We start from the raw sequence: 91,257 nt of genomic DNA on the forward strand, positions 1-91,257 counted from the left end.
CAAGATGCTCTCGTCCGACGTCTCGAGTGCCTACGATGCGCTCTACGCCAGCGCCTACGACAAGAAGAACGTTGCCTACCTCGGCCGCGGCATGGTATTCAACAAGTTCACGGGTGCTCGCGGCAAGTCGGGCTCCAACGACGCCAACGCCGAATACCTCGGCGAGATTCGCCGCATGCTCGAGAAGCACGATGTCCACTTCCAGCTGGCTGAGCTCGGCCGCGTCGACCTCGGCGGCGGCGGCACGATTGCCTACATCATGAGCCTCTACGGCATGCAGGTCATCGACAGCGGTGTTGGTGTCCTCTCGATGCACGCCCCGTGGGAAGCGACGAGCAAGGTTGACATCTACGAGACGAAGAAGGGCTACATGGCCTTCCTTGCAGAGGCCTGAGCTTCTTTAGTACAAGATCACGAGCATATGGGCAATAAAAAACACGGACCAATCTGGTCCGTGTTTTTTATTGCCATTTTGTCGGTCGTCAGTCTTCGATGGCCGTCTCGAGTGCAATCTTGATCATATCGTTGAAGGACGTCTGGCGTTCCTCCGTCGTGCAGGCCTCTCCTGTCAGCAGGTGATCGCTGACCGTGAAGAGTGCGAGTGCCTGGACGTGTGCCTCGGCTGCGAGTGTGTAGAGCGCAGCCGCTTCCATCTCGACGGCGAGGATGCCGTACTTGCGAAGTTTGTCGTTGTCGATGTCGTCGTCATAGAAGCGGTCGACCGAGATGATGTTGCCGACCGTCGCCTTGAGGTTGAGCTTCTTCGTGTTGGCAACTGCCTTCGAGAGCAGGTCGTAGTCAGCAATCGGGCAGTAGTTGATGGAACCGCCGAAGATATTGCGGATGATGGAGGAGTCCGTGCTGGCCGCCTGGGCAATCAGCACATCGCGCAGGTGGACATCCGGGTGCATGGCACCACAGGTGCCGACGCGGAAGAGCTTCTTGCAGCCGAATTCATGGATGAGCTCATGCACGTAGATCGAGATGGACGGGATGCCCATGCCCGTGCCCTGGACCGATACGGGAACGCCCTTGTAGGTGCCCGTGAAGCCGAGGATATTGCGGACAGACGTGTACTGCTTCGGATTGTCGAGGAAGTTTTCGGCAATGAACTTGGCGCGCAGCGGGTCGCCCGGCAGCAGGATGCGCTCAGCAATCTCGCCCTTTTCGGCAGCAATATGTGGTGTGCTCATGGATAGTTCCTTCTTTCTGTCTGGAATGTGGATGGACGACGTAATGTCTTTTCTGAAGATTTGAAATCGTATACACTCATTATACTGAAAATGTGCTCGAAAGAAAAGGCCAAATGTCCCGCCATCGCGGCAAGAGACGTCGTTTTCCCAGCAGATTAGGAGCTGATTTGACAGATTCGTGCTAAAGTGCTATAATTCGCTTTGTTGATATAAGTTGTCAGGACAATCGCGGCAGCCCTCGAGGCTGATGAGGAAAGTCCGGGCTCCACAGGGCAGTGTGCTGGATAACGTCCAGCGAGGGTGACCTCAGGGAAAGTGCCATAGAGATTTAGACCGCCTGAGCAATCAGGTAAGGGTGGAAAGGTGCGGTAAGAGCGCACCAGCAGTCAGGTGACTGGCTGGCTTCGGTAAACCCCACATGGAGCAAGACCAAATAGGGAAGGGATGATGCGGCCCGCGGAACCTTCCGGGTTGAGTCGCTTGAGCCGGCAGGCAACTGCCGTGCCTAGATAAATGATTGTCACCGCGTGAGCGGAACAGAACTCGGCTTATTGACGACTTATAACACGATGCAAGCAATGAGGCTGCCCCTTCTGGCAGCCTGTTTTCATGTCTGGGACTAATCTGAAAAGAACCTGAAAGAAATGAGAGCGAACGAGCCGGGAAATGGTTCAAAACAGAAGGCGCACTTTTATCACGTATTTTATTTTCACGAAGTACGACGACTCCTGTCGTATGATTATAAATTAGAAATGGGTCTAAAAGAATAAGCTGAGTCCAGCCCAGGAGCGGGGGAACCAAGTTTTTTGGGGTGAACGTCTGGCTCACGGTGTCAGGCCAAGCGGCCTTCATGGTGAAATAGGCGAGGGTGGTCTTCTCTACCCTAACCCGGCAGCTAACCTCGTAAGCGAAGAGAGAGAGGAGTGGCTTTTTGAGTAAAGCAATGCGTATCATTTTCGCAGTATCCATGATCCTTATGTGCTGGTTTTCGGTGGCGGGGGCTTCCGCTTTTCGCGTCGGAGATCAGGGCAGCGATGTAGCAGAAATCCAGGGCCAGCTGGCCAATCTGGGCTACGACGTCACGGCAGACGGTGCCTACGGGCCCGCAACGGTCGAGGCTGTCAAGAGCTTCCAGATGACGCAGGGCATCAACGCAGATGGACTTGTCGGTCCGTCCACGTACGCCGCTCTGCTCGGCAAATCCATGCCGGCAGTCAGCTCCACGACGAACTCCATCGCACGCCGCGTCGTATCGGATTCCATGAACTACCTTGGTGTCCCGTACGTCTTCGGCGGTACGACGCCGAACGGCTTCGACTGCTCCGGTTACGTCCGCTATGTGTTCGCCAATGCCGGTGTCTATCTGCCGCGCACGGCTGATGCACAGTATGAGGTCGGCTACTCGGTTTCCACGAGCGAGCTCATGCCGGGCGACCTCGTCTTCTTCTCGACGTATGAGCCGGGTGCATCGCACGTCGGCATCTACCTTGGCGATGGTGATTTCATCAACGCATCGTCGAGCCAGGGTGTATCGGTTGCATCCCTGTACAGTTCCTATTGGGGTTCCTGCTATATCGGTGCCCGTCGCGTCATGTAATCTTTTCGGAGAGGGGCAAGCGTCTCTCTCCCTTTTTTTACTTTTTTACCGGAAGGGGTGGAATCATGGGGGATCTCTTCCTATTGTTCCTGATCATCCTGATGTTTGCCTTTGCCTATTGGGATGAATTGTTCACGGAGTGATAATGGGCCGTCTGCTTGTCAGATGGCCTTTCTTGTCAGGACTGCGTGTGTATTTTTCTGAAACTTTACGCTGAGAGGTTGCATATTATCTCGTTTTTGGGTAAGATGATATAACGTATAGACCAGGAAGAAGGCGATGCAATGGATGCAAGGCAGGATTTCTATCTGGCGGCGCTCGCGCAGTGCCCGGGACTTGGCAGCCGCAGGCTCGGCCTGCTCTTAGAGACGGGCCGCGATGCCGTATCGCTCTGGCAGATGCCAGCGCTCGAGATGAGCCGGCTGGTCCGGATGCCGCAGGGGCTCGTCGAGGCCCTGCAGTCGTTCCGCAGGACGCATCCCGACTTGCCGGAATCGCTGGCCGAGAGCTGCCAGCAGCGCGGCGTGCATCTCTGCACGATCCGCGATGCCTCCTATCCGTATTTATTGAAGGAAATCTTCTCTGCGCCGCCCGTGCTCTACTTCCGCGGGACGCTCGAGCCCGAGGCGCGCCGCGTCGCGATCGTCGGGTCGAGGCGCCTGAGCCCCTACGGGGAGGCACTGGCCCTGGAGTTCGGCGAGCAGCTGGCGGCTGCCGGCCTGACGGTCGTCAGCGGTGCGGCGCGCGGCATCGATACGAGGTCGCATCGCGGCGCCCTCAAGACGGGGCGCACGGTCGCGGTGCTCGGCTGCGGCATCGATGTGGCATATCCTGCGGAGAACCGCCGCCTGCTCATGGAGATCGCAGAGAGCGGCGGTGCCGTCATATCGGAGTACGGCCCGGGCGTTCAGCCTCTGCCCGCTTTCTTCCCTGCGCGCAACCGCATCATCAGTGGGCTGTCCGAGGGCACGCTCGTCGTCGAGGCGGCCGCGCGCAGCGGCTCGTTGATCACGGCGGAGCTCGCCCTTGGCGAGGGCCGTGAGGTCTATGCGTTGCCGGGCAGTGTCTTCTCCAAGATGAGCGAGGGCTGCCATCACCTGATCCAGCAGGGGGCAAGTCTCGTGACGAAGCCCTGCGACATCCTCGAGGACATGGGGCTCGTCCAGAAAGTTGCGGCGAAGAAGCAGAAGAGCATGACGCCGGACGAGCGCAGGATCTATCAGGTCCTGTCATTTGACCACCCGCTGAGCGCGGATGAGATCCTCATGAGTCTCCCGGATGGGGAGATGCCGAGTCTGTCCTTCACGCTCCTGCAGATGGAGCTCAAGGGACTGATCATAGAAAATGAACTGCACGCCTACAGGCGTGCCGAGAGGGAGTGACGGTTTGGCTGCAACAAAAGCAAGTACGGCAACAAAAGCAAAGACAAGAACCAAGACGAAGACAAAGAGAACGCTCGTCGTTGTCGAGTCTCCGGCCAAGGCCAAGACCATCGAGAAATATCTGGGAAGAAAGTACATGGTGCGCGCCTCCATGGGGCATCTGCGCGACTTGCCGAAGAGTCAGTTCGGCATCGACATCGAGAACGACTTCGCACCGAAATACATCAACATACGCGGCAAGGGCGAGCTCATCAAGGCGCTCAAGAAGGACGCGAAAAATGCCGACAAGATCTATCTCGCAAGCGATCCCGATCGCGAGGGAGAGGCCATTGCCTGGCATCTGGCATTCATCCTGGGGCTCGACCCGTCGTCGGACTGCCGCATCGTCTTCAACGAAATTACGAAGCCGGCCATCCAGGAGGCGGTCAAGCATCCGCGCGCGATCAACCTCGATCAGGTAGACGCGCAGCAGGCGCGCCGCATGCTCGACCGCATCGTCGGCTACAAGCTGTCGCCGCTCCTCTGGCGCAAGGTGCGCAAAGGACTGTCGGCTGGCCGCGTCCAGTCGGTGACGGTGCGCCTGATCTGCGACCGCGAGAAGGAGATCCAGGCCTTTCAGTCGGATGAGTACTGGACCGTCGGACTCAAGCTGCGCAAGGCGAAGTCGGCGATGTTCCAGGCCGACCTCGTGCAGATCGATGGCAAGCGCCTCGCCGTCACGGATGAGGACGGCAAGAAGATCGCGCTGCACAATGAGAGCGAGGCGATGGCCGTCACAGAGGAGATCGCAAAGCAGCAGCTCATCGTCGAGTCGGTGCGCAGCAGTGAGCGCAAGCGCCGCCCTGCGGCGCCTTTTACGACGAGCTCCCTGCAGCAGGATGCCGCGCGCAAGCTCGGCTTCACCTCGCGCAAGACGATGATGCTCGCCCAGCAGCTCTATGAGGGCATCGAGCTCGGACGTCACGGTTCGACCGGTCTCATCACCTACATGCGAACCGATTCCACGCGCATCTCGGAGCTCGCGCAGGACGAGGCGAAGTCCTTCCTGCTCGAAACATTCGGCGAGGCGTATGTGCCAGCAAAGCCCAATGTCTACGTGACGGGCAAGAAGGCACAGGACGCGCATGAGGCCATCCGCCCGACGAGCCTCGTCCACACGCCGGAGAGCCTCGAGAAGTACCTCAATAAGGACCAGCTCAAACTCTACACGCTGATCTGGCAGCGCTTCGCCGCGAGCCAGATGACGCCGGCCATCTACGACACGATGGCGATCGCCATCAAGGCTGGCAGCCGCTATGGCCTGCGCGCCAACGGCTCCCGCCTCAAGTTTGCCGGCTTCACGAAGGTCTACGCCGGTGCAGATACGACGAAGAAGGAGAAGGACGTCCTGCTGCCAGAGCTCGCAGAGGGCGATGAACTGAACATCGCCAAGACGCTGCCGCAGCAGCACTTCACGGAGCCGCCGCCGCGCTACAACGACGCTTCACTTGTCAAGACGCTCGAGGAGAAGGAAATCGGCCGTCCGAGCACGTACGCGCCGATCATCGAGACAATCCAGGCGCGCGGCTACGTCCAGCGCATCGACAAGCACTTCCAGCCGACGGAGCTCGGCTTTGTCGTCGTCGACATGCTCAAGGAGTACTTCAAGGACATCGTCGACGTCAAGTTCACGGCCAACCTCGAGAATGAGCTCGATGAGATCGCCGAGGGCAAGGTCCACAAGAACCAGCTGCTGCGGGAGTTCTACGGACCGTTCGAGCAGACGCTCGAGAAGGCAGACGAGGCCATCGGCCACGTTGAGCTGCCCGTCGAGGTCTCCGACGTCCGCTGCGAGCACTGCGGCCGCCTCATGGTCATCAAACAGGGCCGCTACGGCAAGTTCCTGGCCTGCCCGGGCTTCCCAGAGTGCCGCAACACAAAGCCGCTGCTGAAGGACACGGGCGTCAAGTGCCCGAAGTGCGGCGGCAAGATCGTCGAGCGCCGCACGCGCCGCGGCCGCACCTTTTACGGCTGCGAGAACTACCCAAATTGCGACTACACGACCTGGGATACGCCGCAGCAGGAGAAGTGCGAGAAGTGCGGCTCCTTCCTGCTCAAGCACCACTTCAAGAACGGCCGTGGCATGCTCTACTGCAGCAATGATGCCTGCGAGACGCGCATCAACCACCCAATCAACAAGGAACTCGAGAAGATGCGCGAGCGCGCCGAAGCCAAGAAGAAGCGCGAGGCGGAGAAGGCAGCCGAAGAGGCAGCTGAGTCTGCCGCAAAAGAGAATCAGGAAAGTCAGGAGAATCCATGAAGAAAGTCATCATAGTCGGCGCTGGCCTGGCTGGCAGTGAAGCCGCCTGGCAGGCTGCCAAGCAGGGCGCAGAGGTCACGCTCTACGAGATGCGCCCCGCAAAATCGACGCCAGCCCACAAGACGGCTGGCTTTGCTGAGCTCGTCTGCAGCAACTCGCTGCGCGGTGCCGGCCTCGAGAACGCCGTCGGCGTGCTCAAGGAAGAGATGCGCCGCCTCGGCTCCATCATCATGGAGGCGGCGGACGCGACGCGCGTCCCTGCCGGCGGCGCGCTGGCCGTCGACCGCCATGGCTTCAGTGACTACGTGACTGCGAAGGTCACGGAGCATCCGAACATCACGGTCGTCCATGAAGAAGTCCCGAAGATCCCGATGGAGGAGGATGCCGTCACGATCGTGGCGAGCGGCCCGCTGACGGCCGGCAGCCTCGCTGAGGATATTGCCGCGCGCACGGGCAATGACTCGCTCTACTTCTACGATGCGGCGGCGCCGATCGTCAGTCTCGAGTCAGTCGACATGACGAAGGCGTACCGTGCTTCGCGCTACGGCAAGGGCGAGGCCGCCTACATCAACTGCCCGATGACGAAGGAGGAGTACGAGGCGTTCTGGAACGCGCTCGTGACGGCTGAGAAAGCGCCGACGAAGGACTTCGAGAAAGAGAAGTTCTTCGAGGGCTGCATGCCGGTCGAGGTCATGGCGAGCCGCGGCATCGACACACTGCTCTACGGTCCGCTGAAGCCAGTCGGTCTCGAGCATCCCGTGACGGGCGTGCGCCCCTACGCCGTCGTGCAGCTGCGCCAGGACAATGCGAGCGCGACGCTTTACAATATCGTCGGCTTCCAGACGCATCTCAAGTGGCCGGAGCAGCGCCGCGTCTTCGGCATGATACCGGGCCTCGAGCATGCGGAGTTCCTGCGCTATGGCGTCATGCACCGCAACACCTTCCTGAACTCGCCGCGCCACATGCGTCCGACGTTGCAGCTGCGCGGCGAGGACCGGCTGCTCTTCGCCGGACAGATGACGGGAGTCGAGGGCTACATTGAGTCAGCCTCGTCGGGCCTCGTCGCCGGCGTCAACGCGGCGCGCATCGCGCGCGGCGAAGCGCCGCTCGTCTTCCCTGAGGAGAGCTGCCACGGTGCGCTCTGCCACTACATCACGACGAGCGAAGCCAAGCATTTCCAGCCGATGAACGTCAACTTCGGCATTCTGCCGCCCGTCGAGACGCGCGACGCCAATGGGCGCCGCATCCGCGACAAGAAACAGAAGAAACAGCTGCTGGCCGAGAAGGCACTGGCAGCGATAGAGGCCTTCAAACCGCAGATTTTCGGCTGCTGAAGGCTGGAAGCGAGGGAAAACTATGAGTACAGAATTACAGTTCCATGCGACGACCATCTGCGCCGTGCGCAAGAACGGCAAGACGGCCATCGCCGGTGACGGCCAGGTGACGTTTGGCCAGAACACGATCATGAAGTCGACGGCGCGCAAGGTGCGCCGCATCTACCATGGCAGAGTGCTGGCTGGCTTTGCCGGCTCCGTCGCCGATGCGTTCACGCTGTTCGAGAAGTTCGAGGCCAAGCTCGAGACCTACAACGGCAACCTGCAGCGCGCGGCTGTCGAGCTCGCCAAGGAGTGGCGTACGGACAAGATGATGGGCAAGCTCGAGGCACTGCTGCTCGTCGCCGACAAGGACACGCTCTTGATGCTCTCCGGCAACGGCGAGGTCATCGAGCCGGACGGCGATGTCGCCGCCATCGGCTCGGGCGGCTTCTTCGCCCTCTCGGCGGCACGCGCCCTCGTCAAGCACACGGACATGGAAGCGAAGGAAATCGCCAAAGAGGCCCTGTCAATCGCTGCCGATATCTGCGTCTACACGAATCACAATATCAGAGTGGAGGAACTTGACTGATGGAGAACCGTATCGAAAGTATCGGCGTCAACGAACAGACGCCGCGCGAGATCGTAGAAGAACTCGACCGCTACATCGTCGGCCAGGATGAAGCGAAGCGCTCGGTGGCCATCGCCCTGCGCAACCGCTGGCGCAGCCGCCAGCTCACCGGGGCCATGAAGGAAGAAGTCATCCCGAAGAACATCATGATGATTGGCTCGACGGGCGTCGGCAAGACGGAGATCGCACGCCGTCTCGCGAAGCTCGTGCGCGCGCCGTTCATCAAAGTCGAGGCGACGAAGTTCACGGAAGTCGGCTATGTTGGCCGCGATGTCGAGTCCATCATCCGCGACCTGACGGAAGCCGCCGTGCGCATGATCCGTCAGGAGCGCCTCGAAGAGGTGCAGGACAAGGCGAAGGAGCAGGCCGAGGAGCGCATCCTCGATGTCTTTGTGCCGGAGCCGAAGAAATCGCAGAACCCGCTCGGACGCCTCTTCGGCGGTGACGACGAGGAGAAGGACAAGCCGGCTGAGGAGCCGAAGAAATACCAGGCTGGCCGCGAATGGGTCCGCAAGCGCCTCGAGAAGGGCGAGCTCGAGGACGAGCTCATCGAGATCGACGTCGAGGAGACGCGCCGCCCGATGGTCGGCATGTTCTCGGGCTCGAGCCTCGAGGGCATGGGCGACAACCTGCAGGACATGATCGGCAACATCATGCCGAAGCGCCACAAGAAGCGCAAGGTCACGGTCGCACAGGCCCGCAAGATCTTCACGCAGGAAGAAGCCGGCAAGCTTATCGACATGGAAGCCGTCGCCGAAGAGGCCGTCAAGGTCACGGAGTACAGCGGCATCGTCTTCCTCGATGAGATCGACAAGGTCGCCGTCAAGGGGAACAGTTCGGGCGCCGACGTCTCGCGTGAAGGCGTACAGCGCGACATCCTGCCGATCGTCGAGGGCTCGCAGGTCTCGACGAAGTACGGCCCGGTCCGCACGGACCACATCCTCTTCATCGCAGCCGGCGCCTTCCACATGGCGAAGCCGTCCGACCTCATCCCGGAGCTCCAGGGCCGCTTCCCGATCCGCGTCGAGCTCAAGTCGCTGCGCAAGGAGGATTTCGAGCGCATCCTGACCGAGCCGCAGAATGCCCTGATCAAGCAGTACGAAGCCCTGCTCGCGACGGAAGGCATCACGCTTTCCTTCAAGCCCGATGCCATCAGCCGCATCGCAGAGCTCGCCTGTGAGGTCAATGAGCAGGCCGAGGACATCGGTGCTCGCCGCCTGCACACCCTGCTCGAGAAGGTCCTCGAAGACATCAGCTTCCGCGCACCGGAGCTCACGGATAAGGACGTCGTCATCGATGCGGCCTACGTCAATGAGCGCCTGGCCGACATTGTGGTCAACCGCGACCTCTCGCAGTTCATCCTCTGATGCATCTAAGACATAAGCAGAGTACGGGCCGTGCCTGTATTCTGCTTCTCTTTTGCGCAGTATTTGAGTGAATTCGCGAAAAAAATAAAAAAATCGACAAATCGTCTTTGACTATTTAGAAAAGTGTGATAAACTAAAAGTGGTTCAAAGATGAAACTTTCGGAATTCATTCGTTACGAGAGCAAAGGAGCGTATTATATCATGGCATCTTTATTGGAAAAAACACGCAAGATCAATCGTCTGCTTCAGCGTTCTGAAAATGTAGAATACGATGGCATTTCTCGTGTGCTCAGCAATGTCCTGAATGCAAACGTCTATATCACAAACAAGAAGGGCAAGATTTACGGCTATGCCTTTGTCGACGACTTTGAATGCGATCTCATGATCGACAAGGTCATCGACCAGGGCGAGTTCCCGAAGCACTACGTCAGCTGGCTCATGCGCATGGATGAGACGTGCGCCAACCTGCGCTCGAAGACGGGCATGTGCGCCTATGAAGAGAATACGAAGTGCCTCTTCAACGGCAAGAACACGACGATTGTGCCGATTTACGGCGTGGGTGAGCGCATCGGCACGCTGATCGTCGCGAAGTACGACGAGGAGTTTGATGACGATGACCTGCTGCTCTGCGAGTACGGCGCGACGGTCGTCGGCATGGAGATGCTGCGCGATCACGCTGAGAAGATCGAGATCGAGGCGCGCAAGAAGGCGACGGTCCAGATTGCCATCAACACGCTGTCCTTCTCGGAGCGCAAGGCGGCATTTGCCATCCTCTCGGCACTCGATAGCACGGAGGGGCTGCTCGTCGCCTCGAAGATTGCCGATCAGGTCAAGATCACGCGCTCGGTCATCGTCAACGCACTGCGCAAATTCGAGTCGGCCGGTGTCATCTCGTCGAAATCGCTCGGCATGAAGGGCACCTACATCAAGGTCCTCAACGAGTACCTGCTCGACAAGGTGCAGAAGCTCCGCAACGAGTGATCGATACGGACACAAAAAAACGAGGGATCCAGTCTGGATTCCTCGTTTTATTTTTAGCTTATCGACTCAGGCATTCGAGAGCTGCTTGAACTCCTCGAGCTTCTTGAGGGCGGCGCCCGAGGCGATCATCTCGCGGGCAATCTCGATGCCCTCGGCGATGTCCTTGGCCTTGCCGCCCACGTAGATGGCAGCGCCGGCATTTAAAAGGACGATGTCGGTCTTCGGTCCCTGTTCGCCCTTGAGGATGGCGAGCGTGACAGCGGCATTCTCTGCCGGGTCGCCGCCGCGGATATCATCCTTCGTGCAGCGCGTGAAGCCGAAGTCCTCTGGCTTCACTGTGTAGCGGCGGAACCAGCCGTCCTTGAACTCGCAGACGCTCGTCGGGGCGCTCATCGAGAGCTCGTCGAGGCAGTCCTGGCCGTAGATGACCATGCCGTTCTTGACGCCGAGTGTCAAGAGGACGTTAGCAAGCGGCTCGAGCAGGTATTCGTCGTAGACGCCGAGGATCATGCGCGTCGGATGGGCCGGATTTGTCAGCGGTCCGAGGATGTTGAAGACCGTGCGGATGCCGAGCTCCTTGCGGATGGCGCCGACGTACTTCATCGAAGCGTGGTACTTCTGGGCGAACATGAAGCAGATGCCGATCTTCTCGAGCTCTTCGACGACCTTGGCGGGTGGCTGGTCGAGGTTGACGCCGAGTGCCTCGAGGCAGTCGGCTGCGCCGCACTTCGAGGAGGCGGCGCGGTTACCGTGCTTGGCGACTTTGACGCCGGCCGCGGCGATGATCATGGCCGCCGTCGTTGAGATGTTGATGCTGTGCGCGTGGTCGCCGCCCGTGCCGACGATGTCGAGCACGTCCATCGCATGCTCGACCTTGAGTGCATGATCGCGCATGGCCATGGCCGAGCCCGAGATCTCATCGATGGTCTCGGCCTTCGTGCTCTTCGTCGAGAGCGCGGCGAGGTAGGCGGCATTCTGCACCTGCGTCGTCTCGCCGTTCATGATCTCGTTCATGACAGTGTAGGCCTCATCGTAGGTGAGGTCCTGTTTGCTGACGATTTTCTCAATAGCTTCTTTGATCATAGAGAACCCTCCTGTAGACAATATCTCGTATGATTGCAGTAAAATAGATTTTCAACATGATTAACGTTATCATCCAGATGTAAACTTGTCAACTTATCTTTCCCTGTGGCAGGGAATCGTGGCGGGACATGAGCAAAATTTTCCTGGATGCATTGACAAGGCGTAGAGAAGTCATTATAATAGTAAAGTACGTAATAACGGGATGTAGCGCAGTTTGGTAGCGCGCCTGCTTTGGGAGCAGGATGTCGCAGGTTCGAATCCTGTCATCCCGACCATCCATATGCGTCTGTAGCTCAGTTGGATAGAGCAACGGCCTTCTAAGCCGTGGGTCGCGGGTTCGAATCTTGCCAGACGCACCATTTGCGAGTTGAGCTCCGGTCAAACCGGAGCTTTTTTATTGTTTTATTCCACCTCAGCGCGAATTCTGTCTTGCTATCGGGATGATAGCTGTGTTATACTGAGCATATGTGAATTGCATAGGGGAATTTTAGGCGGAGTCTGTTCAAATACGGGCTCCGTTTATTTTTTTGCAGGCACATGAGGAACACAGGAACAGAAGAAAAGGGAAGAATGTCATTTATCGAAGGAGGAATACGTTTTTATGGAAATGCTAGCTGCCATTATCTTTGTGCTCATGTACGTGCTGATTGTCTCAGAGAAGGTACACCGCACGATCGTCGCCATGATGGGCGCCATCCTCATGATCATCGTGGGCATCATGCCGGTGGACACGGCCCTGCACCACATCGACTTCAACACGCTCGGCCTGCTCATCGGCATGATGATCCTCGTGAGCATCACGGCCAAGACGGGACTCTTCGACTACGTCGCCATCAAGACGGCGAAAGTAGCGAAGGCGCAGCCGCGCCGCCTGCTCATCTACCTCGGCTTCATCACGGCCCTGTTCTCGGCCTTCCTCGACAACGTGACGACGGTCCTCCTGATGGTCCCCGTCACGTTCGCCATCACCAATAAGCTGCACATCCCGGTCGTGCCGTTCCTGCTCACGCAGATCCTCGCCTCGAATGTCGGCGGCACGGCGACGCTAATCGGCGACCCGCCGAACATCATGATCGGCAGCGCGGTCAAGGAACTGACCTTCGTCGCCTTCATCGAGAACCTCACGCCGGTCGTCATCCTCTGCATGGCGGCAGTGCTCTTCGTCATGGACGTCCTCTATCGCAAGCAGATGGTCACGAAGCCGGAGCTGCAGGCGGAGATCATGCAGATGGACGAGAAGAAGTCCTTGAAGGACCGTAAGCTGCTCGCGCGCTCGCTCTTCGTGCTCGGACTGACGATCCTCGGCTTCTTCACGCATTCGTTCACGCATATCGAGTCGTCCGTCGTCGCTCTGTTCGGTGCTTTCCTGCTGCTGCTGCTCGCGGGCGGCAGCCAGCACGATGTGGACTTCTCGATGCGCAAGGTCGAGTGGGCGACCATCTTCTTCTTCATCGGCCTCTTCGTCGCTGTTGGCGGCCTCAGTGAGACGGGCGTTATCCGCGACCTCGCGACGGGGGCCGTGGCGCTCACGGAGGGCGATGTGACGAAGACGTCGCTGCTCGTGCTCTGGCTCTCGGCGCTCGTCTCCTCGGTCCTCGACAACATCCCGTTCGTCGCGACGATGATTCCGCTGATCCAGAACATGGGTGCGATGGGCGTCGACAACCTCGAGCCGGTCTGGTGGAGCCTCTCGCTCGGGGCCTGCCTCGGCGGCAACGGCACGCTCGTCGGCGCATCGGCGAACCTCATCGTCGCCGGCATGGCGGCAGACCGCGGCGTCAAGATCTCGTTCATGAACTACTTCAAGATCAGCTTCCCAATCATGATCATGACGATCGCCATCTCGACCGTCTACGTCTACCTGCGCTATCTGCTCTGATACAGCGCATTGCTCTCTGTACTAGACCGGCCCTTCGTGGGCCGGTTTTTTATGTGGCAGCGCTGCCTCCTGGCAGGATTTCGCGCATGGGGAAAGAATAGATAAGGTAGTAGACATTTTTATGATTTGGAGGGGTTCTCTTGTCTAAGTTTGGTGGACGTGGATATGGCATGTGTATCCTGTTCGTGATCATCGGTGCGATACTCGGCGGCATACTCGGTGAGGTATTGAAGAATGTGCCGTCGCTGGCGGGCGTCATGCCATTCCTCGTGACGTCATCCCCGGTCTTCGATATGGCACCCGTGACGATCAACCTCTACGTGATCAAGTTGACGGTCGGCCTTGCCTTCATGCCCAATCTCATGAGCATGCTCGGTATCATCCTGGCCATCGTCCTCTATCGCCGCTACTGAGGGATTGTGCAAGAAGATGAGAAAGGAAGGATATCATGTTTATTCTGGCATCTGCGTCGCCGCGTCGCAGGGAACTCCTGCAGCAGATCGACGCCAGCTTTGAGGTGAAGGTCGCTTCGGTGGAGGAAGTGACTGGCGGCAATCTGGCACCTGCTGAGATCGTAGTGGAAAACGCCGTCCGCAAGGCAAAGGCTGTGGCGAAGGAAAATCCCGGGCATCCCGTGCTCGGTGCCGACACCATCGTCTTCCTCGACGGCAGGGTGTATGGCAAGCCGCATGATGCGAAAGAGGCAAAGGCGATGCTCAAGGCATTGGCGGGCAGGGAGCATGAGGTCGCGACGGGCATTGCCTGGGTCCGTGGAGACGAGGTCTTCACGGATGTCGAGACGACGCGCGTCTTCTTTGCTCCGATGACAGACGAAGCGATTGCCGCCTACGTCGAGACGGGAGAGCCGCTCGACAAGGCGGGGGCGTATGCCATCCAGGGACGGGCGGCGAGGTTCATCGAGTCGATTGCAGGCTCGTTCTCCAACGTCGTCGGCCTGCCTCTCTACGCGGTCTGCCGGCTTGCCGGAAAGGCAGGCGTGAATCTTTATGACAATCATGGTTCGAGATCTACCAAGGGATGAGCGGCCGCGTGAGAAGCTCATCGCGTATGGGGCGGATGCCCTGAGCAATGCAGAACTCCTCGCCGTGCTGCTGCATACGGGGACGCGCGAGCAATCGGTCCTGCACCTCGCAGAATCCGTGCTCGGCAAGTTCAAGGAGCGTGGCATCGCTTCCATCGTGCACACGTCGGTGGCGGACCTCGCGGGCATCCACGGCATCGGCCCGTCGAAGGCGGCGAGCATCCTCGCGGCCGTCGAGCTCGGCCGCCGCCTCGCAAAGAAAGCAGCCGAGAAGGTCCAGATCGTCCACGGTCCGGAGGATGCGGCGCACTACGTCATGCCGCATCTGCGCTACGAGCAGAAGGAGCACTTCGCCGTGCTGCTGCTCAACACGAAGAACCACATCCTCGGGCTGCGGGATGTCTCCATCGGCAGCCTGTCGGCCTCCGTCGTGCATCCGCGCGAGGTCTTCGCGATGGCCATCCGCTATGCGGCGGCCTCGATGATCCTCGTGCACAATCACCCGAGCGGGGACCCGAATCCGAGCCGCGAGGACCTCGCCATCACAGATCGGCTCGTCAAGGCGGGGCGCATCCTCGACATCCCCGTCCTTGACCACATCATCCTCGGAGACAATCGCTTCCTGAGTTTGAAGGAAAAAGGCATGATTTCTTGAATAATTCTTGACGTTCCCCTATTTTACCATTACAATCCATTATGAGATGTGTTACAATGGTATGTATTGTTTCGATAAGGAAATTCTGAAGGGAGTTTATCAGTAAAATGTGGAGTCTTTTTGGTGGTTTATCTCACGATATGGGTATTGACCTTGGCACGGCCAATACGCTCGTCCATGTGAAAGGCAGGGGGATTGTCCTGCGTGAGCCTTCTGTTGTCGCCATAAAGAGTGATACGGGAGACGTCCTGGCCGTCGGCGATGAGGCAAAGCAGATGATCGGCCGCACGCCGGGCAACATCGTCGCCATCCGCCCGATGAAGGACGGTGTCATTGCTGATTTTGATGTGACGCAGGCCATGCTCAAGTATTTCATCCGCAAGGCGATGAACACGAAGTCGTTCGTGCGCCCGCGTGTTGTCGTGGGCGTTCCTTCTGGTGTAACGGAAGTCGAGAAGCGCGCCGTCATCGATGCCGCCCAGCAGGCAGGTGCGCGTGAGGCATACCTCATCGAGGAGCCGATGGCTGCTGCCATCGGTGCCGGCCTGCCAGTCGAAGAGGCGACGGGCAACATGGTCGTCGATATCGGCGGCGGCACGACGGAGATCGCTGTCATCTCGCTCGGCGGCATCGTCACGAGCCGCTCCATCCGCATCGGCGGCGACGAGATGGACTCGGCCATCGTCCAGTACATCAAGCGCATGTACAACCTCATGATCGGCGAACGCACGGCTGAGGAGATCAAGATCAACATCGGCACGGCCATCGTGACGCCGGAGACGGATACCTCGATGGACATCCGCGGCCGTGATCTCGTCAGCGGCCTGCCGAAGACCATCACGATCCAGGCGAAGGAGATCCGCGAGGCACTCGGCGAGCCGATCTACAAGATCGTCGATGCCGTCAAGGCAACGCTCGAGAAGACGCCGCCAGAGCTCGCAGCCGATGTCATGGACCATGGCATCATGATGACGGGCGGCGGCGCACTGCTCAAGAACCTCGACCAGCTGCTCGCACACGAGACGGGCATGCCGGTGCTCGTAGCCGAAGATCCTCTGTCCTGTGTCGGTGAAGGCACGGGCAAATCGCTTGAGAACATCGAACTCCTCAAGCGTGTTGTCATGACCTCGAAGAAGCTGAGACAGTGATGAGTGGAAAATACAGAAGGAATAATAAGAAGGGAACGGGCAAGAAGATCCTGATCCTGATCTTTGTGCTCATCAGCCTCTTCTGCATCATCTTTTTCTCGGCGCGGGGCCGTTTCCAGGCTCCTGTGGCGGAGCAGGCCGTCTCCATCGTGCTCACGCCGTTCCAGCGCGCGATCTCGTGGGTCGGCAGCCAGCTCAATTACGTGACGAGCAACGTCTGGGAGATCGCCACGATGCACGAGCAGAACAAGATGCTGCGCAATGAAGTCGAGCAGCTCCGCATCCAGAACCTCCACGCGAGCGAGTACGATGCGGAGAACCAGCGCCTGCGCGCGCTGCTCGGCTACAAGCAGACGGCGACGCAGTTCGACCTTGTCGCCGCAAGGGTCATCGGCCGCGAGTCGGCCACCTGGTCGAGCGTCATCAAGATCAACCGCGGCACGCGCGACGGCGTTGACGTCGACATGGCCGTCGTGACGGACAAGGGACTCGTCGGGCACGTCATCGAGGCCGGCCCGACTTCCGCAAAGGTCCAGCTTCTGCTCGACCCGCGCTCGTCGGTCGGCACGCTCGTCCAGCGCGCGGATTCCCGCGTCGCTGGCATCGTCGAGGGCGATATGGACAACCCGACCATGCCGCGCATGGTCAATATCCCGAAGACGGCAGATGTTGAGGAGGGCGATGTCGTCGTGACCTCTGGCTTCGGCGGGGTGTACCCGAAGGGGCTCAATGTCGGTACCGTTGCAGAGATGCGCAACGATGAGGGCGGCCTGCTGAAGATTGCCGTGCTCGAGCCGGCTGTCGACTTCCAGAAGCTCGAGGACGTCATGGTCATCACGGCTTCCCGCGAGGCGCCGCCAGAGCCACTTAAGACGCCGCCGCAGACGCCGGGCACGGAGACAGACCCGGCGGCCCAGGCTGCTGAGCAGGCTGCCGCTGCAAATGGCGATGAAGATTCGTCCGATTCTTCCAGCTCGGACGGCTCGAGCAGTTCGGATAGCAGCGCGGACAGCGGAGAGGGGAGCGCACAATGAAGAATGCAGGCGTGACGGCACTCGCCGTCATCATCCTCTACGCGCTCCAGACCTCCCTGCTGCCGCTCATCGCCTATCATGGCGTGACGGCAGACCTCTTGCTGCTCTTCGTCACCTCGACGGCTTTCCTCAAGGGAGCGCGCGTCGGTGCGCTCTCCGGCTTTGCCGTCGGACTCCTGCAGGACCTCGCGAGCGGGACCTTCCTGGGCATGAACGCGTTCACGCGCCTCGTGCTCGGCTTCTGCGTCGGCAAGTTCTCCGACCAGGTATTCAAGGAGCAGTTTTTCCTGCCGGTCGTTGCCTCTTTGGTCGTGACGACGGCGAACTATTTTATTTTGGCGTTACTTATGCTATTATTAGGGTATCGCTTTAATCTGATGGGCCACATGCAGTACACGCTCCTGCCGATGCTCATCTATCAGCTGGTATTCGCTTATCCGGTACACCGTCTGGCCTACGAGCTTGACAAGCGGTACGGGAAGAAAGCATGACAGCAGCCTCTCTGGGGCAGCAGACGTTTTGGCAATGATTAAGGCACCTTGCGGGGTGCCTTTCGTTATGGGAGAGATTCGATTTTGGATAATGATGAAATCAACAGCAGATTACGGACTTTGATGATCATATCGGTCCTGGTCATTGCCGTTCTCATCGGGCGGGCTGCCTACCTGCAGATCTATCAGGGGGAGTACTACGCCGGCCTCGCGGACGGCAACCGCATCCGCATCGTGCCGTCGATGGCACCGCGCGGCACGTTCTACGACCGCAACGGCGAGCTGCTCGTCACGAATCGCCCGGGCTTCTCGGTCTCGCTCCTGCCGCTGACCGCGCCAATCTCGGATGATGTCATCGACCGCCTGTCGGATCTTTTGAAGGTGCCGACAGATGAGATCAAGACGAAGATTGCCGGCCACAGCGGCTTCAACCCCATCCGCATCAAGACGGATGTCACGCCGGACATCGTCTCCATCATCGAGGAGCAAAAGAGCCAGTACCCCGGTGTCGTCATCGAAGTGACGCCAATCCGTGATTACATCCTCAAGCAGGAGGGCGCGCATACCTTCGGCTACGTCAGTGAGATCAACGACACTGAGCTCGAGAAGATGAAGGACGAGGGCTACAAGTCCGGCGACATCATCGGCAAGTTCGGCCTCGAGAAGGTCTACGACAAGGAGCTGCGCGGCGAGAACGGCGGCCAGCAGGTCGAGGTCGACGTGTCGGGCAAGCCTGTGCAGATCCTCGGCCGCAAGGAGCCGATTCCGGGCGATGATCTCGAACTCACGATCGATATCAACCTGCAGCAGGCGGCCGAGAAGGCCGTCGACGAGCAGCTCACGCAGATCGGTGCACACGCAGCGGCGGCCGTCGTCATGAATCCGCAGACCGGCGAGATCCTCGCGATGGTCAGCCGTCCAGCCTTCGACCCGAACCTTTTCGCGCATGGCATCTCGTCGAAGGACTGGAACCAGCTCAACAATAACCCGTACCACCCGATGGACAACAAGACCATCACGGGTGAGTACCCGCCGGGCTCTACCTTCAAGATCGTCACGGGTACGGCTGCCCTGACAGAGGGCGTCGTCACGCCGGACGAGCAGATCTTCGACTCCGGCCATCACTGGATCATCCCGAAGGGCAATGCCGACGGCGAGGCCCTCGGCTGGCTGAACTTCCGCACGGCGCTCGCGCACTCGGATAACGTCTACTTCTACGAGATGGGCAACCGCCTCGGCATCGACCGCCTCGAGAAGTACGCGCGCATGTTCGGCCTTGGCGCAAAGACAGGCATCGACCTGCCGTACGAGGCAACGGGCCTCGTCGCCAACCGCCGCTACAAGGAGAAGAACTTCGATGACGGCGAGTGGTACCTGTCGGAGACCTTCGATGCCGCCATCGGCCAGGGCTTCAACCTCGTGACGCCGCTTCAGGCCGCGATGGTCATGGGCGAGATTGCCGCCGACGGCAAGCGCTACAAGCCGCATGTCGTCAACCGTATCATCGCGCCGGACGGCAGCGTCGTCAAGGACTTCCAGCCGGAGCTCCTGTCGCAGCTCGACGTGCCGGAAGAGGACATCAAGCTCGTCCAGGACGGCCTGCACGACGTCACGAAGTACGGCACGGCAGCTTCGAGCTTCCGCGGCTTCACGGTGGACATCGCCGGCAAGACGGGTACGGCGGAGAACTCGCAGGGCCGCGATCACGGCTGGTTCGTCGCCTATGGCCCGTTCGACAATCCGAATATCGTCGTGGCCGTCATCGTCGAGAACGGCGGCTACGGTTCCCAGTCGGCCGTGCCGATTGGCCGCAAGATCCTCGAGGCAGCCTTTGGCCTCAACCAGGACAGCGGCGATAAGAAGTGATGAGTGGCCGCAGGGCTGCAAGGTCATAAAGGGTCGTAAGGTCATAAGATAGAGAGGAGAATCGGCAGTCATTATGCATGATGAGATTGTGAAGATCAAGGGCGGGAGAAAAGGACTGCAGCTGAGTTTTGCAGAGGGCGCCTCTTTTGATGACATCTGGAAGCACATCGAGCAGAAGCTCGAGTCCGGCTCCGGCTTTTTCCTGCGCGGGACGCTCGTGCTCGTGCCGCGCGAGCGCTTCTTGAAGGAGGAGCTTGCCAGACTCCAGAAGCTCTTCCACGAGCACGGCCTGATCTGCAGGACGATGGGGGCAGAAGATGCAGCGGCAGCTGAGGGAAAGCCTGCCGCTCCGGCCGCTAAGAAGCAGAAGACTGCTTCGCCTGCGGCCCGCAAGAAGGACCCGCAGGTGCAGGAGATGGTCGTGGTCAACCGCACGCTGCGCGGCGGCCAGGAGATCCGCACGGCGAGCTCAGTGCTCGTCTGCGGCAACGTCAATCCCGGCGCGCAGATCATCGCGGGCGGCAGCATCGACATCCGAGGCACCTGCCGCGGCCTCGTCCACGCCGGTGCCTCGGGTGATACGGACTCCTTCATCATCGCCGATCACCTGATGCCGACGCAGATCCGCATCGCGAACCTCATCGCGCGCTCGCCGGACCACATGGAGATGACGGAGCGCGCCGAGCGCGCTTCGATAAAAGATGGGCAGATTGTCATCGAACCGATAGAAAGGTAGGAATAAGGGGTATGAGCAAAGTTTATGTAATCACTTCGGGCAAGGGCGGTGTCGGCAAGACGACGACGACGGCAAATCTCGGCGTCGGCCTCGCCATGCGCGGCAAGAAGGTCGTTCTCGTCGACACGGATACGGGCCTTCGCAATCTCGATCTGCTCCTCGGCCTCGAGAACCGTATCATGTACGACCTCATCGACGTCGCAGAGGGCCGCGTTCCCTACAAGAAGGCCCTCGTGCGCCACAAGAAGTACGAGACCCTCTTCCTACTGCCGACCTCGCAGGTCAAGGACAAGACGAGCGTCAACCCAGAGCAGCTCGTCAAGCTCTGCGAGGACCTGCGCAAGGAGTTCGACTACATCCTCATCGACTGCCCCGCTGGCATCGAGCAGGGCTTCAAGACGGCCATCGCCGCCGCTGACACGGCCATCGTCGTGACAATGCCAGAGATCTCGGCCGTCCGCGATGCCGACAAGATCATCGGCGAGCTCTCGCGCGCCGAGAAAGAGGACATCAAGCTCATCGTCAACCGCATCCGCCCGCAGATGGTCGAGAGCGGCGACATGCTCGACATGAACGACATCAACGACATCCTCTCGATCGACTGCATCGGCCAGGTGCCGGACGACGAGATGGTCGTCACGAGCACCAACAAGGGCGAGCCGTGCATCACGATGGAGCACTCGCTGGCCGGTCAGGCTTACCGCAACATCGTCGGACGCATCTGCGGCGAGGATATTCCGTTCATGGAATTCCCGAAAGAGGGCTTCTTCCAGAGGCTCAAGCGCCGCGTGTTTGGAGCATAAGGGGGGACAGGCATGCTGGATTTGGTCAAGAAGATTTTTGGCAAGAAAGAGAGATCGGGGCAGATCGCGCATGACCGCCTCAAGGTCGTGCTGATCCATGACCGCGCCAATGTCTCGCCGGAAGTCATGGACAATCTCAAGAATGACATCATCAAGGTCATCTCGAATTACATGGACATCAATCAGAAGGATATGGATATCTCGCTCGAGAACGACGACAACTCCGTCGCGCTCGTCGCGAATATCCCGGTCAACTGCATGAAGCACGACGCGGGAAAGAAGTGAGAAGACGTACGGAATGATGAACAAACGTTATCTGCGTCGAACGGACTACATCCTCATTGCTGCGACGGCGGCCATCATCATCATGAGCCTCGTCATCATCGGCAGTGCGACGCACATCAATACACCGAGTGAGGAGCGCTACTGGTTCGTCCAGCGTCAGGGCATCTTTGCGCTCGTAAACGTCGCCCTGGCGGCCTTCCTCATGAATTTTGACTACAAGGTCCTGCAGGGATACGGCAACAAGCTCTACGTGTTCAACCTCATCCTGCTCGTGGCCGTCATGCTCGTCGGCCAGTCGGCACTCGGCGCCCAGCGCTGGATCACGATCGGTCCAATCAGCATCCAGCCGTCGGAGTTCTCGAAGCTCATCATGATCATCTCGATCGCGACGATGCTCGACGATAAGATCGGTCACCTCAATACGATACGCGACCTCGTGCCCGTCGCGGCCTATGTCGGCGTGCCGTTCCTCTTGGTCTTGAAGCAGCCGGACCTTGGCACTTCGCTCGTCTTCATGGCCATCTTCTTCGGCATGGTCTACATCGCCGGCATCAACAAGAAGCTGCTCCTCGGCATCTTCGCCGCAGGCATCGCGGCGTTCCCGCTGTTCTGGCACTTCCTCAAGGATTACCAGAAGATGCGCCTGACGGTCTTCATGAACCCGAACGTCGACCCACTGGGCTCGGGCTATCACATCATCCAGTCCAAGATTGCCATCGGTTCGGGCATGCTCTTCGGCAAAGGACTCTTTGGCGGCACGCAGAGCCAGCTGAACTTCCTGCCGGAGAACCACACCGACTTCATCTTCGCCGTCGTCGGCGAGGAACTCGGCTTCGTCGGCGTGACGTTCCTGCTGCTCCTCTACCTCATCGTGCTCTGGCGCGGTGTCGTGACGGCGCGCGACGCGGGCGACACGTTCGGCCGCCTGCTGGCCACGGGCATCACTTCGATGCTGGCCTTCCATGTGCTCGTCAACGTCGGCATGACGATGGGCATCATGCCGGTCACCGGCATCCCGCTCCCGCTCATGAGCTATGGTGTCAGCTCGCTGACGACGAACATCATGTCGATCGCCATCCTGCTCAACATCGAGCGGCGCAAACAAAAACTAGTCTTTTAGATGGGCCAGAGGGCCCAGCCTTCCCTGTTTCGGTCCCGAGAGAGGGGAGGCTTTTTTTGAGATACGGAGGAAATCAACCAATGGTACGACTCGAACACGAAGTGCTGCAGTCCGTCCTGAAGCCAGCGCGCTACACGGGCGGCGAGTGGAATGCCGTTATCAAGGACCATGCAGCGGTCGACTGCACCTGGGCGCTGGCCCTGCCGGATGTCTACGAGGTCGGCATGAGCAACCTCGGCCTCGCCATCCTGTACGAAGTGCTCAACCGCCGGCAGGATATCGCGGCGGAGCGCGTCTACGCGCCCTGGACAGACATGGAGGAGGAGATGCGCAAGCGCAAGATGCCGCTCTTCTCGCTCGAGACGAAGACGGAGATCGCCTCCTTTGACTTCGTCGGCTTCTCGTTGCAGTACGAGATGATCTACACGAACGTGCTCAACATGCTCGACCTCGCCGGCATCCCGCTCTATGCGAAGGACCGCGGTGAAGACATGCCATTCATCGTCGGCGGCGGTCCATGCGTCTACAACGTCGAGCCAGTGGCCGACTTCTTCGACTTCTTCATCGTCGGCGAGGGCGAAGAGGCCATCGTCGAGGTGTCGGACGCCTTCATGGCTTGGGATAAGGCAGGCCGACCGGGCGGCCGCAAGGGCTTCCTGCGGCGCCTGCTCTCGGCCGATGGCATCTATGTGCCGTCGTTCTACGAGCCAGAGTACGACGAAGAAGGCAACTACAAGGACCTGCGCCCGCTCGCGGAAGCGGCCAAGCCCGTCATCTACAAGCGCGTCATCCGCGACATGGATGACGCCATCTCGGTCGAGCATCCCATCGTGCCCTACATGGACATCGTGCACAACCGCATCATGCTCGAGCTCTTCCGCGGCTGCTCGCGCGGCTGCCGCTTCTGCCAGGCTGGCATCTGCTACCGCCCGGCCCGCGAGCGCACGGAGGAGAACTTGCGCAAGATGGCCCGCGGCCTCGTCGATGCGACGGGCTACGACGAGATGAGCCTGACCTCGCTGTCGTCGGCCGACTACTCCTGCCTCGGCCGACTCGTCGACGACCTCATGGCGGACTTCCGCGACGAGAAGGTCAGCTTCTCGCTGCCGTCCCTGCGCATTGACAGCTTCTCCATCGACCTCGCCCACAAGATGCAGCAGGTGAGGAAGTCCGGCCTGACGTTCGCGCCGGAGGCGGGCACGCAGCGCCTGCGCGACGTCATCAACAAGGGCGTGACGGAGGAGAACCTCATGAAGGCCTGCGGCGCCGCGTTCCGACAGGGCTGGAAGCAGGTCAAGCTCTACTTCATGATGGGCCTGCCGACGGAGACGGACGAAGACGTCATCGGCATCGCCGAGCTCGCCAAGAAGGTCGTCGACCTCTACACCAAGATCAAGGGTAAGCGCGGCTGCAAGGTCACGATCTCCGTCGCCTGCTTCGTGCCGAAGCCCTACACGCCGTTCCAGTGGTTCGGCCAGCTGCCCATCGAGGAGTTCCAGCGCCGCCAGCAGTTGCTCAAGGAGCACATCACGGACCGCGCCATCACCTTCAACTACCACGATGCGCGCCTCTCCGTCATCGAGGGCGTCTTCGCGCGCGGCGACCGCCGCCTCGCGAAGGTGCTCCATCAGGCATGGCAGGACGGCGCGAAGTTCGACGGCTGGTCGGACCTCTACCGCGATGACGTCTGGCACGAAGCGTTCCGCAAGTGCGGCGTCGACATGGGCTACTACAACCTGCGCACGCGCAACTTCAATGAGCCGCTGCCGTGGATCATCACCTCGCCGGGCGTCAACCAGGAGTTCCTGCTGCGCGAGTGGCACCACGCGATGAACGCGAGCCTGACCGAGGACTGCCGCCGCGGCCGCTGCACGGCCTGCGGCATCTGCCCGAACCTCGGCGTACACGTCATCGACTACAAGAAGCAGGAAGACGCGCGCCTTGAGTCAGAGCAGGAAAAGGCAGTTGTCGAGAAACAGCAAACAGCGGAGACGACGCCTGCACCGGCAAACGACCCGAAAGGCCCCGGCCGCCCGCGCACGCTCTACGCTTGGCGCGCCGAGATCACGAAGGGCGAGGAGCTTCGCTACGTCTCGCATCTCGACTACGCGAACCTCTTCCTGCGCGCCTTCGACCGCGCCAAGCTGCCGATGGCCTATTCGGAGGGCTTCAACCCGCACATGAAGGTGGCCTTTGCCTCGGCCCTCTCGCTCGGCGTCACGAGCGCCTCGGAGTACATGGACTTCGAGCTCACGAAGCCGCTGTGCCAGCCGGAGATCTTCGACCGCCTGCAGAAGGAACTGCCGCCGGGCGCGAAGCTCCTGAAGCTCCGCGAGATCAAGGGCAAGCACAAGGCCCTGATGTCGGAGGCCGACGAGGCCATCTACAAGCTGCGCGTGCCATTTGCGGGCACGGAGGCCGAAGCGCAGAGGAGCATCGACGCCTACAACAAGGCGGGCGAGGCCGTCTGGCACCGCGTGACGCCCAAGAAGACGCGCGACATCGAGACGAAGCAGTACATGAAGAAGCCCGTCGCCTTTGCCGTAGCGGACGGCGAGCTCCGACTGACGATGGACATCGTCATCACGCAGTCGGGCAGCGTCAAGCCGCTCGAAGTCCTCGCGCTGATTGCCAAGGACTTCGGTCTCGCCGTGAATCCGGCCGAGGCCCTCATTGAGCGTCAAGGCATTTTCGGCAATGGCAAGAAGCTTATCGACCTTGTCTGAGCAAAGAGCGGATATCGTATAGATTGGAGTGAGGTGACGTCATGAAATCGATCATCGTGAACATGGTGCCGGAGGAGACCTGCATGGCCCTGCTCGAAGACGGCGAGCTGCAGGCGGTGGAGATGGAGCGTTCCTCGCATTCGCATCTCGTCGGCAACATCTACAAGGGGCGCGTGCAGAATGTCCTGCCGGGCATGCAGGCCGCCTTTGTCGACATCGGCACCGGCAAGAATGCCTTCCTGTACATCGGCGACGGCCTGCCGCATGAGACCATCGAGTCCATGCCGCAGAACGCGCGCATCCACATCGGGCAGAGCCTGCCCATCCAGATTGTCAAGGACGCCATCGGCACGAAGGGGCCGCGTGCGACGATGCACATCTCCCTGCCAGGGCGCAATGTTGTCCTGATGCCGACGGCCGCCTACATCGGCATGTCGCGCCGCATCGAGGATGAGGGGGAGCGCGCGCGGCTGCACGCGATTGCCGAGCGCATCTGTCCGAAGGGCATGGGTCTTATCATCCGCACGGTCGCCGCTGGCCAGAGCGAGCAGAGCCTCGCCGCCGACGTGCGCTACCTCGTGCGGCTCTGGGAGTCCATTCTCGCGCGCTACAAGATGAGGACGAAGGGCTCCGCGCTGCTCTACCGCGATGCCGACCTTATCATCCGCCTCGTGCGCGACCGCTTCACAGCGGACATCGACGAGCTCGTTATCGACAACGAGGAGGCGTATCAGCGCGTGCGCAGCCTCGTCGAGGCCAACTCGCCGGAGCTCGTCGACCGCATCCGCTTCTATGAGGCAAAGACGCCGATCTTCAAGGCGTACCACATCGAAGAGGAGATCGAGAAGCTCGGCGCACGCGAGGTCGAACTCAAGTCCGGCGGCTTCCTCGTCATAGACAAGACCGAGGCGCTGACCGTCATCGATGTCAACACGGGCAAGTACGTCGGCAAGACGAACCTCGGCGACACCGTCTACCAGACGAACCTTGAGGCCGCCGCCGAGATTCTCAAGCAGATCCGGCTGCGCGACATCGGCGGCATCATCATCGTCGACTTCATCGACATGGAGAAAGAGTCGCAGAAGGAAGAGCTGCTCACCTACATGCGCGAGCAGGTCAAGCATGACCGCACGAAGACGAACATCGTTGACATCACGAGCCTCGGCCTCGTCGAGATTACGCGCAAGAAGACGCGCCAGAACATCGACAGCATCGTCTACAGCGAGTGCCCCATCTGCCACGGCCGCGGCCGCATCGAGTCGCCGGAGACCGTTGCCATCCGCATCAGCCGCGACATCCGCCGCATGGAGCGCAAGTCCCACGCGCGCGAGGGCTACGAGATCGAAGTCCACGAGACCGTCGCCGAAGAGCTGCGTGCCAACCAGCTCATGATGAACCTCGCCGCCGAGTTCGGCACCGACATCAAAGTCACCGTCAAGCCAGGCATGCATCCCGAGAACTACACCATCCTGCAGCAGAGCTGAGTGCAATAAAGTCCCTGCAAGCACCATTTTCACCGAAATGGCGCCTGCAGGGACTTTTTGTTATGCTTATTTTCCGAAATCATGGACAAGTGGCATAAATTGTCTTGCCGGGGGGGGACATTTGTAGTATGATATTCTTTAGCAGGACTTAATTAAAATGTAAGTGCAGTTTAAGTCGTTGCCGCTTAAAGTGTAGAGTTCTATTACTATTATGGGGAAACCTAAAGAAAGGGCGATTCGCATGAATCAAAGAACAAAGGCCATGATGGCTGTCGCTGTGGGATTGGGGATGTCGGTATCCGCTGCCTTCTCGGCATCGGCCAGCGCAGCTCCTGTCATGGATGTCTCCTCGGTCTCGATTGAGGGCAATCAGCACTGGAGCGAGGGCATGATCCGCCGCATGGTGCCGTCTCTGAACAAGTCGCAGATTGATGTTTCGGAATTATCCAGAGAACTGCAACTCGTCAATGACACGAATGCAGCAAAGCTCGATGCGGATTTCCAGCGCCAGACGGATGGCACGTACCATCTGCTCCTGTCCGTCAAGGAGCAGAAGGCCGAGCACGTGTCGGTCAACGTCAACAACTCCGGCGATGACTACACGGGCGACTGGCGCATGAGCACGTCGTACACGAATGCGAACCTGACGGGCCGTGCCGATGCACTCGGCGTCGCCTACGTTACGTCGCCGGGCCATTGGGATGACGTCAAGCAGGCCGCTGTCGTCTACCGCGCCCTGCTGCCGCAGCACGGTGACAGCGCCTACTTCACTTACAGCTATTCGGATGTCGACCTCGGCCAGATCGCGAACTTCGGCGGCCTCGGCATCAGCGCGACGGGCCGCGGCCACACGGTCGGTGCGCACTACCAGCACAACTTCAAGTACACGCAGGCGCGCAAGAACTTCATGGATGTCGGCCTCGACTATAAGCACTACAACAACGCACAGGACTACCGCTATGCGGGCCAGAACCTGCTGCACGACGGTGTGGACTTCGAGGTCACGACGGCTTCGGCATCGTATGTCGACATCCTGCGCCGCAATCATGACTTCCTCGCCTGGAGCCTCGGCTACACGGGCAACATCAACGGCAATCAGGACAAGTTCAACGAATACCGCTATGGCAGCGACAAGCAGTTCAACCTGATCAAGGCCAGCTTCAACTACCAGTACCGCGTGCCGTCCGACTGGATTTTCGGCCTGCGCATGAACGGCCAGTACACGAAGGACAACGTCGTGACGACGGAGCAGATCGGTGCGGGCGGCATGACGAGCATCCGCGGCTTCAAGGAGCGCGTTGCGAGCGCCGACAAGGGCTACGTCGGCAGCTTCGAGATCTACACGCCAGAATTCGCGAAGCACCAGCGCTTCGTGCTGTTCAACGACTTCGGCCGCCTCGTCAACAACAACAGCTACAACGGCGAGCTGACGAGCGAGAACCTCGCCAGCTATGGCCTCGGCTACAACTACTACGACAAGGACAACGGCTGGTTCGGCACGCTGAGCTATGCCAAAATCTACGACGACCTCGACAGCTACCAGAGCCATGCCCATCGCCCATGGCAGGTCAGCTTGACGAAACAGTTCTAAGGGGGAGTGAACAACATGAAGTGGAGTTTCAATCATAAATCGAGAAAAGCTTTCCTGACCGCAGCCATCTGCCTGGCCCTTTCGCAGAGCGTCTTCGCCATGCCGACGGGCGGCAAGGTCGTGGACGGCACAGTCACGGGCATTCTCGATAATGGCACGGTTGCCAATGGCACCATCAACGTCAACAGCAATGCCCTGATTGACTGGACGGCATTCAACATCGCCAAGGGTGAGACCCTGAATTTCAAATTCAATCAGGATTACCTCAATGTCATCAACCACGTCACCGGCTCTGAGATGTCAAAGCTGCTCGGCACGCTGAACGCAAAGAATGGTAACGTCTACCTGATCAACCCGAACGGCATCCTCGTCGGTAGCAGTGCGCGCATCGATGCAGGCTCCCTCATCCTGTCGACGCTGAATGCTACCGATGACCAGCTGAAAAGTGCCCTAAACGGTGGCCTTACGAACCTTGATTTGACAAGCAAAGCTGGCAGCAAGGACATCACCATCGAGAACGGCGCGAACATCCAGGTAGGCCCCTTCCTCGGCCTGCTCGGCAACAAGGTCCAGATTGCAGATAATGTCACGATCAGTGATGCACCATACGATAGCAATATAAACAAGACGAACGTAGTCATTGCAGCAGCGAATGAAGCAAGACTGGGGCAGTCAGACCATAATGTAGCAGATATTGCTTCTGTAACGACAGCGCAAGGAAACACGGTTGATATCGGCGCTGCTAAATTCAATATCAATAATGAGTACACGGATACCTACATCTTGGGCAATGATATCAACATGAAGGGGACGGCCTTGAATATCAAGTCAGGGAATCTGGAAAAATCAAGCACTTCGTTGGATATCATAGCTGCGAATAGCTATAAATTGAGTGATGAAAACCCCGAAAACGTTGAGCTCGGAATCGATCAAGGCAATCATCTTGATCTCAACGGTGTGACGGCTACAGCAGATTATATGCATGTAATCGGCGGCCAGACCGCCATCAATCAGTCTGACTTGACGCTGACGAAGACGACGGATGAAGTCACGGAAGGCAATATCATGCCTTACATGAAAGTCGCTGCCTTGAATGGTAAGGATATTATTCTCAACGATCATGAGGACGTTCCACAGAACATAGCGAATACCGATGGGGCAAAACTGAGCATCAAGGATTCCAACCTGACCTCGAACGAGAACATCGCGCTCTGGGGCGGTTCGGTCGAACTGACGAATGCGGCCCTCAAGACGCTCAAAGAGACGAATGAGAAGGACAACAATATCGATATTGATGCATTCAAGAGCTTTGATGATAAGGGAGCAACGACGGATTCGTTCAATACGGTCAAGGTCACGGGCGGCAGCCTGGAGTCCGGCGGTGATATCAGTGTACAGGGATCCAGCATAGCAGTACAGGGAGCAAAACTTGCGCTTGATGGCGTCAAAGACGTGAACTCTAAAGAAAAAGAAGATAAGGGAATCTTCCTTATGGCAGGCAAGCAGTTTACCTTTACGGATGACGATGAATACCTGGAGAATAACACGGATGCCAACGCTATCTCCGTCAAGAATACGACGATGAGCACGAATGATGCCATCGCCCTCATCGGCGGCAAAGTCGATGTGACGGATGGCTCGAACTTGACGGCCGGTGATCTGGAAGTCGTCGCAGGCAGCAGCTACAAGAATGAAGGCAATACCATCGCGGGTACGGATACGACGAATCTTACCGTCAGCGATTCGACAATTCATCCGAATGAGGACTTAACGCTTGTCGGCTCCAACATCAACCTCGCCAATACGAAACTCGAAGTAGGCACGCCGACGGATAAAACGTATGGCTCGAATGGCGTCGTCCGCATCGCAGCAGCCAAGAATGTGACGCTGTACGACGAAAATGGCAAGGGGGTTGGCATTGAGTCTGCCAACAATACGGGAAATCTCTCCCTGAATAATGTGACGATGAACGCCCTCGGCGAAGTTGATGCCTATGGCAAGACAATTGACATTCAGGATTCCAAGCTTACTGGCAATAACCTGATAGCATTCCAGGCGGGCAATAGCATTGGAGATGATGTTAATAGCACGGCAGATAATACCATCAACCTTTCGAATACGACAGTGGATACGAATGATGCCGGTCTTGCGCTTATCGGTGGCAAGGTCAATGTGACAGATGGCTCGAATCTGTCGGCGGGAGACCTTGAGATCACTGCAGGCAGTGCTTATACAGATGATGGCGATACCATCAAAGGCACAGATGCGACGAACATTTCCGTGAACGATTCAACCATTCATGCCAATCGGGATGTCAAACTCACGGGCTCCAATATTGACCTCACGAAGACGAAAATCGATGCGGGCACAGCCGACGCCGCTAACAATGTTGGAAATGGTGTCGTTCGTATGGTAGCTGGCAAAAATGTAACTCTGGTCACGAAGGATGAAAATGGTCATTCTGAAGGCGAAAAAGACTTTAATGAAAAGAATAGTGTCGTTTTCCTCAAAGAGGTAAGCAATACCGGTAATCTCAAGATGGATGGCGTCACCGTTACAGCTCAGGGCAACGTCACGGCTTACGGCAAAAATATTACGGTCAAAGCGTCTGATTTGAAGACGCAGAATGCCAGCGACAAAGAAAATGATTTGTCGTTGAATGCCCTGAATCATCATGAGAGCAAAGACGGCTCAGATGATACTTGGGAAGCTGCCAAGGATAATACCTTGACGGTTACCGACTCGAAGCTGACAAATAACGATATGGTGGAGCTAGTTGGTGGCAATGTGTCACTGGACAAGGCAGAGATTACGGCGAGAGATGCTTCTGTGGCTGCTCGTTCCGGTTATAAATCTGTCAAGGTAGATGAAAATAATGATACGGTAGCGATTCGCCATGATGCCGTAGATGGTATGAATGTCTCCATCAAGGATTCTAAGATTACGAGTCAATCTGGTTTGGGTATTACAGGCCATGATGTGACGATTGATGGTAAGACGAACCTTTCGGCAAAGGATTTCTTAGCTGTTGGTACGGGCTTAGCTGTTACGACAGACTTTAAGAACAAGACGGTTACAGCTGATGGTAAGGCTGTCAAAGTCAGCAAAGATACGACATTTGAGTCGGCGAATAAAGTCGTAAAGCCGGGAACAGAAGTGATTGATAATACGAAGCCGACTAAGCCGACGGACCCGACGAAGCCGACAGACCCGACTAAGCCAACCGACCCGACGAAGCCAACCGACCCGACTAAGCCAACCGACCCGACGAAGCCGACGGACCCGACGAAGCCGACAGACCCGACGAAGCCGACAGACCCGACGAAGCCGACTGACCCGACGAAGCCGACCAATCCGGACAAGCCGATTGTGACGCCGGACCCGAAGCCTGCCGTTGATGTCAAGAAGAACATCGAGCAGGGCAAGCAGGACATGACGAAGGCCATTGCCGACAACAAGGACAATGCCTCGGCAGCTGTCAAGCAGCAGGCTGAGAAGCTCAGCGACAGCAAGATGACGGATGCGGAGAAGGCTGCACAGGTCAAGGGCTATGCAGAGGCCATCGAGGACAGCCAGGCAAGTGCTGAGGAGAAACAGGCACTCGTCAAGGATACGGTCAAGAGCTTTGAGCCGACTCAGCAGTCGAGCATCGAGGCCCAGAACAAGCAGGATGAATCTGCGCAGAACAGCAATGCCCAGACGGTCATCCCCGACGTGACGGTCAAGACTGTCGCCCCGGCAGCGCATGAAGGTGCTGCTGCTACGGTTACGGTCGACGGCACGGTCGTCAACGAGTAATCCCGACTGAAAAAATACAGAAAAAGAGCTATGGCATAGCCATGGCTCTTTTTGATTGCGCTTTGCCTGGAATTGCGTAAAATGCTTATTTTATCTCATAAAAGATATATTCTTTATTGACGTGGATATGACAAGTCAGTATAATGGAACAAGATGGATTCGACGAATAGCATAGGAGGCTGATGGATTTGTATCCAATGAAATTACAGGCACCGCTCAAGGATTACATCTGGGGCGGCACGAAGCTCAAGACGGATTACGGCAAGAAGACGGACCTCGAGAAGGTCTCGGAGTCGTGGGAGCTCGCCTGCCACAAGGATGGCATGAGCATCATCGAGAATGGCCCGGAGGCGGGCCGCACGCTCAAGTCGTACCTCGATGAGGCGGGCCCTGCCGTCCTCGGCGAGCACGCGAAGAAGTTCCCGTACTTCCCGCTGCTAATCAAGCTCATCGATGCCAAGGACAACCTCTCGGTGCAGGTCCATCCGGACAACGACTACGCGATGCGTGTCGAGGGCGAATACGGCAAGACGGAGATGTGGTACATCGTCGACTGTGAGCCGGGCGCCACGCTGATCTACGGCTTCAAGCACGCCATCTCGAAAGAAGAATTCGAACAGCGCATTGCCGATAACACCTTGCTCGAGGTCTGCAATCAGGTGCCGGTCCACAAGGGCGACGTCTTTTTCATTGCCTCGGGTACGCTGCACGCCATCGGCAAGGGCATCATCATCTGTGAGATCCAGCAGAACTCCAATACGACGTACCGCGTCTACGATTACGGCCGCGTCGGCAAGGATGGCAAGCCGCGCGAGCTCCACGTCAAGAAGGCCATCGACGTCACAAAGCTCGAGCCGGTCAAGGAGCGCCCGCATCTCGATGCGACAATCGACATCTTCGAGGGCACGGCCGCGCGCCTGCTCGCATCCTGCGAGTACTTCACGGTCTACGAGCTCGACGTCGACGGCACGAGCCATCTGACGGCTGGTGAGGATTCGTTCCAGAGCTTCACGGTGCTCGACGGCAGCGTGAAGCTGCAGGCCGGCGATGCGGAGCTGACCTTCAAGAAGGGGGAGACTTCTTTCCTGCCTGCTGGCCTCGGTGCCTACACGCTGATGGGCAAGGCACGCCTGGTCCTCAGCAAGATATAAAATAGGATTCGCTTTTGGGACACTTTTTCCGCAGTGAAAAGGTGTCTTTTATATAATTTGTTATAAATACAAAAGATATATTTTATAGTTGACACTAGTTAGATACTTTATTATAATAATAAATACGATAAAACAGAAAAAATGTTTATTGAGAGGATGTTGAGTATGGCAATTCTAGCTTTTGACGTCGGTGGCAGCAGCGTGAAGTACGCTGTCATGCAGGAAGATGGAACGGTTGAGGATAAAGGCTCGTTCAAGACGCCATCTGACCTCGAGGGATTCTACGAGGGGCTCAGGCAGACGAAGGCGAAGCTCGAAAAGGGGCATGCTTTCAGCGGCGCAGCCTTCTCCATGCCCGGTGCAGTGGACGATGCCCGTGGCGTCATCGGTGGTTCGAGCGCTATCCCGTACATCCATGACTTTGACATCAAGTCAGCGTTGGCAGATGTGCTCGGATTGCCCGTCGCGATGGAGAACGATGCGAACTGCGCGGCGCTCGGCGAGACTTGGATCGGCATCGCCAAGGACTGCAAGGATGTCGCGTTTTTCGTCATCGGCAGTGGCGTCGGCGGCGCCATCGTCAAGGATGGCCGCGTTCACCACGGCGCGCATCTCCACGGCGGTGAATTCGGCTACATGGTCGGCGACGATGGTGCCACAATCCTCAGCACCGCTGGCTCGACAGAGAATATCGCGCGTCTCTGCGAGCGACTGAAAGGTCTTCCAGACCACAGCCTCGATGGGCGCAAGGTCTTTGCACTGGCCGGAGAGGGTGATGCGGAGGCGGCAAAGGCCGTCAAGCAGATGATAGAGTCTCTGGCACGCGCCATCTACAACATCCAGTACTCGTACGACCCGGAATGCTTCGTCATCGGCGGCGGCATCAGTGCCCGCGAGGACTTCGTTCCTGCCATCCAGGAAGCAATCGATGCGATCTTGGAGCGCGTTAAGGTCGCCAGAATCCGCCCCGACGTCCGCACGGCTGAGTTCGGCAACGATGCGAACCTCATCGGTGCGGTGCGCCACTTCCTGCAGACGAAATGACCTTAGGGGGGTGGATGTCCCATAGCGGCTCCTCATTTTGAGGGGCCGCTGTTTTATATCTTTTTCTTGATAAAATAATAAATATGTTATATAATAAAAAGAAAAAGATATGATTTACTGTAGAGGAATATGTGTTATGGTAAAATACCAGGAAATAGCAAATGAGTTGCGCAATCAGATTCAGGAGGGTGTCTATAAGGCAGGGGAACAGCTTGCGTTGGAGCGCGAGATGTGTGAGCAGTACGGCGTCAGCCGCATCACGATCAAGAAGGCTGTCGACCAGCTCGTCAAGGAAGGCCTCGTCGTCAAGCGGCGCGGCTCGGGTACCTTCGTCAAGAGCCTCGCGAACGAGGACGTCCACGACATCAGCATGGCCAATCAGTTTTCGGGCTTCTCGAAGGTGTTCGAGGGGCATAAGGTCTCGACGAAGGTCGTGCGCTTCGACATCATCCACCCGACGGCGGAGGTCGCGGAGAAGCTCAACATCACGACGGATGATTTCGTCTATGACATCGTGCGCCTGCGCCAGGTGGACGGCAGCCCGGTCGTCATCGAGTACACGAACATGCCGATTGAGCTGATCCCGGGCATCAAGCGCGAGGTGCTTGAGAAGTCGATCTACCGCTACATCGAAGAGCAGCTCCACTTCAAGATCCAGTCGGCGCATCGCTTCATCCGCGCCCTGCTGCCGACGCCCGAGGAGGAGGAACTGCTGCAGATCGAGCACGGCACGATGCCAATCCTCGAGGTCGAGCAGGTTGCTTTCCTCGACGATGGGCGTGCTTTCGAATATGCCAAGGCGCATCATCGCGGCGACAAGCAGGTATTTCGTGTCGTGAGCATCCGCTGATGCAAGAAAACCTCAGATCTATGGATCTGAGGTCTTCTTGTTTATCGTCATTGTGATGCTGATGTGTCAGCCTGTCCGGTGCCGTCGTCATCCGTATCCTCTTCGGGGATAGCGAGGTAGTCGCGGATGGCCGCAATCTCATCGGCGATGAAGAGGGCGGGCGGCGATTCGCGGATCATGACGGCCTGCAGCATGTGGCTCTGTTCTTCCTGGTCATCGGTGCTGAGGTTGGCCGGGTCGGCTGCCGCGCGCGTCAGAGCAATCGCGCGGTGCTGCGCGTCAGCGTAGGCATGTGCCTTGCGCACGAGCTCGATGGACTGGTCGTAGCAGAAGTCGTTGAGCGCAAGTGGCGGCGTGCGCCCCGCGATGCGCGTGTCGAGTGCCTGGCTGTCCTTCTCGAGCTGCGCGAGGCGCAGGTAGGCCGTCTGGATGCTGATGATGTCGGCTTTGAAGTCCGCGAGTATCTTATGGTAGCGCTGCCAGTTGCGGTCGAGGTCCTCGAGGTCTTTCTGGTAGTCTGTATACCAGACGGCGAAGACCTGCTGCTGCTGCTGGCGTTCTTCGCGGACTTCCTGGCTGACGACCGCATCGCTATTGCGGTGCGGTGCGGGCCAGAGGAAGAAGACGATGGCGCTGGCCGCGCAGAGCACGAGGAAGAAGGCGAAGAAGACCTTGCGGCTTGGGATGTAGCGGTAGAGCAGGGCGAGCAGCACGACTGCGACGGCCGCCCCTATGTAGATGAGCATGTTCCCACCTCCGGAAATTCATGTTTTGATCTTATACTATCTCATATATAATGCTATTCTAGCAAATGCGTGCTGGAAAGACAATGGCGCAGTCTTGCAGGGGACGGGGGAACGCGCTATACTGAGGTCATTGAGGTCATTCATTAAGGATGTGATAGTTTGAAACAAAAGTTTTGGAAAAATTTCTGGCATCTGTTCCGCGGATACTGGAATTCAGAAGAGAAGTGGAAGGCGAGGGGGCTCTTGGCCTTCGTCATCGGTCTGAACTTCGCGTCGGTCTACCTGCTCGTCCGCCTCAACAGCTGGTACAACGTCTTCTACAATGCCCTGCAACAGTATCAGGCGGAGTCGTTCTGGCCACTCATCGGTGAGTTCACGGGGCTGGCCTTCCTCTACATCATCCTCGCGGTCTACGCGATCTACCTGCGCCAGATGCTCCAGATCAAATGGCGGACCTGGATGACGAACCGCTATCTCGACGGCTGGATGAAGGACCAGGTCTACTACCGCCTGCAGGTCTTGCGCAGCGATACGGATAACCCGGACCAGCGAATCAGCGAGGACATTAACCAGTTCATCTCGCTGACGCTGCAGCTGCTCATCGGCATCCTCAAGCAGATCACGACGCTCGGCGCTTTCGGCGTCGTACTCTGGAATCTCTCGGGTGCTTTCACCGTGCCAATCGGCGGCCATGAGTTCGTCATTTACGGCTACATGTTCTGGTTCTCGCTGCTCTACTCAGTGCTCGGCACGATTGGCGTCCACTTCGTCGGCCGCAAACTCATCGGACTCAACTTCGATCAGCAGCGCTACGAAGCCGATTTCCGTTTCAACATGATGCGTGTGCGCGAGAACAGCGAGAGCATCGCCTTCTATCGCGGTGAGCAGCCGGAGTCCGTTGGCTTTGCCGAGCGCTTCGCGAAGGTCATCAAGAATTACTGGCAGCTCATGCGCCGGACGAAGATCCTGAACTTCTACGTCAATGGCTACGGCCAGTTGGCCATCATCGTGCCGCTCGTCATGGCGGCGCCGCAGTACTTCGCCGGCACCATGACGCTCGGCGGCCTCATGCAGACGTCGTCGGCCTTCGGCCGCGTGCAGGATGCGCTGTCGTACTTCGTCTCGGTCTACGACACGATCGCACAGCTCGCTGCAGTTATCCGCCGTCTCTCGGGCTTCACGGCCCATATGGAGGGTGCGTCCGACATCAAGAGCGAGGTCGTGCGCGAAAAGGCCGCTGACGATGCCCTCGTCGTGCGCGACTTCGATGTCAAGCTGCCCGACGGCCGCGTGCTGCTCTCGGACTGCAACCTGACCATCAAAGAAGGCGAGCGCCTCTTGATCACGGGCGCTTCCGGCTGCGGCAAGAGCACGCTCTTGCGCACCTTAGCGGGCATCTGGCCGTACGGCAGCGGCGAGATCGAGATCCCGGAGAAGAGCCGCATCCTCTTCCTGCCGCAGCGCCCGTACCTGCCACTCGGCAGCCTGCGCCGCGCGCTCTACTACCCGCTGAGCGCTTCGGGCCCTGAGGAGAACCTCAAGGATGTCCTGCGCAAGGTCGGCCTTGCGGACTTCATTCCGCGTCTCGACGACATCGACGACTGGAGCCGCATCCTCTCGCTCGGCGAGCAGCAGCGCCTGGCCTTTGCCCGCGTCCTGCTCGTCAAGCCGGACTGGGTCTTCCTCGACGAGGCGACCTCGGCTCTCGACGAGCCGCGCGAGCAGGAGATGTACGAGCTCATGCGCAGGGAACTGCCGCATACCGGCATCATCAGTGTCGGCCACCGCTCGACGCTCTTTAGCCAGCACGAAGAAGAACTCCACCTCACAGGCGACGGCAGCTGGCAGTGCCGTCCGGTCACGGTATGATGCTTTTGACCTGTTGAATCATATCGTTTCTTTATCGGTCAAGTCATTTCGACTTGACCGATTTTTTGTTTTTAGTTGCTTTATTATAAATAATGATAATAATTTACACAGCAAAAGATAAATAAAACATCAATTTAATTACAAAACACAAATAAATACAGAATAAAACATAAAAAAGAAGATTTTTATGTTGACTTTTGTGCGGTGAAGCGCTATGATAATACTGCAAGAACAAAGAATATCAAATAAAAACAAAGAATTTACTACAGATATCACGCATGTGATGGATTCGGAAGGGATGGGAAAATGGCAGAAATAACGTACTATCTAGCCGTCGATATCGGCGCGTCGAGCGGCCGCCACATTCTCGGCTGGATGGATAAGGGGAAGATCCGCATGGAGGAGATCTACCGCTTCGAGAATAAGCTGGAGAAGCGCAATGGCCATCTGTGCTGGAATCTCGATCATCTTTTCCATGAGGTCGTGGAGGGCCTGCGCAAGTGCAAGGAGCTCGACCGCATCCCCGAGAGTGTCGGCATCGACACCTGGGGCGTTGACTTCGTCCTGCTCGATGCCAACGGCAATGTGCTCGGCAATACCGTCGCCTATCGCGACGGCCGCACGAAGGGCATGGATGAAGAGGTCTACAAGGTGATTTCGGAATCGGAGCTCTACGGGCGCAACGGCATCCAGAAGCAGCTATTCAATTCCATCTATCAGCTGATGGCCATCAAGAAGGAGGCGCCGCAGCTTTTGGCGCGTGCCGACCGCTTCCTGATGATTCCGGAATACCTCAACTACCGCCTGACGGGCGTGGCGATGAACGAGTACACGAATGCGACGACGACGCAGCTCGTCAACGCCAAGACGCAGGACTGGGATTTCGAGCTCATGGAGATGTTGGACCTGCCGACGAAGATCTTCGGTGAGCTCAATATGCCGAAGACAGTCGTTGGACCGCTTTCAAGTGAGATGGCTGCACGCGTCGGCTTCCAGACGACGGTGGTCCTGCCCGCGACGCACGATACGGGCTCGGCCGTCATGGCGGTGCCGACGAATTCGGATGACAGCATTTACCTGAGCTCCGGGACGTGGTCGCTCATGGGCATCGAGCGGCTGATCCCGGACTGCACGGAACTGAGCCGCAAGCACAACTTCACGAATGAAGGCGGCTACCATCACCGCTACCGCTACCTCAAAAACATCATGGGCATGTGGATGATGCAGAATATCCGCCGCGAGTTCAAGCACAAGTACACGTTCGAAGAGCTCTATGAACTGGCCTATATCGGCCGTTACTTCACCTCGACGGTCGATGTCAATGATGATATGTTCCTCGCACCGGAGAGCATGATCAAGGCCCTGCAGGCTTACTGCGAGCAGACCGGGCAGGAGAAGCCGGAAACGGAATGCGAACTGCTCTACTGCGTCTACCGCAGCCTGGCGAAGTGCTACGCGAAGACGGTCGCTGAGATCGAGACGGTCACAGGCCGCAAGTATGACACCATCCATGTGGTCGGCGGCGGTTGTCAGGATAAGTTCCTCGACCGCCTGCTTGTCGAGGTGACAGGCAAGGATGTCTATGCCGGCCCGATCGAGGCGACAGCAATCGGTAACATCATGGCGCAGATGCTGCGTGATCACGTCTTTGAAGACCTCAAAGAAGCGCGCCAGGTCGTCGCGAAATCGTTCGATGTCAAGCGCATTGCCAGCGAGCGTGAATGATATATATCTACGATATTCAGAATAAAGATAATGGAACGAATGAACAGGAGGTTTTTCTCATGTCGAGATTTGAAGAAGCAAAAGAAGCGTATGCAGGTGTTGGCGTGGATGTGGAAGCTGCTTTGAAGCAGTTGCAGCAGGTGCGCATCTCGATGCACTGCTGGCAGGGCGACGATGTCCTGGGCTTTGACTCGGATACGCTGACGGGCGGCATTGCCACGACGGGCAACTACCCGGGCCGTGCCCGCAATCCGGAAGAGCTCATGGCCGACATACACAAAGCCTACACCCTGATCCCTGGCAAGCACAAGCTCAATCTGCACGCTTCGTACCGCATCACGGATGAGAAGGTAGACCGCGACAAGATCGAGCCGAAACACTTCAAGGCCTGGGTTGATTTCGCGAAGGAAGAGGGCATCGGTCTCGACTTCAACCCGACGTTCTTCAGCCACAAGAACGTCAAGGACAACATGACGCTTTCGAGCCCGGATAAGGCCATCCGCGATTTCTGGATTGAGCACGGCAAGGCTTGCCGCAAGATTGCCAACTACTTCGGTGAAGAGCTCGGCATCACGGCACTCGACAACATCTGGATCCCGGATGGCACGAAGGATGTGCCGGCTGACCGCATCGGACCGCGTGCCCGTCTCAAGGATGCACTCGATGAGATCCTCTCCGTCAAGTACGACCGCAAGAACATTGCGGATGCTGTCGAGGGCAAGGTCTTCGGCATTGGCGTTGAGTCCTACACGGTCGGCTCGCACGAGTTCTACATGAACTACGCGGCGAAGAATGGCCTCATGTGCCTGCTCGATACGGGCCATTACCACCCGACCGAGGTCGTCTCCGACAAGATCTCCTCGATGCTGCTCTTCAATGACAGCCTCGCGCTGCATGTCAGCCGCCCGGTCCGTTGGGACAGCGATCACGTCATCAAGCTCGACGATGAGCTCAAGGAACTCGCGACGGAACTCGTGCGCTGCAATGCCCTTGACAAGGTCTTCATTGGTCTCGACTTCTTCGATGCCAGCATCAACCGTCTCGCTGCCTGGGTCATCGGCATGCGCAACATGCAGAAAGCTCTGCTCTACGGCCTGCTGACGCCGAACAAGGAACTCAAGGCCGCACAGGATGCAGCCGACTTCACGAAGGTCCTGCAGGGGCTCGAAGAGATCAAGACGCTGCCGTTCGGCGATGTCTGGGCCGAGTTCTGCCAGCGCAATGAGGTGCCGGTCGACGGCAAGTGGTACCCAATCGTCAAGGAATATGAGAAAGACGTCCAGTTCAAGAGATAAGAGATAAGTGAGGTAATCATCATGGATATCCAGGATTCTAAGTTCATGGAAGGCTTCAAGCGCCTGACAGCTGATGCGTTCAAGAAGGGCTGGCATGAGCGCAATGGCGGCAACTTGACGTACCGCGTCAAGCCAGAAGAGGTCGAAGCCGTCAAGGAGTCGCTGCATGAGGTCAAGGAGTGGCAGCCAATCGGCAATACGGTGCCGGGCCTTGCGGGCGAGTACTTCCTCGTCACGGGCAGCGGCAAGTACATGCGTAATGTCTCGCTGGCACCAGAGGAGAATGTCGCGCTCATCAAGATCGATGAGAAGGGCGAGCAGTACGGCATTGTCTGGGGCCTCGTCAATGGCGGCCGCCCGACGAGCGAACTGCCGACGCATCTCGCGGCGCATGAGCTCAAGAAAAAGATGACGGACGGCAGGAACCGCATCATCTACCATGCGCATCCGACGAACCTCATCGCGCTGACCTTTGTGCTGCCGCTCAAGGACAAGGAGTTCACGCGCGAGCTCTGGGAGATGGCGACGGAAGACCCCGTTATCTTCCCGGAGGGCATTGGCGTTGTCCCGTGGATGGTGCCGGGCGGCAAGGAGATTGCCGACGCCTCGGTCAAGCTCATGGAGAAGTATCGCGTCGTCGTCTGGGCGCATCACGGCCTGTTTGTCTGTGGCGACGACTTCGACGAGGCCTTCGGCCTCATGGATACGGTCGAGAAGGCGTCGGAAATCTGCGTCAAGGTGCTCTCGATGGGCGGCAAGAAGCAGACCATCCCACGTGAGGGCTTCATTCAGCTGGCCAAGGATTTCCATATCGACCTCAATACCGATCTTTTGGATTGATGTGAGGCTGGTAGATATTGTTTTGAAAGGACTGAAAAAGCATGACAATGCAGGAACCATCTCCTTGGAAAAAGACCATTCTTGCGGCCATGACGAGTTATATTGACGCGGGTTCCATCGTCGCTGGCGCCGCAGGTCTTTCTCTGTGGCAGGCGTACCTCGGCATGAGCGGGTTCCAGATGGGCCTTCTGGCTGCACTTTCCTCCAACGCCGCTTCGGCGGCAGTCGGTGCCCTGATTGGCGGCCGGATCTGCGATAAGTATGGCCGTAAATTCGTTTACACGTACGATCTCCTGATCTACATCGTCGGCATGTTGCTCATCGTCTTCGGTGTGAACTACCCGATGCTCTTAGGCGGCTACATCATCGTCGGCCTCGGCGTCGGTGCCGATGTCGTTGCCTCCTGGACGCTGATTGCCGAAGAGGCACCCGCGAAGGACAGGGCCAAGCACTGCGGTTCGGCCCAATTCGCCTGGGCGCTCGGACCGGCGGTGGTCCTCCTGATGTCGGCCTGGCTCAATACCTATGGCCTTTTAGGCAACCGCATCGTATTCGCCCATCTGATCATCATCGCCGCCTGGGTCTGGTATCAGCGTCTTAAGATGCCGGAGTCGAAGGATTGGCGCGCAGCGAAGGAAGAGGAAGAGCGCCTGATCCGCGAAGGTAAGGTCGAGAAAGTCTCCTATGCGACGCTGCTGTCCGGCATCAACCTCAAGACGGTCCTGTTCCTCTGCGGTGTCTACACTATCTGGAATCTCTGCGCGAGCACATGGGGGTTCTTCATGCCGTACATCTTTGAGAATGTCGGCAAGCTCTCGAACAGCGTCTCGCAGCTCATGAGTGTAGGCTCATTCGTCATCTCGTTCCTCTCGACGTTCTTCATTTTCATGCAACTCGGCGACCGTGTGAGTCGCCGTCTGCTCTACGGCATCATCGGCGGTATCTACGTCATCGCTTGGTTTGTCTGGACATTGCCAGCCGATATGCTCAGCATGTGGATGCTCATCATGTTTGTCGTCTTTGCCGGTGTCAACAACGGCTCTGGCCAGCAGGCGTTCTACCAGCTCTGGTGCTCTGAACTGTTCCCGACGAAGTACCGCGCGACAGCGCAGGGCCTCACGTTCTTCATTACGCGCATCCTCGCTGCTATCTGGGGCTTCAGCGTCCCGATGATCATGGAGTCGTTCGGGTTCCGTTACGCAGCGATGCTGATCGTGGCATTCGCCGCCATCAGCTGGCTGGTCGGTACGATTGGCGCACCGAAGACGGAGGGCAAGACGCTCAAGCAGATCGAGATCGAGCGCTATGGTCATGAAGTGAAATGAGAGGGTGAGGGAAGAGATGGAACGTTTTGCATGGAAAGCGACGGTCAAAGAAGGTAAGTTGGAGGAATACAAGTACCGTCATGCCAATATCTGGCCGGAGATGAAGCAGGTGCTCAAGGAAGCGGGCATCTCGAATTACACGATCTGGAATGTCGGCAATGAGCTGTTTGGCTACTTCGAATGTGAGAAGGGCGTTGCCTATGCTGAGAAGTACCAGGCGGAGAGTCCCGTCGTCGACAAGTGGAACGAATACATGAAGGATGTCATGGTCATGGAGATGGACCCCAAGACCGGTGCACAGCCGAAGATGCAGCAGGTATTCTTCCTGCCCTGAGTTTCCTCTTGAATCAAGAAGAAGCCCCGATTCTTCCTCGTGGAGAATCGGGGCTTCTTTTGTCTTTTATCAGAAGATCAGATTGATGTGGCAGTCGTTGAGGTAGGACTGCCATTCCTCGGAGGGGGCTTCGTCTGTCACGAGGGTGTCGAGATGCGTGAAGTCGTCGCATTTGACGAAAGCGGTCTTGTCGAACTTGGAGTGGTCGATGAGCAGCACGGCCTTGCGGGCCTGACGGATCATGATGCTCTTGATGCGTCCCTCGCTCTCGTTGGACTCCATGATGCCTTTCTCGCGGTCGATACCCTTGCAGCTGATGAAGGCGAAGTCGACAAAGTACTTCTCGAGCGTCTGGCTGGCAATCGAGCCGGTCAGGGCGCAGGAGCTCTCGCGCATCGTGCCGCCCGTGCAGATCATCTTGAAGCCGCTGCCCATGAAGTCGTTCATGAGGCGGATGGAATTCGTGATGATGGTGATGTCTTTCTGGCCCTTGAGACGCTGCAACAGAGCTTGGCACGTCGTGCTGGAATCCATCATGATGGTGTCGCCATCCTGAATCAGGCGGGCGGCTTTCTCGGCGATGGCAAGCTTGATCTCACTGTTAATCGTGCTGCGGCGCTTGTAGGAGAGGTCCTCGCTCGTGCTCTCCGCGAGAATGGCCCCGCCATAGCTGCGCCGCAGGAGGTCCTGAGCTTCGAGCTTCTCGAGATCGCGGCGGATCGTCTCCTCGGTGACCTTGAAGGCCCGCGCAAGATCCGAGACGTAGACCTTGCGGTCTAAGCGTATCTTTTCCATGATTTTTTGTCTTCGTTCCAGCCCCAGCATAAGAAGTCCCCCTTATTGAATGTGGCGAATATGTCCTATACACTGTAATTTTATTTGTTTTCTTTTATTATAGTATATTTTTGTTGACAATACAATAAAATCAAACCGAAACACATATGGATTTTCGTGTGATTTGCTTTCTACTTCCTGCTGATTTTCAGATGTTTCCAGTAAAATGATAAAATTACAGGGGGCATGCAGTAAAATGAAGCGCAGGGATTTTCTTCGGAATATGATGGTCATGGGGATCGGTCTGGCACTGGCGCCAGAACTGGCCGTGAAGCAGGTCGCAGAAGCGGCCTGGCAGGACGGCGGCGATGTCCTGCCAGGCGTCACCATCCGTCCGACACATCTCTCCTTCCGATCCCTGACGAACCGGCGCAGGACCGATGCAATCATCGTGCACCATGTCGGCAACACGAACGCCGACGTGTCGGCCGAGACCATCCATCAGTGGCATCTGGCCAACGGCTGGGCCGGTATCGGCTACCATTTTGTCATCCGCAAGGACGGTTCCATCGAGCAGGGGCGTCCGATGGACACGGTCGGGGCACACTGCTACGGGGAGAACGACCACACGGTCGGCGTCAACCTCGTCGGCAATTTCGAGGACTATGTGCCGGAGGACGCACAGGTGGCCTCGGCGAAGCGCCTGCTCGCGGCGCTCTGCCGCAATTACGGCTTCGCGCCCTCGGGCTCGACAATCTTCGGCCACCGCGATTTCAACGCGACGGCCTGCCCCGGGCAGAACCTCTACGACATGCTGCCCGACATCATCCGTGGCGCATCCTCGCTCTACTGACATGCTTGCATCCGTTCCATCTGTTCAAAGAATCCATGACCTGCCGACCTACGAGGCCTGGCAGGTCTTTTTATGTTTTTTTCTAAAAAAGTGCGAAAAATTACGGATTCCGTGAAGGATTTTTTTCATTTCTATAGAACCTACATAATATACAAAGATAGTTTTCTTGATTTTCGGTCCAATGAAGGGTGACAGAAACATTCAGGTAGTGTGGATTTGAATTGACGGAAAACTTGCGGTTTTCGCATGGTTTTTCAGAGAAGGTAAGGTGAAGTCGATTAGTCTTATAAATGTTACATATTTCATCAATAAATAAAATAATATTGCAATCATTGATAAAAGATGTATACTGACAGAGTACCATGTTTTGACGTTGCATGATCGGCAAGACGGCAATTGATGTAAGGGGAGACCGTCCTTGCTGAGGATATCCAAGGGGGATTTTGTATGAGAAAGACAGAATGCTTAGCAATGATACTGGCTGGCGGACAGGGAAGCCGCCTCGGTGCTTTGACGAAGAAGATCGCAAAGCCGGCCGTCCCGTTCGGTGGGAAATACCGCATCATTGACTTTCCACTCAGTAACTGCGCCAACTCCGGCATCGACAAGGTCGGCGTGCTGACGCAGTACCGCCCGCTCGAACTCCACAACTACCTGGCTTCGGGCAGCGCCTGGGATCTCGACAAGAAAGAAGGCGGCGTATTCATCCTGCCGCCGTATGCACGTGAAAAGGGTGCAGACTGGTATCGCGGCACCGCAGATGCCATCTACCAGAACCTGAACTTCATCGACCTCGCGGATCCGGAATATGTCCTGATCCTCTCGGGCGACCACATCTACACGATGGATTACTCCTGGATGCTCGATGCGCACAAGGCCAATAAGGCAGAGGCTACGATCGGCGTCATCGAAGTACCATGGGAAGAGGCTCCGCGCTTCGGCATCATGAACACGGACAAGACGGGCCGCATCGAGGCATTCGAGGAGAAGCCGGCTAAGCCGAAGAGCAACCTCGCTTCGATGGGTATCTACATCTTCAATAAGGACTTCCTCAAGAAGTATCTCGAGGAGGATGCCAAGGACGAGACGTCGAGCCATGACTTCGGCAAGAACATCATCCCGAAGATGCTCGCCGACAAGGCGCGCCTCTATTCGTACGCTTTCGATGGCTACTGGAAGGATGTCGGAACGATCGAGAGCCTCTGGCAGGCCAACATGGACCTGCTGCAGGATCAGCCGCCGTTTGAGCTCAATGGCGACTGGAAGATCTACTCCTCGAATCCTTCGATGCCGCCGCACTATGTAGGCCCTGACGCCACGGTCCGCAACTCGATGATCAGCGAAGGCTCGATGGTCCTCGGCGATGTCGAGAACTCGGTCATCTTCCCGGGCGTCCGCATCGGCAAGGGCGCGAAGGTCCGCAATTCGGTCATCATGCCGTCGACGGTCGTGCGCGAGAATGCCGTCATCGACTACGCGATTGTCGCACAGAACTGCGAGATCAGCGAAGGAGCAAAAGTAGCAGGTGAGAAGGGTGCCATCACGGTCATCGCAGATGGCGAGACAGTCGTAGCAGCAGCGGCGGGCAGCAAGCAGGCCGGCTAAGATTATCAGCTCTCAACTAGTAGATACAACAGAACACAGACCAGAAGATCGGAGTGAATCAAATTGAAAACAGTAATGGGGATCATCAATCTTCAGGAAGACAACAGTCTCATCCGAGAGCTGACAGACCGTCGTGTCGTCGAATCGCTGCCGTTTGCCGGCCGCTACCGCCTCATCGACTTTGCTCTGTCGAGCATGGTGAACTCGGGCATCCAGAATGTCGGCATCATGCTGCCGGACAAACCGCGTTCGGTCCTGGATCATCTCCGTTCCGGTAAGGATTGGGATCTGGCCCGTCGTCATGACGGCCTCTTCTACCTGCCGGCTCCGCACGATGAGGAATCCAGACGCCGTGGCGATCTCAAGAACTTCTACTACAACCTCGACTTCTTCGAGCACAGCTCGCAGAAATACGTCCTGCTGGCAGGCGGCAGCTTCGTCTACAACATCAACTTCAACGAGCTGCTGCGCTTCCACCAGAACACGAATGCCGATATCACGATGGTCTACTACACGGCTGCGCAGGAAGCTGCGGGCCGCAGCACTGTCATCGAGACGGCTGAGAACGGCCTCGTCGAGGATATCGCCGAGAAGCCGGCCATCTACGATGGCTCGAAGGTCTCGATGAACGTCTTCCTCATGGAGAAGCGCATCTTCGTCGAGATGATCCGCTACAGCTATGAGCATGGCGGACAGGATCTGCTGCTTGACGGCATTATCCGCCGCGCAGACGAGTACAACATCTATGCCTATGAGCACGATGGCTACGTCGCGCATGTCGATTCGACGGCTTCGTACTACAAGGCCAACATGGACATCCTCGAACCGTCGGTATGGGAAGAGCTCTTCATGGGCGAGAATTCCATCTACACGAAGGTCAAGGACGAGGTCCCGGTCCAGTACAAGGACACGGCCGTCGTCAAGAATTCGCTGATTGCCAATGGCTGCATCATCCGTGGTGAGGTCGAGAACAGCATCCTGTTCCGCGGCGTGACCATCGAGGAGGGCGTCAAGGTCAAGAATTCCATCATCATGCAGAAATGCGATGTGCAGGAGAATTCCCTGCTCGAGAATGTCATCTGTGATAAGAACGTAGTGATCACGAAGGAGAAATGGCTCAAGGGAGCGCAGAACTATCCGCTGATCGTTGCGAAAAATGTGGTGATCTAAGATTGGGACAAGCCGTTGTAAATAGAAATGCGTCAGCAGGTATGGGCTGGCACCTCATTTACGACGGCTTTTCTTTTATAGAACAAGTGAGTCTATAGAAAACAAGTAAGTCAAAGCCAAGGGGAGTGTTTTTTTTGGCACGAGAAACAAAGGAACAGAAACAGAAGAGCCGCGAGTTCGATAAGCTCAAGGAAAATCTGAAAATCCGTTTTGTCAATACGGCGCATCTGATGTATGGCCGCGAGATCAAGGACCTCACGAAGAATGAGGTTTACCAGACGGTAGCCGCAACGGCGAAGCAGTTCATCTCCGACAACTGGATCAAGACGAATAAGACGTATGCTGAGCGTCAGGAAAAGCAGATCTATTATTTCTCAATCGAATTTCTGCTCGGCCGCCTGCTCAAGTCGAACCTCATCAATCTCGGCATCGAGGAGGCCGTCAAGGAAGTCCTCGAGGACTTCGATCTCAGCCTCGTCAAGACGTTCGAGGAAGAGCCGGATGCTGGTCTTGGCAACGGCGGCCTCGGCCGACTCGCTGCCTGCTTCATCGACTCGATGGCGGCACACCGCCTGCCGGGCCACGGCTGCAGCATCCGCTACCAGTATGGCCTGTTCGAGCAGAAAATCATCGAGGGCAACCAGGTCGAGATTCCGGACAACTGGCTCAAGAACGGCTTTGCCTGGGAGTACCGCAAGCCGGATAAGGCCATCGACGTCAAGTTCAACGGCAATGCCTACATGAAGAAAATGCCGGACGGCAGCCTCAAGCTCGTCTACGAAAATCCGATGACGGTCATGGCAGTGCCGTACGACGTGCCGATTGTCGGCTACCACAACAACACGGTCAACACGCTGCGCCTCTGGAACGCAGAGGTCAACCGCGATTTTTCGGATTACGGCCGCCTGACGCAGGAACAGATGCGCCAGAAGAACGACTATCGCAACTTCGTCGAGAGCATCACGCGCTACCTCTATCCGGATGACAGCACGTACGATGGCCGCCGTCTGCGCCTTATCCAGGAGTACTTCTTCGTCTCCGCCGGCGTCCAGAGCATCGTGCGCCACTACAAGAAAGTCGGCATGGACATCCACGACTTCGCCCAGAAGATCGCCATCCACATCAACGATACGCATCCGGCACTCTGCGTCGCCGAGCTCATGCGCATCCTCGTCGATGAGGAAGGCCTCGAGTGGAACGAAGCATGGGCCATCACGAAGAACACGATTGCCTATACGAACCACACGATCATGCCGGAGGCACTCGAGAAGTGGCCAATCGACATGTTCAAGCCGTTGCTGCCGCGCATCTACATGATCATCGACGAGATCAACCGCCGCTGGCTCATCGACGTGCGCGACCGCTATCCGAACAACGAGCAGAAGGTCCACGAGCTCTCGATCATCCAGGACGGCATGGTCCACATGGCTCGCCTGTCGATCGTCGGTTCGCACAGCGTCAACGGTGTCGCGAAGATCCATACGGACATCCTGAAGTCCACGACGCTGCACGAATTCTACGAGTACAATCCGCGCATGTTCAACAACAAGACGAACGGCATCACGCACCGCCGCTGGCTCATGGGCGCGAACCCGGAGCTCTCAGACCTCATCGATGCGACCATCGGCAGCCGCCGCTGGCACCGTCATCCGGAGCAGCTCGACCTGCTCAACGATTATGTTGAGGACAAGCCGTTCCTCGAGAAACTCGGTGCCATCAAGCACCTGCGCAAGGAAGCTCTGGCGAAGTACGTCAAGGAGCACAATGGCATCGATGTCGATCCAGACAGCATCTTCGATATCCAGGTCAAGCGCATCCACTCGTACAAGCGCCAACTCATGAACATCCTGCACATCATGTACCAGTACCATAAGCTCAAGACCGACCCGAATTTCGACATGCTGCCGACGACGTACTTCTTCGGCGGCAAGGCCGCCCCGGGCTACTACATCGCCAAGGAGACCATCCGCCTCATCAATGCAGTCGCGGATAAGATCAACAACGATGCGAGCATCAAGGGCAAGATCAAGGTCGTCTTCATCGAGAACTTCGGCGTCTCGATCGGCGAGATCGTCTATCCGGCAGCCGATGTCAGCGAGCAGATCTCCACGGCATCGAAGGAAGCTTCGGGCACGGGCAACATGAAGTTCATGATGAACGGCGCAATCACGCTCGGTACGCTCGACGGCGCGAATGTCGAGATCCGCGATGCGGTCGGCGGCGACGAGAACTGCGTCATCTTCGGCCTCAAAGCGGAGGAAGTCCTCAACTACTATGCGACGGGCACCTACTCGGCCTGGGATGAGTACAACACGAATGAGAACGTGCGCCTCGTCGTCGACCAGCTGACGGACGGCACGTACGGCAACTTCCAGTCGCTGTTGGATTACCTGATCCGCGCGAACGACGAGTTCTTCATCCTCAAGGATTTCAATGCCTATGCGGATGCGCACGTCGAGATCATGAAGCGCTATCAGAAGCGCTTCCAGTGGCTGAAAGCCTCGGCTGTCAACATTGCGAACTCGGGCGTCTTCTCGTCCGACCGCACGATTGATGAATACGCAAATGAGATCTGGCAGGTCAAGCCAGTCATGATTCCGTAAGCTGTGAACCGCAGGGGCACTGCCCCTGCCTGGTTCCAAGGGGATACACAGAGGGGGATTATTGTGAAAACATCAGAATTAAGCGAGTTCGACCTCTACCTCTTCCATCAGGGGACGAACTATCATGCATACGAGATGCTCGGCGCTCATTTTGTCGAGCGCGATGGTAAGAAGGGCGTGCGCTTTGCCGTCTGGGCACCACATGCGAAATCCATCAGCGTCGTCGGCGACTTCAATGAGTGGGATACGCGCGTGAATCCGATGACGCGCGGCCGCGATGGCGAGATCTGGGAGGTCTTCATTCCGGACATCGAAGAGGGGGCTGTCTACAAGTATGCGATCGAGCCGCAGTGGGGCGGCCCGCGCATCATGAAGGCCGACCCGTACGGGTTCTACGCCGAGAAGAAGCCGAACACGGCTTCGCGCGTCTACGACCTCTCGAAGTACGAGTGGAAGGATGGCGACTGGTTTGAGCAGAAGAAGAAGGAGTCGTCCTACGAGCGCCCGATGCTGACGTATGAAGTCCATGCGGGCTCCTGGCGCCGCACGAAGGATGGCGAGTACCTTTCTTACCGCGACCTCGCAGACCAGCTCATCGACTACGTCAAGAAGATGAACTACACGCACATCGAGTTCATGCCGCTCTGCGAGCATCCATTCGATGGTTCGTGGGGCTACCAGATCACGGGCTATTACGCCGTGACGAGCCGCTTCGGCACGCCGGATGACTTCCGCTATCTCGTCGACAAAGCCCATGAGAATGGCATCGCCATCATCATGGACTGGGTCCCGGGCCACTTCTGCAAGGATGAGCAGGGCCTGCGCCACTTCGATGGCCAGACGCTCTACGAGTCCGACAACGAGCAGCTCGCCGAGAACTGGGAGTGGGGCACGACGAACTTCGACTACGGCCGCACGGAGGTCCAGAGCTTCCTGATCTCAAACGCGATGTTCTGGTTCGAGGAGTTCCACATCGACGGCCTGCGCATCGACGCCGTCGCGAACATGCTATACCTCAACTACGGCCGCAAGGATGGCGAGTGGACGCCGAACAAGTACGGCGACACGGGCAACCTCGAGGCCATGGACTTCCTCAAGAAGCTCAACGAGAGCATCTTCAAGTATCATCCGCAGGCCTTGATGATCGCTGAGGAATCGACGGCTTGGCCGCTGATCTCGAAGCCGGTCTACATGGGCGGCATGGGCTTCAACTACAAGTGGAACATGGGCTGGATGAACGATATGCTCAAGTACATGTCGCTCGACCCGATCTACCGCAAGTGGAACCACGACAAGGTCACGTTCTCCTTCATGTACGCCTTCAGCGAGAACTTTGTGCTGCCGCTCTCGCACGACGAGGTCGTGCACGGCAAGTGCTCGCTGATCAGCAAGATGCCGGGCGACTACTGGCAGAAGTTCGCCGGCCTGCGCACGTTCTTCGCGTACTGGATCGCACATCCGGGCAAGAAGCTGCTGTTCATGGGCGGCGAGTTAGGCCAGTTCATCGAGTGGAATTACGATGACAGCCTCGACTGGCATCTGCCGCAGCAGTACCCGATGCACAAGAAGATGCTCGAGTACAGCCGCGCACTCAATAAATTCTACTGCGACCACAAGGCACTCTGGCAGGTCGACTTCGACTGGAATGGCTTCCAGTGGATCGACTGCAACGACAACGAGAACAGCATCGTCTCCTTCATCCGCAAGGCGGAGGACCCGTCCGACTACCTCGTCGCCGTCTGCAACTTCACGCCGGAGGTCCGCCATGGCTACCGCATCGGCGTGCCGGAGAAGGGCAGCTACATCGAGGTATTCAACTCGGACGACGAGGCCTTCGGCGGCAGCGGCGTCAAGAACGAGGGCGAGATCAAGACGGAGGATGTCAAGTGGCATGACCGCGATCAGTCCATCGTGCTGACGATTCCGCCGATGGCAACTATCTATCTGCGCCACAAGGGACAGCTGGCCGCTGGCCGGAATTCTTTTGACGAGGCTCCGGCGGAGCTCGAAGTCAGAGGCCATGAAGAAAAAAGTTCTGCCGACAAGGCAGAAGCCGCCGAAGCAAAGCCAAAGAAGACGGTGCGCAAGCGCACGGCTGCCAAAAAGGCAGAGACGTCTGCAGAAGCTCCGAAAGAGAAGCCGAAGCGCCGCGGCCGTCCCCGCATGACGGAGGAAGAGAAGGCTGCGGCCAAGGCCAAGAGAGAGGCTGAGAAGGCCGCCAAGGCTGAGAAAGCGCCGAAGAAGACGACGCGCCGCCGCTCTGCGGCCAAGACGACAGCCAAGAAGACGACGCGCAAGACGACGAAGAAGACAGCCAGCAAGACGGCAAAAGCTGCAGCTGCTGAATCCTGATTCTATTCTTGATGTTATTCTTGTTACTGATACTGCAATATCCACTATGAGGGGGATTCATGAATGAAAGTTCTATATGTTGCTTCTGAGGCTGTTCCTTTTGCCAAGACGGGCGGTCTTGCCGATGTGGCGGGCTCGCTGCCGAAGGCACTCAAGGCAGAGGGCGTCGATGTCCGCGTCATCATGCCGAAATTCGGCAAGATCCCGGAGAAGTTCCGCAATGCGATGGAGCACGTCTACGACGGCGAGATCCCGGTTTCCTGGCGTTCTAAATACGTCGGCCTCGACAAGATCGAGCACGACGGCGTCATCTACTACTTCGTCGACAACGAGGAGTACTTCCGTCGCGAAGGCTTCTACGGCTACGGCGATGATGCAGAGCGCTTCTCGTTCTTCTGCCGCGCCGTGCTCAACCTGCTGCCGGCCATGGACTTCTGGCCAGATGTCATTCACACGAATGATTGGCATTCGGGCCTCGTCAATGTGCTGCTGAAGATCGAGCATCAGGGCGATGAGCGCTACGAGAAGATCCGCACGCTCTACACCATCCACAACCTCAAGTACCAGGGCGTCTTCCCGAAGGATGTCATGAGCGATGTGCTTGGCCTCGACTGGAAGTACTTCAACAACGGCGACCTCGAGTTCTACGATGCCGTCAACTTCATGAAGGGCGGTCTGATTTACGCTGACTACATCTCGACGGTCAGCAAGACGTATGCCAAGGAGATTCAATACGAGTACTTCGGCGAGCATCTCGACGGCCTGCTGCGCAGCCGTCAGGACACGCTGTTCGGCATCGTCAACGGCATCGACTACGACGTCTACAATCCGAGCACGGACAAGAACCTCTACGAGGGCTACGATGTCACGACGCTCGACCGCAAGGCGGATAACAAGGTCCTCTTGCAGAAGGACCTCGGTCTGCCAATCAGCCGTCGCACGCCGATGGTCGCCATGGTCACGCGCCTCGTCGCGGCGAAAGGTCTTGACCTCGTCGTGCGCATGATGGACGAGATCCTGCAGCATGAGGATATCCAGTTCGTCCTGCTCGGCACGGGCGACAAGGAGTATGAGGACTGGTTCAAGGGTCTGGCTTGGCGCTTCCCGAAGAAGGTGTCGGCCAACATCTACTTCTCGAACCAGCTCGCACAGCGCATCTACGCGGCTTCGGATATCTTCCTGATGCCGTCGAACTACGAGCCGTGCGGCATCGGCCAGCTCATCGCGCTGCGCTACGGCTCCGTGCCGGTCGTGCGCGAGACGGGCGGCCTCAAGGACACGATCATCCCGTACGACAAGTACACGAAGCAAGGCAATGGCTTCCGCTTTGCCGACTACAATGCGCATGAGATGATGTACGCGCTCAAGCGCGCACTGAGCGCCTATGAGAACTACGAGGAATGGAAGCAGATCGTGGAGAATGCCATGAACTCGGATTACAGCTGGAAGGAATCGGCTCGCGAGTACAAGGCACTCTACGAGAAGCTGACGGGCTCGGGTGCATCGGAAGTATAAAAAAATACAGAATGAGCAAGTGAGAAGGAGGGCGGCAGATGATGCCGCCTTTCTTTTGGAAGGAGGAGTATTCATGCTGACACAGGATCAAGTCTGGCATGACTCTCAGGATATCAACTACCGATCGCCCGTCGGGGCGGCAGAAGCGGGATCGAAAGTCAGGATGAGTCTGCGCCTGCGCACGAAAGAGGGAATCCGTCAGGTCATCCTGCGCTGCTGGCAGGACCAGACGGGTGAGTATCTCATCCCTCTGGAGACGAAGGATGACCCATTCCAGGAGGAACATCTCTACAGCGGCTGGCTGCCGCTGCCAGAAAAGGGAGGCCTCGTCTGGTATTACTTCATCATCTCGATGGAGGATGGTACCTGGTACTACGGCAACAATCCGGAACAGCTCGGCGGCATGGGCACGCTCTACGACCATGTGCCGCCTTCGTTCCAGATCACGGTGTTCAACAAGGGTGCCAAGACGCCGGACTGGTTCAAGCACGCCGTCATGTACCAGATTTTCCCGGATCGCTTCTCGCGCGAGGGCAACACCATCATCGAGAAGAAGGGCGCGGTCTTTCATGCCTGCTGGCAGGATGATCCGTGCTACTACAAGGACCCCGACACGAAGGAAATCGTCGCCTACGATTTCTTCGGCGGCAACCTTAAGGGCATCGAGAAGAAGCTCGACTACCTCAAGGACCTCGGCATCTCAGTCATCTACCTGAACCCGGTCTTTGAGTCGGAGAGCAACCACCACTACGACACGGGCGACTACCACAAGATCGACCCGATTCTCGGCTCGAATGAGGACTTCCGCCATCTCGTCGACACGGCGAAGGCAAAGGGCATCCGCATCATCCTCGACGGTGTCTTCAGCCACACAGGCAGCAACAGCCGCTACTTCAACCGCGAGGGCCAGTACAATACGATTGGCGCGTTCCAGTCGCCGGATTCTCCGTACTACGAGTGGTACAACTTCCGCAACTTCCCGTACGAGTACGAGAGCTGGTGGAATTTCTCCACGCTGCCGGACGTCAAGGAGACGACGCCATCCTACATGGACTTCATCATCTACGACAAGGACAGCGTCATGCACCACTGGATGAAGGAGGGCATCGCGGGCTGGCGCCTCGACGTCATCGACGAGCTGCCGGCAGCCTTCTCGCAGGCTTTCTTCGCGGAGCTCAAGAAGACGGATCCCGATGCTGTCATGATTGGCGAGGTCTGGGAGGATGCTTCGCACAAGGTCGCCTACGGCGTGCCGCGCGAGTACCTCTGCGGCCAGGAGATGGACTCGGCCATGAACTACCCGTTCCGTCAGATTCTCTTTGACTTCCTGCTCGGCCGCACGGATGCCAGGATGAGCCTGCGCCGCTTCGAGAGCCTGCGCGAGAATTACCCGCGTGAGAATTTCTACGCGATGATGAACCTCATCGGCAGTCACGATGTGGAGCGTGCCATCACGGTACTCGGCGAGGAGCCGTTCTACGACGGCATGCCGGCCATCGAGCAGTCGCGCGCACGCCTGTCGGACGATCAGTACAATCTCGGCATGGCGCGCCTCTTCATGGCGGCGCTCTGGCAGATGACGTACCCGGGCGTGCCGTGCGTCTACTACGGTGATGAGATCGCGATGCAGGGCTTCAAGGACCCGTACAACCGCCGCCCCTACGACTGGGAGCACGGCGACACGTACGTCAGGAGCCGCTACGAGCGCATGATCCGCGTGCGCAATGAGCACACGGCCCTGCAGACAGGCGAGCTCCTGCCGCTCTACGCCGAGGGCGACGTCATGGCCTTCGCGCGCCTCGTGCGCGGCGGCCGCGATGTCTTCGGCGAGCCCGCGAAGGACGAGTGCTTCATCTCGCTCTTCAACCGGAGCCTCAAGGAGAAGAAGACCGTCACGCTGCAGGTTGGCGACTTCGCGGATGGCGTCTTTGCCGATGCCTTCCATCCCGAGACGCGCTTCACGGTCGAGAACGGCCAGCTGACGGTCACATTGCTGCCGCTCAAGGGCTTCCTCCTGCAGAACATCCCGCCGGAGCACCGTTACAAGCATGAGGCTGGCGTCCTGCTGCACCCGACGTCGCTGCCGTCGAAATACGGTGTCGGCGACTTCGGCAAGGAGGCATACCGCTTCGTCGACTTCCTCGAAAAAGCAGGCCAGCACGTCTGGCAGATTCTGCCGCTCGGCCCGGTCGGCTTCAGCTATTCGCCGTACCAGTCCCCGTCGGCCTTTGCGGGCAACCCGCTGCTCATCGACATCGACGAGCTCGTCGAGAAGGGCTGGCTCAGCAAGCAGGAGGCCAAGGTCACTTACGCGGACTTCGACTCGTCGGCCGACTTCGAGCCGGCGCGCACGTTCAAGAACAAGTGTCTGCGCAAGGCACATGCGGCATTCCAGCGCGATGCGGAAGCCCAGGCGGACTACGAGGCGTTCTGCCGCAAGGAGGCCTACTGGCTCGACGACTACGCGCTGTTTGAGGCGGCGAAGCGGGATTACGACAACAAGGGCTGGATGGACTGGCCGGAGAACATCAAGAAGCGCGAGCCCGCTGCGCTCGCATCGCTTGCAAAGCGCCTGGCCGAGGACATCGCGCTGCAGAAGTTCATGCAGTATCTCTTCCACCGCCAGTGGCAGCGTCTGCACGACTATGCGAAGGAGAAGGGCATCCGCATCATGGGCGACATGCCGATCTTCCTCGCGCAGGACAGCGCCGATGTCTGGGCGAACCAGCAGCTCTTCGACCTCAACCCCGATGGAACGGCCCATACGGTCGCGGGTGTACCGCCCGACTACTTCAGCGCGACGGGACAGCTCTGGGGCAATCCGCAGTACAACTGGCAGGCCATGAAGGCCGAGAACTACGCCTGGTGGAAGAAGCGCTTCCAGAAGCTCTACGAGATGGTGGACATCGTGCGCATCGACCACTTCCGCGGTTTCGAGTCGTACTGGGAGGTCGATGGCAAGGCGAAGAACGCCATCAAGGGCCGCTGGCTGCCGGGACCGGGCAAGCCGTTCTTCGATGAGGTGCGCCGCACGCTCGGCGACCTGCCCATCGTGGCGGAAGACCTTGGCATCATCACGCCGGAGGTCGAGAAGCTTCGCGACGACTGTGGCTTCCCGGGCATGAAGGTGCTCGAGTTCACGCTCTATCTCAATCACCAGCACCGCCTGAGCACCGTCGTGCCGGAGAACAGCATCGTCTACACGGGCACGCACGACAACAACACGCTCGTCGGCTGGCTCAAGGATGAGGTCACGCCGTCCCTGCGCAAGGCCATCGCGGACCTCGTGCGCGCGGATGTGCGCAAGCCCGAGGAGATCGCCAGCCACCTCGTCGGCTTTGCCTATGCCTCGAATGCACGCCTCGCCGTCGTCCCGATGCAGGATCTCTTGCAGCTCGACGGCAGTGCGCGCATGAACACGCCGGGCACGTCGGAGGGAAACTGGAGATGGTGCATGCGCCCCGGCGACCTCGAGAAGGTCGACGCAGCGAAGCTCCATGAGCTCGCCGTCCGCACGGGCCGCGCTTGATGGCGGCTGGACGACTGGACAGTCAGCATCGATAGGATAAAGCCAAATTGACGGGTCTATCTTGGAAAAGATGGGCCCGTCATTTTATTTTTTCATCTTTTTGTGGTATTCTAGAATCGTATGTTTTCAGCAGTCTGAATACCTGCAGGATAGAAGGTGTTTTTCATGATTGATATCCCAGCCAACTGGATGGAGAAGGTCCAGAATATCGACTGGTCGAAGGTCAAGGAGTCCGTCAAAGACTACGGCCCGGCCATAAAGGTGCTGCAGCAGACCTGGTCAAAGGAATCGCTGCTCGAGATCAGCCAGGGCAAGCTGTTCGTGCCGGACTCGGTCATCAACGAGGCCATCGCCAAGAAAATACCGGAAGGGGGCTCCGTCACGGGCGTTACCGTGACATCGCATGCCAACGGGCGCCTCGACATCCGCGCTGAGACGAAGAAGGTCGGCCCAGTCGAACTGTCGGGCGAGATCCAGGAGTTCGTCCACGATGGCGACACCTCGTACATGAAGTACCGCGTGCGCAGCCGCAATATCCCCGAGCACGGGCTGATGTCGTGGGTCTTCTCGCGCGTCTCGCTCGCCATGGCGGAGCGCATGGTCGGCCATGTGGAGCTCTCGGAGGATCTGCCGATCTCCATCCGCCACAACACGGTCACGGTCGATTACAGCAAGGTGCTCGCGGAGTCGGATTTTGGCAAGACGGAGTATCAGGGGCACCGGCTCATGGACATGCTGGAGATTGAGGGCGCCAAGCCCAAGGACGGCGGCATCGAGTTCGACACGAAGCTCAATGTCCCGGATGATGTCAAGAAAGCGCTGATGGCCGTACTGGTCGATCAGATGGATTGATGATGGACAAGAGGGGAGAGATTTTTTGAGAAAGCAGATCGTGGCACTCGCAGCAGTGCTCTGCACATTGGCCGTGACGCTGACTGGCATGCCAGAGGCGTCGGCCCACCACAAGAATGAACAGAAAGTAGAGAAAATCCTCTACATCCCGCACGACAACCGCCCCATCTCAGACAAGCAGACGGCGGAAGTCATCAGCAAGCTCGGCTATGAGGTCGTCGTGCCGCCGGACAACATGCTCGGCAGCCGCACGGACCTCGGCCACCCGGATGAGCTCTGGGACTGGCTCAAGCAGAATGCCCAGGATGCGGATGCAGCTGTCATCTCGTCGGACTCGATGCTCTACGGCAGCCTCGTCGGCTCGCGCAAGCACGAGTACTCGAAGAAAGAGGTGCTCGAGCGCGCCGACCGCTTCCAGTCGTTCCGCAAGGAGCACCCGAAGATGGAGCTCTACGTCTTTGGTTCCATCATGCGCACGCCGCGCTCGGGTGAGGCATCTGGCCATGAGGAGCCGGGCTACTACCGCAACTACGGCGCGGATATCTTCCGCTACACGGTCCTCAAGGACAAGGAGGAGATGGAGGGGCTGACGCGCCGCGAGAAGAAGGAGTACGACTTCCTGCAGCGCCTGATTCCGAAGGCATCGCTCTCGGACTGGATGGGCCGCCGCGAGAAGAACTTCGCGGCCAACGAGAAGATGATCCAGCTGACGCGCGGCAATACGTTCAACTACTTCGTGCTGGGCCGCGACGACAACGCGCCGTACTCGCAGACGCACCTGGAGAGCCGCCATCTCGCGGCAGAGGGCAAGGACCTCGGCAAGACGCGCTTCCAGGCCATGGCCGGCATCGATGAGATCGGCATGCTGATGCTCACGCGCGCTGTCAACGACATGCGCCGCGATGTGCCTTTTGTCTACGTCCGCTACAATTGGGGCAAGGGCGAATTCACGATCCCGTCGTATTCCGACGAGAAGATTGGCGATTCGATCGCCTCGGCCATCACGGCGGCGGGCGGCATGCAGGTCAAGTCGCCTGAGAAAGCCGACCTCGTGCTGACAGTCAACACGAATCCGAACGGCAAGACGTACGAGGCCAACGACCGCGCTAACGACGGTACGCCGCGCGAGGGCACGAAGTACTTTGCCGACATCGTCAGCGACTACGTCAGCAAGGGCTACCCGGTCGGCATCGCCGACATCGCTTACGCCAACGGCTCGGACAACGCCTTGATGGACGAGCTGCGCGACCGCGGCCTGCTCTTCAAGCTGCGCGCCTATGCCGGCTGGAACACGCCGACGAACAGCACGGGCTTCGTCATCGGCGAGGGCATGCTGGCCAAGCACATGAAGGATGAGGCCGTCGACGACCTGCTGCTCACGCGCTACCTCGACGACTGGGCTTATCAGGCCAATGTGCGCAACACGATCGCGCGCCAGCTGACCTGGCTGCGCGGCGATGGCGTCTACGGCAGCCTCGATTCCAAGACGGACGCCGTGGCCACGCGCTCCGAGCGCATGCTCACGCGCTTCGTGGAGGACAACCTGCCGCCAATCGACTCGCTGGCACATATCGAAGTGCGCTTCCCGTGGAACCGCATGTTCGAGTCCGACATCATCCATACAGCAGATGAGCCGGTTGACATCACGTACTTCGCGAAAAACCGGAACTGAACTAGGGGATGCTGAGCCCCGTAGAGACAAACGCCCCGCAGGGCAGCAAAAGATGCTGCCCTGCGGGGCGTTCTTGTATGCTTGTGAGAAATCAGGAGCGGGGCTTGGCGGCTGTGATGACCGCGAGGCCGCGCGCTTCGAGTTCAGCGACATCGTCAGGCGAGACGTCGGCATCTGTGTAAATGGACCGGATGTTCTCGTAGGGGAAGAGCAGCTCGGATGCATCGCGGTGGAATTTGATGGACTCCGTCAGCACGATGATGCCGCGGGCCTGCGCGGCCATGGCCTGCGCGGCCTCGATGCGCAGGTGGTCGCTGCTCTTGACGCCGCTCTCGTCCATGCCGTCGATGCCGATGAAGAACTTGTCCACCTTGAAGTTGCGGGCACAGAGTCCGACGAGCGGACCGACCATGACCTGCGACTCATTCTGGTAGCTGCCGCCAAGCAGGATGATGCGGGTGCCGCTGATCTTGCGCACAAAATTCGCGATGAAGGCGGAATTCGTGATGATGGTCGTGTGACGGCCGCGCGCGCAGAGCTCTTCGGCGAGCAGCGTGCAGCAGCTGCCGGACTCGATCATGACGGTCTCACCGGGCTGGACGCAGCGGGCGGCGCGTTCGGCGATGCGGCGCTTGTTCTCGTAGTGGAAGGAGAGATGATGGCCGATGTCATCGCTGGACACCATGCAGGCATAGCCGTGCTCGCGCTTTAGGAGGCCCTGGTGGGCGAGCATGTTGAGGTCCTTGCGGATCGTGACCTCGGAGACGCCGAGCGCGGCGGAGAGTTCCGTGACGGCCATGCGTCCATTCTGGCAGATTAGATCGAGGAGTTTCGTATGACGGGGATGCATCGGATTCGTTCCTTTCGACAAAGAAAACTCCCCCTGCGGCAGGCAAAGGGAGTTTTTTCGGGCAGTGATCAAGCGTTTTCCTTGCGGAATTTCTCCATGAACTCGGCGAGAGCGACAGCGCCCTCATACGGCATCGCGTTGTAGATCGAAGCGCGCATGCCGCCGACGCTGCGGTGGCCCTTGACGCCGCTGAGCTGATGCGTGAGTGCCTCGGCGACGAACTTCTTCTCGAGTTCCTCGCTCGGCAGGCGGAAGGTGACGTTCATGAACGAACGGCTCTCCTTGTCTGCATGGCCGCGGTAGAATCCGTTGGAATTGTCGATGGCATCGTAGACGACCTTTGCCTTGCGCTCGTTGCGGCGTGCCATCTCCTCGAGTCCGCCCTGTGCCTTGATCCAGGCTGCGACCTTGCCGACCATGTAGATGCAGAAAGCCGGCGGCGTGTTGTAGAGCGAATCCTTCTTGTAGAACGTGCTGTAGCGGAACATCGTCGGAAGTTTCTCCGGGCTCTTCTCGAGCAGGCTCTTCTTGGCGACGACGAGCACGACGCCAGCCGGTCCGAGGTTCTTCTGGACGCCAGCGTAGATGAAGTCGAACTTGTGGAAGTCCACAGGGCGCGAGAGCATGTCAGAGGACATGTCGGCAAAGAGCGGCACGCCGTTCGTCTCCGGGATGTAGTGATACTCCGTGCCGTAGATCGTGTTGTTGTAGCAGACATGGACGTAAGCGGCATTCGGGTCAATCTTGAGCTCGTCCTGCTGCGGTACGTGATGGTAACCAGTCTCCTTGCTCGAAGCGATGATCTCACCGACGCCGAGATGCTCGGCTTCTTTGTAGGCCTTCTCGGCGAAGCTGCCGGAGAGCACATAGCTGCCCGGATGTTCTTTCGTCGCGTAGTTCAGCGGGATCATCGCGAACTGCTGGCTCGCACCGCCCTGGCAGAAGAGCACTTCGTAGTCATCGCCGAGGCCCATGAGGTCCTTGATATCCTGCTTCGCCTTCTCGTGGACCGCTGCATACTGTGGTGCGCGATGGCTGATCTCCAGGATGGACATCCCGCTGTTGTTGAAATTCAGGAACTCTGCCTGTGCTTCCTTGAGTACCTCGAGTGGCAGCGTTGCCGGACCCGGGTTGAAATTGTAGACGCGACCTGCTTCCATGAAAAAACCTCCCAAAACGTATAGAATCCTCTAGATCTTGCTGTCTTTCAGCTTTTGAGACGCCTGCTCCTTCAGGTTTTCCTCAGTTTGTCCATTCGTTGTGGACAAGCGGCGTTTTTTATATTCTAGCGCGAAAAAAACAGAAAAGCAAGCAGAAAAATAAAAGCTGTTTTTTCTGAGCAGACACTTGACGGCTGAAAATGGATGGCCTATAATACATTTATGCACCGAAAGTGCAGGATACGAAAATACGCAAAGGCAAAGATGGGGAAGCCGAAGAAGAGGCCTTCAAAGAGAGCTGGCGGCTGGTGTGAGTCAGCAAGGCCATTCGAGGTTCCGCCCCGGAGCAGCTGATGAAAGTCAGACGGGTATGCCCGTTACAGCATCGAGAGAGAGGCTTTGCCTCACTTGGGTGGCACCACGGAATCGAGCGTTTCGTCCCAAATCGGGACGGGCGCTTTTTTTGTTATCTGGTTGATGGACAAGGAGAGAAGAACCATGAAGGTATTAGCAGCAGATGGTATTTCGCCGAAAGGCATTGAACTCTTGCAGAAGGAATTCGAGGTCGTCGTCAAGGACAAGCTCCCGGCTGAGGAGCTCCTCGAGATCATCCCGGACTTCGACGCATTGATCGTGCGCTCGGCCTCGAAGGTCACGGCGGAAGTCATCGCGCGCGCCAAGAAGCTCAAGATCATCGGCCGCGCCGGCGTCGGCGTCGACAACATCGACATCCCGGCTGCGACGGCCAAGGGCATCATCGTCATCAACTCCCCGGGCGGCAACACGATTGCGGCGACGGAGCACACGATGGCCATGATGCTCGCGATGTCCCGCAATATCCCGATCGCCAATGAGACGATGCATAAGGGCGAGTGGAACCGCAAGAAGTACGTCGGCGTCGAGCTGCGCGGCAAGACACTCGGTGTCGTCGGCATGGGCCGCATCGGCTCGGGCGTGGCGAAGCGCGCGATGGCCTTCGACATGAACGTGCTCGCCTATGATCCCTATATTAATGAAGAGCGCGCCAAAGCGCTCGGCGTCAAGGTCGCGACGTTCGACGAGGTCATCGAGAACTCCGACTTCATCACGGTGCACATGCCGCTGACGAAGGAGACGAAGGGCATGATCGCGATGGAGCAGATGAAGAAGATGAAGCCGGGCGTCCGTCTCGTCAACTGCGCGCGCGGCGGCATCATCGATGAGGCAGACCTTGCCGAGGCACTCAAGCAGGGCATCGTCGCAGCCGCTGCCATCGATGTCTACACGAGCGAACCGCCGGCAGAGAAGGGCAACCCGCTGCTTGAGGCGCCGAACATTGTGCTGACGCCGCATCTCGGCGCATCGACGGTCGAAGCGCAGATCGGCGTTTCGGTCGATGTCGCGAAGGGCATCATCGCAGCATTGCACGGCGAGCCTGTTGCGACGGCCGTCAACATGGCGCCGGTATCCCCGCAGGTCATGCGCGTCATCGCGCCGTACCTCACGCTCGCCGAGCGCCTCGGCGGCACGGTCGTCGGCCTTGCCGACGGTCCGATCGAGTCGGTTGAGGTCACCTACAACGGTGAGATCACGGAGGTCAACACGGGCCTCTTGACGACGGCTGTCATCAAGGGCATCCTCAACCCGGTCATGGAGAACGAGGTCAACTACGTCAATGCGCCGGGCCTCGCCAAGGAGCGCGGCATCAAGGTGTCGGAGCGCAAGGAGCGCGCTTCCGAGGACTTCGCCAACCTCATCACGGTCGATGTCGTGGCCGGCGGCAAGAAGCTCTCCGTACAGGGTACGCTGTTTGGCACGCAGGGCCGCATCGTCCGCATCAATGACTTCCGCGTCGACGTCGATCCGCATGCGCGCATCCTGATCTGCCCGCACATCAACCGCCCGGGCGTCATCGGTACGGTCGGCACGCTGCTCGGCGGCAATGGCGTCAACATCTCGGCCATGCAGGTCGGCACGACGGAGGAAGAGGGCAAGAACCTCATGGTCTTGACGGTCGATAACGACATCCCGGCCGCACTCCTCGAGACGGTCAAGGCGCTCGATGGCATCTTTGATGCCAAGCTCGTCAACTTTTACGAGATCTGAGACATACATCCTATATATAGGAAGATAAATAAAAGCCTGTTGTAACTGCAACAGGCTTTTTTGTGTCCGTGTCTCGTTATTTCGTTGTCTCAGTGGAGTTCGAGCTCCGTCTCACCGTGTATCTTCTTGCCGGGCAGGAAGAGGGAGAGAACGAGCGCGGCGAGGACAGGCAGGAGCCAGGCGAGACTGCTCTCATGGAGCGGCAGGCTCTTTATGACGGCGCCGGCCCAGCCGAACCCTGCGAACTGGTGCAGGATGTCGATGGCCGAGATCAGGGCGGCCACGGCGACCGTCAGGCGCATGCCCGTACGGGAGAGCGCCGCGAATTTGTTGAGGATCGTCATGATGACGATCGTGATGGCAATCGGGTAGATGAAGAGCAGGATGGGAAGCGAGACCTTGATGATCTCGTTGAGGCCGAGGTTGGCGAGCAGCAGGCTGACGAGACTGACGAGCGTCGCGTACTTCTGGTACGACATGATGGGGAATTCCTCGTAGAAGAAGGTCGAGACGGCGGCAATGAGGCCGACGGTCGTCGTGAAGCAGGTCAGCGTGACCATGACGGCGAGGAAGTACATGCCGGCAGGGCCGAAGAGCGCGAGCGACGACTGGGACAGCACGTAGGCGCCGAGGTTGATGTGCGCATCGCCGTAGACTTCCGGCGGGATCGGGAAGTGGTTGCCGAGCAGCGCGAGCCCGAGGTAGAGCGCGCCCATGAGGACGGCGACGGCGAGGCCCGCCATCCAGACGCTCGTGTAGTGCTCGCGCGCTGAGTGGAAGTGGATGCGGCGCATCTCGTTGAGTGCGAGGATGCAGAAGGCGAACGAGGCGAGCGTGTCCATCGTGTTGTAGCCCTCGATGAAGCCCGTGCCGAAGGCCGAGGTGCTGTACTTGCCGAGCGGCTCAGCGAGGCTCGTCGTGGTATAGGAAAAGAGCCCTGTGAGCATCAGGATGACGATGAGCAGTGCGAACATCGGCGTCAACACCTTGCCGAGGCGCGCGAGGAGCTTTGTCGGCGTAATGGCCAGCCACCAGGCAAAGGCAAAGTAGACGATCGTGAAGAGTGCGAGCGGCAGCGTGCCGTCGCCCGTGATCGGCAGGACGCCAATCGAGAACGATGTGGCTGCCGTGCGCGGGATGGCCATGAGCGGGCCAATCGAGAGGTAGATGAGCGCGAGCAGCAGCAGCGAGAACGCCGGCGAGATCTTCTGGTTCATCTCGGCGCGGAAGCCGCCGGGATTGAACGTGCCGATGATCAGCGCGATGACCGGCATGCCGATGCCAGAGAGCAGGAAGCCGAGGATGGCGGGCGTGAACATGCTGCCTGATTCAAAGCCGAGAGACGGCGGGAATATCAGATTGCCTGCGCCGAAAAACATGCCGAAGAGCATGAGGCCAATCTGGAGGCCATTCTTGAACATAGGAAAACCCCTTTCTTTTTACGGGATATACGTGAAGCCATAAAGCGGCGACTCGTCTATTCTACGGAGTTTTCTCAGATATGTCAATTCTGTATGGACAAATCGAGTATTTTGTGGTAAATACAGCTCAATTTACAATAATATGTACATCGTGATATTCTGCATCATGTATACACATATAAAATAATCATATAATTCAAGAAACATAATTTGAAGTATACATGCATACAATTTGCAATACATGTAAACCTGCGCTATAATAAATCCACGGATGGAGGAATGACGTATGTATACAAAAGATATGCTTGTAATGAGAATAAAGTTGATCGCTCTTAGCCAGATTCGCAATATCGAAGATTCTGTTAAAAAGAATCCGATGGCTTACCGCAAAGACACAATCGAATACTGCGAAGCGATGCATGAAATCATTGAAGCCATGTCTATGGCACGCCTGACGCGCATCGTCGTTCCAATCTACGAGAACTATGAGGAGATGGGCATGGCCGACGACGGCTATGTGGCAGATTCGCTCATGATGATCGTCCTCGCGCTTTACCAGACGGAGATCGGCGAGGAGACCATCTACGATATCGGCTGGACGAGCTACCTGGAAGATTACTTCCGCGTGCGCGCCGCTATCGCCTGATTGTTGCTAGCTGCTATCATTTTTCTCATCGATTATGAATAGAAGACTCCTGCTAAGGCAGGAGTTTTTTTAATTGGGGGCGAATGTTTTTAACAGGGATACACTTGTCTGTAATCTATCTGTCGAAGGAGGCGATTGTTTTGCCGATGTACCGCAAATCCCTGCTGATCCTGCTGCTGATTCTCATCGCAGTGGCCGGCGGCACGTATTATGGATGCTACACGCAGGAGAAGGAATCCGTCCAGCTCGATGTGGCGGCCAATCCCGCCGTGCAGCAGGGCGGCACGGAAAAGGGCGCTGAGATTACGGTCTATGTGACGGGCGCCATCAACAAGCCGGGCGTCGTGACCGTGAAGGAAGGTGCGCGCACGGCTGATGCCGTCAATGCCTGTGGCGGCCTGCTGCCGACGGCCGACGCGGAGAAGGTCAACATGGCGCAGGTGCTCAAGGACGGTCAGCAGGTTCGCGTGCCGGAAAAGGCGGTGCCCGAGACGACCGCTGCCGCGAAGTCGGGCAGCGTGAATCCGGCGGCCAAGTCCGGTACGTCATCGAAAGCAGCGCCGTCAGGACCAGTCAACATCAACACGGCCAGCGCCGAAGAGCTCGACACGCTGCCCGGCATCGGTCCGGCCATGGCCCAGCGCATCATTGAGTTCCGCGAGACGGAGGGTGCCTTTACGGCCATCGAGGACATCAAGAAGGTCAAGGGCATCGGCGAGGCGAAGTTCGAGAAGATGAAGGACAAGATCTGCATCTGAGCCGTCCGAGAGTGGAATCGTGAGAGGGAACTGCTATGAAGACAGGACAACATCCCGTGCTCTTCCTCTTTGCCGCGCTGCTGATGCTGGCTGCGGGCATCTGTCTTGCCATGCTGTGGGGCGAGACGATTCCCCTTGCCTGGGGCGGTCTTGCCATCCTGCTCGTCTTAGCGCTCGTGCTGCTCTGGCGCAGGAGCCCGCTCTGTGCTCTGCCCGTCCTGCTGCTCTTACTCGTGCTCGGCATCATCCGCCTGCAGGCTATGCTCGCGCTGCCGCCGACGGACATCGCTGCCTTTGCGGGCACGGAGGTCAAGCTCAGCGGCACGGTAGTGGATGAGCCGCGCTGGACACCATCCGTCCTGCCGGATGGCAGCTGCATCTACAAAGTGCGCTATCTTGTGGCAGTGGAGCAGCTGAAGCAGCCTCGCGCGGATTGGCAGAAGGCCTCGGGGAAGTGCTATCTCTATGCGAGAGCGAAGGCCTTGCCGGAGCAACCCGCGCGCATCGGCGATGGCGTGCAGGCTTCGGGCAAGGTCCGCCTGCCGCGCGGCTATCAGAATCCCGGTCAGCTCGACACGAATCTCTTGCTTCGCGCCGATGGTATCACGGCGGGCGTCGTGGCGGGCAAGAGCGGCGTGAAGGTAGAATTGCGGGATGGACATGAATTCCGGCGCTTCATCGCCGCGGTGCGCGCGCACTACCGTGAGGGCATGGAGCGCGCCATGCCAAAAGAAGATGCTGCTGCTGTCTTTGCCATGCTGTTCGGTGGCTATGAGGGCTTGGAGGACGAGCTCGTCGCGGACTTCCAGGCGACGGGCATCGTGCACATCCTGTCCGTCTCGGGCTCACACATCAGCCTGGTCGCGGCCGTCATGGCCTGGCTCACCGCACTCCTGCGCCTGCCGCGTGCAATCACAGCTGCACTCGTGCTCAGCTGCATCGCGTTCTACAGCATCCTCGCGGGCTGCGTGCCGCCGGTCATCCGCTCGGCTATCATGGGCGGCCTGACCTTCCTCGCGCTGGCGCTCGGCCGCGAGCGCGAGTCGCGCTACATCCTGCTCTTGACGGGCCTCTTGATGCTGCTCTGGAATCCGCTGCTGCTCTTCCACATCAGCTTTGAGCTCTCGTATCTGGCGACGGCGGGCCTCATCTTCTTAGCACCCGTCTTCCGTGCCTGGCTGCGCGCCCGCGGCCTGCCGGATGCCATCGCGATGAGTCTGGCCATCACGCTTTCGGCGCAGCTCGCGACGCTTCCCGTGCTCGCCTGGTACTTCGGGCAGGTATCGCTCTCGGCGCTGCTCGCGAACTTTCTCGTCGTGCCCATCCTCGAGCTCATCATCATCTTTGGGCTCTTCGCGGGGCTCTTGGCCTTCCTGCTGCCATTTTTCGGCCATGTCATCTTCGTCATGACGAGCCTGATGTTGGGGCTCGCGGCGGAACTCGTGCACATGCTCGCAAGGCTGCCGGGCGGCATCGTCTATCTCGCAGCGATGGCGTGGCCGACGGCCGTGCTCTACTACCTCGCATTGGGCACGCTACTGCTCGGAGAAGAGCAGCGCGAATGGCTGCGGGCCCGCCTCACGCCCTGGCGTCGGCCGGCGTTCGCATTGTTCCTCGTGTTGGCGGCTTCCATCCCGCTTTACCGTGCAGTCACGCCGGACCGTCTCGCCGTCCACTTCATCGATGTGGGGCAAGGCGATGCCGCGCTCGTCGTGACGCCAGCGGGCAGGGCGCTGCTCTTTGACACGGGTGGCACGCGCGAGGGCGGTTTCGATGTCGGCGCGAGGGTTGCCGTGCCATATCTGCTGCATCATGGGATCCGCGAGGTCGCGGCCGTCTTTCTGACGCATGCGCATGAGGACCACGCGCAGGGCTGCGGCAGCATCCTGCAGAAGCTGCCCGTCGGCGCGGTCTACACGGCGGGCGAGGGCACGGCCGCCTATGCGCGCAGCATGGGCCTGAGCGATGCCAGCCCGCTCTTGCAGAAATTCCATGCGGCGAGAGAGGGGGAGACCATGACGGTCGACGGCGTCAAGGTGGAGGTGCTGTTCGCCCCGCCCGCGCCGGAAGACGGCGGCACGGGCAACGAGGTGTCGAACGTCTATCGCGTCTCGTACGGCAGGGCGCAGTTCCTCTTCACGGGCGATCTCGTCAAAGAGCAGGAAGCGAAGCTCGTCGCGTCTGGCCGTGACATCCGCGCGAGCGTCCTCAAGGCCGGCCATCACGGCTCGGCGACGTCGAGCTCGCCGGCCTTCCTCGAGGCGGTCGGACCGCGCTACGGCGTCTTCTGCGTCGGCTTCGGGAATGCGTTCGGTCATCCGAAGCCGGAGGTCCTGCGCCGCTATGAGGAGCAGGGCATCGGCATCCTGCGCACGGACCGCAATGGCGCCATCGTCTTCGAGACGGATGGCGAGAAACTCTGGCTGCACACGTATGCAGGATCATGACAAGAGATACGAGGTGAAGGGAATGGAATTTGCAGAACTGAATCCGGCCCAGCGCGAGGCGGTGGAGGATTTGACGGACAACATCCTGCTGCTCGCGCCGGCCGGCACGGGCAAGACGAATACGCTGGCCTACCGCATCGCCAACATCCTGGCAGAGGGTAGGGCCGAGCCAGAGGAGATCCTCTGCCTGACCTTCACCAACAAGGCCTGCCGCGAGATGAAGGAGCGCATCGTCCTGCGCGCGGGCGAGGGCGGGCGGCGCGTGCTTGTCCGGACGTTCCACGGCTTCTGCTACGATGTCATCAAGACGGAGGCCAAGCGCCACTCTGATCTCTTCGCGGACTTCACGATCTTCGACGAGGCGGACTGCCTTTCGATCATCCGGGATCTCCTGTCGGAGGACTGGCCCGTCCGCTCGGTCCAGTCGCTGATTGCGCTCTTGAAGGAGGTGCGGACGGCCTACGGCTTCCAGACGGATGACGCAGAGGCCGACTACAAGGCGGCCCTGCAGAAGCTCATGGACGAAGACCCTGCTGCGGTCCGGAAACTCGCCGTCACGGAGCACTACCAGTTCTACCGCCAGCTCTTTGAGTCCTGGCAGGTCTGGGGTCCGACGATTGCCGCGCGCTACGACGCGCGCCTGCACGACGTGCATGGCCTCGACTTCACGGACCTCATCGTGCAGGCGGAGGCGCTCTTTGCGCAGGAGGACATTGCGGTCAAGTGGGCGCGCCGCTTCCTCTACATCAACATCGATGAGGTGCAGGACACGAGCGAGCTCGAATACCGCATCCTCTCGCGCATCTTCGGCAGCAGCCGCCTATTGCTCTGCGGCGATTACTTCCAGACCATCTACGAGTGGCGCGGCTCGCATCCTGAGGTCGTACTGCGCGCCTATCAGCGGGACTGGCAGCCGCGGCGCATCGTGCTGACGGAGAATTACCGCTCGACGCAGATCCTCTTGAGCGCCTCGTACCGGTGGCTGCGCCGCAATTTCCCGGAGCGCGTCTCGGCGCTCTACCCCGACGGCATCCACGCGGTCAGCGCCGAGCACGGTCTGCCCATCATCCTCAAGGGCGCCGTGAGCTTCCCCGAAGAAGCGCAGTGGATCTACTACAAGATCCAGCAGCTGCCCATCACGGACTACGGCCGCGTCTGCATCCTGACGCGCAGCAACCGTTACAATAAGGACCTCTCCCTGTACTTCCGCAACCTCGGCTGCCATCTGCCCGAGGCGGAAAGGCTGCCTTTCATGCTGCTCGATGAGATCAAGTTCTTCCGGCGGCAGGAGGTCAAGGATGTGCTGGCTTTCCTCAAGCTTGTCGTCAATCCGCACGATGCAGCGAGCTTCGTGCGCGTGCTCAACCGCTTCGGCAAGGGCATCGGACCTGGCACGATACGCAAGATCTCGCAGGAAGCCTACCGCCGGGCGGGCATCCGCATCACGGACTACCTCGACGAAGATGCGCGGCGCACGGGCGACCCGTTCGCCGTGCTCTTAGAGGCATTCGAGGCAGAAAACATCGTCGTCTTCGATGTCGAGGCGACGGGCGTCGACCCGACGCGCGACGAGATCATCCAGATTGCAGGCCTTAGGCTCGGCAGGGACGGGAAGGCCAAGGCGGAGTTCAAGCGCCTCTTGCGGGCCCGTCGCTCGGTCGGGGACAGCTATCGTGTCCACAAGATCAGCGACGCGATCCTGCAGCAAGAGGGCGAGGAGCCGGAGGCTGTCCTGCGCGAATTCTGCGCCTTTGCCGAGGGGGCCGTCATCGTCGGCCACAATGTTACGTACGACCTCAGCATCCTCGGCAGCGAGCTCGCGCGCCTCGGCCTGCCGCCGCTCTCATACCAGCGCTATTACGATACGCTCGACATCTTCCGCCGCTTCTATCCGAACCTGCCCAACCACAAGCTCGAATACCTCGGAGAGTTCTGCAAGGTCTCGCACCGCTCCACGCACGATGCCATGGACGACGTCTGTGCGACGGCCGAAATCCTCACATATGCCATCGAGAAGAACATTCGTCCGCATGTGGGTGAGCGGCGGGAGTTCATGGCGAAGTGGCAGGATGTCTTTGCGGAGCTCGCGGACTGCGTCAGCGGCTTCCGGCATGAGGCGGAGAGGATGCGCCCGTGGCAACTGCTCGCCAAGATCGTCGTGGACATCAGCATCGACGCGTATTACCGCAGGCGCGGCGAAGAACAGCGCATCGAGAACCTGCGCGACCTCTTCCGCCAGGCGCGCGCAATGGACGAGAAGGAGGTGCGCCCACTCGATGCCCTGACGCGCTTCCTCAATTACGTGACGCTCTCCAACACGAATCTCGATGCTGTGACGAAGAAACAGCAGATCCCCATCGTCACGATCCATCAGGCCAAGGGCGCGGAGTTCGACTACGTCTTCGTCGCAGGCCTGCAGGAGGGGACGTTCCCAGGGCCGCAGGCGGAGAAGAACGAGAGCATGGCAGAAGAAGCGCGCCTCTTCTACGTGGCCATCACGCGCCCCAAGGTGCAGCTTTTCCTCTCCTGGTGTCAGACGCAGCACGGCCATTACACGCACATGAGCCGTTTCCTGCGCGACCTGCCGCGCGAGTACGTGCAGAATGAGTGATTTGCTGGAATTATACTTCTTTTTCAACTACTATGTACATTACAGTGTGCTTATAGTATAATTTTCTCAGAGGGCTTTATGTGTAACATTGTAAGCCTATATGGGGATTCTCAAATGGAAAGGAAGGGTTTGTTTTGGCTGATATGAAACAGTATGTCGCAGATGTGCTCGCGAGCATCGAGCAGAAGGATCCGGAGCAGAAGATGTTCCACGATACGGTATCGGAGGTGTTCTCTAGCATCGTCCCGGTCCTTGAGGTGCATCCGGAGTACAAGGCAGCGAAGATCTTGGAGCGCATGATTGAGCCGGAACGGACGGTCTCATTCCGCGTCGTCTGGCAGGATGACAAGGGCGAGATCCAGATCAATCGCGGCTACCGTGTCCAGATGTCGAGCGCGATGGGCCCTTACAAGGGCGGCCTGCGCTTCCATCCGAGCGTCACGCTCGACGTCTTGAAGTTCCTGGCTTTCGAACAAGTCTACAAGAATGCCCTGACGGGACTGCCGATTGGCGGCGCCAAGGGCGGCTCGGATTTCGACCCGCACGGCCGCAGCGACAATGAGATCATGCACTTCTGCCAGAGCTTCATGACGGAACTCTATCGCCATATCGGTCCGAATGTCGACGCTCCAGCCGGCGATATCGGCGTCGGCGGCCGCGAGATTGGCTATCTCTTCGGTCAGTACAAGCGCATCCGTGACCGCTACGATGCCGGCGTGCTGACGGGCAAGCGCGTTGATTACTGGGGCTCGCTGGCGCGCACGGAAGCGACGGGCTACGGCCTCCTGTACTTCGTCAAGAACATGCTCGATACCAAGGGCATCGACCTCAAGGACAAAGTCGTTGTTGTTTCGGGCTCGGGCAATGTCGCGACATATGCGATTGAGAAGGCGCAGGAGTTCGGCGCAAAGGTCGTCACGTGCTCCGATTCGAACGGTTATGTCTACGATCCGGCGGGCATTGACCTCGCAGCCGTCAAGGAGATCAAGCAGGTGCGCCGCGGCCGCATCAAGGAGTACGTCGAGCGACATCCGCAGGCCGAGTACCATGAGGGCTGCCGCGGCGTCTGGACGGTCAAGTGCGACATCGCGCTGCCGTGTGCAACGCAGGGCGAGATTGACCTCGAGAGCGCCAAAGAGCTCGTCGCCAATGGCGTCATGGCCGTCGGCGAGGGCGCGAACATGCCGTCGTCTCTCGATGCCATCGCGTATTTCCAGCAGAACAAGGTCCTCTTTGCGCCGGCCAAGGCTGCGAATGCCGGCGGCGTCGCCGTCTCGGCTCTTGAGATGTCACAGAACTCGGAGCGCCTGCAGTGGACGTTCGAGGAAGTCGATGGCCGCCTCAAGGACATCATGAAGAACATCTACGAAGGTGCTCGCAAGAACGCCGAGAAGTACGCAACTCCAGACGACCTCGTCGCCGGTGCGAACATCACGGCCTTCGTGCGCGTCGCCGATGTCATGCTGGCCCAGGGACTTGTCTGACCGACGTTCCCGCCCGGCAGCGACCGATACATGACAGATAGACGAGACCTCCGCTCCATCTTTTGGTGGAGCGGAGGTCTTTTATGCTATAATTAAAGGGAAAATCTGGAAAGGGGCGTTGCTGGTGAAATTCAGTGAGTTCATGGCGGCCATCCGCAAGGGGGAATTGCCGCATGTATTCCTGCTGGGCGGAGAAGAGCCGTACTATATCGATAAGGCGAAGGAGGCGCTGCTCGGGAAGCTGTTCCCAGGTGGCACTGGCATGGCCGATGCCCTGCAGAAAGTTAGCGGCGATATGGCCATCGATGACCTGCTCGCGAGCATCGAAGCGGCGCCGTTCTTTGCCGACAAGAATGTCATCCTGATCGCGGGCACGAATCTCTTCCGCGAGAGCAAGTCATCCGCTGATACGAAAGAAGTCGAGGCGCTCGTGCGCCAGTTCGGCGACATGCCGCCCTACAGCTACCTGATCTTCGTCGCACCCTACAAGGCGGACAAGCGGCGCAAGCTCTACAAGGCGCTGGCAAAAGAGGGACTCGTGCTCGAGTCTGAGCCTCTGCGCGCCTGGAACATCCAGGATTGGCTGCAGGGCAAGCTGCAAGCCATCCACAAGCAGATGGACCGCGATGCTTACGCTTACTTTGCGGGGGCGGTCAGCATGATGCAGCAGATCTCGCTCTCCTACCTCGACAAGGAGTTCGATAAGCTCGCGCTGTTCAGCAAGGCACCGCGCATCACGAAGGCAGAGCTCATCGCGGTCTTCTCGGGCCTGCCCGAGGTTTCGGTCTTTGCCCTGCTCGACGCCATCAGCGCGCGCGACGGCAAGAAGGCCTTGATGCTCTTGCACCGCCAACTGGCAGATGGCACGTACTTCACCGTGCTGCTGGCACTCCTGACGCGCCATGTGCGCCAGCTCTGGCAGGCCAAGGTGCTCATGGCGAAGGGCGTGCGCGGCCGGGCCCTTGCCAAGCCGCTGGAGCTCAACCCGTTCATCGCCGAGAAGCTTGGACGGGCGGCCGCTGGCTTCCAGGAGCTCGTGCTGAAGCGCGCGATGCTGCTGCTCATCGATGCCGATTACCTCTTGAAGACGGGGCAGGCGGGCAATGAACTCTTGGAAGAAGCTGTCATAACGCTCTGCAAGAACTGAAAAAACGCCATGAACTGCTGTGGTCAGTCATGGCGTTTTATTGTGCACGATTATTCTTTTTTCTGCGGGAACGGCGCGAAGATGGTGCAGATGGCGGCGAGCGGCAGCGTCAGCGAGGAGATTAGCAGGGCCGGCGTCAGGCCAATCTGGTCGCCGAGTGCGGCGGTGATGGCCGTGCCGAGGCTGCCGAGGCCGAAGGAGAAGCCGAGCATCATGCCGGAGGCCATGCCCTCGCTGCCCGGCATCGCGCGCTGGGCCCAGACGAGGGAACTCGGCTGGGGAGCGAGCAGCAGGGCTCCTGTGAGGAAGAGCGCGACGAGCGACAGCGGCTCCGTGCCCGGGTGCAGGTAGAAGTAGACCGTCGGGAAGATCGCGAGGGCCAGCGAGACGATGATGATGCGCTTGTGAGCGATGCGGTCGCCGAGATAGCCGCCAATCAGGCCGCCGACCGTGCAGCCGACGAGGAAGAGCGTCAAGAGCGTGCCCGACAGGATGCCCGAATAGCCGTGGCTGACGAGCAGCAGCGGCAGCAGCGTCGACATCGAGACGTGCGTGCAGCAGCGCAGGCCCATCGCGATGTTGAGGCGCAGGATGGCGGCGTTGTGGAATACCTCGCGCAGGTGGAAGACCTTGCCCTTGGCCTGCTCTGCAACTGTCGAGAAGTCCGTCAGGCCGCTCCTGAGACAGATGAAGGCGAAGAGGAAGCCGGGCACCATGAGCCATGGCAGCTCCGTCATGGAGAAGCGGTCGAGGAAGGCGATGACGATAATCGGCGCGAGCGCATAGCCGAGGTTGCCGCCTGCTATATAGTAGGACATCGAGCGGCCTTGGCGTTCCGATGGCGCTGTCTTGGCGACGAGTGTCGAGCCGAGCGGATGGAAGGCCGAGACCGAGAGGCCTGTGAAGGCGATGATGACGAAGAGCATGAACTTCGTCGAGATCAGGCCAATCGAGCAGATGCAGATGGCGCCGAACGGGATGACTGGTATCAGGATGCGGCTGAGGTTGTGGCGGTCCATGACGTAGCCGAAGACGGGCTGCATCATGTTGCTCGTGATGGACAGGACCATGACGAGCAGACCGCTGACCGTCAGGGAGATGCCGAGCTTCGGCATGATGATCGGCAGCAGGATCGGCAGGAAGTTACAGTAGAAATCGTTGAGGAAGTGGCCTGTGCTCAAGAGCCAGGTGCCGTCTTTTTTCATGAAGGATTCCTCCTTAGCGGGATTGACCCATCGCTGCCAGCAGGCGCTTGACGGGCAGCAGGCGCAGGATGAGGCAGCAGATCAGGAATTCTGGGATGAGATACGTCGCATTGAAGGCGAGCGAGTAAGCGAGCGGATTCATGCCTTCCGGTGCGTACGAGGCGAAGAAGACGACGCCGGAGATGACGTGGCAGAGGAAGCGCGCGAGGAACGCGAGCGCTGTGCCGCGGTAGAGATGGCCGCGCCAGAGGCCCGCGAGGCCCATGGCCATGTACGGCAGCGGGTAGTCGAAGAGGACCTGCACAGGATGCACGATGAACGGGTCCTGGATGATGTTGATGAGCCCGTAGAGGAAGCCAGCGAGCGCGCCGATGCCCGGCCCGTAGCGGTACGAGAGCAGGAGCAGCGGGACCATGGCGCCGAGTGTGACGCTGCCGCCCTGCGGCATGTGGAAGATGCGGATCTGATGGAGCACGATGGTCAGCGCGAGCATCAGGGCGATATCGATGAGCGTGCGCGTCGTCAGCTTGATGTGACGCGTGTAGAGTCCGCCAAGGATCACGGCGAGCGTGCCGAACATGGCAAAGCCCGCTGTCGGCGAGGCGAGGAGTTCAGACATGGTAACACTTCTTTCTATCTATATTATAAGATTGTTTACAACGACTCTCATTGTAACAAAGGTTACTGTGAATTACAAGGCGTTGTGCTACGATACAGAGAGTGAAAGAGGAGGATGCGAAATGGGAAAATGGGCCGTTATCTATTCATCGGTTACGGGCAATACGAGAACGATTGCCGAGGCAATCGCAGAGCAGGCGGGAGACGCCGACGTCTTCCGCGTACAGGATGCGCCGGAGGACCTCTCGGGCTATGAGGTGGTGGCGCTGGGCTACTGGCTCCGCCTCGGACAGCCGGACCCCCTGATGCTCAAATACCTGCCGAAAGTCCACGATGCGCAGGTCGTCTTCTTCCAGACGCATGGCACGGCGCCGACGAGCGAGCATGCCATCACGAGCTTCGCGCGTGCTGGCTACAACCTCGGACCGGGCTGCACGATTCTCGGCACCTTCGGCTGCCGCGGCAAGATCAACCCCGCGATGCTCGCCAAGCGCAAGAACGCAGGCCCCGACGACCCGCACGGCGGCCCCAAGAGCATGGAGCGCTGGAAGCTCGCTTCCACGCACCCCGACGCGCAGGATATTGCCGATGCCAAGGACCTCGTCGACCGCATGAAGCACAAGATGGTCATGCGCGACCGCTTCCTAGCTAAAAAAGCTGCCAAGATGGCAGCCCTGCAGCAAAAAAAGACAGATAAAGATTGACATTGTGATTGGGCTCCGCTAGAGGGGCCTAATTTTTTTGGAATGAATTGAATAGAGAAAACTAATCATTTAGTAGGAGATGTAGATATTTATAAAGAAATGTAGTATAATAGATTAAAACATAATATGTTAAAAATAGCAGCATAATCTGAAGGATGGTTATTGCAGTTGAAGGCGTATCGTAGAGAGGATTGAGGAATGTGTATCGGTTGAAATGGTGCCTACCCATCGTATCAGCATCCATATGCTTATTTCCTGTGAATGGAGTAGAGGCAGCTCCAGCAGAAGACTGGGTCTATAAAGATCTGGGACATCTTGCGCAGGATGGATATCTGAAGCTCCCCCAAAAAGATGTTCGTCAGTTAAACAGGACAGAACTTTCTGAATTAGTAGAAAACGTTCTGGATAATATAGAGACGAATCCAGAGCGATACACATTCCAAGATCGTGAGAGATTGAATTCATCATCAACAGGAAAATCCATGCATGATGCTGGCCACGTCGATACATATCCCAATTCGAAGCAGATCCATGCACGGCGAGCAACTGATGCATTGGCACGGCAATCCCTGAGAGGCGTGAACCGACTGGAGGTAATGCGGAGATTAAAAGCACAGGCCGAGAAAGAACAGACTTTGCTGGAAAAGGATGCTGCTGATTGGGCGGCTGCGAAGGGAGCGCCTCATCATGATGCCGATACAGGAGTTCAGTCAGCATCATCCGAGTGGTCGGCTGAATATGGTTTTGTGACAAGGATGATATTGGATGATCGTGTACGCATCCGTTTGGCAGAAGAACAGCTGAGGCGAGCTCGAAAGCAGTTGGGGGAACAGGCGGATGGAATAGAGTATGCAAAGCGTGATATTGAGATTGCGGCAAAGAGACTATCTTGGCGCAGACAGATGGAACAAGCCTTGGTACGTCGTCAGTCCATGTTGATGAGGCGGATATCCTCAGATGGTGCCTCATATGACACAGGAGCTCTTTCGGATGACAATCGAGATGACCTCATGCGCATTTCGGATTTGCGTGCAGAGTTCATTGCAGAGTTGCAGAAGTCAGGATACATAGATGATCAAAATGCACATCTTGCTGATGACTTACTTGTTCAGGATATCTTGCTTCCGCGGCTTCGCATAGATGGCGAGGTCCGTGCATCTGATCGACATTCAACAGGTGGACGTAGAGAATATCATCAAAACGTCTCAGAATTACGTACCAGGATTTACCCCAGCTATAATATTGATGGGAATTGGCATGCTATTGGCATGTTCGAAGCCAAGAAGAACTTCGGCGATAGAGATGATCATGTATTTCAGTTTGACCGATACTATCTGGAAGGGATGATAGGCGCAGCTAAGCTGACGATTGGTACAAGCAGTTCCTTCATGGCGAATGGCAATGTATACGATAGTAAATTCAAGGGACTGCGCATATGCGGTGGTCAGCCCGTCGTATATACATTCGAGTATGGCAAGGCAAATGATGCAGACCAAACCTGGGATTTATCAGCCGATTATGAACAGCCTTTATATGGCCTGGGCGCAGGATTCTATCAATTTGTTGATGGACGTGACCGTTTTGACCGCATCGTTCCTGGAACGCAAAGTATTGCCATGCTGCGAGCTCATCGCCTGATGGGCGATTTTGATGCCGGTATCATGCTCTTGTACGGAAGAGACCGTGGGCATGATGGGACAGGATATGTTCTCTCTCTCCTGAATGGGACCGAAAAAAGCTGGATCCGCCATAACCGGAATTGGTGGTTGAATTATTACTACCAGCCTTATGAAACGTATTATCAGCATACGATGAACGGCACAGCGGATATCATGCGGAAATACGGTGGCATGAAAGGCATAGGGATTGGGTATTCTTATACGGTAGCGCCGGATCTTCTTTGGAATATCGAATATTATCATCTTAATGAATTGGATGGCGGGAAAAATAGCAATACGATATGGACGGCACTTACATATTATTTCAAGAACTATGAGGATTAAAAACATTATCACGGAATAATCAAAAGATATAAATATAAATCATTATATGGGGGAGTTGAGTAGGGATGCATTTTGCGAAACAATTGCAAGAGAAAAAGAGGCATCTTGCAGTCTTGGGACTCGGCTATGTTGGGCTGCCTTTGGCGGTGCGTTTTTCTGAGCATTTTTCGGTTCTCGGTCTGGATCAGAATGAAGAGAAGATTGCATCTTACCGGGATGGACACGATGTGACGGAAGAAGTTGGGGATGAGGCGCTGGGAAGGGCGTCCATCCGCTATACGTCTGATATGTCGCAACTGGTACAGGCCTCTTTCATCATCGTAGCGGTACCGACACCCGTACATGCGGACAAGACGCCGGATCTCGGGCCAGTGGTCTCGGCCAGCCACAGTGTTGGCCGCTATCTGCAGAGAGGCAGTGTCGTCGTCTATGAGTCGACGGTCTATCCTGGTGTAACGGAAGAGCTCTGCCGCCCCATCCTCGAACAGGAGTCTGGACTCGTCTGCGGGCGCGACTTCAAGATTGGCTACTCGCCGGAGCGCATCAATCCGGGCGACCGCAAGCATGGTCTCGAGCAGGTGACGAAGATTGTCTCCGGCTGTGACGATGAGGCCTTAGACACCATCGCGCAAGTCTATGGGACGGCCATCCCGTCCATTTACTGCGCCGCCAGCATCAAGGTGGCTGAAGCGGCGAAACTCGTCGAGAACGCGCAGCGCGATGTCAACATCGCCTTCATGAACGAACTTTCGCGTGCCTTCCATCGCATGGGCATTGACACGAAAGAAGTGGTGGATGCCATGGATACGAAGTGGAATGCGCTTCACTTCCGGCCGGGACTCGTCGGTGGTCATTGCATTGGTGTCGATCCGTATTATTTCATCTACCAAGCGGAGAAATACGGCGGGCATGCGCCCATCGTCACGGCAGCACGCCAGACGAATGAGGGTATGAGCGCCTTTGTGACGGGGAATATCGTGCGGGAGCTCATCCGTCAGAAAATCGATGTGGCGAGGGCGCGCATTGTCTTATTCGGCATGACCTTCAAGGGGAATTGCCCGGATACGCGTAACTCCCGTGCTGTCGACATCTATCGCCAGCTCCAGTCGTACGGCATTGAGCCTTTGGCTGTCGATCCACATGTGGATGCGATAGCGTTCCAGCGTGAGTTTGGCATATCTTTGCAGCCGCTTGATTCCATCCATGATGCCGATGCACTTGTCTTTCTTGTGGCACATCGAGAATATACTGCCTGGGATATGACGGCTCTTCGCGCCATGGTGCACGAAGAGGAGAGTGGCAAGCCGCTGCTCGTGGATGTCAAGCGATTGTTCAGCCGTGCGGATGCCGAGAAGGCGGGGTTCGCCTACTGGGGACTTTGAGATTCCATTGCTATATGTAGGGATTCCCTGGATTTCTGTAAGGAAGTGTGTGATTTGAGCTATAAGAGAATTGCCGCGATTGCAGGTCTTGTCATTCTGCTCATCTGTGGCTGCCTGGTCTATCTGCGCGATCACGTCCTGGTCGAGAATCGCGATATCCCAGAGCTCACAGATGTCAGTGCAGCCTATCAGGCAGACGATGAGATTGCCAAGGCAAAACAGCAGATGCAGGCGGGAATCGCTCCGGCAGAAGTCATCACGACATTGCCGGCGGGGGGCAACTGTGTGGCCATTGTCATCGACGGCCTACCAGACCGGCCTCTGGCAGCACGGCTGGTGGATGTGCTGCAGAAGCATCGTGCTGAGGCGACGTTCTTCGTTGAGGGGCAGAATGCCGCTGATGAACCGGAGACCATACGCCTGATCCGTGATGCCGGTTTTGAACTCGGCAATTATACTTTCGTGGGACTGGCAGGACTCGATAAGGTGCCTCAGGATGAGCAGCTGCGGGAAATCTGCCGCGCTCAGAAGATTATCTCGGTTCGCTCTGCCTTTATTCCGACGCTCTTCCGGGCGCCTCGGACTGTTTTTACTGATGCATTGCTGCAATCCGTGCATGCATCGGGGCTGCCGTATGCTGTGAAGGAGAATGTAAGTGTTCCACGTCATGTCCTTGTGGATGATCCGGCTGCTGATGCCTATGTGGCTGGTATCGCCGACGGTAGCATTATTGCCATCCAGGCCAATCGTCCTGTGGAGCGCAAAGCAGAGACAGAGGGCAAGGTTGACGAGAGACCTGCCATCGACATGAAGCCGACTATCCAGGATGCGGGAGAGCAGGCGGTATCGCCGACGGAAGATCTGGCGAGCGAACTGGATCGCTTGCTCACAGCACTGGAGAAACGGGGATTCAAGGTCATGAATGTCAACGGTTTCCGCAAGATACGCTATATCCCGGCCAATGCGGCTGTGGCAGGCGAACAGGCTGCCTCTATGGCTGCTGGCGCACTGAGCAAGGATACAGCAGAAATGGTGCAGGGAGGTGGAGCCGATGGCCAATGACAAGAAGAAAACGTCCGTTGAAGACGATGTGCTCTTTCGCCTGAAGCCAGACCGGCGGCTGCTCTCTTATGCGCCGGATGTGACAGGACATCGCACGAATCGGGACCGTCGCGGGCGGGACTCTGCTGATACTGGGACGAGTTCTGGTTATATCAAACTGCAGCAGGACGACAAGAACGGGCAGCGTTATCTCGTCAACTACAGCGTGACCGTTCGCTTCACGCTCCACGGTCAAAAGAAATCGGTCCAGATGAAAGGTGAGGATATCTCGACGACCGGCATCTTGCTGACTACACCGTCGTCTGCAGAACAGGTCCCCCTGATGGAGGCCGAGGATGTCCGCCTGACGTTTGAGATCACGCCAGGCTCGATGCCGGAGGGCTATGAGATGATGGTCCGCAAGATCCCGGCAACGTGCGTCCGTGAAGCGTCGCGCCCGGATGGCGCACATCTCTATGGGATGCAGTTCAAGTCCACTCTGGCAGAATTCTCGAATACGCATCGCAAGAATTACATGCTCGCAGTAGCGTCCTTCTTCTTGGCCGTCATCGTCTTTGTCATCGTGCTCATGCGTGCAGAATCGGTCATCTATTTCCAGTTCAATCGCTGGCTCTACCTCTACAGCATCATCGCGGCGACTTTCCTGCTGACGCGCTATCTGTTTGGTTCCTTCTACCGTCCGACAAAGATTGATCCGGATTATACACCGGGGGTCATGATCATTGTCCCATGCTTCAATGAGGAAAAATGGATTCAGCACACGATACTCGGCTGCATCAATCAGGATTATCCTATCGACAAGCTTGAAGTGATTGTGGTAGATGACTGCTCGAATGATCATTCAGTTGATAAGATCAAAGAGATCATCGAGCGACTCAAACAGTCTGACGGGGACCAGAAGATGTACCGTGTTGAAGACCGCCTGCATTACTATGTCCAGCCGGTCAATAAGGGCAAGCGTGAGGCCATGGCTGTTGGCGCGCATATGGCGAAGCATGAACTGCTCGTCTTTGTTGATTCCGACAGTTTCCTCGATCCTTACGCCGTACGCAACATCGTGCAGCCATTCAAGGACAAGAAGATGGGAGGCGTCTCAGGCCGCACGGATGTCGCGAATACGTATACGAATTCCTTGACGAAGATGCAGGCTGTCCGCTATTACATCGCCTTCCGCATCATGAAAGCGGCCGAAGGCTACTTTGATGCGGTCACCTGCCTTTCGGGGCCACTTTCATGCTATCGCAAGGACCTCGTGCTCAAGTACTGCGATGACTGGCTCAACCAGAAGTTCCTTGGCCAGCGGGCGACGTTTGGCGACGACCGCAGCATGACGAATTTCATCCTGCGCCATCATCGCACGACGTATCAGGACACGGCGGTCTGTATGACGATCGTGCCGAAATCGCACAAGATGTTCCTGCGCCAACAGATGCGTTGGAAGCGCTCTTGGCTCCGGGAATCCATCATCGCGGCGCGCTACATGTGGAAGAAGGAGCCCTTCATGGCGCTGAGCTTCTACATGGGCTTGCTTGTACCGATTGCAGCACCAATCATCGTGCTTTACAATCTCATCTATATCCCCATCATGCATCGCGTCTTCCCGCTTACGTTCCTCGTCGGTATGCTGATGATGGCACTGCTCATGAGCATGGCACAGCTCTTCCTGCGGCGCAGCACGACTTGGATTTTCGGCGTGTGGTTCTGCCTCTATTACGAGGCCGTCCTGCTTTGGCAGATGCCAGTGGCTTGGTTCACCTTCTGGAAATCGACCTGGGGGACGCGCTTGACGCCAGCGGATCTTGCCGAGATTGAGAAGGCAAAGAAAAAACAGCAAAAAAAAGTGCGTCGAGAGGGAAAGAAGGTGGATGAGCATTGAAAGATTCCATGAAACAAGATACTCCGAGAGAAGACCTTCGCGCTGAGATCGAGAAGCTTGGTGATGATGCATTCACGCGCCGCAAGAATCGTTTCAAGCGCATCCGCACGGTGCTCCAATTCCTGGTCATTGCCGTCTGCCTCGCCATGTTGGCAGACCTGTTCTTTCACCTCAAGACGTATCATCCATATGATGCGTCGTCACTTGCTGATAGCAGCGAGGACACTGGCTTCATTGCCATCTCGTACTTTGGCGTTGACCGCATTGGCGATTCATCGACTCTGATTGGCAAGGATCTGTTGGAAGAACATCTGCAGGCTTTGAAGGACCAAGGCTATGTGACAATTACGCAGAAGGACATTGAGGACTATTATCAGTCTGGCAAGCCCCTCCCGAAGCGGGCACTCTACCTGATGTTTGAGGATGGGCGACGTGACACGGCGATTTTCGCCGATACTATCATGGAGCGAATCAACTACAAGGCGACCATGATGACGTATGCCGGCGTCTTGGACTATGAAGACCCGAAATTCCTCAAGCCAAAGGAACTCCGCGATATGGAAGAATCTTCCTTCTGGGAGATGGGCACGAATGGCTACCGGCTTGAGTATATCAATGTCATGGACCGCTATGGCAATTACATCGGTGAGATCAATCCGCTTCGCTATGCGATGATTCACCCATACCTTGGCCGTCATTACAATCACTATTTGATGGACTACATCCGCGATAAGGATGGCGTGCCCAAGGAAAGTTATAACCATATGAAGCGCCGCGTGGATTACGATTATGAGCATCTGCGCGATGTCTATGAGGCGCAGCTCGGTTATGTACCGCATACGTATGTACTCATGCATTCCAATACGGGCCGGTTTGGCAATAACCGGGACATCAGTCCCGTCAATGAGAAGTGGATCCGCGACCTCTTTGTCATGAACTTCAATCGAGAGGGTTACTGCTTCAATCAGCGTGGCAGCAGTATCTACGACCTCACGCGCATGCAGCCGCAGCCGTATTGGCCGGTCAATCATCTACTCATGCGCATCAAATACGACATCAATCAGCCCATCTCATTCAAGCAGGGGGATGACCGCCATCAGCAGGACTGGGATAATCTGAAGGGAGCGGCGCAGATCAAGGCGGAGAAATACATCTTGACGACACTGCCGGAAGGAGAGGCCCTGTCCCGCCTGCAGTCTGGAGAAGACTTCCGCGATGCGCGTATCCGCACGCGTCTAGAAGGAAATGCCTTTGGCGCACAGAAAATCTACTTCCACGCAGCCAATGATTTGAGCCGCTATGATGAGGTCAGCCTGCGCAATGGCGACCTCGTCGTCACAGAGAAGACTGGTGGGGCGGAGAGAGAACTCTACAGGGAGAAGCTGGCGGTCATCTTAGGAGAGAAAATCCAGTCCAAGGAGGAAGCAAAACGCGAAGCAGAGGTCAAGGAGAACGAGGCGTTTGCACGCTATGCGGATTCTCCGGCGGAAGCGAAGGAATATCTGTCACGTGCTCAGACACGGCAGGCACAGCCGGCAGCATCTGTTGACGATGGCGCCGAGCCAGATGAAGCCGTGACGAGTTTCCATGCGAGGAGCTTCCATGATATCGACATCGCCTTCAAGGACGATTATCTGACCGTTACGGTAGATGGAAAGACGGCCGTGGACAATATCCTACTAGCAAATACGCAGGAGGGAACTGTACTTCTCGGAGCCGCCTGGAAAGCCGATGCCTGGAGCCAGCGCAACCTGGCCGATGATGTCTACGATGGCGTATTCAACAAGTTCACCGTCCTCTCGAATACGGGCAAGGCGGAGAAGGATGAGAAGGTCCTGTTTACCATGCAGTATACAGGGCTGGAATATTACGAGCAGCGCGCCAAGGAACTCTGGGAAACCATCTTGAAGTGGTTCCTGACGTATCTGTAAGTCTGTCAAATCGTAAAATGGGGCTGGCTGCTTATTTGCTTAGAAAGGACGATTGCAGTGATGAGGAAAAAAGTGAAGTATGCGGCAGTGCTGTCCGCCCTGTTGCTCGCTTCTGCGGCGGCCGGCCTGAGCTGTGCAGGAGCAGAGCCCGTGAAGTCTGGACCGCATCCGGAGGTACGCCTCTCAGCGTGGTCGGCATACTGGGATGATGCGAGCGGCGCGGCAGAATATCGAGGAATCCGGCGTCATCTGAGCAGTTTTTCCGCTTTTGCCGCCTCGTATGGGCCCGATGATGTGCTCACCGTGCCAGAGGAGACGCAGCGCGCGCTGAAACAGGCCCAGAAAGACGGCAAGGAGACATACTTGACTGTTGTCAACGACAGCCGGGATGATTCGGGCAGAAGCGTGGAAAAGGACGCCGTGATGACGAGTCGCATCCTTCGTGATGACGCGTCACGCATCAAACAGGCTGAAGCGATGGTGGATGCCGCCAAGAAGCTCGGCGCCGCGGGAGTGGAGCTGGACTTTGAACGAGTCTTCAAGGATGCGAAGCTGCAGGAGGACTATCTGCACTTCACCTACCAGCTGAGCCTTGCCTGCACGCGTGCGGGCTTGAAGCTCCGCATTGTCCTGGAACCGTCGGCCCCATTTGATGCGCCGTTCGCCAAGGGACCGGAATACGTCGTCATGCTCTACAACCTGCATGGCCTGCACAATGGGCCTGGCCCCAAGGCAGATGGCGCCTTCATCCGCAAGACCGTCAGCAGGATGGCAGATTTGCCGGGCAAGAAGTCGGTGGCAATCGCCACGGGCGGCTGCATCTGGCAGGACTACAGACTGCTGGGGCTGAGTCGTGGCGCGACGCGCTTCCTGTCGAGTCAGGAAGCCGCTGCTCTGGCTAAAGAAAAGGAGGCTTCTGTTGTAAGGGATGGGGCCAGTGCAGTACTACACTTTTCGTATGAGGAAGATGAGCATCATTATGAAGTTTGGTATGCAGATGATGAGACTGTTAATGCTTGGATTACAGAGATTGCCAATCTCGGTATTGATGGTGTAAGCATCTGGCGTCTTGGAGGTAATGTGAATATTGACAATGTTCATTTGTGAATATGAGTAGATTATTAGGATAGGAGTGTTATTTTGCGTAGAAGTAAGATTTTTGCAAGGATATTACTAGGCATTAGCATTCTGTCTGCTTGTTCCATTGTAGAGCCTATTGAGACTCAGGCAGCATCTCAGATGACAGGAATCGAGAATAGGCGTATATCCGCAGCAGAAAAAAGAGCACGAGTGTTGCAAGAAAAAAAGGAAGTCGAACAACAAGCTATTACAGCGTTAGAAAACAATAAAGGGAGAAAAGCTGAAAAAAATAAATTTATTCCATCAACTAAAAAATCGATAATTCTTTCTTTCGGAGGGCTGTCGAAGAGAGAACCATTAGAAAATATTTTGGATGCTATGAAGAGCAATCAAATGCATGGTACTTTTTTTGCAACAGAGAGGGAATTGAAAAAATATACAGATAATATACATTTAATCCAATCTTATGGACAGGATTTAGCTATTGGTCTGACATCAATAAAAGGTGGTGGCTCATCAAAAGAATATGTAGAACAGATTATACGTGTACGAAAAATCCTAAAAAATCAGTATGGTGTAGAGACGAATATCGTGCGACAATTAGCACAAGCTGATAATGAGGATGCTATTAAAGAAGCCATTTCTGCCATGAACTGTTATTGGGTAGACCAGGGACTTAATGTCGTACAGTCAAAACAAAAGGATGCTAAGACGGTAGAGGAAGTGATAAATCGTATATTTGGTAATCGTATTACATCATTAAATCGAAATGAAATTGTTTTTATCAGAACAGATTATTACACAGATCCGGATTTAGCCGCAGCGGTCATGTTAGCAATTAAGAAAGATAAAATAAATAATATCACCTATCATGAATATGATAGGCAATTAAATGAAGCTGATAAAAATGATTCATCATACCAGATATCATCAATAAAAGATGTCCTAGAAGATACGAAACATCGATATGAATATCCTGTAGATACCTCTTGTATGCCTGATGATATGAAGCCTGATTATCATCATACGTATATCACGAATCAGAATTTTCAAGAAGAATTTTTAAAAAGATATATTGGTGCTCCGGAAATTACCCGAGCAGATAGAATGCCTGGTTTTACTAAGAAAGAGGTAGCTTTAGCTGATAAAACAGGGCTGGTAAAAACAGCACCACCCCAGACGGTTTTTCTTACTTTCGATGATTGGGGACACGATGATTCCATCAATAAGATTTTATATGTGTTACGTAAGCATCGAGTTCATGCGACATTCTTTGTTATTACCAAAAATATTGAACAGAATCCTAATATGTTACGTGCTATTGTATCAGAAGGAAATGAGGTGGGCAGTCACACCGATCATCATGTATCCATGTTTGGCTTGGACAAGCGGGGACGGACATATTCTATTGAGGATGCAAAAACATATCGTGATAATATTCGATCTTCTTATGAGAAATTGGCAGCTGTCATTGGAGACGTGAAAATAGAGAATGGTACGCGTCTTGCACTCACACGGCTTTTACGTCCACCGCAGTTGTATGTAAGTAGAGAAGGTTCGGCTATTGCGTTAGAAGAGGGCTTTACATATTTGGTGAGTGGATCTGGAAGTGCAGAAGATTATGGCTCTGTTTCGATGGAGTCATTAGAAGGCATAATGGATCACATTGTCCATAAGCGCAATGGTGAGGTGCGCCGTGGTGCTATCATGGTCATGCATATGAGCAGAACCGCTATTCGTACTGCTCGTGCATTGGATATTTTACTGACGAAGAATGAGCAACGACCTGAAGGGGACCCGAAGAAGTTCAAGGTCGGACTGCTCGGGGATTACCTCAGAGATGGCTATGACCAGCGCATGACGACGCCAAAGGACATGCGCGAGAAGCAGATTGACTATTGAGTGGTACACGATAAGCAAAAACGCCTTTCAACAATGAAGGGCGTTTTTGCTGTAGATTGTAACAGAAGACAATCATTTTTGTGCTGTTGTTGCATCCTTGGTGGTGATGTGATAAAATAGAACGTAAATTCTATTAATTAAAACATATTGGTTTGTCTGTATATTCTGATGGAAAAGAGGTGCTTGATCGAGCATGGATTTCACGAATGTATCGGAGGATGTGCTCAATCTCATGCCGGGGGCTGTTGTCTTGCTTCACGCAGATGAAAGCATTTGTTGTGTCAATGAAGCGATGTGGAAGCTGTACGATTGTCAGTCGAAACAGGAGTTCCTCAATCTGATAGGATCATCGTTTCGTGGCATGGTCATGCCAGAGGATTGCCAATCCATCGGCATGATGGTGGAGAAATCCGTACATCAGAGTGGTTCGGTGACAGAGGAGCGGTTGGCCAACTATTCCTACCTTTTCTTCTGCATCCGCACGAAGATAGGACGGATTCGCCATGTCGAGGGATCGATACGCCGTGTCTGCTTCCACGGCAAGTGGCTATGGTCACTGCTGCTCGTCGATGCTCATGTGCGGTTCCGTGCAGTGGAGCATGATGCGTTGACAAACCTCATGGGCAGGCATCTCTTCTTTTCCAGGGCGTCTGAGCGTGAGGTGGCTGATCGCGCCGAAGGAATTTTTGGCAGAGATGTGCTGGCGTACTTCAATCTGACGAACTTCAAGCATTATAACGCGATGTACGGCGCAGAGCGGGGCGATGATTGCCTGCGAAGGATTGCGGCTGTCCTGCGAGAAGGCTTCCCTGATTCGCTCTTGGCCCGCATGTCGGCCGATATTTTCTTGGCCTTGATACCGGCAGACGATGCGCAGAGCCGCATCGAGAAGGTTGTGCAGAAAGTCAACGGTCTTCTCAAAGGAGAACATACCTATCTGCATGCGGGTATCCGCTACTTCTCTGCGCAGGAAAATGTATCAATCAGTATGGCTTGTGACCAGGCAAAGGCAGCCTGTGATTCCATCAAGAGAGAGCGAGGCCGTGCGTATTGCGTATTCTCTGAGCACCTCCGACAGGAATTGGCGGTCCGCTCGTATGTCATCGCTCATATTGATGAAGCCGTCGAGAACGGTTATATCGAGATATACTATCAGCCAGTCGTGCGCACATTGACGGGGAATCTCGCAGGCATGGAGGCATTGGCGCGCTGGCATGATCCGGTCTACGGATTCCTTCGCCCCAACCAATTCATCCCGGTGCTCGAGGAGGAGCGCCTGATTGACAAGCTTGACCGCTATGTCATACGGGAATGCGGGCGACAGCTCCGCAGGCAGATGGATGCGCATCAGCCCATCGTGCCGATTTCATTCAATGTATCGCGCATGGACTTCCAACTCATGGATGTCCTTTCTGAGATCGAGTCCGTCGTCCGCGAGAATGGTCTGCCGCGTGATTGCCTGCGCATCGAGATCACGGAGACGGCCATGGTGCAGGATCGCAATAGAATCTTGGAGATGATTGATCGCTTCCGCGGCAATGGCTATCCGGTCTGGCTCGATGATTTTGGCAGTGGCTACTCTTCGCTGAATGTGCTCAAGGATTATCATTTCGATGAGCTCAAGATTGACATGGAGTTCCTGCGTGTATTCAATGACACGAGCCGCAAGATCATCACATCTGTCGTCATGATGGCTAAGGCCATCGGCATCCACACGCTGGCAGAAGGGGTCGAGACACGCGAACAGGTGGAATTCCTTCGCAGCATCGGCTGTGAGAAATTGCAGGGCTATTATTATGGACGACCTATGCCGTATGACGAATTGGTGGCACATTGCCGGGAGCGGCATCTGTGTGCTGAGACGCGCCAGGAAGAGCGCATCTATGGAGAAGCAGGGCTCTTCAATGTCATCCGGGTCTCACCGGTGGCGCTCTTCCTGGATGATGGCAAGGAGTTATACATGGCTTATGAGAATGATGCGTATCAGAAAGTCATGATGGCCGTGGGCATCTCGAGTCGTCGCGCGGTCAATCAAGTCATCTGTTCGCTGGATGATGTGCGGCGGCATAAGATGCGTGCCTATGCTGACCGCGTGACACGTAACCGCCCCTGCAAGGTATCGGAGACGTTCTTGCTGGATGGCAGGCGCCTGCGCGTCCGCGCCAAGACGCTGGCCGGCCTGCCGGGGTTCCACATCCACATGGCGGAGATCGTAGATCTCACACGCGATGCAGATTCTATTTGAAGGACAAGAGAGGCACAAAAAAACTTCCCCTT

67 protein-coding genes, 2 tRNA genes, 1 other RNA gene and 1 riboswitch (1 of these 71 running past the window's edge) are annotated in these 91,257 nt (G+C 57.4%); of the genes, 61 read left to right on the plus strand and 9 right to left on the minus strand.

Annotated features, from left to right (window positions below; genetic code table 11):
- Window positions 1–394, plus strand: partial view of an aminopeptidase gene (locus MITSMUL_RS08075; protein WP_005841636.1) — the 3' portion only. Its footprint begins 998 nt before the window's first position; 394 of the gene's 1,392 nt are visible here — the last part of the coding sequence; its start codon lies off the left edge, out of view; the stop codon is at window positions 392–394.
- A gap of 88 nt (window positions 395–482) precedes the next feature.
- On the opposite strand, the gene deoD is transcribed toward MITSMUL_RS08075, so the two are convergent.
- Window positions 483–1,193 (minus strand): purine-nucleoside phosphorylase, encoded by a 711-nt coding sequence (gene deoD, locus MITSMUL_RS08080; protein ID WP_005841637.1) that lies wholly within the window; start codon window positions 1,191–1,193, stop codon window positions 483–485.
- A 210-nt stretch (window positions 1,194–1,403) separates the two neighbouring features.
- Between deoD and rnpB the strand changes: the two genes are divergently transcribed.
- The 8 genes from rnpB (at window position 1,404) to codY (ending at window position 10,763) form a co-directional block, all read left to right on the plus strand.
- Window positions 1,404–1,759: RNase P RNA component class A (rnpB, locus tag MITSMUL_RS12215), an RNA gene on the plus strand.
- 193 nt (window positions 1,760–1,952) lie between these two features.
- Window positions 1,953–2,119, plus strand: a riboswitch (cyclic di-AMP (ydaO/yuaA leader).
- Between the two features lie 17 nt (window positions 2,120–2,136).
- Window positions 2,137–2,790, plus strand: a complete 654-nt coding sequence (locus MITSMUL_RS08085) for a C40 family peptidase (protein WP_005841640.1) — start codon at window positions 2,137–2,139, stop codon at window positions 2,788–2,790.
- A 284-nt stretch (window positions 2,791–3,074) separates the two neighbouring features.
- On the plus strand, window positions 3,075–4,172 hold the full coding sequence (dprA, locus tag MITSMUL_RS08090; RefSeq protein WP_005841642.1) for a DNA-processing protein DprA: 1,098 nt from the start codon (window positions 3,075–3,077) through the stop codon (window positions 4,170–4,172).
- Window positions 4,135–6,471 carry a type I DNA topoisomerase gene (gene topA / locus MITSMUL_RS08095; RefSeq protein WP_040636070.1) on the plus strand — a complete coding sequence of 779 codons (2,337 nt, stop codon included), beginning with the start codon at window positions 4,135–4,137 and terminating at the stop codon, window positions 6,469–6,471. Before dprA ends, topA begins: the two co-directional genes overlap by 38 nt.
- Window positions 6,468–7,805: a methylenetetrahydrofolate--tRNA-(uracil(54)-C(5))-methyltransferase (FADH(2)-oxidizing) TrmFO gene (gene trmFO, locus MITSMUL_RS08100; protein ID WP_005841646.1), complete on the plus strand. Its 1,338-nt coding sequence runs from the start codon at window positions 6,468–6,470 to the stop codon at window positions 7,803–7,805. Before topA ends, trmFO begins: the two co-directional genes overlap by 4 nt.
- A 22-nt stretch (window positions 7,806–7,827) precedes the next feature.
- Window positions 7,828–8,376, plus strand: coding sequence for an ATP-dependent protease subunit HslV (hslV, locus tag MITSMUL_RS08105; RefSeq protein ID WP_005841648.1), 549 nt, complete (start codon window positions 7,828–7,830; stop codon window positions 8,374–8,376).
- An 11-nt stretch (window positions 8,377–8,387) separates the two neighbouring features.
- Window positions 8,388–9,782 carry an ATP-dependent protease ATPase subunit HslU gene (gene hslU / locus MITSMUL_RS08110; RefSeq protein WP_147653027.1) on the plus strand — a complete coding sequence of 465 codons (1,395 nt, stop codon included), beginning with the start codon at window positions 8,388–8,390 and terminating at the stop codon, window positions 9,780–9,782.
- A gap of 201 nt (window positions 9,783–9,983) precedes the next feature.
- Window positions 9,984–10,763 carry a GTP-sensing pleiotropic transcriptional regulator CodY gene (codY, locus tag MITSMUL_RS08115; RefSeq protein WP_040636071.1) on the plus strand — a complete coding sequence of 260 codons (780 nt, stop codon included), beginning with the start codon at window positions 9,984–9,986 and terminating at the stop codon, window positions 10,761–10,763.
- A 66-nt stretch (window positions 10,764–10,829) separates the two neighbouring features.
- Here codY and trpD read toward each other — a convergent pair whose 3' ends face one another.
- Complete coding sequence (gene trpD, locus MITSMUL_RS08120; protein ID WP_005841656.1) at window positions 10,830–11,846, minus strand: anthranilate phosphoribosyltransferase; 1,017 nt, start codon at window positions 11,844–11,846, stop codon at window positions 10,830–10,832.
- A gap of 198 nt (window positions 11,847–12,044) precedes the next feature.
- On the opposite strand from trpD, the gene MITSMUL_RS08125 reads away from it, so the two are divergent.
- From MITSMUL_RS08125 to MITSMUL_RS08225, 21 genes are all read left to right on the plus strand, one after another.
- Window positions 12,045–12,121: transfer RNA gene (locus MITSMUL_RS08125), tRNA-Pro, on the plus strand.
- A 7-nt stretch (window positions 12,122–12,128) separates the two neighbouring features.
- Window positions 12,129–12,205, plus strand: a tRNA-Arg gene (locus MITSMUL_RS08130).
- A gap of 242 nt (window positions 12,206–12,447) precedes the next feature.
- Window positions 12,448–13,725, plus strand: coding sequence for an ArsB/NhaD family transporter (locus MITSMUL_RS08135; protein WP_005841657.1), 1,278 nt, complete (start codon window positions 12,448–12,450; stop codon window positions 13,723–13,725).
- A gap of 140 nt (window positions 13,726–13,865) precedes the next feature.
- Window positions 13,866–14,138 (plus strand): DUF4321 domain-containing protein, encoded by a 273-nt coding sequence (locus tag MITSMUL_RS08140; protein WP_244944584.1) that lies wholly within the window; start codon window positions 13,866–13,868, stop codon window positions 14,136–14,138.
- A 35-nt stretch (window positions 14,139–14,173) separates the two neighbouring features.
- Window positions 14,174–14,767, plus strand: coding sequence for a Maf family protein (locus tag MITSMUL_RS08145; RefSeq protein ID WP_005841660.1), 594 nt, complete (start codon window positions 14,174–14,176; stop codon window positions 14,765–14,767).
- Window positions 14,733–15,422 (plus strand): RadC family protein, encoded by a 690-nt coding sequence (gene radC, locus MITSMUL_RS08150; protein ID WP_040636072.1) that lies wholly within the window; start codon window positions 14,733–14,735, stop codon window positions 15,420–15,422. The genes MITSMUL_RS08145 and radC overlap by 35 nt, the downstream gene beginning before the upstream one ends.
- A gap of 107 nt (window positions 15,423–15,529) precedes the next feature.
- On the plus strand, window positions 15,530–16,570 hold the full coding sequence (locus tag MITSMUL_RS08155; protein ID WP_036373789.1) for a rod shape-determining protein: 1,041 nt from the start codon (window positions 15,530–15,532) through the stop codon (window positions 16,568–16,570).
- Window positions 16,570–17,604, plus strand: coding sequence for a rod shape-determining protein MreC (mreC, locus tag MITSMUL_RS08160; protein WP_005841664.1), 1,035 nt, complete (start codon window positions 16,570–16,572; stop codon window positions 17,602–17,604). Before MITSMUL_RS08155 ends, mreC begins: the two co-directional genes overlap by 1 nt.
- Window positions 17,601–18,095 carry a rod shape-determining protein MreD gene (gene mreD, locus MITSMUL_RS08165; RefSeq protein WP_005841665.1) on the plus strand — a complete coding sequence of 165 codons (495 nt, stop codon included), beginning with the start codon at window positions 17,601–17,603 and terminating at the stop codon, window positions 18,093–18,095. The genes mreC and mreD overlap by 4 nt, the downstream gene beginning before the upstream one ends.
- 81 nt (window positions 18,096–18,176) lie before the next feature.
- Complete coding sequence (mrdA, locus tag MITSMUL_RS08170) at window positions 18,177–19,961, plus strand: penicillin-binding protein 2 (RefSeq protein WP_040636314.1); 1,785 nt, start codon at window positions 18,177–18,179, stop codon at window positions 19,959–19,961.
- A gap of 73 nt (window positions 19,962–20,034) precedes the next feature.
- Window positions 20,035–20,697 (plus strand): septum site-determining protein MinC, encoded by a 663-nt coding sequence (gene minC / locus MITSMUL_RS08175; protein ID WP_005841668.1) that lies wholly within the window; start codon window positions 20,035–20,037, stop codon window positions 20,695–20,697.
- A gap of 11 nt (window positions 20,698–20,708) precedes the next feature.
- Window positions 20,709–21,500: a septum site-determining protein MinD gene (gene minD / locus MITSMUL_RS08180; protein WP_005841670.1), complete on the plus strand. Its 792-nt coding sequence runs from the start codon at window positions 20,709–20,711 to the stop codon at window positions 21,498–21,500.
- A 12-nt stretch (window positions 21,501–21,512) separates the two neighbouring features.
- Window positions 21,513–21,785, plus strand: coding sequence for a cell division topological specificity factor MinE (gene minE, locus MITSMUL_RS08185; protein WP_005841671.1), 273 nt, complete (start codon window positions 21,513–21,515; stop codon window positions 21,783–21,785).
- A 13-nt stretch (window positions 21,786–21,798) separates the two neighbouring features.
- A complete protein-coding gene (rodA, locus tag MITSMUL_RS08190) occupies window positions 21,799–22,905 on the plus strand; it encodes a rod shape-determining protein RodA (RefSeq protein ID WP_005841673.1) in 1,107 nt (368 codons plus the stop codon).
- 80 nt (window positions 22,906–22,985) lie between these two features.
- Window positions 22,986–25,631 (plus strand): TIGR03960 family B12-binding radical SAM protein, encoded by a 2,646-nt coding sequence (locus MITSMUL_RS08195; protein WP_005841676.1) that lies wholly within the window; start codon window positions 22,986–22,988, stop codon window positions 25,629–25,631.
- A 41-nt stretch (window positions 25,632–25,672) separates the two neighbouring features.
- A complete protein-coding gene (locus MITSMUL_RS08200) occupies window positions 25,673–27,115 on the plus strand; it encodes an Rne/Rng family ribonuclease (protein ID WP_005841678.1) in 1,443 nt (480 codons plus the stop codon).
- Between the two features lie 241 nt (window positions 27,116–27,356).
- On the plus strand, window positions 27,357–28,706 hold the full coding sequence (locus MITSMUL_RS08205) for a ShlB/FhaC/HecB family hemolysin secretion/activation protein (protein ID WP_244944585.1): 1,350 nt from the start codon (window positions 27,357–27,359) through the stop codon (window positions 28,704–28,706).
- A 15-nt stretch (window positions 28,707–28,721) separates the two neighbouring features.
- Complete coding sequence (locus MITSMUL_RS08210; RefSeq protein WP_005841682.1) at window positions 28,722–32,504, plus strand: two-partner secretion domain-containing protein; 3,783 nt, start codon at window positions 28,722–28,724, stop codon at window positions 32,502–32,504.
- Window positions 32,505–32,701: 197 nt separating this feature from the next.
- On the plus strand, window positions 32,702–33,655 hold the full coding sequence (locus tag MITSMUL_RS08215; protein WP_147653031.1) for a type I phosphomannose isomerase catalytic subunit: 954 nt from the start codon (window positions 32,702–32,704) through the stop codon (window positions 33,653–33,655).
- Between the two features lie 165 nt (window positions 33,656–33,820).
- Window positions 33,821–34,699 carry an ROK family protein gene (locus MITSMUL_RS08220; protein WP_040636073.1) on the plus strand — a complete coding sequence of 293 codons (879 nt, stop codon included), beginning with the start codon at window positions 33,821–33,823 and terminating at the stop codon, window positions 34,697–34,699.
- Window positions 34,700–34,835: 136 nt separating this feature from the next.
- Window positions 34,836–35,549: a GntR family transcriptional regulator gene (locus MITSMUL_RS08225; protein ID WP_005841689.1), complete on the plus strand. Its 714-nt coding sequence runs from the start codon at window positions 34,836–34,838 to the stop codon at window positions 35,547–35,549.
- Between the two features lie 47 nt (window positions 35,550–35,596).
- Here MITSMUL_RS08225 and MITSMUL_RS08230 read toward each other — a convergent pair whose 3' ends face one another.
- Complete coding sequence (locus MITSMUL_RS08230; RefSeq protein ID WP_005841690.1) at window positions 35,597–36,295, minus strand: hypothetical protein; 699 nt, start codon at window positions 36,293–36,295, stop codon at window positions 35,597–35,599.
- Window positions 36,296–36,454: 159 nt separating this feature from the next.
- Between MITSMUL_RS08230 and MITSMUL_RS08235 the strand changes: the two genes are divergently transcribed.
- The 6 genes from MITSMUL_RS08235 (at window position 36,455) to MITSMUL_RS08260 (ending at window position 43,683) form a co-directional block, all read left to right on the plus strand.
- Window positions 36,455–38,164 carry an ABC transporter ATP-binding protein/permease gene (locus MITSMUL_RS08235; protein WP_005841692.1) on the plus strand — a complete coding sequence of 570 codons (1,710 nt, stop codon included), beginning with the start codon at window positions 36,455–36,457 and terminating at the stop codon, window positions 38,162–38,164.
- A gap of 306 nt (window positions 38,165–38,470) precedes the next feature.
- Complete coding sequence (rhaB, locus tag MITSMUL_RS08240; RefSeq protein ID WP_005841694.1) at window positions 38,471–39,889, plus strand: rhamnulokinase; 1,419 nt, start codon at window positions 38,471–38,473, stop codon at window positions 39,887–39,889.
- A 59-nt stretch (window positions 39,890–39,948) separates the two neighbouring features.
- Entirely contained in the window at window positions 39,949–41,184 is a 1,236-nt protein-coding gene (locus tag MITSMUL_RS08245) for an L-rhamnose isomerase (RefSeq protein ID WP_040636075.1), read from the plus strand.
- A gap of 21 nt (window positions 41,185–41,205) precedes the next feature.
- The gene (gene rhaD / locus MITSMUL_RS08250) at window positions 41,206–42,024 is read left to right on the plus strand and encodes a rhamnulose-1-phosphate aldolase (RefSeq protein ID WP_005841696.1); all 819 of its coding nucleotides are present in this window, start codon (window positions 41,206–41,208) and stop codon (window positions 42,022–42,024) included.
- 41 nt (window positions 42,025–42,065) lie between these two features.
- On the plus strand, window positions 42,066–43,349 hold the full coding sequence (locus tag MITSMUL_RS08255; protein WP_005841697.1) for an MFS transporter: 1,284 nt from the start codon (window positions 42,066–42,068) through the stop codon (window positions 43,347–43,349).
- Window positions 43,350–43,365: 16 nt separating this feature from the next.
- Window positions 43,366–43,683, plus strand: coding sequence for an L-rhamnose mutarotase (locus MITSMUL_RS08260; protein WP_005841698.1), 318 nt, complete (start codon window positions 43,366–43,368; stop codon window positions 43,681–43,683).
- 69 nt (window positions 43,684–43,752) lie between these two features.
- Here the strand turns inward: MITSMUL_RS08260 and MITSMUL_RS08265 are convergent, their stop codons facing one another.
- Window positions 43,753–44,508, minus strand: coding sequence for a DeoR/GlpR family DNA-binding transcription regulator (locus tag MITSMUL_RS08265; RefSeq protein WP_005841700.1), 756 nt, complete (start codon window positions 44,506–44,508; stop codon window positions 43,753–43,755).
- Between the two features lie 241 nt (window positions 44,509–44,749).
- Here MITSMUL_RS08265 and MITSMUL_RS08270 point away from each other — a divergent pair, with 241 nt between their 5' ends.
- The 9 genes from MITSMUL_RS08270 (at window position 44,750) to MITSMUL_RS08310 (ending at window position 60,608) form a co-directional block, all read left to right on the plus strand.
- Complete coding sequence (locus tag MITSMUL_RS08270; protein WP_248614826.1) at window positions 44,750–45,310, plus strand: N-acetylmuramoyl-L-alanine amidase; 561 nt, start codon at window positions 44,750–44,752, stop codon at window positions 45,308–45,310.
- A gap of 447 nt (window positions 45,311–45,757) precedes the next feature.
- Window positions 45,758–46,915: a glucose-1-phosphate adenylyltransferase gene (locus MITSMUL_RS08275; RefSeq protein WP_040636079.1), complete on the plus strand. Its 1,158-nt coding sequence runs from the start codon at window positions 45,758–45,760 to the stop codon at window positions 46,913–46,915.
- A 63-nt stretch (window positions 46,916–46,978) separates the two neighbouring features.
- Window positions 46,979–48,085 carry a glucose-1-phosphate adenylyltransferase subunit GlgD gene (gene glgD / locus MITSMUL_RS08280; RefSeq protein WP_040636080.1) on the plus strand — a complete coding sequence of 369 codons (1,107 nt, stop codon included), beginning with the start codon at window positions 46,979–46,981 and terminating at the stop codon, window positions 48,083–48,085.
- A gap of 134 nt (window positions 48,086–48,219) precedes the next feature.
- On the plus strand, window positions 48,220–50,688 hold the full coding sequence (locus MITSMUL_RS08285; RefSeq protein ID WP_040636082.1) for a glycogen/starch/alpha-glucan phosphorylase: 2,469 nt from the start codon (window positions 48,220–48,222) through the stop codon (window positions 50,686–50,688).
- Between the two features lie 63 nt (window positions 50,689–50,751).
- Entirely contained in the window at window positions 50,752–53,040 is a 2,289-nt protein-coding gene (gene glgB, locus MITSMUL_RS08290) for a 1,4-alpha-glucan branching protein GlgB (RefSeq protein ID WP_040636083.1), read from the plus strand.
- 63 nt (window positions 53,041–53,103) lie between these two features.
- A complete protein-coding gene (gene glgA, locus MITSMUL_RS08295; RefSeq protein WP_005841711.1) occupies window positions 53,104–54,555 on the plus strand; it encodes a glycogen synthase GlgA in 1,452 nt (483 codons plus the stop codon).
- Window positions 54,556–54,628: 73 nt separating this feature from the next.
- A complete protein-coding gene (malQ, locus tag MITSMUL_RS08300; RefSeq protein ID WP_040636084.1) occupies window positions 54,629–58,084 on the plus strand; it encodes a 4-alpha-glucanotransferase in 3,456 nt (1,151 codons plus the stop codon).
- 165 nt (window positions 58,085–58,249) lie between these two features.
- Window positions 58,250–58,936, plus strand: a complete 687-nt coding sequence (locus MITSMUL_RS08305) for a hypothetical protein (RefSeq protein ID WP_005841713.1) — start codon at window positions 58,250–58,252, stop codon at window positions 58,934–58,936.
- Between the two features lie 88 nt (window positions 58,937–59,024).
- Entirely contained in the window at window positions 59,025–60,608 is a 1,584-nt protein-coding gene (locus tag MITSMUL_RS08310) for a DUF4127 family protein (protein WP_050751692.1), read from the plus strand.
- Window positions 60,609–60,699: 91 nt separating this feature from the next.
- On the opposite strand, the gene MITSMUL_RS08315 is transcribed toward MITSMUL_RS08310, so the two are convergent.
- Both MITSMUL_RS08315 and serC read right to left on the minus strand, forming a co-directional pair.
- The gene (locus MITSMUL_RS08315) at window positions 60,700–61,479 is read right to left on the minus strand and encodes a DeoR/GlpR family DNA-binding transcription regulator (protein ID WP_244944587.1); all 780 of its coding nucleotides are present in this window, start codon (window positions 61,477–61,479) and stop codon (window positions 60,700–60,702) included.
- Window positions 61,480–61,526: 47 nt separating this feature from the next.
- Complete coding sequence (gene serC, locus MITSMUL_RS08320) at window positions 61,527–62,618, minus strand: 3-phosphoserine/phosphohydroxythreonine transaminase (protein ID WP_005841716.1); 1,092 nt, start codon at window positions 62,616–62,618, stop codon at window positions 61,527–61,529.
- Window positions 62,619–63,116: 498 nt separating this feature from the next.
- Between serC and serA the strand changes: the two genes are divergently transcribed.
- A complete protein-coding gene (serA, locus tag MITSMUL_RS08325; RefSeq protein WP_040636085.1) occupies window positions 63,117–64,703 on the plus strand; it encodes a phosphoglycerate dehydrogenase in 1,587 nt (528 codons plus the stop codon).
- A gap of 89 nt (window positions 64,704–64,792) precedes the next feature.
- On the opposite strand, the gene brnQ is transcribed toward serA, so the two are convergent.
- On the minus strand, window positions 64,793–66,124 hold the full coding sequence (gene brnQ, locus MITSMUL_RS08330) for a branched-chain amino acid transport system II carrier protein (RefSeq protein ID WP_005841722.1): 1,332 nt from the start codon (window positions 66,122–66,124) through the stop codon (window positions 64,793–64,795).
- A 436-nt stretch (window positions 66,125–66,560) separates the two neighbouring features.
- Between brnQ and MITSMUL_RS08335 the strand changes: the two genes are divergently transcribed.
- The 6 genes from MITSMUL_RS08335 to holA all read left to right on the plus strand — a co-directional run bounded on the left by MITSMUL_RS08335 (window position 66,561) and on the right by holA (window position 75,217).
- A complete protein-coding gene (locus tag MITSMUL_RS08335; protein ID WP_169627157.1) occupies window positions 66,561–66,770 on the plus strand; it encodes a hypothetical protein in 210 nt (69 codons plus the stop codon).
- 140 nt (window positions 66,771–66,910) lie between these two features.
- Window positions 66,911–67,528 (plus strand): ComEA family DNA-binding protein, encoded by a 618-nt coding sequence (locus MITSMUL_RS08340; RefSeq protein ID WP_040636087.1) that lies wholly within the window; start codon window positions 66,911–66,913, stop codon window positions 67,526–67,528.
- 35 nt (window positions 67,529–67,563) lie between these two features.
- A complete protein-coding gene (locus tag MITSMUL_RS08345; protein WP_005841728.1) occupies window positions 67,564–69,975 on the plus strand; it encodes a DNA internalization-related competence protein ComEC/Rec2 in 2,412 nt (803 codons plus the stop codon).
- A gap of 22 nt (window positions 69,976–69,997) precedes the next feature.
- The gene (locus tag MITSMUL_RS08350; RefSeq protein ID WP_040636088.1) at window positions 69,998–72,586 is read left to right on the plus strand and encodes a 3'-5' exonuclease; all 2,589 of its coding nucleotides are present in this window, start codon (window positions 69,998–70,000) and stop codon (window positions 72,584–72,586) included.
- 134 nt (window positions 72,587–72,720) lie between these two features.
- Window positions 72,721–74,070, plus strand: coding sequence for an NADP-specific glutamate dehydrogenase (gdhA, locus tag MITSMUL_RS08355; protein WP_040636089.1), 1,350 nt, complete (start codon window positions 72,721–72,723; stop codon window positions 74,068–74,070).
- 124 nt (window positions 74,071–74,194) lie between these two features.
- Window positions 74,195–75,217, plus strand: a complete 1,023-nt coding sequence (gene holA, locus MITSMUL_RS08360; protein WP_040636318.1) for a DNA polymerase III subunit delta — start codon at window positions 74,195–74,197, stop codon at window positions 75,215–75,217.
- Window positions 75,218–75,267: 50 nt separating this feature from the next.
- Here the strand turns inward: holA and MITSMUL_RS08365 are convergent, their stop codons facing one another.
- A complete protein-coding gene (locus tag MITSMUL_RS08365) occupies window positions 75,268–76,422 on the minus strand; it encodes an MFS transporter (protein ID WP_005841736.1) in 1,155 nt (384 codons plus the stop codon).
- 13 nt (window positions 76,423–76,435) lie between these two features.
- Window positions 76,436–77,041, minus strand: coding sequence for an energy-coupled thiamine transporter ThiT (gene thiT / locus MITSMUL_RS08370; protein ID WP_050751663.1), 606 nt, complete (start codon window positions 77,039–77,041; stop codon window positions 76,436–76,438).
- Between the two features lie 121 nt (window positions 77,042–77,162).
- Here thiT and MITSMUL_RS08375 point away from each other — a divergent pair, with 121 nt between their 5' ends.
- The 9 genes from MITSMUL_RS08375 to MITSMUL_RS12355 all read left to right on the plus strand — a co-directional run bounded on the left by MITSMUL_RS08375 (window position 77,163) and on the right by MITSMUL_RS12355 (window position 91,225).
- A complete protein-coding gene (locus MITSMUL_RS08375) occupies window positions 77,163–77,744 on the plus strand; it encodes a flavodoxin family protein (protein WP_040636091.1) in 582 nt (193 codons plus the stop codon).
- 257 nt (window positions 77,745–78,001) lie between these two features.
- Window positions 78,002–79,747, plus strand: coding sequence for a PspA/IM30 family protein (locus MITSMUL_RS08385; protein ID WP_156779539.1), 1,746 nt, complete (start codon window positions 78,002–78,004; stop codon window positions 79,745–79,747).
- A 65-nt stretch (window positions 79,748–79,812) separates the two neighbouring features.
- The gene (locus MITSMUL_RS08390; RefSeq protein ID WP_005841746.1) at window positions 79,813–81,129 is read left to right on the plus strand and encodes a nucleotide sugar dehydrogenase; all 1,317 of its coding nucleotides are present in this window, start codon (window positions 79,813–79,815) and stop codon (window positions 81,127–81,129) included.
- A 45-nt stretch (window positions 81,130–81,174) separates the two neighbouring features.
- Complete coding sequence (locus MITSMUL_RS08395; protein ID WP_419537974.1) at window positions 81,175–82,191, plus strand: polysaccharide deacetylase family protein; 1,017 nt, start codon at window positions 81,175–81,177, stop codon at window positions 82,189–82,191.
- The gene (locus MITSMUL_RS08400) at window positions 82,181–84,067 is read left to right on the plus strand and encodes a glycosyltransferase family 2 protein (protein WP_005841750.1); all 1,887 of its coding nucleotides are present in this window, start codon (window positions 82,181–82,183) and stop codon (window positions 84,065–84,067) included. The genes MITSMUL_RS08395 and MITSMUL_RS08400 overlap by 11 nt, the downstream gene beginning before the upstream one ends.
- 8 nt (window positions 84,068–84,075) lie before the next feature.
- The gene (locus MITSMUL_RS08405) at window positions 84,076–85,998 is read left to right on the plus strand and encodes a polysaccharide deacetylase family protein (protein WP_005841752.1); all 1,923 of its coding nucleotides are present in this window, start codon (window positions 84,076–84,078) and stop codon (window positions 85,996–85,998) included.
- A gap of 60 nt (window positions 85,999–86,058) precedes the next feature.
- Window positions 86,059–87,105, plus strand: coding sequence for a glycoside hydrolase family 18 protein (locus tag MITSMUL_RS08410; RefSeq protein WP_005841755.1), 1,047 nt, complete (start codon window positions 86,059–86,061; stop codon window positions 87,103–87,105).
- A gap of 33 nt (window positions 87,106–87,138) precedes the next feature.
- Window positions 87,139–88,980, plus strand: a complete 1,842-nt coding sequence (locus tag MITSMUL_RS08415) for a polysaccharide deacetylase family protein (RefSeq protein WP_147652983.1) — start codon at window positions 87,139–87,141, stop codon at window positions 88,978–88,980.
- A 367-nt stretch (window positions 88,981–89,347) separates the two neighbouring features.
- Window positions 89,348–91,225: a putative bifunctional diguanylate cyclase/phosphodiesterase gene (locus MITSMUL_RS12355; protein ID WP_187115563.1), complete on the plus strand. Its 1,878-nt coding sequence runs from the start codon at window positions 89,348–89,350 to the stop codon at window positions 91,223–91,225.
- Window positions 91,226–91,257 lie beyond the last annotated feature (32 nt).

Origin of the sequence: Mitsuokella multacida DSM 20544, from assembly GCF_000155955.1 — a bacterium.
Classification (GTDB): Bacteria; Bacillota; Negativicutes; order Selenomonadales; family Selenomonadaceae; genus Mitsuokella; species Mitsuokella multacida.

What these genes read in the sequence shown, in the direction of transcription:
- deoD (WP_005841637.1), bottom strand. Translation starts at nt 1,193, where the DNA reads ATGAGCACACCACATATTGCTGCCGAAAAGGGCGAGATTGCTGAGCGC.
- MITSMUL_RS08085 (WP_005841640.1), top strand. Translation starts at nt 2,137, where the DNA reads ATGCGTATCATTTTCGCAGTATCCATGATCCTTATGTGCTGGTTTTCG.
- dprA (WP_005841642.1), top strand. Translation starts at nt 3,075, where the DNA reads ATGGATGCAAGGCAGGATTTCTATCTGGCGGCGCTCGCGCAGTGCCCG.
- topA (WP_040636070.1), top strand. Translation starts at nt 4,135, where the DNA reads ATGAACTGCACGCCTACAGGCGTGCCGAGAGGGAGTGACGGTTTGGCT.
- trmFO (WP_005841646.1), top strand. Translation starts at nt 6,468, where the DNA reads ATGAAGAAAGTCATCATAGTCGGCGCTGGCCTGGCTGGCAGTGAAGCC.
- hslV (WP_005841648.1), top strand. Translation starts at nt 7,828, where the DNA reads ATGAGTACAGAATTACAGTTCCATGCGACGACCATCTGCGCCGTGCGC.
- codY (WP_040636071.1), top strand. Translation starts at nt 9,984, where the DNA reads ATGGCATCTTTATTGGAAAAAACACGCAAGATCAATCGTCTGCTTCAG.
- trpD (WP_005841656.1), bottom strand. Translation starts at nt 11,846, where the DNA reads ATGATCAAAGAAGCTATTGAGAAAATCGTCAGCAAACAGGACCTCACC.
- MITSMUL_RS08135 (WP_005841657.1), top strand. Translation starts at nt 12,448, where the DNA reads ATGGAAATGCTAGCTGCCATTATCTTTGTGCTCATGTACGTGCTGATT.
- MITSMUL_RS08145 (WP_005841660.1), top strand. Translation starts at nt 14,174, where the DNA reads ATGTTTATTCTGGCATCTGCGTCGCCGCGTCGCAGGGAACTCCTGCAG.
- radC (WP_040636072.1), top strand. Translation starts at nt 14,733, where the DNA reads ATGACAATCATGGTTCGAGATCTACCAAGGGATGAGCGGCCGCGTGAG.
- MITSMUL_RS08155 (WP_036373789.1), top strand. Translation starts at nt 15,530, where the DNA reads ATGTGGAGTCTTTTTGGTGGTTTATCTCACGATATGGGTATTGACCTT.
- mreC (WP_005841664.1), top strand. Translation starts at nt 16,570, where the DNA reads ATGAGTGGAAAATACAGAAGGAATAATAAGAAGGGAACGGGCAAGAAG.
- mreD (WP_005841665.1), top strand. Translation starts at nt 17,601, where the DNA reads ATGAAGAATGCAGGCGTGACGGCACTCGCCGTCATCATCCTCTACGCG.
- minC (WP_005841668.1), top strand. Translation starts at nt 20,035, where the DNA reads ATGCATGATGAGATTGTGAAGATCAAGGGCGGGAGAAAAGGACTGCAG.
- minD (WP_005841670.1), top strand. Translation starts at nt 20,709, where the DNA reads ATGAGCAAAGTTTATGTAATCACTTCGGGCAAGGGCGGTGTCGGCAAG.
- minE (WP_005841671.1), top strand. Translation starts at nt 21,513, where the DNA reads ATGCTGGATTTGGTCAAGAAGATTTTTGGCAAGAAAGAGAGATCGGGG.
- rodA (WP_005841673.1), top strand. Translation starts at nt 21,799, where the DNA reads ATGATGAACAAACGTTATCTGCGTCGAACGGACTACATCCTCATTGCT.
- MITSMUL_RS08195 (WP_005841676.1), top strand. Translation starts at nt 22,986, where the DNA reads ATGGTACGACTCGAACACGAAGTGCTGCAGTCCGTCCTGAAGCCAGCG.
- MITSMUL_RS08200 (WP_005841678.1), top strand. Translation starts at nt 25,673, where the DNA reads ATGAAATCGATCATCGTGAACATGGTGCCGGAGGAGACCTGCATGGCC.
- MITSMUL_RS08205 (WP_244944585.1), top strand. Translation starts at nt 27,357, where the DNA reads ATGAATCAAAGAACAAAGGCCATGATGGCTGTCGCTGTGGGATTGGGG.
- MITSMUL_RS08210 (WP_005841682.1), top strand. Translation starts at nt 28,722, where the DNA reads ATGAAGTGGAGTTTCAATCATAAATCGAGAAAAGCTTTCCTGACCGCA.
- MITSMUL_RS08215 (WP_147653031.1), top strand. Translation starts at nt 32,702, where the DNA reads ATGAAATTACAGGCACCGCTCAAGGATTACATCTGGGGCGGCACGAAG.
- MITSMUL_RS08220 (WP_040636073.1), top strand. Translation starts at nt 33,821, where the DNA reads ATGGCAATTCTAGCTTTTGACGTCGGTGGCAGCAGCGTGAAGTACGCT.
- MITSMUL_RS08225 (WP_005841689.1), top strand. Translation starts at nt 34,836, where the DNA reads ATGGTAAAATACCAGGAAATAGCAAATGAGTTGCGCAATCAGATTCAG.
- MITSMUL_RS08230 (WP_005841690.1), bottom strand. Translation starts at nt 36,295, where the DNA reads ATGCTCATCTACATAGGGGCGGCCGTCGCAGTCGTGCTGCTCGCCCTG.
- rhaB (WP_005841694.1), top strand. Translation starts at nt 38,471, where the DNA reads ATGGCAGAAATAACGTACTATCTAGCCGTCGATATCGGCGCGTCGAGC.
- MITSMUL_RS08245 (WP_040636075.1), top strand. Translation starts at nt 39,949, where the DNA reads ATGTCGAGATTTGAAGAAGCAAAAGAAGCGTATGCAGGTGTTGGCGTG.
- rhaD (WP_005841696.1), top strand. Translation starts at nt 41,206, where the DNA reads ATGGATATCCAGGATTCTAAGTTCATGGAAGGCTTCAAGCGCCTGACA.
- MITSMUL_RS08255 (WP_005841697.1), top strand. Translation starts at nt 42,066, where the DNA reads ATGACAATGCAGGAACCATCTCCTTGGAAAAAGACCATTCTTGCGGCC.
- MITSMUL_RS08260 (WP_005841698.1), top strand. Translation starts at nt 43,366, where the DNA reads ATGGAACGTTTTGCATGGAAAGCGACGGTCAAAGAAGGTAAGTTGGAG.
- MITSMUL_RS08265 (WP_005841700.1), bottom strand. Translation starts at nt 44,508, where the DNA reads ATGCTGGGGCTGGAACGAAGACAAAAAATCATGGAAAAGATACGCTTA.
- MITSMUL_RS08270 (WP_248614826.1), top strand. Translation starts at nt 44,750, where the DNA reads ATGGGGATCGGTCTGGCACTGGCGCCAGAACTGGCCGTGAAGCAGGTC.
- MITSMUL_RS08275 (WP_040636079.1), top strand. Translation starts at nt 45,758, where the DNA reads ATGAGAAAGACAGAATGCTTAGCAATGATACTGGCTGGCGGACAGGGA.
- glgA (WP_005841711.1), top strand. Translation starts at nt 53,104, where the DNA reads ATGAAAGTTCTATATGTTGCTTCTGAGGCTGTTCCTTTTGCCAAGACG.
- malQ (WP_040636084.1), top strand. Translation starts at nt 54,629, where the DNA reads ATGCTGACACAGGATCAAGTCTGGCATGACTCTCAGGATATCAACTAC.
- MITSMUL_RS08305 (WP_005841713.1), top strand. Translation starts at nt 58,250, where the DNA reads ATGATTGATATCCCAGCCAACTGGATGGAGAAGGTCCAGAATATCGAC.
- MITSMUL_RS08310 (WP_050751692.1), top strand. Translation starts at nt 59,025, where the DNA reads ATGCCAGAGGCGTCGGCCCACCACAAGAATGAACAGAAAGTAGAGAAA.
- serC (WP_005841716.1), bottom strand. Translation starts at nt 62,618, where the DNA reads ATGGAAGCAGGTCGCGTCTACAATTTCAACCCGGGTCCGGCAACGCTG.
- serA (WP_040636085.1), top strand. Translation starts at nt 63,117, where the DNA reads ATGAAGGTATTAGCAGCAGATGGTATTTCGCCGAAAGGCATTGAACTC.
- brnQ (WP_005841722.1), bottom strand. Translation starts at nt 66,124, where the DNA reads ATGTTCAAGAATGGCCTCCAGATTGGCCTCATGCTCTTCGGCATGTTT.
- MITSMUL_RS08335 (WP_169627157.1), top strand. Translation starts at nt 66,561, where the DNA reads ATGTCTATGGCACGCCTGACGCGCATCGTCGTTCCAATCTACGAGAAC.
- MITSMUL_RS08345 (WP_005841728.1), top strand. Translation starts at nt 67,564, where the DNA reads ATGAAGACAGGACAACATCCCGTGCTCTTCCTCTTTGCCGCGCTGCTG.
- MITSMUL_RS08350 (WP_040636088.1), top strand. Translation starts at nt 69,998, where the DNA reads ATGGAATTTGCAGAACTGAATCCGGCCCAGCGCGAGGCGGTGGAGGAT.
- MITSMUL_RS08365 (WP_005841736.1), bottom strand. Translation starts at nt 76,422, where the DNA reads ATGAAAAAAGACGGCACCTGGCTCTTGAGCACAGGCCACTTCCTCAAC.
- thiT (WP_050751663.1), bottom strand. Translation starts at nt 77,041, where the DNA reads ATGTCTGAACTCCTCGCCTCGCCGACAGCGGGCTTTGCCATGTTCGGC.
- MITSMUL_RS08375 (WP_040636091.1), top strand. Translation starts at nt 77,163, where the DNA reads ATGGGAAAATGGGCCGTTATCTATTCATCGGTTACGGGCAATACGAGA.
- MITSMUL_RS08390 (WP_005841746.1), top strand. Translation starts at nt 79,813, where the DNA reads ATGCATTTTGCGAAACAATTGCAAGAGAAAAAGAGGCATCTTGCAGTC.
- MITSMUL_RS08400 (WP_005841750.1), top strand. Translation starts at nt 82,181, where the DNA reads ATGGCCAATGACAAGAAGAAAACGTCCGTTGAAGACGATGTGCTCTTT.
- MITSMUL_RS08405 (WP_005841752.1), top strand. Translation starts at nt 84,076, where the DNA reads ATGAAACAAGATACTCCGAGAGAAGACCTTCGCGCTGAGATCGAGAAG.
- MITSMUL_RS08410 (WP_005841755.1), top strand. Translation starts at nt 86,059, where the DNA reads ATGAGGAAAAAAGTGAAGTATGCGGCAGTGCTGTCCGCCCTGTTGCTC.
- MITSMUL_RS12355 (WP_187115563.1), top strand. Translation starts at nt 89,348, where the DNA reads ATGCCAGAGGATTGCCAATCCATCGGCATGATGGTGGAGAAATCCGTA.